This is a genomic window from Yinghuangia aomiensis (assembly GCF_039542225.1).
Taxonomy (GTDB): Bacteria; Actinomycetota; Actinomycetes; order Streptomycetales; family Streptomycetaceae; genus Yinghuangia; species Yinghuangia aomiensis.
This window is the reverse complement of sequence record NZ_BAABHS010000020.1, coordinates 1-115,343: the sequence shown is the minus strand read 5'-3', so window position 1 is coordinate 115,343 and position 115,343 is coordinate 1. Positions and strand designations below refer to the sequence as shown.

The window sequence follows — 115,343 nt, the reverse complement described above, 5'->3', positions numbered from 1 at the left end:
GCATCGCGGCATCACCCTGACGGCCGCGTACCTGGCCCGGGAACAGCAAGCCGGCCGGATCGCCGCGGACGTCGACACCGAGAGCGTCGCAATGCTGCTCGTCAGCAGTTGCTTTCTGCGTGTGGGGCAACACCAGATCGTCGGGACGAAACACACGCTGCCATCACGCAAACGCACCATCGCGACGATCGTCGGCCTGCTCGGCACACCCGCCGGGTAGCTTTCCGCGGGGGCCAACGCGGCAGCGAGCGCTGGCGGCCCGTTGGTTCTGTCGGAAAGCAATGCCCCCACTCCCCCTGGTGCGAGCGACGCGTGAGCAGCATGGGAGTGCGGCGCGAGTCCGCGATGCTGTGATTGCGGCATGCACCCATCCCCAGGCTCAGGCGCCACCCCCGCTCAGGACTTCGAGGCTTTCCTCAAGACCTATCCACAGGTCATGGCGACGACCGACGAAGACCCCGCAGCGATCTTCGATCGCTACCACGTAGAGGATTTCGTCCAGATCAATGATGGTATGTCCCTTCACCGGCAGCAGTTGATCGACCATGCCGGCCCGGTGCGTCGAAATGTCGCCTCGTGCTCGGTCGACGTGCACAAGGTGGTCGTCAAGGACGAGTTGGCGGCGGCCCATTACACACTCCACGCCGTGATGCGCAAAGGGGGCGCGGTGACGACGGAAATCTACGCGTTCGCGGCCTTCGCACCCGACGGTCGGCTGCAGCACATCCACCAGATCACGCGGTCCCTCACGTAGCTGCTGGTTGTCTCACACACATTCTCGTCGTCCCCCGCCGCCGGTCGACAGTGGCGGGGGACGTCTGTCGGCCGGCCGCCGCATCGCTCCGCGGAATCCCGGCCGCCTGGGCTCCGACCGGCCCCCACGCCCCCGGCGGAGAGACCGTCGCGGTGGGTAGTGGATATCCTGAGCGGGGCGCCGGAATCGGTGTTCCGCCCGGAGGTCGACCGAGTGGGGGACGATCGGGAGCGCGTATGCAGATCGCCGTACTTGGGCCGCTGCGTGTCGTTATCGACGAGGTCGTCGTCGACGTGGACGGGGCGCGCCTGCAGGCCCTGCTGACACGGTTGGCATTGAGTGCGGGCCGGGTGGTCAGCACGGCGACATTGGTCGACGCGTTGTGGCCACAAGAGAGCGTGGGCAAACGCAGGCACGCCCTCCAGTCACTGATGTCCAGGCTGCGGCGGGCACTCGGTGGGCATCCGGCCCTGCGCACCGTCCCTGACGGATACCGCCTGGACGTACCCGACGACGCCGTGGACGCCCTGCAATTCGAACGAAGTGTCAAGCAGGCCCGCGGCCGACTCGCGATGGACGGTGCGACCCCGCAGGCGGTGGACGAACTGCGGCAAGCTCTCTCCTTGTGGCGCGGGGAGCCCTTCCTCGGGCTGACGAACGTCCCTTTCGCGACCGCTGCTGCCGAACGGCTGTGCGAGCTGCGTCTCGTCGCGGTCGAGGAGCGAATTGCGGCGGAACTGGCCCTGAGCGTCGATCCCCGCGACATCGTCGCGGAACTCTCTGTCTTGGTAACCGAGTTCCCGCTCAGGGAGCCGTTGCGTTGCCTGCTGTTGCGCAGTCTCGACGCGCAGGGCCGCCGGGCAGAGGCCCTGTCCGCATACGAGGAATACCGCGGCCTGCTCGCCGAGGAACTGGGAGTCGATCCGGGTCCCGAACTACGTGCCATTCACCTTGACGTGCTGCGTGGCGCCCGTGTGGTCCCGCCCAGCGGGCCCGCACGTCGCGGCGCCTCGCTTCCCGTGCCGTCGAGCAGCTTTGTCGGCCGGGAGGCGGAGGTCGCCGGGATCGCCGCGCGGATGCTCCGGCATCGGCTTGTCACGATTGTCGGCCCCGGGGGCGTCGGCAAGACCCGGCTGGCGATCGCCGTTGCGGCACTGCCCGATGAGGGGTGGGCGGCCGGGGTGTGGTTCGTGGATCTGGCGCCCGTATCGGATCCCGATGACGTGGTGCCGGCGGTGGCGGCCGCACTGACGCTGCGGATCGGCGGCGAACTCGACGGATCGTCGCGGAGGGATCCTCTGGGCAGGCTGGTGGACGCACTCAGCACCGCCGAAGGCGTCGTCGTCCTCGACAACTGCGAGCATCTGTTGGATGCAGCCGCCGCCTGTACGGAAGCGCTCCTACGCCACTGTCCCGGGCTCCGCGTTCTTGCGACCAGCAGGGAACCGCTCGGCCTCGCCGGCGAAACCGTGATTCCCGTCGACCCGCTCGGCCTGCCCCGGGAGGGGGCGAGGCACGACGAGGCCCTGGCATCACCCGCAGTCCGGCTCTTGTGCGAACGAGTGACCGCGGTGCGCCCGCAGTTCCGCGTGAGCGAGGAGAACGTGGCAGCCGTAGTGGACGTGTGCCGTGCGCTCGACGGCCTGCCGCTCGCCATCGAACTGGCAGCCTGCCGTTTGCGCACGATGCCACTCGGCGAGCTCGTGGGCAGGCTCACGAACCGGTTCGGACTGCTGAGCACCGGGCACCGCACCGCACAGGCCCGGCACCGTACGTTGAGCGCGGTCGTCGACTGGAGTTGGCAGCTCTTGGGCGAACCGGAACGAGAGTTGGCGGCCCGTCTGGCGATCTTCCCCGGCGACATCTCGGTCGCGGCGGCAGCCGACTTCTGTGCGCGCGTCGGCATGGCACCCGACGAGGTGGTGGAAGGGCTTTCGCTTCTTGCGGACAAATCATGGCTCCACCTGATCGACGGGGCGCAGCCCAGGTACCGCATGCTCGAGACCATCCGCGAGTTCGCGCTCGAGCGTCTGGCGGTGTCCGGCGACCGCACCAGTGCCAAGCGCGACTTCGCCGCGTCATATGCGGATCTGGCCGAGGCTGCCGCCGACGGCCTACGCGGGAGCCGTCAACTCGGCTGGATCGCACGGCTTTCCGCGGAACGCGCCAACCCGGCCACCGCCCTGCGCTATGCCGCGGAAGTCGAAGACGCAACGACCGCGGTCCGCCTTGCGGCGGCTTTGGGGTGGTTCTGGACCGTCAGAGGGGAGCATGCCGCAGCCGCAGACCTTGCGCTCCTCGCCTTGCGGACCCCCGGGCCGCGCCCTGTGGCCGCCGAGGCCATGGCCGCAGCGATGCACCTGTTCAACCGGGTGATGTCAGGGGGAACCGCGAACGGCGGACTCGGCCGGGATGAAGCCCTGCTCCTGGCCCGTCGAGCCAGGCGGTTTCCGGCGGCAGCCGTCATCGAGGCATCTCTGGCGCTATTGGACAACGACATCGCCCGGGGCGTCGACGCAGTCAATGGTTCTCTTCCCGACAGCGGTGACTGGGACGGCGGCCTGCTCCTGCTCCTCAAGGCGTTCCTCCTCGGGAACGACGGCGATCTTCCGGCCGCACAAGAGGCCCTCGTCGCCGCGGTCGGACGGTTTCGCAACGCAGGAGAACGTTGGGGACTGGCCTGGGCGTTGAGGGCATTGGCGCATACCGAGGTCGTTCTGGGCGAATTCGACCGCGCCATCGAGGAACTGGCCGAGGCCGTGCGACTTGTACGCGAACTGGACCCGGAAGATCCGGCCGTGGGGCTGCGTACGGCCCTCGCCGTTGCCAGAAGCCAGAAAGGCGACATCGACACCGCGCTTCGCGAACTCGCCGACGTACTGGATTCGGCCTCCCATACGGCCGCGTCGCAGCAGATGCTCTTCGCACGCATCGCCTTGGGCAACCTGTGCCGCCACGCGGGAGACGTCTACGAGGCGACCGTGCACTATGCCACAGCGCGGAAGCAACTCGAGGCACACGCGTCGCAAAGTCTGCCGCTGCAACGGGCCATGCTCGGTGCCGCCATGGGACACCAGGCAATCGCACGAGACGACTTCCCCACCGCGGCGCGGCATCTCGTCGAAGCCTTCACCTTGGCCTCGGCCGTACCCGACATGCCTGTCGCAGCCCTCAGCGCGGTGGCTGCCGCGCGGCTGCGTCTGCGCAGCGGCAGCCCCCGCACCGCGGCCTCGATGCTCGGCGCGGCCGACGTCCTCCGAGGGGCCGCGGACGTATCCGACCCCGACGTGGCCGCTATCGCCGACGACCTGTCCGCGGCACTCGGACGCGTGGAATTCGAAGCCGCGTACGCGCGCGGCCGCGCACACGATCGCGCTGCCGCACACCACCTGATCGAGATGCAACTGGGTCTGCTCGTCCGTGCCTTGAACACCGCACCCGTACTCTGAGGATGTCCCCCATCGCTTCCCGCTCTGCGTAACGCTGCTTGCAGGCAGGACTGCGGTCAGGCGGAGCTGCCGAGGATGCGTGCGTCGGGGAGGGCATCGAGGGCGGGTTGTGGGAGGAGCCATCCCTCTTCGGCAATGTGGCGGGTGCCGACTGCGCGCAGGGCAGGATCGGCGCGCGCGCGGCGCACGAACTCCTCCGGGCTGCCGCCGAACTGGTCAGCGATACGCGGAGACCTGGCGCACAACATCGTGAGAATCTCACGCTGTGGCATCAGCGGCGTCGGGGTGCGGCCATCGGGGCAGGCCAAGACCCCAAGCGCATTGACATAGAGGTGTACACCGAATAACGGTGCACCGTCGCCGAGTTGGACCAGGAACTGCTCGTCGAACACGACCCTGCGGTACTCGGGGTATTCCGTGTCGTCGAAGGCCTTGAGCTGACGCGCGTCCAGCCACGTGACGACCAGGTCGACGACCGCCCCGAGGCGGGTGTACGGGGATGCTGCGACGTAGCCGGCCGGACTGACATGCCCTGAGAAGCCGATCCGGATACCGTGCACCCGCGCAGGAGTCAGGGGAACAGCCGTGGACAGCCCTGAGTCGCGAAGCTTCTGACGGACTTGCCCCGGCGACGCGTGCGAACCGATCGCCAAGACCGGGATACGTTCGCGCATGCGCTCGTCACCCAGGACCGCCAACGCCGTGTCGAGCGGTACACGGCGACCGCCGCCTACGTCGACCATCCACTCACCGACCGCCACATCGGGGTCTCCGGCAGTGATCGCGAACAGGTCGTTGCCGCGAAGAAGCCCGGGAAACGTGAGAGGTCTCCCTGGATAGCAGAGCGGGTCGAGGGCCGGCGTGTCCGCCAGGCCCAGGCCCTCGAGGCTCCGATCGTTGGACTCAGCCATTGCGGACCTCCAACATCATCGTGCTGAGGACCCTGCCGTCCCGATCGTGGAAGACCGCGCCGGGCTGCCCGTTGATGTCGTGCGGCTCGGCGACAATGCCGCGCTTGCCGAGCTGCAGGGCGAGCTGGGCGAGCGCGCCGGTTGCGTCCTGCGCTTCGCGGATCCGGCCCGCCAAGAACGGTTCCTTACCCCTGTCGTCGCCGTCCAGCAGCACGTCTGCGGCGAGGAGATCCCGCAGCCCGTCGACATCGCCCTCGCGGAACGCGTCGAAGAACCGTTCGGCGAGTGCCGCGCGTTCCTTGTGACCGGCTTTGAAGCGGGGGCGGCCTTCATCCATGTGTCGGCGTGCACGGACGGCGAGCTGCCGACATGCCGTTTCCGAACGTCGCACGACAGCCGCTATCTCCGGGAACCGGAAGGCGAACACCTCCCGCAGCACGAACACCGCCCGTTCCAACGGAGTCAGCCGCTCCAGCAGCAGCAGCGCCGCCATCGACACCGAGTCCGCCAACTCGGCAGAGCGCTCCGGATCCTCGTACGGGTCGTCAAGCAACGGCTCGGGAAACCACAGCCCGATGTACTCCTCCCGCCGCACCCGCGCCGACCGCAGCACATCGATCGAAATCCGGGTCACCAACGTCGAAAGGTACGCCCTCGGCGAGGCGGGCTCAGCCGCGGAAGCCTCGTAGCGGAGCCATGACTCCTGCACCGCGTCCTCGGCATCACTCACACTGCCGAGGATCCGGTACGCCAGGGAGACCAGCACCGGCCGAAACTCCTGGAACTCCTCGACGCGAATCACGCCGGTTCTTCCTCACGACCCCGCTGCGCCCCGTCCGACCCGGCTGCGACGGCCATCGTGTCCGTCCGCCGGTACACGACCCGCCGCCTCTGCCCTGGCCCTCCAATGCCACCAACCACGAACAGCCGCACGATCCCACCATCCAAGCTCGGTGATTACCCATGAACGTCAAGACAAGGCAACGGATGTGGATGACGACGGTGCCGCGTAGTGCGGTTCACACGTGTCGGATGTCGCCGTGGTGAGCGTCGCCCTGCCTACTCGCGGCGCAATGCGGCCTGTCCGCTGCGAACGCACGCCTCGGGTGCCCAGGACGAAGGCGCACCGCCGGCACGTCCACGAAGACCGCCGCCAACACGGTCAGCACAACGAACGCGGCGTCCGTGCAGTGGTGTTGTCCGGCGACCAACGACACATGGGTTCGCCGCCGCGCTGCATTGCGGCCTGCGGGTATGCACGCACTCGGCGGGTGGCGCATGAGCCCGCGGGATGGATCCATGTCGCAATCACAGCACCGCGGGCTCGCGCCGCACTCACATCGCGCTCACACGCCGCCGGCACCGGTGGGAGATGCGCATCACCCCGGCAAACAGGAGCCAACGCCTGCCCGAACGCGGCACCTTCATCGGCGTCAGAGCGCCCCGGAGCGTATCGAACCGAGTGCGGTCGCCCAGCTCTCGAGTTGGTCCAGAACGCGCGTCAATTCGTCCTCACGTGAGGCGATCGGCGAGAAGCGCGGGTAGTCGGAGAAATCCGTGGCAACGAACAGCGGGAGCTGCGCCTGCACGGTTGCCATCTGCAGCTCGGCCGCGACCAGACGCAGGTGTTCCACCGCGCGGACTCCGCCCGAGGTACCGAGACTGACGAACCCTGCCACCTTGTTGTTCCACTCACCGTAGACGAAGTCGAGCGCGTTCTTCAGCGCGGCCGTGGGGCCGTGGTTGTACTCCGGCGTGACGAACACGAAGCCGTCGAACTCGGCGACCTTGCGCGCCCATGCCTGTGTATGCGGGAGCTCGTACTGTCCGTACTGCGGCGGCAGCGGCTCGTCGAACGCGGGAAGAGGGAAGTCCGCCAGGTCGACCAGTTCATACGTGGAATCCGGCCGTTTCGCGGCGATCTGATGGACCCATTCCGCCACCGAGCGAGTGACTCGGCCGGGACGAATGCTTCCGACGACGACAGCGATGTTGGGCATGCGCGCTCCTTACCAGGACAACGCAGTAGGGACCACGAAACAGCCGTCGGCTTTGGCGCGGCCCACCACACGCGATGGTTGATACATCAACTCGAAACTAACGAGAGAGCAGTTGATGTGTCAACCGCGAGAAGGTCGTTAGTATGGCCGTTCATGAACGGGCAGCGGGACCGACGACGCCGAACCGGGGCACGTGCGGTCCGTGGCGGGTCGATGCCGGCCCCGCAGGCGGGTACGACGCCGCGGCGCGCCGGCGTGGCCGAACCGCATCCGGCCATTTCCCGCGCGGTCAAGCGGAAGGAGCGCAGTGACTTCGGCGTCGCAGGATGAGAGTGCAGCCGAGGCGCACGACCATGCCCACACCGGGTGCGAGGCATCCGCGGAGGCAAAGCAGGCGGCCGCCCGCGACGACGCAGCAAGGTCGAGCGGACTCCGACTTGACCCGCACGAAGATCGTGCGTGGCAGAGCTTCTTCGGGATGCAGGTGTTGTTCTGGCGCAAAATGGCGCAGCAACTGCATCAGGACACCGGCCTTTCCGAACCCGATCTCGCGATCCTCGGTGCCCTGAATGACGCACCTCAGGGCCGCCTGCGTCCGTTTCAACTCGGCAGCGTGACGGACTTCGAGAAGAGCCGCCTGCATCACCAACTCGACCGCATGATGCGGCGTGGCCTGATCACCCGCGAGCCGTGCGCCGACGATCCACGTGGAACGACGGTCGTCCTGACTGCCCAGGGCCGCGAGGCGATCCTCCAGGCGATTCCGCGCCGAGCCGCACACATCCGTCAGTGGCTGATCGAACCGCTCGACCACGCGCAACTCGACGTTCTGACAGAAGTGTGCGACCTCGTGGCGGAAGGACTACGCACGGGAAGGAAGACTCCGCCCGGCTCGGACCAGGCCGAGTGCGAGCGGTGAGAACGCGTATTCCGTGTGGCAGCCCGGCAACCCGGATGCGTTGGCAATCCCGTCGGACGCAGCCGCAACCGTCGACGCGCCACTGAGGTAGGGGGGTTCGTCACGGACGCGGTTGCCTCTCGGCTGGGGCGTTCCTTCCTCTCAGCGCTTCACGCCTGTTCGTCCGAAGACAGGAACGGGCCATCGGGCCAGGAAGGCACCGGCTGTGCGGGGAACGGCCGGCTGGGAAGTTCCCTCCGCAGCACCGGGGCAATCTCGCTCTGGAAGAGTTCGAGGGTCTCGAAGTACTCCTCCCGGCCCAGCACCTCACCGTCGACATGGATGTGCAGGGCCTCGTGACCGAACTGCTCGTGGTACCGGTGCACCTTCTCGATGATCTGCTGGGGACTGCCGATGAGTGCGGAGCTGCGTTCCACGAAGTCCTCGAACGACGTGAAAGCGAGACTGTGCCGGTACTGGTTGTTGACGGCCAACCGTGCCTCGAAGATCGGGCGGTAACGCTCGACGGCTTGTTGGCTGGTCCGCGCGCCGAAGTATCCGGCAGTCCCGGCGCCGACCAGCGCATCGTCGGGATTGTGCCCGTGAAAGACCCATCGTTCCCGGTAATGCCGGATGAGTTCGGCATACGGACCGATAGGCCTGCCGCCGTTGGAGGAGAACAGAGGATCGCCGAAAAGGGCGGCGAGCTCTACGGACTCGGTGCTCGTGGCGCTTCCGTGCCAGATCCGGACCGGCCGTAGCGGACGGGGCACGACTTCGGCGTCCTCCAGGGAAGGGCGGAACCGGCCGTGCCAGGTGACCTTGTCCTCGCGCCACAATCGCCGGAACAGCTCGTAGTTTTCCCGATGGCGGTCGCGTTGCTCCTCAGGGCGGACACCGAACAGACTCTGATGCACCGTTCCGTTGCCCTTGCCGATGATGAGCTCCAGTCGGCCACCCGAGAGGTGGTCGAGCGTCGCATAGTCCTCATAGGCACGCACCGGGTCGAGCAGGCTGAGCGTGGCCACGGTGGTGAAGAGTCTGATCGTGGACGTGCGGGCGGCGATATTGCTCAGGATCACCGGTGGTGACGATTCCTCGAACGGGCGCTCGTGGCGCTCTCCGATGCCGTATCCGTCGAAGCCGAACTGTTCGGCCAGCACCGCGTTGTCGACCTGCTCGGTCAATCGCGCGGTCGGCGACTTCCGCTCGCTCGACAGGTGCGGGAGGGCGATGAATTTCACGTGGGTTCCTTGGCTGGGAGGGATCGTGCTGCCGGCGGTTGCTCCGATTCAGTGGCCGGAGGCCGACTCCGCCGAAGGGACTTCGACTCGGCAGGACAGCACCTTCGACCGGTGATCGATGCGGTAATCGGTCTCGAACAGGGTGGGCGACGCACACAGGAAAAGCGTCCGGCCATCCGCACCGCCCATCGCCAATGCGAAGACGGTGAGCTCACCCGAGTCGACGTGTTCGACGATCTCGCCGCCCTCGCGCACCCGGAACGCCCCGGCGCCCGCGGCGTCGGCGACCCAGAGTGCGCCTTCCGCGTCCAAGGCGATCCCATCGGGGAGGATGGCGCCCGTCGCCGCCATCCCCCGCGCTGTCGGTGCGAGCACTCCACGGGAAAAGTCCGCCCAGACGCGTCGGCCCGACAACGACCCGTCCGACGCGATGTCGAAGACGGTGATGCGTGCACCGTACGTCTCCGCTACCAACAGCCGTCGGCCGTCGCCTGTCAGGGCAACCCCGTTCGGGAAGCGCAGGCCGTCGGCGACGACGGTGACACTCCCATCGGTGTCGACCCGTGCCAGAACCGCGTCGCGCAGGAGGCTGTCGGCCTCACCGTCACCACCGAAGTTGCCCAGATAGGCACGGCCTTGCGCGTCCACCTGCATGTCGTTGCACGGCCCGGTGGCGATCTCGCGGAGGTCCGCCACCACGTCCAGCCGATTGCCGGTGAGCCTGCACAGCGACCGGTCCAGCATGGACACCACCAGGAGGTTGCCGTCCGGGTCCCAGCCAAGGCCCGATGGCTGTCCCGGGACCTCGCAGATCGTCTCCGCCACGCCGTCGGCGATCCGGACTACCTGTCGGGTATAGAAGTCGGAGACATACAAGGCGCCTTGGCGCCACCGTGGCCCTTCGAGGAACGAGTAGCCGTCCACGACCACCGACAGGGATTCCGCGTCCACCCGCTTCACGGTGGGATCGCTCCGGCCGTTCACGCCTGGACCAGCCTTGCCAGAAGGCCGCCGTCGGCGGCGATCGTGGAGCCGGTGACGAACGACGCCTGCTCGGACGCCGCGAACAGGATGACCTCGGCGATCTCCGACGGCTCTCCCACTCTGCCGATGCTGCGCCCGTCCATGGGGAAGCCCGCGCGCACCAGATCCTCGTCGCTCGCCGATCCGCCGCCCCGCAGCATGTCGGTGTCGACGGCACCGGGGGCAACCGCGACGACACGGATCCGGTCGGCTGCGAAATCCAGTGCCATCTGCCGCGTCAAGGCCACGACGCCACCCTTCGCCGCGGCATACGCGGCGGTCTTCGGCATGGTGGCGAAGGCATGCACGGAAGCCACATTGACGATGGCACCGCCGCCGGCCGCGCGGAGCCGGGGGATCACATGACGGCTCATGAGGAAGACGCCCTTGAGGGAGACACCGATCACCCGGTCCCAATCCGCTTCGGACAGGCCGTCCACGGCGCCGCCGGGTTCCAGCAGCGCGGCGTTGTTCACCAGCACGTCGATTCGGCCGAACGCGGCCTCGCACGCGGCGACGGTGCCCGCACAGTCCGCGTCCACGGAAACATCCGCCACGAAGACCGCCGCCGTTCCACCGGCGGTTTCGACCTCTTTGCGGACGGCTTCGGCGGCCCGGCGGTTCACGTCGACGATGGCGACCGCAGCGCCTTCCTCGGCCAGCCGAAGGGCTGTCGCGCGTCCGATGCCGCCGCCGGCTCCGGTGACCAGGGCCGTCTTCCCGGCCCAGCGTCGCCGGCTCTGAAACGCGGTCACTCTGCCACCTCCTTCTTCAGGACAAGACGCAGTTCGCTCTTTCGGACCTTGCCGAGCGTTGATTTGGGCAGGTCGTCCACGAAGCGGACGTCACGTGGCCGCTTGAAGTCGGCAAGCGCGTGGTCGCAGGCGCGGTGGATCTCGGCGGTAAGCCGGGGACCGGGCCTTCGGGATACCACGAACGCGACCGGTACCTCGTCGAGCATCACGTCGGGGGCTCCTACGACCGCGCATTCGTCGACGCCGTCAACTTTGCTGATGACCGACTCGATCTCGACTGCCGCGACGTTCTCGCCACCGACCTTGAGCATGTCCTTGGCTCGCCCGCGGAAGAAGAACTGCCCGTCGGGGGACTCGGTCACCTCGTCGCCGGTGTCGTACCAACCGTCCTCGAAGGCGGCCGCGGTTGCCTCGGGATCGTCCAGGTACCCCTGGAACAGGCCGGCGCCGGGCCTGGCTCTCACCCACAAGCGCCCGCTCTCGCCGGGCCGGGCCGCACTGCCGTCGGCGTGGCGCACGGCGAGATCGTAGCCGTCGACCCGGGTTCCCATGGCGCCTTCGGCTCCGGGCCGCGCATGATCACCGGCGATGCACACCGCGACGGTCTCGGTCGACCCATACCAGCCGATCAACCGGATTCCCCAACGTGCGGCCACGGGTTGGTCACCTGCCCCGGCGGCCCACAACCGGAAGTGGTGCTCGACTGGATCGGGGCCGGATCCCAGGGCGCGCAGCACGAAGGCTGTGACGCTTGCCGTGGTACAGCGGAATTCCGCCGCGATGTCCCAGAAGCGGCTCGCCGAGAAGCGAGGGAGCAGGATCGTGGTCCCGCCCGCCCAGAGCATCGGCAGATAGGACAGAGCAAGCGCGTTCGTGTGGAACAGGGGCAGATATATGGGCTGCACATCCGACTCGTGCAAGCCGAGCACTCTTGCCCCTGATTGGGCCGCCCACAACGCGTTCGCATGTGTCCACACCACGCCTTTGGGCCGTGCTGTGGTGCCTGAGGTGTACTGCACGCTGCACGGCGTCCACGGGGAGATCCGGCCGTGACCGCCCTGCCGGCCATCGCCGAGAAGGGCCTCGAAAGGCACGACGGCTCGGGGCGGCACCGACTCCGGTTCCTTCCCTTGGTCGCTCGCGGTACTGACGACGAGCCCCGCGTGGGGCGCGGCGCTCATTACCGTTCCCAGGTACCGGGGTTGCGTGATGACGGTGATCGCGCGGCTCCCGGTCACGATGTGACGGAGCTCTTCACACGCCAGTCTGGTGTTGCTCGTCACTGCTTTCGCACCAAGGCGTGCGCAGGCCAGCCACGCGATCAGGAACTCGGGGCAGTTGTCGAGGTGGATCAGAACGGATTGGCCGCCGCGGACACCGCGGGCAGCCAGACCGGCCGCGCACGCCTGCGTCGCCTCGGAGAATTCGCGCGCGGTCCACTGTCGCCGGGGCCCGTGGAAGGGCACCCACACCAGCACGGTCTTGTCCGGTGCCGAGGCCGCACGCGCGTCGACCAACCAGGCCAGGTCCCTGCCTTCGCGGGGTGGGGGTTCGACCTCGACACCGCGATTCTCTGTGCCCACTGTCACCTCAGACCTCCACGTCTTGAGCGCCGTTCGCCTGGTCAGGACAGCCAGGTGTCGTACAGCTGGTCGAGGTGCGCGTCCGCGTCGAAGGCGAGTGCATGCACCGCAGGTGAGGCGGCGAGCAGGGCTGTCTCCTCGAACACGGGAATCACCAGACCCTGTTCGAGAATGTGACGCTGAGCTTGGGCGAGTGCCGCCGAACGCTGGGCGGGGTCCTGGATCGCGGCTTGCTGCTGCAGCAGTGCCTGCAGTTCCGGATCGTTTCGATGGAGGTAGTTCGGCGGGGCGTTGGTGTAGGCGGTTCGCAGAACGTCGCCGTCTCCGCCTCCGATGGCGTACCAGAAGTAATCGAACTGGGAGGCCGCAAGGCCCGAGACGATCTCGGCAGCGGTCTTCTTGACCAGGTTGACCTGGACTCCGATCTTGGCAAGCTGCGACTGGATCAGTTCGAGTGCCTGCTGGCTGTTGCTGAACTGATCGAACCAGCCGATCGACAGACTGAGCTTCGCGCCGCCCTTCGTCCGGATGCCGTCCGGACCCTTGTGCCAGCCGGCCGCGTCCAGCTCCGCCTCGGCGCGCTGCGGGTTGTACGCGACAAGGTCGTGCAGGTCGACGAACCCCGGCGTGGTCGAGGCCAGCGGGCTCGTCGCGGTCTTGAATTCCGGGCTCAGGACGGTGTCGACGATTTCCTGCCGGTTGACGCCGAAGCCGATGGCCCGACGCACCGCGGGGTCGTCGAGCGGCGGGACATTCACCAGGGGCATCAGGCCGTAGACCGTGCCCGGCTTGGGCTGGGCCAGTACCTGGGCGCCGTTTCGCTTCACGGTCTTCACGGCCGCGGGCAGCAGCCCGGACATCGCATCGATCGACTTGGTGGCAAGACTGCCGGTCCGCACACTCGCCTCGGGTATGACCACGAACTTGACTTCATCGAGGTAGGCGTCGCCGGTGTGGGCGCGACCGGACGCCGGCCATGCGTAGCCCATCCGCTTGTCCAGCACGACGTCGGCGTTCTTCGCATAGGACTTGAGCACGAAGGGACCGGTTCCGGCAATCGTGTCGCGTTGCTCGAACTTCTGCCGCAGGGCATTGGGCGAGATGACGCCAAAGCGTGTCGAGGCCGCCAGTGACAAGAACGGTGAGTTCGGGCGTTCGAACTGCACAGTGACAGTCCGCGGATCGACGACCGTCGCGCTGCGGTACGAGGCGAACGCGCTGACGATCTGCGGGTTCTCCTGGGCGGTGTTGGCCGCAATGTCGTCGAAGTTGTCCTTCACCACCTGCGCGGTCAGGGCGGTCCCGTCGGAAAACGTGACACCGTCGCGAAGATGGAAGGTGTACGACGTCGCGTCCGTGTTCACGGTCCACGACTCGGCCAGCCACGGCTCGATCGCACCCGTGGAGGGATTCTGCCTGACCAGCGAATCGAACAGCTGCCGGATGATGAACATGGCCTCGTCACCGGAGGACTTCCCCCGCGGATTCAGCGTGATCGGGTCACCACTGATGGCGAGGCGCAGTGTTCCTCCGGGCTTCGGTGCCTCGTTGCCGTTCGGTTTCGCCGGGTTGCTGCCGCCGCCCCCGCAGGCGGTGAGCGTCAGTGCGGAGACTGCGAGCCCTGCAAGCAGTGCCCGGGGACGGGGGCTGAACAAATCGCGGATTCCGCGTCTCGTGCGCATGCCGGCACTCCTCGGTGGTGAGATGACGTTGCGGTTTGTCGGGTCGCAGCCGGGCATGGCGGCAACGCCGATGGGCAGGTTCGGCAAGGCCACGGCCCGTCTGCCGGAGATACGTCAGCCTTGTGCGAACTCACGAGCACCTGGCACCGAGGCGAGGAGCTCTTGGGTGTAGGGATCCCGGGGGCTGTTCAACACAGTGCTGGTGGGGCCGCACTCCACCATCCGACCCCGGCGCATCACCCCGACCTGGTGGGCGACCATGGAGACGACCGCAAGGTCGTGCGAGATGAACAGGTAAGTCAGACCGAGTTCGGCTTGCAACGTCTTCAGAAGGTCGAGGATCTGGGCCTGGACCGAGACGTCGAGCGCCGACACCGGTTCGTCGCAGACGATGAGTTCGGGCTCGAGGGCGAGAGCGCGCGCTATCGCGACCCGCTGCCGCTGGCCGCCGGACAGCTCCGCGGGCTTGCGGTCGAGTGCTCCGGCGGGCAGGGCGACGGCGTCGAGGAGTTCGGCCGCGCGTGTGCGTTGCTCGCGTCTGCTGCCGAGCTTGAACGCCTGGAGAGGGTCCATCAGGATTCGTTCGACGGTGAATCGCGGGTTCAGGGAGACGAAGGGGTTCTGGTACACGACCTGCATCCGTCGCCGCAGTTCCCGCAATCGGCGACCGCGTGTCTCGGTGATGTCCTCGCCACCGAGAACGACCCGGCCCTCGGTAGGGTCGACGAGGCGAAGGACCATCCGGGCGGTGGTGGTTTTGCCCGAGCCGGACTCCCCCACCAAAGCGAATGTCTCACCGCGCGAGATCGTGAAACCGACGTGGTCGACAGCGGTGACCGTGGTGCGACCGTCCGCACTACGGGGTACACGGAACTCTTTGACCAGATCGCGCACGACGACGAAGGCGTTCTCGGGTGAGTCGGCTGCCCCAGCGGCAGCGTGGCCTGGCGACGGTTCCGTCGGCGGCACAGGACGCCGCCGCAGGCTCGGGGCCGCGGCGATGAGCCGCCGGGTGTACTCGTGCCGGGGGTTGCGCAGCACGTCACCGGTTCGTCCCTGTTCCACCAGGACGCCTTCCGACATCACGGCGATCCGCTGAGCACGTTCCGCCGCGACGCCCAGGTCGTGGGTGATCAGCAGAACACCACTGCCGGAGGCCCGCGACAGGCTCTCGATGTGGTCGAGGATCTTCCTCTGCACCGTGACGTCGAGCGCGCTGGTCGGCTCGTCGGCGATGATCAGCTTCGGTTTCGCAGCGACCGCGATGGCGATGAGGACGCGCTGCCGCATGCCGCCGGACAATTCGTGCGGGTACTGCCGCGCCCGCAGCTCGGGATCCGGCAGGCCGGCGTCCGCAAGAGCGTCGATGGCGCGTTCCCGCGCCGCTTGACGATCGGCCAGACCGTGGATGAGGAGCACCTCGGCGACCTGGTCGCCGATCCGTTTCACCGGGTTCAAGGACGTGGAGGGGTCCTGGGGGATGAGGCCGATCTCCCTACCGCGCATCGATCGTGCCGGCCTTGCGGGCAAGGTCAGGATGTTCTCGCCCGCGAAGCGGATCTCGCCGCCGACGATGCGCGAGGATTCCGGAAGCAGACCGACAATTGCGTGCGCCGTGGTGGTCTTTCCCGATCCCGACTCACCGACCACCGCAACTGTCTCGCCGGCGGCCACGCTCAGGGTCACGTTCCTGACCGCGTTCACCACCGAGTCCCGGCGAAGCCGATAGCAGATCTCGAGGTTCGCTATTTCCAGCAGGGATTCACTCATCGGGACTCATCTCTCAACACGTGAGCCACGCGGTTTCCCGCAAGCACGGTCATGACGACGACGAGGCCGGGCAGCGTGGTGAGCCACCACGCGGTGTCCAGCGAGTCGCGCCCCGAGGCGATCAGGGAGCCCCATTCGGGGTCTGGGGGTTGGGTTCCGTAGCCGAGGAAACTCAGCGACGACACCGCCAGGATCGACACACCGAATTGGAGGGCGCCGAGCGCAAGCACAGGTCCGACGGAGTTGGGCAGTACATGGCGCAGCAGCACTCGGGGCAGGGTGTTGCCCGATGCCTGGGCCGCCTCCACGAAGACGCTTTCGCGGACCCGCAGCACTTCGGCGCGCATCACCCGCGCGCAGTTGGCGATGCCCGCAAACCCGACCGCGAGCGCGACTTGCACGGTGCCCACGCCGAGGAGGGCGATGAGAGCCAGCGATGTGAGCATGCTTGGCACCGCCAGGATCACATCGACGAGCCGCATGATGACCGTGTCGGTCAGACGTCGGAAGAATCCGGCGGCAAGGCCCAGCAGGACGCCGACGGTCACCCCGAGCAGGGTGGCCAGGATGGCAGCACTGAGCGAAGCCGCCGCTCCGTGCACAACGCGCGAATAGAGGTCGCGGCCCAGCGTGTCGGTGCCGAAAAGGTGCTTGGTGGATGGCGGGGACAGCTTTGCGGCCGGTTCGGGGTCGAGCGGATCCGCAGAGGTCAGCGCCGAGGGCATGAGGACGGCCAGCAGCACGAGCGCGAGCCACACCAGGGCGACGACCATGCCGGGTCGGCGCAGGGACCGCGAATGCCGAATTCCGTCGTACCAGGTGCGCCGCGTCCTGGCCGTGGTGCCCGATGACGGGTGCGTGTCGCGGCCCTTTTCTGCCGGTTCCAGTGTCAGTTCACTCATCGGGTGGCCACCTTCGCGCGCAGCCGGGGCCGGGCAGCGGCCGATTCCTTTACGCGGCCGACCCTCGGGTCCAACATCGGGTAGAGCAAATCCACTGCGAGGTTCACGAGCACGAAGACGAGTGCTCCGAGAACCACCAGGCCCTGTACGACGGGAAGGTCCTGGCCGGTCACCGCGTCGACGGTCACGCGGCCGAGCCCTTGACGGGAGAACACGGTCTCGGCGATGACCGCCCCGGCGAGCAGATTGCCCACCAGGAGGCCCAGCATGGTCAGCGTCGGGAGCGCGGCGTTGCGCAGCGCGTGTCGGACGAGAATGCGGACGCGGCCGGCGCCCTTGGCGTGGGCGGTGGCGATGTAGCCCTCGCTCAACGTGCGGGTCAGGCTCGCGGCGAGGAGTTGTGCAAGTACTGCCGCGGTCGGGATAGCCATCGTGATCGCGGGGAGGACCAGGCTTTGCCAGCCCTGGTTGCCGATCGGGGGCAGCAGGGGCCAGTGGAATGCGAACAGCTGAAGCAGGATCAGCCCGACCCAGAACGGGGGCAGTGCCACTCCCACCGGCGGCAGCGTCAACAGAATCTGCCGTGCCCACCGCGACCTCGCGTAACAGGCCGCCACGGCGATGAAGCCGCCGACGGCGACGGACAGTATCAGGCTGACGGCCGCGAGCTGCAGGGTCGCGGGTAGTTGGCTGCCGAGCAGGCCGGTCACCGAGTCGCGGCTCTGTATCGACCGGCCGAGGTCGCCGTGGGCCAAGTTGCCGAGCTTGTCGAAGTATTGGGCGAGCAGTGGCTTGTCGAAGCCGAACTGCTTGCGGATCGCATCGAGTTGTTCTGATGTCAGGTTGGTGTTCGGCCCTGCGACGGCCTTGGCCGGGTCCGCGGGCAGCGCGTAGAGCACGAAGAACGAGACGGTGAACGCCGCCCACAGGACGAACGCTCCTTGCAGGGCACGGCCGAGCACATAGCGAAGCATCGGCTGCCTCCCTCCGGAGCCGGTACGGTCAGTAGCCCGGTCTCCTACGATCGCCGGTGTGGATCAGCGCTGGATCGACTTGATCTCCAGGAATTCCTCGAAGCCGTAACGGCCGTACTCCCTGCCGATTCCGGATTCCTTGTAGCCGCCGAGCGGTGCACGGGGATTGAAGGGAGCACCGTTGACGTCCACCTGCCCCGTGCGCAGCCGACGTGCGACACGTTCGGCCCGGCCGGGGTCCAGGGACGACACGGCGCCCGACAACCCGTAGCGAACACCGTTGGCGATCGCGACTGCCTCGTCCTCGGTCCGGTACGTGAGGATGGACAGCACCGGGCCGAAGATCTCTTCTTGGGCGATCGCCATGTCGGGCCGCACGTCGCTGAATACGGTCGGCCGTACGTAGAAGCCGCGCTCCCGGCCGGTCGGCGCACCGAGTCCGCCCACGACAAGGCGCGCGCCTTCGGCGGAGCCGATCCGGATCCACTCCTGGACACGGTCGCGCTGGGCCGCCGACGCGAGCGGGCCGAGGTCGACACCCTCGTCGAAAGGATCCCCGACCACGAGCGCGGCGACTGCTTCCGTCACTATCGCCTCGACCTGCCGCAGGCGGTGTTCTGGGACAAGCAGGCGGGTCAACGCCGTGCAGGTCTGCCCGGAGTTGCCGTACGCGCGGCGTACGGCGTCGGTGATCACCAGCTCGAGACGCGCGTCGTCCAAGTCGTCGAGAACGATGTTCGCCGACTTTCCGCCCAGTTCGAGCGCAACGCGCTTCACGGTTCGGGCCGCGAGTTCGGCGACGCGTTTGCCGGCAGCCGTGGATCCGGTGAATGAGATCATGTCGAGGTCGGGACTGGTCGCCAGTGCCTCGCCGACTTCGGTGCCCGTGCCCGTGACCAGGTTGAAGACCCCGGGCGGAAAGCCCGCTTCGGCGATCGCTTCGGTCAGCACGAACGCATCGAGAGGGGCGATCTCACTCGGCTTCAGCACGACGGTGCAGCCGGCCGCGAGCGCGAACGCTGCTTTTGCGACGCTCTGATGCAGGGGAAAGTTCCATGGTGTTATGCAGCCGACGGCACCGACTGGTTCGCGGACGATCAGCGAGCGGCCGATGCGTTCCTCTGCGGCTCCTCCGGTGGCGCGTCGTGCCGCTTCGTCGAGATTGCTCAGGGGCAGGTCCACCTGGACGGCGAGTGATTGCGGGCGCGGCATGCCGGTCTCGCGGGAGATGAGGTCGGCGAGTTCCCCACGGCGTGCGGCAAGGTGGGCGGCGGCGCTCCGGAGCAGAAGGGCGCGCTCTGCCGCGGCGGTTCCCGCCCAGGCGTCGAATGCCCGGCGCGCAGCGCTCGCGGCCCGCTCGGCGTCGGCCGCCGAAGCTGCGGGCGCCCGGCCGAGCGTGCGTTCGTCCGTGGAATCGGTGACCTCGATCGACGCTGCGGACTCGGGTTCGGTCCAGGTGCCGTCGATGTATATGCGGTCGTGCTGGAGGCCGGGGGCCGCGCTTCGGCGAGGCGCGTGCCGGTTGGCAGAATGCAAGGTCATTACGTGCCGCTTTCCGCTTCGGCTGACCATGCTGCGCCTCGTTGGCGGGGGGTGTTGTCCAGCAGGAAGGTCAGCGTGCAGTAAGTGAGTTCGTCGATCGCGCCGCGCGGGTCGTCGGCTTGCAGGAGCACGTGGCTGATGAGCGGGAGTGCACACGTCGCGAGCAGCTTCGCTTCTTCGGCGGTCAACTCGGGCCGTAATTCCCGCAGCACGGCGGCCCAGCTCTCCCGGAGGTACCGGCGCCGTCGGGTCACGCGTGGGCGTTCGAGTTCCGGCATGGCCTGGAACTCGTGGGTCGTGACGACCACGAGATCGATGTTCTCAGCGGTCAGTCGGACGTAGGAGCGGACCAGTCGGTCGAGCGCGTCCTCCGCTGATTCGGCGGCGTCGAGCTGGGTCTCGACGCCGACCATCAGCCGGGAGATCACGCGGTCGTATGCGTCGGCGAGGATGTCGGATTTGCCGGTGTAGTACTGGTAGAGCGAGGACGTCCCCATTCCCAGTCCGCCGGCGATCTCCTCCATCAGCACTCCGGAGAAACCACGCTGTCGGAAGAGGCCGAGCGCGACAGCGAGGATGTCGTTCTCACGCGAGGTCGGCGGTTGCCACGTCCTCACACGCGCGGCTGCGGCGTTTCCGCGAGGCGGCCGCGGCGCCGGCGGTGCGGTGAGCAGTGCCATCAGCGACTGGGCGAGGACGTCGCTGACCGGCCGGGGGTTGCGGTGGCCGAGGGCGGCCAGCGTGCCGACGACGCCCTCGACGGCGTGGTACCTGAGGTCGGCCTGCTCGGCGCCGAGCCGCGGGGTCGCTTGGAGGACCAACGATCGCCACTGTTCGGCGAGGGCGTCCTCGCCCGTGGTGAGGTCGTGCTCGTGCCGGGGAACGCTCGGCACCTGCCGTTCGCGGAAGTGGGTTGCCACATGCGCGGGGCGGTCGACCGCATGCTGGACCGTCTGTCCGACCAGCTTGCGCAGGCGCTCCTGGGGCGATCCCTCGGTGGACCCGGCCGCGGTCGCCATCGCGGTGGCACGGTCGACGACCTGGCGCAGGATCACCTCCAGGATCTCCTCCTTGCTCCGGAAGTGCCGGTAGATGCCGCCGCCGGTGATCTGTACGCGGCTCGCGATGAGGCTGACGCCTGCCGCGTGGTAGCCGCGCTCGGCGAACAGCTGCGCCGCAGCGTCCACGATGGTCGCCTTGCGGTCACGCGGTCGCCGTGTCCCCGGCGCCTTGGCGGGCTTCCCCGGCTTCGACGGATTCATCGAATGAGTGTTTACTTCTGCCCTTCGAGATGTCAAGGTCGCCACCACTTCAACCCTCCTGTTCACAGATTCACCGACAAAAAACACATTTTGTCGAGCAGTAAGCCGAACGCCGAGCGAGTCGGTCGTCAGGTGCTCTGAACAGCTATCGATTCACGGTTTACTTAGTGGCTGCCTCGGGAGCAGGCTCCTCCCCCAGAGAGCGCAGGTGCGGCAGCACCTCGTGGGCGAACAGCTCCAGCGCCTCGGCACATTTGTCGACCGGTGCGCCGAGGATGATCGGCGTGTGGATGTGCCGTGTGAACGAGCCTTCGCTGTGTGCTTGCCGGATCTCGCGCACGATGTTCTCGGGGGTGTCGACGAGCAGGAGCTTGTCGGCGAGCTGCTCACCGGTCAGTCCCCCGGGAAACTGCTGCCCGGCCTCGTCGTACCAGCGCTGAGCCGTCGCCATCATGTCCCGCGCCAGCGGCCGCAGCCACGCCAGATCGCGCTCCGGATCCCGGGTGGCGAACAACCACGGTTTGCTGGAGGCCGCGATCGGCGGGCGCGCGGTGGGCCGGCCGAGCTCCTCCAGCGCGGCGACGTAGGTCTTGCGTGCATGCCATTGCGGGGCTCCGCTGGCGAGCCACCCGTCGCCCAGTGCGGCAACTCGCCGCAGCGACACTTCGGCCTCGGCGGCCGCGATCCACACAGGGATGGTCTCGCGCGTCGGCTTGGGATGGCAGCGGACCTCGTCGAAGGTGAAATACCGGCCGGCGAACGAGAATTCTTCTTCGGTCCAGCAGCGCCGAATGATCTCGACCGTCTCCTCCAGCCGTCCGGCCCGTTGCTTGTGTCGCACCCCAAGGGTGTCGAACTCGCGCGCGCGGTAGCCGAGCGCTACCCCGAGCAGGAGCCGACCACCGGAGATGTTGTCCACGACCGCGCAGTCTTCGGCGAGCCGGATGGGATGGTGCAGGGCGGGGATGGCCGCGTTGGTGCCGATGGTGACTCGCGACGTGGTCGCTGCGATCGCAGCCGCAGCGACCATCGGCGAGGGCAGCCAGCCGTCCTCGACGAAGTGGTGCTCCCCCACCCAGACGTCGTCGAAGCCCAGTGACTCGGCGAACCTGATCTGCTCCAGCTCCGCCGCGTAGACCTGCTCCATCGAACGCGGATCGCCTGTGGGCCTCCGGAAGAGGTACTGCACTCCGAACTTCATGGTCATCCTCCGTGGACTGTCACGTCGAGGGCCGGACGGAGCCCGGCCCAGGGAACGGCTTGCTCGAGTTGCGCGCCGAGTCGGACAAGCAAGTCCTCCCGCCCGTACGCCGCGACGAACTGCACCCCGACAGGAAGGCCGTCGGCGGTCCGGTGCAGCGGCAGAGACAGAGCCGGCTGCCCCGTTGCGTTGAACTGGGCCGTGAACTGGTGCACAGCCCGCACACGGGCCCGCCCGTGCTGCGGGTCCGCGAACCAGCCGAGCGGGGGTGGGGTGCCGTTGAGGACCGGGCTGACCAGCACGTCGAAGCCGTCGTCGGCCCACCAACGAGCCATGCGCCGCTGAAAGGCGTACATCCATTCCACAGTCTCGGCATACTGCACCGCGGACATCGCGCGCCCCAGGGGCGCGAGCTGATCGTTCGGCGCCTCCAGTTCGTCGTCGCCGATCGGACGGCCCAACCGCTTCTCCCATTCGGCGAGTTCGGCAGCGAGGCTGACAGCGGTCAGGCGGAAGAAGCGCTCGGAGAAGTCCGGCGCCGACATTGCCTCAGGGTGGCTGTGTTCGACGTGGTGGCCGAGTCTCGCGAGCAGTAGGCCGGTCTCCACGACAGCCCTGGCCGCTTCCGGGTCGGGCGGTATGCCGTCCACCGGCGGGCGGTCGAGCAGCCCGATCCGGAGACGGCCCGGGTCCGCGCCGACTTCTGCCGCCAACGGGCGCGCCAGTGCGGGGGCCGCGTAAGGGTCGCCGGGCTCGGGACCGGACAGAACGTCCAGGAGGGCAGCCGTATCCCGCACGGACCGTGACAGCACTCCGTCGGCGGTGGCACCGATGCCCCAGGCCGCGCCTGCCGGCGCCTGGCTCACCCGGGCTCGGGTGGGCTTAAGGCCCACGAGGCCACACATGCTCGCGGGCATCCGGAGCGAGCCGCCCCCGTCGTTCGCATGCGCGACGGGAACCAGCCCGGCGGCCACCGCGGCCGCCGACCCTCCCGACGAGCCGCCGGGCGACCGTCCGACGTTCCACGGGTTTCGCGTCGGACCGTAGGCCAGGGGCTCGGTCGACGCGTTCGCGCCGAATTCGGGAACGTTGGTCCTGCCGATGATCACGAACCCGGCTTCGCGCAGTCTGCGCACCACCGCCGAGTCGTGCCCGGCACGCCATCGGGCTTCCTTGAGGAAGCGCGCGCCGTTGTGGGCCGGGTCCCCGGCCGAATCGCAGTAGAGGTCCTTGACAACGATCGGCACTCCGCGGAACGGGCCGTCGGGCAGCACACCCGCTGCCTCGGCCCGCGCGGCCTCGAATCGTTGGTGGATGACCGCGTTGAGGACGCTGTGCGTCGCAACAACCCGATCGATGGCGCTCTCGACCATCTCTCGTGCGCTCATCCGGCCGCTGCGCACCAGCTCGGCTTGGGCACAGGCGTCCAACCAGGTCGGATCGCTCATCGGACCTCCTCGGATGCGTCGGCCGCGAGCCGCGCCCGCACCGCCGGGACGACTTCGGTCGCGAACAAAGCGACCGATTCCGCCGACCGTTCGACGGGCAGGCCCAGGATGTTCGGGGTGTGGATGTGGTGGGTGTAGGCGCCTTGGCGATACGACGCGACGATCGCAGCGGCGACGTTTTCCGGTGTGTCCACCAGGAACAGCAGGTCCGTGAGCTGCTCGATGCTCATGCCCCCTGGCAATGCCTGACCGGCTTCGGCGAACCAGCGCTGCGCTGTCCGGGTCTGGCGAATCGCCAGCGGGCGCAGTTCGGCCCAGTCGCGTTCGGGGTTCCGCGTCACAAAGATGTACGGCTTACTCGACGCGGCGATGGGCGGGTGTCCGGCGTCCCGGCCGAGTTCGCCGAGCAGGTCCAGGTAGCGGGCACGGGCCTCGGGGCGCGGCGCGCCACCGCTCAGCCACCCGTCGCCCATCGTGGCCGCCCGGCGCAACGCCGCGGGCGCCTCCGCAGCACCGATCCAGATCGGGATCGGGCGTTGGACCGGCGTCGGCGTGCACCGCACGTCCTCGAAGGCGAAATGGCGGCCCGTGTGGCTGAAGGCGGATTCCGTCCAGCATCGGCGCATGATCGTGATCGCCTCCTCCAGCCTGCCCGCACGCTCTCGATGCGGAACTCCGAACGCCTCGAACTCCCGCGCCCGATAGCCGAGCGCGACGCCGAGGAGCAGTCGGCCGCCGGAGATGTTGTCCACCACCGCAGCGTCTTCTGCAAGCCGGATCGGGTGGTGCAAGGCGGGAAGGAGCGCGTTGGTCCCGATGCCGACCCGGTTGGTCACCGCAGCAATGGCGGCAGCGGCGGTGAGCGGTGAGGGAAGCCAGCCGTCGTCGACGAAGTGATGCTCCCCCACCCAGATGTCGTCGATGCCGAGGGCCTCCGCGAGAGCTATCTGCTCCAGCTTCGCGCGGTACACCGCGGAATGACCCGAGGCATCGTCGGGCGGCGTCCGGAACAGGTAGGAGAGGCCGAAGCGCAGCCGGGCGGCAGTCGTCATGTCGAGGGCTCGCTTCCCACGATCGAGACGAAGCTGACACAGGCTCCCGGTTGTCCGCCGAGGTTGTGTGTCAGTGCCATGGTGCGGCCCTCCGCGACCGTGGGGACTTGGCGGTCGACAGGGGCGCGCCCCCCAAGTTGGAGCCAGCATTCGAAGAGCATCCGCAACCCGCTCGCTCCGAGGGGATGGCCGAAGCTCTTCAACCCGCCGTCGGGATTGACCGGGAGCGCGCCGCCACGGTCGAACCGACCGTCGAGGACGTCTTTCCATCCGTGTCCGCGCTCGGAGAATCCGAAGTCTTCCATCAGGATCAGTTCGGTCGGGGTGAAGCAGTCGTGCACTTCGGCGAGCGCCAGCTCGGCCAAGGGGTCGGTGATGCCGGCCTGTGCGTACGCGTCGGCGGCGGAGCGGACCGCCTCTTCGAAGGTCGTGTAGTCGTACGTCTCGTCGATCGGCCCGGAGCCCGGGCCGGCCACGAACGACAGTGCTTTGACGAACAGCGGGCGATCGGTGTAGCGGTACGCGTCTTCCGCCCGCACGACGATCGCAGCGGCCGCTCCGTCGCTTACTCCCGAGCAGTCGTAGACACCCAGCGCACCGGAGATACGCGGGCTTGCCTTGATGACCTCAATCGGCACCTCCTTGCGGAACTGCGCCAGCGGGTTTCGCGCACCGTTGGCGTGGTTCTTCCAGGCGATCCGGGACAGGACGTCGCCCATGGTGTCGTCGTCCACGCCGTAGCGGTTCTGGTAGGCGGGAACGAGCAGGCTGAACATGGACGGGGCGGTGAGCGCGATCTCGGTGCCGTCATTGGGCGGCTTCGGGCTGAGCAAGCCCGAGTAGCCGGAGTCCTTGAGTTTCTCGACACCGATCGCCATGGCCACGTCGTATGCGCCGGATGCCACCGCATAGCAGGCGTTGCGGAATGCGTCGCTGCCGGTCGCGCACATGTTCTCGTTGCGGGACACCGGTTTGTAGTCGAGTTTGAGGGCCTGCGACAGCATCATGCCGGAGCGTCCGGAGCCCACGGTCCCGAGCCAGTAGGCATCGAGGTCCTCGTGCCGCAGCCCCGCCGATCCCAGCGCCTCCTGAGCCGCGTCGACGAGCAAGTCGTCGGCGCTGCGGGCCCAGTGTTCACCGAACGGGGTGCAGCCCATGCCGACGATTGCGACCCGGTCGCGAATACCGTGTGACGTCATGCCGACTCCTCGTCCAGCAACGGCCGGACCTTCCAGAAGTAGTCGTGAACACCGTCCGTCGTTGTGTACAGACGGCGAAATGTGAGCTCCACCCGGTCCCCGACCCGGACATCTCGATGGTCCGCATCCGTGAGTTCACATTGCAGCCGACCGCCCCCGTCGAGATCGACGACGACGACCACAACCGGAGGGGCGACGGAGAACGCAAGATGGTCGACGGTGAACGTGGACACGGTCCCCGTGAGACCGGCCAGCCCCTCGGACTGCATCCGGTCCACCGCGCGGCATCGGTGGCAGACCCGCTGCGGCGGCAGGTGCCGGGTGCCGCATTCGACGCAGCGTGTCCCGGTGAACCCGAATTTCCACGCCGCCCCACGGTGGGACGGCGGGGCGGCAGGGCGGTCGGGATCGGGGCGGCGAGGTGGCTCGCGGCGCAGCAGCCCCCGCCAGACGAGCATGTCGTGATGTCCGACCGGCGGTCCGCACACGGCGTCCGCGACCGTCGGGCCCGGCAGGGGCGCCCCGGCAAGTTCACCGGCGCGCAGCACGACACAGTCGGCACCGTCGGCAAGGACCAGCACGACGATGTTCTCCGTCGGTACGGCACGTTCCAGTACGTCGCACAGCATCAGGAACGCGTGTGCGGCGCCGGCCACGCCGATGGCATCGGAGCGGTCGTCGACAAGCACCCCGCTCCTGACTCCCGCCGCCTTGCCCATGCCCGCCACTGCGCGGCGGTGGAGACCGGCGACTATCAGATGGTGCACGTCGCCGGGTTCCAACCCGGCGGATACAAGTGCCTGGCCCAGTGCTTCGGCGGCCAGTGGAACGTAGACGGACTCGCCGAAGCGTTCCTCCCAGACGTGGGAGACCGGCGCGCCCGGGGGGCGCCAACGGTCCAGGAACTCGGTGCTCACCGCCGACGTCGCGATGACCTCGGCGAGGCAGGGCCCGTCGGGTGCGAAGACGAGCGCTGCGGCCCCGTCGCCGCCGTCGCGTTCCTCCGACGAGCCGGGCAGCCCGGTACGGATGTCGGCCGCCACCAGCATCGCCGTGCGCCCGGCGGCGGCAGCGTCGGCGGCCGCGTGGAAGCCGCCGACAGCCGAGCGCACGGAGCCGTTGAAGTCGTAGGCGCCCACGTGGGTGCGCAGACCGAGTGCCTCCGCGATGGCAGTGGCATTCGTGCGGTCCGTGTAGGCGGGCGTGCTGGTGGAGAAGATCACCGAACCCGGAACGCGGGGTGTGGCCCCCTGAAGAGCACGGCGCGCCGCCGCGACGCCCATCGAGGTGGTGTCTTCGTCGTAGGACGCGACGGAGCGGGTGCCGTGGCCGATACCGACGGACGCGCGGTCGAGCCGATGGCGCGGCACGTATGTGCCGCGCGCGACCAGCCGTGTCATGGGCGCCTCCACATGTACTCGGCGGTTGCGTGTACGACCGCGTCTCCGGTCTGGCGAACGCATCGCAATTCGGCAACGACGCGGGCCTCCTGGCCGCCTCGGTTCTCGACTTCGGTGATAGTCCCTGAGCACGAGAGGGTGTCACCCGGCCATACCCGTGCGGTGAACCGCAACCGGAACCGGTGCAGGGAGGCCGTGCCGAGCCAATCGGTCACGTAGGTGCCGAGCAGACCGCCCTGAAACATGCCGATGGAGAGCACGGTCGGCAGCCCGGCCGCATGTGCGCTGTGCTCGTCGTGGTGCAGGGGGTTGAAGTCGCCGGAAGCACCCGCGTACCGGACGATGTCGGTGCGCGTGATCGGGCCGAAGGAACGCTGGGGTCCTGCGTCGCCGACACCGGGAAACGGCGGGGTCGCGGGAGCGGTCATGTCCTCGCCACTTCCTCTTCGGTGGGCTCGTCGGCCGGCGCCGGGGGCTCGGTCTCGACCAGCGTGCTGCGCTGTTCGGCCACCAGGCGCCCGTCGGCGTCGCGGAACTCTCGGACGACGACGGCGAGCCGCATACGGCCTCCGTTCCGGCGGACCTTCTCGGCTCGGCCGGTGATCCGCACGTCCACGGACAGGCGGTCCCCGGCGTGCGGCAGCGTGGTGTGGAAGATGAACTCCTCCTCACCATGCAGAGTCCTCGAGACGTCGAAGCCCAGTTGCTCGGCCACGTCCAGGGGTACATCGGCCCAGATCCGGCTGACGGCGTTCAGAAAGGTCGGCGGCGAGACTGCCTGCCCGCCGGAGAAATCCGGATGGAACGACTTCGTCGCGAGTGCGAACTCGCGGATCTTGCCCTGCTCGATCAACGCTTCGAACATTTGCACCACCCGCACCGTTTGCTGTGTCCCTCAGATTTCAGCCCACGGCCACGCCCACGACTAGTAAGGATCACCCTTGGCATTTCCTGAATCGGAACGTTGCGTTCCGGCAAACCGTTGAGCTACCTTCCCGTCCCGGGGGAGCTTGGAGTCCGCGATGTCACCGTTCGGATCCACCGGAAGCACCGTCGACACCCGACGCGCCGCAGCGATGCATCACCTCTCGGGACAACCTCCGCGCGACCACGGCTTCCGACGTCGCCGGGTCCGGCAGCGCGACGCCCGGGCCACGACGGCACTGCCCGACAGGGCACTGCGGTATCGGCTCAATGCGCAGGCGACGGCGGTCCTGCGGCTTCCGATCTGAAGAGGGGCACCGCGCCATGACCGTTCTTCCCCGGGCCGAGGACGTGTTCGTCGGCCGAGCCGACGAACTTTCCCTGCTGACCGAACTTATGGATTCCGGCGCGTTCGACCACGGTGCGCTGGTCATTCTCGGCGAGGCGGGCATCGGCAAATCCGCGATGCTGCGCCGGTTCTGCGATGCGGCGGCAGAGACCGGTCGCCGGACGCTGAGGATCCATTGCGACGCCTTGCTCACCGAGGAACCGCTGGGGGCCCTCGTCGACGCGCTGCGGAACCACGGCGTGAGCATCGACGAGACCGGGGGTCGGGCTCAGGCCGCTGTCGTCAACGCCCTCACGGGACTCGTCGAGGACGGACCGCTCATCCTCGGGATCGACAACCTTCACCACCTCGACGACGCAAGTTGCGCGGCCTTGGCTGCCGCGCTGCGCAATCGGGCCAAGCATCCCTTCTCCCTGGCCGCGGCCACACGCGGACGTCCGCAGAGCGCAGGGGGGGTTGGGGCGCTGCTCGACATGCTGGACGAGACGGACAGGCTCACCACGCACGTCGTCGAAGGGTTGCCCGAGGACGCGGTGGCGCAATTTCTGGGTTCAGCCGTGGTCGAGCCGCTTCCGTGGGAGGCCGCGGAAGTCGCGGCTCGGACAGCCGGCAACCCGGCACTGATCCGCCTCTTGATCGAGGACGCAGCCCACCATGGATCCACCGGCGGCTCCGCGACCGTCGTCCGCGCCGACCGGCGGAAGCGTCTGCTCGGCAGGTTCTTCACACCGAAGTCCGCGTTGTTGCGCTTCGCCCAGGCCTTCAGTGTGCTGGAACCGACGTCCGCAGCCACAGCGCGATCGACCGCATGGTTGGCCGGACTCGGCGCCGACGAGGCAGAGCACCTCTTCGACCGCCTGGTCAGCGAAGGCATCCTCGAAGGCACGCAGAGCCGGTGCTTCCGCTTCCGGCACGCGGTGCTGCGCCAGGCACTCCGCGACGACATCGGGCCCGCCACCTGGGAACGCTGGCACCGCGATGTGATCGCGTTGTTGAAGAGCAACCCCGAGCACCCGGCTCTCCAGCACGATCTCGCGAACCTGATACGCGAAATCGCGCGGCCCGGTGACCGTGAAGCGGCCACGGCTCTCGTCGCCGAGGCCGAGCGGCTGTGCAAGGAAGACCCGGCTCGCTCCGTGCCGTGGTTCCGCGAAGCGCTGGCGCTGATCCCACCCGACGACAACGCGCATGCCCACGTCGCAGTCCGGACCGCACGTGCCCTGATGCTCGCCGGCGAACCGCGGATGGCGACCCTGACCGGGCTCCACGCGCTGGACGACCTGCCGCCGGGGGCCGAACGCACCAAACTCGCGGCCCTGTTCGTCAGTGCTCTCATGAAGCAGGGCGCGCTTCCGGAGGCCAAGCGGCTGGTGCAGCGCGAGCGTAGAGCGGCAAGCCGTCCCAGTCTGCGGCTCGCCTCGCAAGCCGCTTATGTGTATGCGGCCACCGGCGAAACCGCACGTGCGGACGCAATCGTCGAGAAGGCGATGGCGTACTTTCGCCGTCAACCACACGAGCCCGACCGCAGTTCGGTCGATGAGCGGATCCACGCGTTGGCCGATCTCATCCACCTCCGCTGCCTGTCCCCACGTGGCGACGACATCCTCCGGCTGATGGCCGAACTCGAAGCAGTCGCCGAGGACGGCGGGCCCATAGCCCGCGCCGGCGCCTACGCAACCCTGGCGTTCGGCTATTCGACACTCGGCGATACCGGGCGCTGTGCGGCGGCACTCGACCGGGCACTGCCTTTGCTGCCGGCCGGCACGGTCCGGCCGGACATTCTGGTGGCGCAGGCCCGCAACGCCGTGCACCTCGGCGACTGGGACCGTGCGATCACGATGATCGAGTCCGCGACCGCCGTCCTGCGATCGGCGGGCATGATGGCCTACTTCGAGTTGCTCAGATTCAGCCAGGTGGGTCTTCTGGTCAGTCGAGGTTCCTGGGCACCTGCCCGCGAGCTGCTCAGAACGGCCCAGACCGACGGCGCCCCGGAGGGACTCGTCGATGCGGAGCTGGCGCACATCGACATGCTGAGCGGCGACACCGACGCGGCCCGCGACCGCCTCCTTCGCCGGCTCACGACCCCTGACCTGCGCGGCACCGTGCGGCTCCGGGTCCTGAGCCGACTCGCCGAAGTCGAGGCACAGCGTGGTTCGTCCCCGGGTGTCCTCGCCGCGCTCGACAAGATCGAAGGGCTCGGGCTGTCCGCGCTGGACAATCACACCCGGGTCATCATGCTCCTCGAACGCGGACACGCCACCGGCGATCCGGAACTCGTCCGCGCGGGGTGCGCTCTCGCGGACACGCACCACCTCACCTTGTTGCAGGCCCGGGGCCGTCTCTACCTGGGGTTGGCGGGCATGAACGCCGACGAAAACCTCCGAGAGGCCGCGACGATGTTCCATCTCCTCGACGCGCTGCCATGGCGACGGCGTACCGCCGACGAGTTGCGCCGACGGGGCCTTCAAGTCCCGCGCCCGCGCAAGAAGGCGGGCGGCCTCACCCCGACGGAGCGCCAGCTCATCCAATTGGTCGGGCTCGGCAAGAGCAATCGTCAGATCGCCACAGCCATGGCCCTGAGCGTCAAAACTGTCGAGGCGTACCTCACCCGTCTCTACCAGAAAACCGACTGCACGAGCCGAGTCGAGCTTGCCCGGGTACTGGACAGCGGATCTGCCGCCTGAAGCACAGGCGGCTCCGCGCGCGCACGGTCTGCTCGGATCTCGATAGGGCCTTCCCCACTGTCCGCGCCTGCGCGTCGGCGCGCATCCTCGATCGAAGCCGGGTGGCGTGGCGCCGGACCACCCCCGGGTGAACTCCGAGCAGTGGGGACGGGCTGATCGTGGGAAGTCTTGATGGTCGGGTCGCCGTGGTCACCGGCGGCGGCAGAGGCATCGGCCGCGCACACGCGTTGCTCCTGGCACGTGAAGGCGCCAAGGTCGTGGTGAACGACGTCGGAGCCGCAGACGACGGCAGCGGGGCGGACAAGCGACCTGCCGAACTGGTCGTCGAGGAGATCGAGGCGGCGGGCGGCCACGCGGTCGCGGATCACAGTGACGTCGCCGACTGGTCGGCCGCGGGAGCGCTGGTCCAAGCAGCAGTCGATGCCTTCGGCGGGCTGGACATCGTCGTCAACAACGCGGGGGTGCTGCGTGACGGATTCATCGCCGGCATCAGCGAAGCCGATTGGGACACGGTGCTGTCGATCAATCTGAAGGGACATGCGGCGGTACTCCATCACGCCGCAAGCCACTGGCGCGCCCGGCACAAAGCGGGGGACACCGTGCAGGCATCTGTCATCAACACGGCGTCGTCGTCCGGCACGACGAAAGTGCTGCCCGGCCAGATGAACTACGCCGCCGCCAAGGCGGGGGTCGTCGCACTCACCCTCGTCGCCGCGGAAGAGCTGGCGCGCTACGGAGTGCGCGTGAACGCCATCGCACCCGCGGCACGAACCCGCCTCACCCTGGCGACGCCCGGAATCCGCGACACCGTGGCCGCCCCGCCCGACGGTTCCTTCGACGCCTACGCCCCCGAGCACATCGCGCCGCTCGTCGCCTATCTCGCCGGACCCGCATGCTCGCTCACCGGCAGGGTGTTCGCGGTTCGGGGAGGTCTGATCGCGCCCCTGACCGGATGGACGCCCGCGCTCACCATCCAGTCCGACGAACCGTGGAGCCTCGATTCGCTTCACGGCCTGCTCGCCGACTGCTGACCGGAGACACGATGCGAGCTTCCAACAACGAGAACGACCTCCGGTTCACCGTGGACGGGCACATCGCGACGCTGTGCCTCAACCGCCCCGAGCGAAGAAACGCCTTCACACTCGACATGCTCGCGCCCTGGGTCGGGCACCTGCACCGTGCCGAGGCCGACCCGGATATCCGGGTGGTGGTGCTGACAGGTGCGGGCGACTCGTTCTGCTCCGGCGTCGACCTGGACGTTTACACGCCCGGGAGCAGCGGCGACCCGTGGGGCGACAAACGCACGTTGACCACCGTGCACCAGGTCGCTTTCGCCATGGAAGCCATGACGAAACCGGTCATTGCCGCGATCCGCGGCCCCGCCTACGGAGCCGGCATGGACATGGCATTGATGTGCGACTTGCGCATCGCCGCGGAGTCCGCCCGGTTTTGCCAGGCGTACATCAACGTCGGTGCGGTCCCCGGTGACGGCGGCTGCTGGTACTTGCCCCGCCTCGTCGGCATGCAGCACGCGCTGCGCCTGATGTGGACCGGCGAGGTACTGGACGCCGACGCCGCCCTCGGGATCGGGCTTGTGAGCGAGGTATGCCCCGACGACGACCTGCTGGACACCGCCTACCGGCTCGCACGGCGCATAGCCGAGCGGCCGCCTGTCGCGGTGCAGCTGATCAAGCGGGCGGCGTACGAGGGAGCGCGCCACGATCTGCGGACGGCTCTCGACCTGATCTCGTCGCATCTGGCCGTGGTCGCGGCGACCCGCGATTCCGCAGAGGCGAGGGCGGCGCTGAGGGAGAGGAGGACCGGTGTCTACGAAGGCCGCTGACGACACGGGCTACCGCAGGAGGGTCCGCGACCTGTGCACAAGCTGGCAGGCGGCCGACCGCTACCTGCCGCGAAGCGACGCGTGGCTGAGGTCGTTCGACCCCGATTTCAGCAAAGCCCTTGGTGCCGAGGGCCTGATCGGCGTCAGCTGGCCCACGAGGTACGGCGGCGCAGGGGCCACCAACCGCGATCGCCTCGCAGTCACCGAAGAGTTGCTTCGCGCCGCCGCACCTGTCGCCGCCCATTGGACGGCGGACCGGCAGGTGGGCCCGGCCATCCTGCGCCATGGGAGCGATCGCCTGCGGCACGAACTGCTGCCGCGGATCTGCTCCGGCGACATCGTGTGCGCCATCGGCATGAGCGAGGCGGAAGCGGGGTCCGACCTCGCCTCGGTGTGCACCACCGCACGCGCAGTCCCGGGCGGGTGGTTGGTGAACGGCCGCAAGCTCTGGACCAGCCACGCGCACCGCGCGACCCACATCTATGTGCTGGCCCGCACGGCCCGTATGCCGCGCAGGCAGGACGGGCTCAGCGAATTCGTGGTCGACATGGCCACACCCGGAATCACGGTCTCGCCGATCGCCGACATGACCGGCGAGCACCATTTCAACGAAGTGGCCTTCGTCGACGTCTTCGTGCCGCAGTATCGGCTTCTCGGCAATCAGGACGACGGCTGGCGCCAGGTCACCGAGCAACTCTCGTTCGAACGCGGCGGGCCGGAAAGGGTTTTGTCCACCTACCCGCTGGTGGTGGAGATTCTGAAGCGTGCCGCCGCCCGTCCCGCGGACACGGCGACCGCCGCACACGTCGGCGATCTCACTGCCCGACTGGCCGCGCTACGCCGGCTGTGCTGGGACGTCGCCGGGGCCGTGGACCGCGGTGAGGTACCTGTCATGGAAGCCGCGACTCTGAAGGTCCTGGGCACGCGGTTCGAACAGCATTCGGTCGAACTCGCCCGAAAACTCGGCCTCTTCGGCGAAGAGCCGGTCGATTCTCTGTTCTGGCAAACGCTACTCGCGTCCCCCGCGTTCAGTCTGCGCGGCGGCGCGGCGGAAGTACTGCTCGATCTCGTGTCCAGGCAGGAGGGCGGCCGTGGAAGAGACACCTTCGTTCACCACGCTACTGCTGGCGGTTGACGGCACGGTCGCGACGGTGACGCTGAATCGTCCCGACGTCGGAAACACCATGAACCTCGCGATGCGGGCCGAACTCGTCTCGTGCTTCGAGTGGATTCGGCAGAACCGGACGCTGAAGGTCGTCGTCGTCGCCGGTGCGGGCGAACACTTCTGCATGGGCGCCGACGCCCGGGATTTCATCGGCGCCGACCACGAGGCATTGCACGACCTTATGCGCCACACGAGCCAACGCTGGTTCGCCGGCTTGTGGCAGCTCCCCCAGATCACGATTGCCGCGGTCAACGGCGTCGCTGCGGGCGGCGGCGCCAACATGGTGCTCGCGTGCGATTTCGCGGTCGCCTCGGAGCACGCCCGGTTCGGCGAGACGTTCGTCCGGTTGGGTCTGATACCCGATCTGGGCGGACTGTTCCTTCTGCCGCGCATCGTCGGTTTTCAACGAGCGCGTCGCATGTGCCTCACCGGTGAGGTGCTCGGGGCCGAGGAGGCCGCCGCGCTCGGGCTGTTCGGCAGGGTCGTCCGACACGATGATCTGGCCGACACCGTAACCGCGTTGGCAGCCGATCTGGCAACGCGGCCGGCCACGACCGTCGCCGTCATGAAGGCGATCCTGGCCAGGTCGTTCGAGAGCTCGATGGAGAGCACAATGCTCTTCGAGTTGCTCGGCCAATCGTTCATGTTCTCCACACAGGAGCACCGCGCCGCGTTGAGCGCGTTCTTCGACCGCCACGAAAGCGCGGCTTCGCATGAGTGAACTCGCCCAGGAACTGTTCGCGCTGGTGGACGAGCTGAACCGCCGATTTCCGAGTCCGCGCGGCCGTGGACACGCGGAGGAAGTGCCGTTCTCGCTGTGGTCCACCCTGATGGAACTCGGACTGCCGCGTATCGGCATCCCCGAGCACCACGGCGGCGTCGGGGGTGAATTGGACGACCTGGCCGTGGTCGTCCAGGCGCTGGCCACCTACGGGCACGGCACCCCGCTCGTGGAGGCGTCCACCGCGGCGTGGGCCGCGCAGGGAGTCGCGGCGGTGCCTGCCACCGGCCTGGGCGTCGTCGCGGTTCCGCATATGCAGGCCGGGTTGCCGACGAGACGGTTCCAGGCGCGTTGGGGGCGTCTCGCACATTGGGCGATCGTCGTGCATGCCGACGCGCCGCCACAGCTGATCACCTTCGACGGTGCCGACGTCGTCGAGGAAGCGGATGTCGCCGGCGAACCAGTCGACACCATCGAGGTTCAGTCGGCCGTGGTCGTCGACGCGGGCGAACTGCCGTCGCAGTCGGCATTGCGCGCGCGTATGGGCATCCTGCGGACCAGCGCACTGCTCGGCACCGCGTACGGCGTCTACGACCTCACTCGCGAACATGTGCTTCAGCGGCGCCAGTTCGACCGCCCGCTGGCCGAGATCCCGGCCGTGCGCCATGCACTCGCCGAGATGCGCACAGGGCTGGTCCAGACACAGGCCGCACACGAGCGCGCCCTGGATGCGTGGCGCGGCGGAACTCCGGAACAGGCCTTGGTTCCCGTCGCCGCGGCACGCATCATCGCCGCCCAAACCGCTTCCGCGTGTGCCCAGGTCGCCCATCAGTTGCACGGCGCCATGGGCGTCACGAACGAGTACGCGCTGCACCGCTTCACCCGGCGGCTTTGGGCTTGGCGCGACGCAGACACGACAGAACGCCAGTGGGCCGAAGAGCTGGGCGCGCGCGTCCTGTCGGCGTCGGAGCACGAATTCTGGGAGGTGTTGACCTCATGAACGCGGAAACCGCCTTCGACCGGCCGAACCGTCCGGGGCCGCTGCGAGGCTTGCGCGTCCTGGAAATCGCATCCATCGGTCCTGGTCCTTTCTGCGGCATGCTCCTGGCCGATCTGGGTGCGGACGTCATCCGGATCGACCGTCCGGGCATCGACCCGGGCCGACCGAGCCCCGAACAGGACACGGTCAACCGCGGCAGACGTTCCATCGTCGTCGACCTCAAGCAAAGAGACGGCATCGCGTTGGCGCTTCGGATGGTCGGGCATGCCGAAGCCCTGATCGAGGGGTTCCGCCCCGGCGTCCTGGAGCGGCTGGGGTTGGGACCGGACGAGTGTTTCGCGGTGAATCCCGCCCTGGTGTTCGGGCGCGTGACGGGCTGGGGGCAGTCGGGGCCGCTCGCCCACTCCGCCGGGCATGACATCGACTACATCGCCGTCACCGGCGCGCTGCATGCCATGGGCTCGGACTCGGAGGCTCCGCCGCCGCCGTTGAATCTCGTCGGTGACAACGCGGGCGGCGGCATGCTCCTCGCGCTGGGCGTGCTGGCAGCCGTCATGCAGTCCCGCACCACCGGACGGGGCCAGGTGGTCGACGCCGCCATCGTCGACGGCGCGTCGCTGCTGATGACGCTCTTCTACGGCCGTCTCGCCTCCGGATGGTGGCAGGACACCCGCGGCGCGAATTTGATCGACGGAGCCGCGCCTTACTACGGCACCTACCCGTGCGCCGACGGCCGGTTCCTGGCCGTCGGCGCCATCGAGCCGAAGTTCCGCCGCGAACTGCTGGACAAGCTCGGTTTCTCCCTCGGCGACCCGATCCACGGCGACCTGGACGACCCGGCACATTGGCGGCGCGCACGCGCGGGCATCGCGGACGTCATAGCGACCAAGTCACGTGCGGAATGGGTGCGGCTGCTGGACGGGGACGCGTGCGCCGCGCCGGTGCTCTCCCTCGCCGAGGCGCCGCACCATCCGCACTTGCTCGCCCGCAGCACGTTCCTCGACCTCGACGGCAACCTCACCCCGGCCCCGGCCCCGCGGTTCTCGGCGGATCCGGCCGGTCCCCCCGCACCCGCACCCGTGCCGGGGGCGGACTCCGTCGCGATCTTGACCGCAATGGGGCTGGGGCGACCCGCGGTCGAGAGCCTCCTCGGCGCGGGCACGGTGCACACCCCCGAACGACGGTTTGTATCCGACACAACTGTGGAGTGACCCCATGACCGACGCTTTCACCATCCGGCGGCACGAAGATTCCCGCTACCAGGCCATGATCGACGCGGACATCGACACCTTGGACCGGCTGCTCGATCCGCACCTCGTATACACGCATTCGAGCGGGATCGTCGATACCAAGACGTCCTACCTCGAGGGCGTGCGGGTCGGGACGTTCGACTACCGGGAGATCCAGCGCAGCGAAGAGACGATCCTCGTCCGCGAAGACCACGCACTCGTGTCCAACCGATGCCGCATGGACATCTACGTCGACGGCGTCCGCAAGGCACTCGACAACCGTGTGCTCGCGGTCTGGGCAAAGGACGGTGGCGGTACCTGGCAGTTCGTGGCCCTGCATTCGACCCCAGTGGCGCAGGAGGACGTCGGTGCTCACCCCTGACCCTCTCGCCGTCGGCGGATTGCCCCGGTTCGCGGAGCGGTTCCGTGCCGGGGAGACGACGTCGGAGGCCGCGACTCGGGCCTACCTCGAACGCATCCGGGCACTCGACGGCCGACTCGGCTCCTATCAGTACGTAGCATCCGATCAGGCACTCGCGGCGGCGCGGGAGATCGACGCGTTGTTCGCTGCCGGAACGTACCTCGGCCCGCTGATGGGCGTTCCGGTATCGGTGAAGGATCTGTTCGTCGTCGACGGCATGCCGACGACCGCCGGGTCCCTGGTCGACGTCACCGATCTGGTTTCGATCGAAGGCTCGTTCGTGCGGCGGTTGCGCGAGGCGGGCTGTGTCCTCCTCGGGAAAACGAAGACCGTCGAGTTCGGGCTCGGGATCACCGGGCTCTCCGAGCCGCACGGCACCCCTCGCAATCCCTGGGACGAACGGACGCCCCGCCTCCCCGGGGGCTCCAGTTCGGGTGCGGGCGTCGCGGTCGCGGCCGGCCTGTGTGCCTTCGCGGTGGGTGCCGACACCGGCGGCTCGGTGCGCGTCCCCGCCGCACTGTGCGGCGTCTTCGGGCTGAAGACGAGCTTCGGTGTCTGGCCGGGGGACGGCGTCTTCCCGCTGGCGCCGCACCTGGATTCCGTGGGGTTGCTGACGGCATCCGCCGAGGATGCGGCGCTGGTCTTCGCGCACCTCACGGCAGGACGGGAAATCGCCCCGGCCCTCCTGAGCGGGCTCCGCCTCGGCGTTCTGGACGGCTACTTCCGGACCGGCCTTGACGACGACGTGCGGCGCGTGCTCGACGCGGCGGTGGAGGCGCTGGCCGGTGCCGGAGCGTCGGTGGAGACGGTCGAACTGCCCGAAGCCCCGGAACGGGAAGCGTATTTCCCCGTCGTACTACCCGCCTGTCTGGTCGGTTCGCTGGGACCGCGACGGGTCCTACGCGATCACCGGCTCATGGATCCGGTGGTGGCCGCTCGGACGCTCGACGGTCTCGACGTCCGGCCGGAGCAGACACGCGCCTTGGAAGCCCGGCGCCGTGCGGCGATGCGGTCCGCGGCGGCCGGCTTCGCAGGGTGGGACGGCTGGCTGAGCGCTACCACCACAACCACCGCGCCCGCTGTCATGGATGCCGCCGATCCGGGTCACGGGCTGTCGCTGGCAATGACGATGACGCGGAACACGCAGCCGGTGAATTACCTCGGGCTGTGCGCGGTCAGCGTCCCGCTGCCGCGGGAACGGGCGGCCCTGCCCCTCGGCATGCAGCTCATCGGCCCGGGCGGGTCCGATGCTCGCCTCCTCTCCGTCGCACTCGCTGTCGAAGGGGTGTTGGGGAGGGCGCCGAAGCCGGACCTCCACGGGTTCACGTGAGGACACCTGTCCAGGGCCGATTCGCCGCCGTGGACACGTTTCCTTCATCTCGCACACCGTGACTGCCCCTCGGCTGTCACGACCTCAGGAAAGGCTGTCAAAGCGATGACCACGATCACCCTCAATGGGAACGCGATCAGCTATCGGGACGAGGGGACCGGACCTGCGGTCCTCCTCCTTCCGGGCTGGAACGAGGACCACCGGATGTTCAAGCACCTCGCCCCCGCCCTCGCTCGCAACTACCGTGTGCTGTCTCTCAATTGGCGCGGCCACGGGGACGACCGCACCCACCTCGGCGACTTCGGCATCGATGACATGGCCGACGACATCGTCGCATTCGTGGATGCCCTGGACATCGAGCAGCTCTCGACCGTGTCCTGCTCGCACGGCGGATGGGCCAACCTGGAGGCCTGTCAGCGGCTGGGTGCAAGCCGGGTGTCCAATGTGGCCCTGGTGAGCTGGCGGCTCACCGACCCGGGGCAGGTACTTCTCGACTGGTGCGACCAATGGCAGCAGTCGGATGCCTGGGAGGCCGGCCGTTCCGCGTTCTTCGCCTATTCGCTCGGCGACAGCGGCAACTCCGACGTGGCCGAACACGTCGGGAACGAGATGACGTCCTATGGCCGGGAGTACTGGAACCGCACCGGACGGGAGATCAGCACGTCGTACCGCAAATGGCCGACGGTCATGGACAGGCTCGCCGCACTCGACGAGCCGCGCCGTGTCGCGCACATCTACACGCTTCCCCACGACCCCGAATACGTGCGTGCCAACCTCCGGTTCGCCGATGGGAACAGTTGGTTCACCCCGTACCGCCTGCCCGGCGAGACCCATTTCCCGGTTCTGGAGTCTCCTTCGGCCGTCGCCCGGATCATCCACGAGTTCCTGGCCGGCATCGATCTGTCCGGCGCCCGGTAGCCGCGCGTCAGAATCGTCCGACACCGGCCGCGTTGCGCGGGAGCTGGTCCCGCGCAACCGCCGCTTGGTATCCGCCGTCGGCGAAGATGACCTGACCGGTGACGAAGCGGTTCGCCGGCCCGGTGAGCCACACGATCAACTCCGCGATGTCCCGCGGCTCCCCCACCCCGTTGAACGGCTGCGGTGACGTGGCCAGGACAGCCGCTCGCTGCTCCGCCGTACCCAGGTAGTACTCCGACATCGGCGAGCGAACCATCCCCGGGGCGACCGCATTGAGGGCGATGCCGGCGCCTGCCCACTCCGGCGTGGTCGCCGCTTGCTGCGTCCACGTGGCGATGGCCCTCTTGGACGCGGCATACGCCACGGGCCCCGATCCGGCGCAGGAGGCGACCGCCGCTTCCTCCGCGCCTTCCAGGCACAGCTGAGTGGTGACGTCGTTCGCGCTCAACAGGGCGATGGATGCCAGCACGACGGCCCGCGGCTCCGTACCCGCGGCGAGCAGCGGCCGCAGGCCGGTCAACGTCGCCTGGGCACCGAAGTAGTTGACGCGGATCACGCGCTCGGGCGGGTGTTGTCCGCCTCCCACTCCTGCGCTGACCACCAGGCCGTCCAGGACGCCGCCACAACGTTCCGCGATCTCGGAGACCATGCGGTCGCGATCGCCTGCCTGCTCGAGATCGACGATGACGTCGGCGTCCGTGCGGTCGATCCCGATCACATGGTGCCCGGCGGCTATGAGCAGCTGGGAAGTCGCGGCACCGAGTCCGGACGCGCTTCCGCTGACGGCGTACGTTCGTTGTGGCACTGTGCGGTTCCCCTCTGGTTGGCAGATGTCGAGTCTTCGGAACGGCCGCGGCACCTCTCACACGAGGATGCGCACCGGGTCTTCGACGAGCGCGGTGAAGCACGCCAGCCAACGGGCGGCGGGAGCACCGTCGACAGCGCGGTGGTCCACCGAAAGCGTGCACGTCATCACCTTCGCGGCGACTACCGCACCCGAGACGGCAATTGGCGCCTCACGGGTGGCGCCGACCGCGAGGATCGCGGCCTGCGGCGGATTGATGATCGCCGCGAAAGCGGGGACGCCGTGCATGCCGAGATTGCTGATCGTGAACCCTCCGCCGGCGTACTCGTGCGGTCGGAGCTTGCCGGCTCGGGCACGGGAGGCGAGGTCGGCGATCTCGGCGTGGAGTGTGGAAATCGGCTTGGTCTCAGCACTGTGCACCACGGGTGTGAGGAGCCCGTCACCGGTGTCCACCGCTACTGCGATGTCGGCGTGCTCGTGCCGGATCATGGCGTCGGGCGTCCAAGCGACGTTGACCTCGGGTACCTCGGTCAATGCCAAGGCCGCCGCGCGGACGACGAAGTCGTTGACGGAGATCCTTTGCCCGTCGCGGGATGCTTGGTTGACTCGGTCCCGCAGTTCGAGCAACGGGTCGACCCGCAGGTCGGCGGTGAGGTAGAAGTGCGGGACCGTGGTCTTGCTCTCGGTCAAGCGCGCGGCGATGGTACGGCGGGTCCGCGTATGCGGTACACGTCGCGGGTCCGTCCGATCATCGTCGATCGCGGGCGGTGGCGATGCCTGGGGCAGCGGCCCGCGGGGCTCTGCCCCGACGTCGCCCGCCGCGGGCGTCCGTACCGAGAGAAGGCCCTCGACGTCTCGTCGGACCACACGTCCGCCGGGCCCGCTGCCGAGGACTCCGGTCAGGTCGAGGCCGTGGTCGCGCGCGAGTCGGCGTACGAGAGGACTGACGAACTGCCTGGGCCGGGAGGGATCCGGCGAAGGTGCCGCGTCGCCCGAGCGCGGCGTTTCGCCGTTTTCGTCGGCCCCGTTGAGCAGGGCTTCGACGTCCGGAACCTCGTCGGCGCTGTCCAGCAGCACCGCGAGCGGCGCGCCGACCTCGACCTCCCGACCCGCAGGGAGCAAGTGGGTACCGACAACGCCGGGGTGCTCGGCCGGAAGACCGACGGTGGCTTTGTCGGTCTCGAGTTCGGCGATCTCGTCACCGGCGACGAACGCGTCGCCGGGCTGAAGGATCCAAGCGAGCAAGGTCGCATGCCCCGTCCCGGCCGCGATCTCGGGCATGCGCAGCAGTCTGGCCATTCAGTGCCCCCCTGAGTCGCGAACGGCCGCCAGAAGAGCCGCGCTGATCTCCTCGACCCCGGCGTGGGCTGCTCGCTCGAGCACGCGGGAGATGCTCGGCGCGGATTCGGCACCGGTCACCCGCCGGATCGGTTGATCGAGCCAGTCGAAGCAGCGGCGGTGCAGCTCGTCGGCCAGCCATCCCCCGTAGGAGGTGCCGCGGGAACCCTGTTCGACGATCATCACGTTGCCGGTCTTGCGTACGCTCGCCTCGATCGTCTGCCAGTCGATGCTGGCCCGGTCGAGCCAACGCAGGTCGATGACCTCCGCGTCGATGCCGGTCGCGGTCACTGCTTCGATCGACCAGGCCACCATGGCCAGGTACGTCAGCACCGTGACCTGGCTGCCCGTGCGGCGGACCGCCGCACTGCCGATGGGGATCCGGTAGTCGAAATCGTCCTGCGGCACGAGGCCCGACACGGGATACAGGTCCGAGTGCTCGATCACCAGCACCGGGTCGTTCGAAGCGAGCGCGGTGTTCATGAGGCCGATGTAGTCGAAGGGCGTCGACGGCGCGACGATGCGCCATCCCGGGTTCGTCGCGAAAATGCCCGCGGGATCCATCGAATGCTGCGAACCGTAGCCGGTCCCGATGGCGACCTTGGTGCGCAGGACGAGCGGGACGTCGGTGCCTCCCCCGAACATGTGCCGTGCCTTGCCGACTTGGTTGAATGCCTGGTCCGCGGCGACCCACACGAAGTCCGGGTACATGAATTCGACGACGGGTCTGAAGCGCCCGTCGGTGGCCATCCCTCCGGCGAGGCCGAGGAACGCGTTCTCGCTGATGGGGGTGCCGAGGACGCGGTCGGGGAAACGCTCGGCGAGCCCGCGCGTGGCACCGTTGGTACCGCCCTTGAGGCGGTGGACATCCTCGCCGAGCACCACGACGGATGGATCGGTCTCCATACGCCGTTCCACCACGCGGGCGACCACGTCGACGAAACGGCGTTCGGTCATGGGGTGCGGGAACGAGTCGGCTTCCTCGTACCGCGAATCGGCGAACTCGGCGAGGTCGCTGCGGATTCCGACGTCGACGAAGTCCCGCCGGGGCCACAGGTCCGGCCGTACCCGGCGTTTTCCCTCGCGCCCGCCGGGTTCCTCTTCGGTCAACTCGGCGACCGCCGAGGCCATGGCCTGCTCGGCAGCCGCTCGCAGGTTGTCGAGGTCGTCCTGATCGACGAGTTCGCGGCGCTGCAAGTGGTGCGAGATCAATGCCAAGGGGTCACGCGCACGCCACGCTGCTTCTTCCTCCTTGCCTCGATAGCCGAAGGCTGATCCGGGGAAGGGGCCGTTTTGGTGGAAGAACCGGTAGACCTCGGCCTCGATCACGGTCGGGCCGTTTCCGGCGCGCATGTGGGCGAGTGCCTCGGTCATGGCCAGGTGCACGGCCAGAGGATCCATGCCGTCGACGCGCCAGCTCGGGATTCCGAAGCCGGGCCCGCGCCCGGAGAGGCGCGACTCGCCGGTGACTTCCGCAACGCTTGTCGACACCGCGTAGCCGTTGTTCTCGATGAAGAAGCAGAGCGGCAGCTTCCAGGCGGCGGCCAGGTTCATCGTTTCCAGGACCGAGCCGATGTTGACCGCGCCGTCGCCGAAGTAGCTGACCACGACGTTTTCTGTGCCGGCGTGCCGGTGCGCCCAGGCCGCGCCGGCGGCGGGTGGGACTCCGCCGCCGACGATGGCGTTCGTGCCGAGCGCCCCGGCCTCGGCCCAGCGCAGATGCATCGATCCGCCCCGTCCGTTGCAGAACCCCTGGGCCAAGCCGAGGATTTCGGCGAGCGTCCGGCGCATCAGCACGCGGACGCGGTCGTCCAATGGAGCGACCGGGTCAATCCCCTCGGGCACGAGGTGGGCCAGTGACTTGGCGAGGAACTGGTGGTGGCCTCGATGCGAGCCGTTGACCAGGTCGGCGGATTCCAATCCGATGATCGACCCCGCGGCCGCGCCCTCCTGGCCGATGCTCGAATGCGCGGGACCGTGCACGAGCCCCTTGGCGGCAAGATCCAGGACCGTCTCCTCGAAGGAGCGGACCAGCTGGATCTGGCTCAGCAACGAGCGCAGCAGCCGGGGGTCGGCGGCATCCCAGTCCGCATCGGAGACGGTCAACTCCGTCCAGGGAACAGCCGCTGTCAATGGATGCTCGACGGGCACCGTCCACCTCCATTCGTAGGTGGCCGCGACCCTATGCAGGCGTCGGCCCACGGTCTCCGAGTCAGGCCGGGACGTCCCATCGGACAGCTCAGATGTGTCCGCATCGTGGTAAGTTGCGCCCCCATTCACCGAGGAGGCGGAAATATGGGCTCAGCCGACTCCGGCATCCGCGTTGTCCGCAAAGCAGGTGCGCTGCTCGATGTGCTCGCCCAACGCGGTCCCCTTTCCGTGGCCCAACTTGCCGACGCCACCGGCGAGCCTCGAACGACCGTGTATCGGCTGCTCGCGTCATTGCGGCAACTCGGCTGGGTGACGGATGGGCCACGGAGAGGCAGCTATGCGTTGGACATCGGTCTGCTTCCGCTGGGCCGGGCAGCCGCAGGGCAGTCGCGGACACGTGCGTGCGCGCTGCCGGTCATGCGCGCGTTGCGGGAGGAAACCGGGTTGACCGTGTATCTGACGGTCCCGCGTGGGACGCGGGCCGTTTGTGTGGAGCGGATCGACGGCCGAACGCTGCAGAACTTCGGGCTGCTGCTCGGCGGCACCCTCCCCTTGCACGCCGGCGCGGGACCGCGTGTGCTCCTCGCCTTCGGCGACACGGAGCTGCGGGGGCGGTGGCGCCGGAGCGTCGAACAGCGTGGCGAGGCACGGTCGCTGACCGCGCTGACACCGGTGAGCACTCGCGACATCGAGGATCTGCTGCAGAAGGTGGTCCTCAACGGGTATGCGGTCAGCACCGAGGACAACGTGCCGGGCCTCGCGGCGATCGGTGCACCTATCTTCGACGCGGACCACGGATGCCTCGCCGCACTCTCGATCAGCGGCAGGCGCGACGATCTACTCCATCCCGATCGCCGGCACGCCTTCGTCACCGCCGTTGTGCGCTCGGCACAGCGGATCAGTGAGCGAGTGGGGAACAAGTCGATCCCCTGACCGGTATATATGGTGGTAAGAGGTATCTAATCGGTGTATACAGGAGCCCACACAAGCGTCCTCCCCCTGGAGGCCGACGTGGCGGAAAGACCCACCGAACAGCGCGACGAGAGCGGACCGGCTGAATCCGACGGCGGTGCCTCGTCGGCGGCTCGCGCACGAACCGATGCGCTGCGCTTGGCGCTGGTCTCCTCGGCCGGGGCGCGTGGTCAGGCAGAGATCCTTGCCTCCTCCCTGCAGCAGGCCGTCGCCGGGCTGTGCGGTGTGGGCGGGCTGGTCCACTTGACCGGGCGTGCCCGTCAAGGCTTGAAGCTGGCGGCGACCGACCTCCCGAGCGACCTCACCGAGCAGTGGGACTCCATCGACGTGGCTTCGGACAGCGCGCCCGCACGCGCCGTCCGCGAAAACCGCGTCGCATGGTCGCCGCCCGTCTCCCCCACGTCCGCCGATTCCGGATGCGAAGACCTGGGGGTCCTTGCCGCGCCGATTTCGCTTGACGGTGCACCGATCGGCGCGGTCTCCGTCCTGCTCGACGACCTACCCGCCGCCGACAGGCAGCAGTTCCTCACGGCACTGGCAGATCTGACGGGTGACGGGCTACGCGAGACAGGCGTTCCGGCCGACGCCGTCACAAGGCCGTCCGATCGCACCGATGGGGGCCGGAAGGCGGCACAAGTGGCCGCCGTCCACGAGCATCGCGTGGCAAAGCTGAACGCGGCGCTGGTCCGGGCGCTCAGCACCAGCGACGTCGTCGGCGCAATCCGCCGCCATGTCCTGCCCCTGTTCGAAGCGGGAGGCGTGCTGGTCATAGACGACACCGGGCCGGTACCGCGCCTGGTCGGACATATCGGGTACTCCCAAGTGTTCCTCCAGAGCGTCTCCCCCCGAGCACCGGCCGTGCCCGCTGACGCGGCCGCTGCGGGCGACGCGGTCCGGCCACCGTTCTTGTCGACCCTCGACGACTTGGCCCTGTGCTCGGATGTCGAGCTGGCAGCCTTCACAGACTTCATCGCTGTTCACACCCCCCGGTTCTACTCGTCTCTCATGGAGGTCGAGAACGAGTGGCCCGCCATGCGGTCGCTCATCCGCCGCAGCGGCAAGAAATCCTGGGCGGTACTGCCGTTGGCCGTGGGGGTCCATCGGGTCGGATGTTGTGTCATCGGTTGGACCGAAGCCTACGAATTCACCGAATCCGACCGCTCCCTGCTTACGGAGCTGGCCGGCTTCATCGCCCAAGCCCTGGGCAACGCACGCCTGTACGAGGAGGCGCGCAATCGCGCGCAACGCCTCCAGCAAGAACTGCTTCCTGGCACCCTGCCCGACCTCGGCCCGCTGCGGGCCGCGGGACGCTACCACGCTTCCGCCGGGCAGGAAGTCGGCGGCGACTGGTACGACGCCGTTCCCCTGCCGAGTGGCAGGGTCCTGGCGATCGTCGGGGACGTGACCGGCCACGGTTTGGAACAAGCGATCACGATGGGCATCATCCGCCATGCGGCGCTGGCCATCGCGGCACTCGACCTGCCCGTCGAAGAGCTCATGGCCCATCTCAACGACGTCGTGGGGCGCCTTTCGAGCCCGGCAGACGACCCCGCGATTTCCGCAGTATGCCTGGCCGCGGTGCTCGATCCAGCAGACGGTACTTGCAGCCTGGTCAGCGCGGGGCATCCCGGGCCGATCCTGATCCGCCCCGGAAGGGACCCCGAGCTTGTGCCAATTCCCGCGGGCCGGCCCCTGGGTGACGCGGCGACGCCCCCGGCTGTCACCAAGATCCCCCTCGCAGAGGATGCCGTGCTCATTCTGTACACCGATGGCCTGTGGAGCGGCCACGCCCCGGATACCGCAGCCCTCACTTCGGCGATCGCCTCGTACACGGAGCCCATAGGCTTCCCTGTCGCAGACGGGCAGCGCGGAGCCTGGCTCGACGGCTTGTGCGATGCGATCACGACGGTGTGCACACGGGATCCCGGTCAGGAGAAGGACGCCGCGCTGCTGGCCGTGTACGCCGCACGTGTGCCTTCCGACCGCATTGCCGCATGGGACCTCGTCTGGGCTCCGGAATCCGCAAGTCAGGCGCGGTCCCTGACTGCCGATCAGCTCGCCACGTGGCGCCTGGACGACTGCGTCGACGCCGCGGTCCTCATCGTCAGCGAACTGTTCGGCAACACGGTCCGGCACGCGATCGGGCTCGGCGGGGACGTCGCGGCCGAGGATGCCGGTGTCATCCGACTCCGGCTCCTCCACCTCGGCGACAGCCTTGTGCTGGAGGTCTACGACGGCTCGGAAGCCACACCCCGGGTCCGTCATCCGGGGTTCGAGGACGAGTTCGGGCGCGGGTTGCAGCTCGTCGCAATGTCCGCCGACAGATGGGGTGCCCGCTACGCCGAGGGCGGGAAGTGCATCTGGGCGACGCTGGAGACGCGCACTGCGGAGGAGACAAGGACAAGCCTGGCCTTCCACTGACCGGGACGACACCACAGCTCCCCTCCGCTGGACCGTGCGTCGGTGCGCATTTGCCCACGCATCGACGCCAAAAGTGCCACGATGCGGACACAAAACGCCTGCACAGTGGGAATCTCCGTCTCCTCGGTACCGCGGTGCGGGACGACGGACGCAATCTGGACCAGCCAAATCGCACGGCCGAATACGAACGGGAAGTGAGGGGGCGTGGGCACGATCAAGGGCGTGGACACGAAAGCCGGCGGCAGTCCGACACACCTTCGCGTCGACCATCTGACGACGGCGCTGGGGGTGACGACGCGGAATCCCCGGCTCAGCTGGCGCCTTCCGGACGGCGCACGCGCCCAAGCCGCGTACCGCCTCCGCGGCGACATGGGCGGCATCCCGTGGGATACCGGCAAGGTCGTATCCGATCAGACCTTGTTCGTCCCCTATGGCGGGCCGCCGCTCACTTCACGGCAGATCGTGACCTGGCAGGTCAAGGTCTGGACCGAGACCGGCGAGAGCACGTGGTCACCATGCGGTGAGTGGGAAACCGGCCTGCTCGAACCTGACGACTGGACCGCGTCGTGGATACGCCCCGACGAGTCCGGCTCCGTCCCGTCGGCCGGCTCACGACCCGCCTATCGGCTCCGTGGCGAGGCGATGATCGACCGCCCGGTATCCCGTGCCCGGATCTACGCGACCGCGCACGGCGTGTACGAACTGTTCCTCAACGGCGTCCGCGTCGGAGACCAGGAACTGACGCCGGGCATCACTGTGTACGGGACCCGCCTGCACGTACAGACGTATGACGTCACCGACTTGGTCGGCACCGGGCCGCTGACCCTCACCGCGGTGCTCAGCGACGGCTGGTTCCGTGGCAGGACCTCCTACCACCGCCTCTCCGACGGGTTCGGTGACAGGACGGCGTTCCTCGCGCAACTCCACGTGGACCACGACGACGGGACAACGTCGCTTCTCGGCACCGGGCCGGAATGGCGCTCCGCAATCGGGCCGATCACCGCCGCAGACCTCTTCGACGGCCAGGAGGTCGACTTCCGTGTCGAGGAAATGCCCTGGTCCCGGGTGGCGGTTGCCGAACCCACGGGAGCGAGCCTCGTGTCGTCGCCCGCACCCTTGGTGCGGTGCCTGGAGGAACTACGTCCCGTGGCGATCACCAGGCTCGCACCGGACAGTCAGATCATCGACTTCGGGCAGAACATCCACGGCAGGATCCGACTGTCCGTACCCGGTCCACGGGATGCCTCCCTGCTCCTGACCCACGCCGAGGCTGTCACCCCCTCGGGAGACGTGGACACCGCCAGCGCCCGGGTGGGACTGCCCTGGTACCAGCCGTCACGCGGGGTGCAAGGCGACCGCGTGATCTCCGCGGGCCGACCGCGGGACGTCTTCGAACCGCGCCACACACGGCACGGTTTCCGGTATGTGCGCGTCCAGGGAGAAGCCGAAGACATCACCCCCGACGCCGTCACGGCCGTCGTCATCGGCTCCGACCTGCCTCGCGTCGGCTGGTTCCGATGCAGCGACAAACGGGTCAACCGGCTGCACGAGATCGCCTTCTGGACCTTCCGGAACCAGGAGTGCGACATTCCGCAGACCGAGATCAGCCGGGAATGCGCGGGGTGGACCGACTGGGGATTCAACCTCCCGGCCGCGCGGCTGCTGCACGACGTTTCCGGGCTGACGGTCAAATGGCTCCGGGATCTCGCTGCCGACCAATGGCCGGACGGGAGGATACGCAACTACTCACCCGACCCGCTCGGCCCCGCAAGCCTCACCGCCCGCTTTGCCATCCCGCACGGCCAAGCCGGCTGGGGAGACGCAGCGGTCGAAGTGCCGTGGGAAATGTGGCGCGCGTACGGCGACGAGCAGGTCCTCGCAGAGCAGTTCGCCTCCATGACCGCGTGGGTCGACTACGTCGCCCGCACCGCCCGCGAACTACGGCACCCGGCGCAAGCGGCACGACGCCCGCAAGCCGCCGCGCACGAGCAGTTTGTCTGGGACACCGGATTCCACTTCGGCGAACACCTCGAACCACGGACGGGTCACGCGGACGGCGTCGCCCCCGACTTCACGGTTGTCGACGACTACGACGCGTTCATGGCCGAGTTCGTCGAGAGGAACCGGGCGAAAGAGCACGCCGTGTTCTCCACCGCGTACTTCTACCGCTCGGCAGACCTCGTCGCCCGGGCCGCCGGAATACTCGGCCGGCTCGACGACGAGAAGAAGTACCGCCTGCTCGCGGAGAACGTACGTGCCGCCTGGCAAAAGGAGTTCACCGGGCCGGACGGCGTACCGACCGTCGACACCCAGGCCACGCTGGTCAGGGCATTGGCCTTCGGCCTGGTATCCGAGGAGGCCCGGGACACTGTCGCGAAACGGCTGACCGAGCTTATTCGTGCCGCCGACACCCACCCCGGCACCGGGTTGCCCTCAACGCCCCTGCTGCTGCCGACGCTCGCCGCCACCGGCCAGACCGCGCTCGCCTACGAGTTGTTGCTGCAGGACACCTCGCCGTCCTGGCTGACGGTCATCGAGCGGGGCGGCACGACGTTCTGGGAAGAGTGGGACGGAATCGCCGCCGACGGCTCCACGCACCAAGCACTCAGCCTGCCCACCCGCGCCACCGTCGTGGAGTTCCTGTACGCACACGTGTCAGGCATCCAACTCATCGACGACTTCCCTGCCTACCGCCGGTTCCGCATCGCACCGGAACCGGGTGGCGGTCTCACTTGGGCGGAAGCGAGGTTCGACTCCCCGTACGGGCGGATCGAGTCTTCGTGGCGCATCGTCCCGGGCAGCTTCTCGCTCACGGTAACGGTGCCTCCGGGCACATCCGCGGAGATCCGGCTGCCCGACGGCACCCACCACGAGGCCGGGCCTGGCACCACCACGTTCGCCTGCCGTGTCGAACGCTGAGCCCACCCACAGCCCCTCCGACAGAAGCCACCAAGCAGCGCAAAGTCACCGGTGTCTCCAGCGGCCTGTGCTCATGATTGCCATGTGGCACGGCCTTGTCACAGCTGACCCTCACCCGGCTCCCGGATAATTCTGGAGATCTGCGACGGCATCGGCACCCCCGAACCGCTCCCCGTCGGAGACCCGTCGCCGTCCGTTGTCAATCTGTCATCATGCCGGGACGTATTGACCCGGACCACGGCTGGCATTGTCACCAGGGCACTGTCGACGATCCGCCCCGCCTCGCACGACATCTGTCCGTCATCGGCCGGAGCGCGACCGGATGACCTGGAGCCCGCTGTCGATAGAAGCATCGGACCACGGTCAACGCGGGCCCCACGAATACTTCCGGGAACAGGCAAACGCCGGTGACGGTCTGGACAAGAGCCATTCGTGCTGTTGTCTTCGTCCCCGATGTCGCCCATGGCAGCAGAGTCCGGTAATGCCGGCGAGGGGATGCAGCTCAGGGTTGTGGTTTCGTCGCCAGCCGCCGTGGTGATGCCACTGTCGTGGCTCGGTCGCGTGGTCGCCGCTGAGGCGTGGTCGGTAGCGACGTCGGTCTACCTCCGGCCGCAGTAGCACTCGCGCGGCTGCGGTCACCAGGCTGTCCGGTGCGTGAACTGTCTGACGGCCCAACCACCTTGGGATAACGACCGCATTCCTTGTCGGTGCGATCTTGAGGGTAGACCCTTGGGCTCTGCAAACAGGGGCGAGATCACGATGATTGCAACTCGGAACCAATCAGAGTCAGCCTTTGCCCAACCCCCACGACCGTAAAGAATGTTTGCTGGCTTCAAGATTAGACTTCGCTAGGTCGCATGCTGCCGCGTGAGCTCGGATCGCGTCCTCCATCTGCCGAAGCTTATCGGCGGCGGTGCGCTTCCTGTCGGCATCACCTTTTTCTGCAATCTTACGCGCCTCCTCTTCCCGTTCTTCCTGTTCCTTCGGCGAAATTGGCGGCGGTGGGAACCAGTTGGAGAAAAACCCGTCTCCTTGCTTCACCATAGTGAGATTGTCGCACGTGGCGAACGCACAGCACTACCCCGCGCCGTTGGGGCCGGACTGCCGAGTCCTGCAAGCAGGGTGCCTGTTACGTGGTCGTGCGGCAGTGGCTGGGGCACACGGCCGGTCTGCGCCGGGCTACTCTGATCGCGGTATCGCCCCATGTGGACTGCGGTTTACCTCGGTCCGGAACGGGCGTCCGCGCTACACGATGCGTGGTATCCGCCGACAGGTGTGGGAAGACGCCGCCAGTTGAGGCCTGCTTGTGTCCTGGCCGCTCAGGTGGCGGGCCATGGTGAGCGTTGCATGCTGGCACCGCAAGCAGACAGCCCCGCAAATCCACCTCCACCTGAGCCGCGAGACATGGCCGCTCCTGGCCCCGGTAATGCGCACTGCCGAGTTGGCCATCTCGCTAGGCACCTTAGACCGTGACGTGGTGTGGCCTCGTATCCGTTTGAAGCCGATGAGCGCTGCTGCGAGGGTGGTGAACGCCAGGGCGAGGTCGGATCGGCGTTCGTAGCGGATGGTGAGGCGGCGGTATCCGGTGAGCCAGGACATGGTGCGTTCGATGATCCATCGGTGCCGGCGGAGCCTTGCGAGGTGTCGATGCCTTTGCGGGCGACCCGCACGCCGATGCTCCGACTGCGCAACCATCTGCGCAGTGGCGGCTGGTCATAGGCCTTGTCCGCATGCAGCTTCCCGGGCTTCCATGGCCGTCCGCGGTGCGGGTCGTGTTTAGCCAGGAGCGTTTCGACCAGCGGCTTCAGGGCGTTGCAGTCATGGCAGTTCGCGGCGGACCCGACGACGCGCGGCAGTCCGGCGCGGTCGGACAGGCCGTGCAGCTTGGAGCCGGGCTTGCCCCGGTCAACCGGGCTCGGACCGGCGAGCTCGCCCCCATTTCGCGCGCACGCGCGCCCTGTCGACCGGGACCGGGACAAGTCCACCAGCCCCCCGTCCGCCAGGAGCTCACGCAGCCTGCGGTGCGGCTGGTCCCACAACCCGGCATGCGTCCAGATCGTGAAGCGGCGGCGCACCGTCGACTTCGACGCCGCGAAACACGGCGGCAGATGCCGCACCACGCACACCCCGTCGTCAACACGTACACGAGGGCGGTGAACACTGTCTTGTCATCGATGTTCCGCGTCCCACCGCCCCGCAGACGCACCCGCTCCGGCGGCAACAACGGCCGCACTATGTGCCACAGACCATGAGGAACAAGTCGTCCTGGACCAAAGATTCCGCCGGTGGTGTTGTCCGATGCTCAGCGGGTGGTGCTTGAGGGCTGGGTGCGTCGCCGCACGACGGCCCAGGCGTTGGCCCTGCGGTCGCGGATCGTGTTGGAGTGCGCCGACGGGCACTCGCTCCTGGAGGTGTCCCGGCGGCTCGGAGTTGCCGCGGACACCGTCCGGACCTGGCGGCGGCGGTTCCTCGAACGAGGCCCGGACGGGCTTGCCGACGAGCCGCGGCCGGGAGTCCCCCGGACGATCACCGACGCCGACGTCGAGCGGGTGATCGTGAAGACGTTGGAGGAGAAGCCGGCGAACGCGACGCACTGGTCGACGCGTTCGATGGCGGCGGCGACCGGGATGTCCCAGTCGGCGGTCTCAAGGATCTGGCGGGCGTTCGCGCTGGCGCGGTACCGGTCCGAGACGTTCAAGCTGGCCACGGGCCCGTTCTTCGTGGACAAGGTCCGCGACGTCGTCAGCCGCCGCCACCGCACGACCGAGTTCAGGAAGTTCCTGACCAAGCTCGACAAGGAGGTCCCCGCCGGGTTCGAGGTCTGATCCTGGACAACTACGCCACCCACAAGACCCCCGCGGTCAAGAACTGGCTGCTGGCGCATCCGCGGTTCCACCTGCACTTCACCCCGACCGGGTCGTCCTGGCTGAACCTGGTCGAGCGCTGGTTCGCCGAGCTCACGCAGAAGAAGCTCAAACGCGGCGTCCACCGCTCCGTCCAAGCCCTCGAACGCGACATCCGCACCTGGCTCGCCGACTGGAACGACCACCCACGGCCCTTCACCTGGACCAAAACAGCCGACGACATCCTCGACAAAGTCGCCCACTACTGCCGACGACGACTCAGGTCACTAGTGCCAATCTGGTTGAGGGCTGTAGAGCACGGGACGCTTGGACAACTCCTACCGCAGAGGGCGTTCAACGTCCCACGGATGTACGCCCGGCCGTTCGGAGACCCAGGAGAGAGACGAGTACTGCCTTATGAAGATCCTGCGAGCCGGCGAAGCTCACTTGGCCGCCATCGCGGCATTGGCAAGGTCGCGTAGCCTCAGCCAACTCGAGGACGCGACGGCGCGCCGCGAGGGTTTTCTGGTCTCCGGATACGACGAACACGTCTACCGTGCTCGGCTGTCCGCAGCCGAGCACTTCCATGTAGCGATGGAGAACGGCACCGTCATCGGGTTCGTCCTGGCTTACAGCAACCTCCACTTCGACGCCGACGAATGGCTCAATCATCACGTCGCGAAGGAACTTGGCCAGATCTTGGTCGTCAAGCAGGTGTGCGTGTCCCGCGGCGCCGCCGACAGCGGCGTGGGTTCACGGCTCTACCGCTACATCCTCGATCGATGGACCACGACGCCCGTCGTCGCTGCTGTGGTCGCAGAACCGAACAACGAAGCCTCCGCCGCATTCCACACCAAGCACGGCTTCACCATCATGCTCAGCCTCAGGCCACAGGACGGCCGGCTTCGAAACGTGTGGGTGAGACCACGGCCGACAGCTCCTTGAGCGCACCTTGGTCGACGGACAGACCACCGACACTGGCAGTACCCGACAAGAACCGCCTGCCGGCGTGGGAACTCGTCGCTGATTCATGGGGAGTTCGGCGTGGGGCAGGATCGTTCCTGACGCGGCTGGTGGTCGTGGAGTCGTAGCTGCCGCCCGCGAGGGTCCGCCCACTGGGCGGTGGCAGGGCGAACATCGACGACGAGGCGGTGTTCGACGCGATTGGGTGCGTGCTGACGACCGGGCGTGTGTGGCATCATCTGCCGCGGTGTCTCAGCGCGTCGGAGTCGACGGTGCATCGCCGGTTCCGGATCTGGTCGGACGCCGGTCTGTGGGGCCGACTGCACCTCCGGTTGCGTAAACTCCACGCGGAAGCCGGGCCGGTGAACCTGTCCCAGTCCTAGTCGACACAGCCCATGTCTGTAGAGAAAGGGGGCGAACTTGCCGGTCCGAATCCTGTGGACCGGGGCAAGCTCGGTTCCAGACTGCACAACCCGTCCAACCGCGTCGGACTGCGGCTCGTTGTCGGTGTCTCAACTGGCAGCTGCCGTGACAACAGATGCCTGAGGCCGCTGGTCGAAGCGCTCTTGAACAGCAAGACCGGCACCGAGGAAGACCATGGAGGCGCGGAACTGCTTGCGGGCAGAGCCTGGAACAATCCGTCGCTGCGGCGGATCGGCGTGCTGAACGCCCGCAAGAGGTCTCAACACCCCCTGGGCGACTCGGCCAACATCGCTGGATCGTCAAACGCACGATGCCCTGGCTGACCGGCTACCGCCGCCTGACCCTCCGCTACGAATGCCGATCCGATCTGTTCTGGTCCTCGCCGCCCTTGCCTCAGCCTTTATCTGCTTCAAACGGCTGCCGTGTCATAGCAGCTAGGACGCGGTCTAAATGATGTCTACATCCGGATCGGTTCGCCCGCCGCCGCGCCCCAACCCGACCCAGGTGGGCAATATCGACAGGGCGTCCCGCTCGGCCTGGGGCAGCAGGTTGACGCCGTGGACGACGGGATTGAGTTCCGGAGCGGCACGGCCAGGCCGCCAAGGATGGCCGAAGCCTGAGGCGACGGCAATCATGGCGGCCCGGTGGCGGAGGTCTTCCCAGGCTTCCAGTTTCCGCCCTGTGCCAGGGTCGGTCTCCGAGTAGAGCGCGTCCAGTGAGCGGTACAGGTTCCAGACCTGGAGATCGAGAGCCGCCCATCGGTGCGCGTCCATGGGCACGGCGTACTCCCAGATCTCCTTGGCCTCCTCCGGCGCGGCGCTTCCGTAGCCGACGGTAAGGCGAGCGCCCTCCGGCCACCGCTCGGTTTCTTTGTGGGCGTACCGACCGATCGGCTCAAGCGCGTCTGGGACGTTCATCTCCGCTGAGAAGAGCAATTGCCCGTGGACCGTCTTCGACCCGGATTCGGCCTGCGACTTGATCCAGCGGGCCGCCCTTCCCTCAACGGCGTTCGCGGCATTCATGATCACCGTGTCCGTCCGAGGCGCGGCCGCTTTGGACAACGCCTTCTCCGGCGGGGCCACTTGCTTGACCTCTGGCGGGGCCGCATGGAACAGCAGAGCGTGCATCTTCTCATGGAGGAGAACCGGCGTGCCGCCATACGCTCCTCCGCCGAGGATATGGCGCTGCTGATGGTCCCACTGCAACGCTTCAAGCAGAGTGCTCCTCCGGCCCGAGCCAAAAAAGTAGGGATTGAGCACTATTCGACCTTCATGGGTGGTCTTGGCGTACACGGTCTCGGTTTTCTTGGCGGGAAAATCATCGGGATTGCCCAGGCGCAGGTCGGTGTATCCCGAACCGGGCAGAATCATTTCGCCGTGCAAGAGGGTGATTGCTTGTTCCTTTGCGGACAGCAGATCCATGCCTTCGAAATCGACCAGGCACAGGTGGTGGTAGCGCTCCCTGCCATGGGATTCGTTCACGGCTACCGTAGCGTGGTGTTCCACAAATGCGGTGGACGAGGCATGGATTATTGCACGGACGAACGGATTGTCCGGCGTCACCCCCGGAGAATCAGGGTCGTACGGGAGGAGCGGCGTCGCCTCAGCCGCCGGAACGTCTCCGACCACAAAAGCGGCCGTGTCCGGCCCTGATGCCGGCACCGTCCGCCCCGCGGCAATCCAGGGGTTGGGAGCTGCTGGCTCGACCTGCTTCCTTCCGACAACCCGGCGCATTCGCCTCAGGGCACGGCGAAGCCACCCCGGTTCGTGGTCCACTGCCGCCAAGCCCTCACCTTCGGAATCAACCGTCCACAGGCCGACGGCTGCCCATTGAACCAGGGGCCCGATGGGCACAACATCCACGCACGGCAGGTATCGGGAACCAGAACCGTGCTGCGTACCAGCAGCACAGCCACCGGGTCCAGGAAGGCGACAGCACTACACGCCACATGTCGCGCAACGAAGTGTTTTTAAGCAACACTCAAGATCCGTGCATCGGTTCGACAATGCCGGAAACAGGCGAGGGCGTAGGTGAAGCGCCGGTGCACCGCCGACTTCGAGGCCCCGAAACACGGCGGCAGGCGCCACCGCGTACGCCCGTCGTCACCACCTACACGATCGCCGCTGTGTACTTCCGCAAGATGGATTCCGGGCTGCCTCGGTTGCGGACCAACGACGGCGGCTTCCCATCACGTTTCCGGCTATCCCCCGCGCGGGGCCAATAGCGCCGAACTCGCGCTCAGCTTGGCACTCGATGGACCATCCCCGCGTACGGGGCCAAGTGTTACGACGTGCACCTTGCGGTGCGAGAAGACACCGCACATCCATGACACCGACACCCCTGACTGGCAAGCCCCGGTTTGGAACCACGCCCCGGCTGCATCTCCGTGCGGCAACCGCTCCCCGCAACGCTCGGGACGCTGGCTGCATGGTGGTGCGCGCGAACGACAATGGTCTCGACACCTGCAAGCCGGACCCAGGTCGCCGTCGGCATCGGCGCAGACAGGGCCGACGCGCGCACATCAGCCCAAAGGCTTCGGTTCTGCCGAAAAGGCTGAGGTGCGCTGCCCCTTGGTCGTAGCCATGAGTGCCTCTACCAGCGTGGTCAGTCCCAGGCGGCGACCGATGGTCCGCTGGCGCCTGGCCGACGAGCCCGCAGCCAACAGGGCATCAGAAACGGCGCGGACCCGGTCGAGGTCACCGAACTCGGCCAATTCAACCCCGACGGTGCCGATGAGACCCTCGACCATGGCGTGCGCGGATCCCGCGACCATCGTGAATGGATCGACGAGGGTTCCCTCCAACCCCGAGCGGGCGGCCCGCCAGCTCGCGGCGCGCAGCCATGGGCCGGGAATATCCGGTGGCCGTTCGCCGGTGGACGCCCGGCGGCAAGCGTGGACCACGAGCGCTCGGAAGAGCGCGGCGATCATTACGGCCGTGGACACGTCCGGAACGGCGTCGCAGGCGCGCAGCTCCAGAGTCGGCAGGTGAGCGGACAGGCGAACGTCGTAGTACAACATGCGGCGGTCGAGAATGGTTCCGGACCGGACGAGCGCATCGGCGGTCAGGTCGTACTCGTCTGCCGACGCGAAGTACGGCGCGGGGCCGGCACTGGGCAAACGGTTCAAAACCAAAGTCCGCCAGCTCGCGTAACCGGTCTCCTGTCCGAGCCAGTACGGCGACCCGGCTGTCAGGGCGGTCAGCGCCGGAACCCAGGGGTTGATCCAGGCGAGGGCCCGCGCGGCGAGGTCGCGGTCCTCCACGCCGACATGAACGTGCAGACCACAGACCTGCAGTTCGTGGAACAGTTTTGCGTAAGTATGCTCGATCCGCATGTACCGGCTGCCATCCGCCCGAACCGGGTCTTCGACCCGCATGAGCGGCGCGGTACCGGACGCGATGACCCCGCACCCCTCTTCCGCTGCGGCGGCGGCCAAAGTCGTCCGCGCCGTCACCAGGTCCTGCTGCAGCGCAGCCATTTCCGTATGCGGGAGCGTCCGGGACTCGATCATGGCCTTCATCGCCTCGGCGGAGAACGCGGAGCCGGGCAGGCGCTCGAGTATCCGGGGACCGAAGGGCGCCAGATCACGCATCTTCAGGTCGACGATATGAAACTCCTCTTCCACACCAACTGTCGTCAAGGCACCACCTTCTGTCGAGTCGGTCGGGCCCGCGCGAAAGGACAGTTGCCAGGCCCGTGCCAAGTTCGCTCCTCGTTTCGTCGGTTGTCAACGCTCCTATCCGCTGCGCGCAGGAAGCCGGACACAGTTGCTGTGCCCGTCTGGCTCGTTGTCAACTGCCATACACAGAAAGGACGTTCTTCCAGTTACCCAAATCCGCGCATCGCACGGGTCAAGGCATCGCCCAGACTTCGTAAGGCGCAGCAATGCCACCGGCGAGGACCATTGGACGATCGAGTCGGGGAGTCCGTGCCGCCGGGTTGCGCCGTCTGGTTCACAACGCCGGCGTCGGGCGCGGGCTCGTGAGCTTTGGAACCGGATCATGCCTCGGGGAGTCCCAAGGACACCGACGGCAGCTCGAAGACTGCCACATGGCGCCCTGGACGAATCCGCAACGTTCGGGAACGCTGCCCGCCAACGACACGGAAAGCAGCAGCACTGCGTCGCCGTCCGAGTCCGCAACACCCACCGGTTCGGCGAAGACACCACCGGCGCCGAGCGCAAATGACCACCGGCTACGGACATTTGGGAATAAGTACGCCGCGTGATGGGATGCGAAATGGTCGGGCGCTCGTCATGGCCGTTGCCACCTTCGCTGTTGGCCTATTTCCGATGTCACAATCCGGCGGGCTGTCTCGTCGAGTGAGTGCGGGGGCGCGAGTAGGGAGCCGACAGACCACGTTCCCAGGGAACGTGCCCGACGACGTGCACCGGCGGTCGTCGTGCGGTCCGTCGACAAGTCCGCAGTCAGTACCTGGTCGTCGTGCCGTCCTCGGATTCCTGTCGCGGTCCGCCTGAACTTGCTTTGCATTGACGGACACCGTCGTTTTGCAGCTCAGGCGGCTGCTCCTCCGACATGCCCCATTGATGCAGGTCACCGGGGCCGCTCCCCTGAAAGGAATCCCATGCGCAAGCAAGCATTCGCTCTTGGCGCAGCCACCCTCGCCGGCGCCGCCGTCTTTTCCAGCGCCACCTCGGCGTCTGCGACGGGCACTTTCAACCAGAGCCGCACGTCGTTCATCACCAGCACCCCTGCAACCACCGACGGAAGCTGCACGTCCACGCTGAGGTGGACGATTCCCGGGGGCACGTACTATTGGCGCACGTCCAACAATGGCGGTTCCCCGTGGGTAACGGACAGGTCCATCACGCTGGGTGCTGACGACTATTACGCCAAGGTTTGCCTGGCATACCTCAAGCCCGGCGTCTACGAACAATGGGCCACGCTGGACCCCATAAACCACACCAGCTGGGGCACAGCCACACTGAAGTTCAGCCTCACTGTCCAAACCGGCACTTGGGCCTGGGGCCAGGAACTCTCCTAGCAGCGCGACCTCACGGCCACGGGCGGCTCCACGGGAGGAGCCGCCCGTGGCCGCAAATGCATCGCCCTCATCGCCGTGCAATACGGCCGCTCTTCGCCGAATCCACATCCCAGGTGACCCGCACGAGGGAGCAGACGCCCGATGCAGGCCGAGCACGCGCTGAGCGAGTACAGGAAGACCGCGGTCCATGCGGACGCCACAACGTGGCGCATTACCCTGGACGACCCGGCCACCGGGAACCTGATCGACGAGCAGATGCTGGACGAGCTGCTGCACGCACTCGACCGTGCCCGAGCGGAACGCCGCGTCCGTGCACTGGTGTTCTCCGGTTCGGGTCCCGACTTCTGCCTAGGCGGATCGCGCGACGAGCTGACCCAGCCGACCCCTGGCAACGACCCGGGCTTCGACCAACGGCGCATCGGCGACAAAGCACGACGCCTGTGCGACGCAATCGCCTCACACCCCGCAGTAACGATTGCTCGCATCCACGGGCGCGCGCACGGCGCCGGCTTCGCCCTCGCGCTGCACTGCGACCTGCGGGTGGGGACTCCCGATGCCGTGTTCCGCCTGCCCGAGCTCGCGTTCGGGTTGCCCGCGGCGTGGGGCGGTGCGATGGCGCGGCTTGTCGGCGAGATCGGCGCGGCCCGCACGCGCGAGCTTCTTCTGACGGGCCAGGCCGTGGACGCCGTGACGGCGGAACGGCTTTCCGTGCTGCACCGGGTGGTGTCGGAGGAAACGCTGGACAAGGCGGTGGAACGGTGGGTCCGACCGATCGTCCGGTGCTCGCCGCACGCGCTGTACACGACCAAAGCGATGCTGGGCGCGTACAGCGCGGCGAACCGGTTGGCAGATATGGGCCTGCTCGACGCGGCACTGCTTACGACGTCCTTGAAGGACCGCAGGGACTGAACGACACGCTCGCCGATGTGCAGGCCTGACTGGTCACTGGGCTACCAAAGCCACAGCGATCGGGAAGCGGTTCGACCCGGCTTCCCCGCGTGCTCTCGGGTCCCTGTCGTGCTGCCCCGCCGTCTCCGTCGGGCGCCCAGGCCAGCCGTAGTTCGAGCATGCGCCGGAACGCCAGGCGCGGCTCCCAACGCACCGCGTCGGCACCGTCGAGGCGTAGCGGGGCCCGCCGCTCCAGCAGGGCCTCCAGCACGCAAGCCGCCTCAAGGCGCGCAAAAGATGCCCCTACGCAGTAGTGAAAGCCCCCGCCGAACGACACGTTCCGCCCGCGCCGCGAGATGTCGAACCTGTCGGCATCCGGTGTCATGGTGGGGTCGTGGTTCGCACATGCGGGCAGTGTGTGCACGAGCTGGCCCTTCGCAATACGCACTCCCGACAGAATCGTGTCCTCCCGCGCAACCCGGCTCACCACATGGATCGACGGGTCGTACCGCAATACCTCTTCGACGGCGTCCGGCACACGAGCCCTGTCCGCGGCAGCCAGGGCCAGCTGCTCCGGATGACGCAGCATAGACCAGACGGTTGTCGACAGCAAGGTGGATGCCGTCTCAAGCGACGCGGTCGCGATAAAGTTGGCGAGACACGAAACGACTTCGTCGGCTTTGGCGCGATCGCCGAGTGCGAGCGCGTCCCAGGTACGCAGCCACGACGACACGAGATCGGCTCCCGGCCGGCGCCGCCGCTCCGCGACGAGGCCTTCGAAATACTCGCGTAGTTCCGCGGCTGCGGTGCCTGCATCCGCCGTCTGCCTTTCGGTAGGCAAGAGCTCCTGGGCGTACATGTACCGATGGGTGAGTGCCTGTACCTGCTCCGATCCCTCTTTGGGCAGCCCCAGCCACTCCGACAGAGCCATGGCCGGAAGCCGTTCGCTGACCATCTCCGAGAAGTCGGCGACACCGTCATTCCGTGCGGCGTGCAAGAAGTCGTCGACGAGTTGTCCGGCCGTGCGACGCACATGAGGGCGCATGGCCGCGACCGTCGGGCGATCGAAGATGTTGCCTATCGACCGGCGCTGGCGGGTGTGCTCGGGTGGATTGAGCGCGGTGAGGGTCCGGGCTATCTCATGCGCTGCGGGATTCGCCCACCGGCTGCTGCTCCCCTGCCCCGCACGCCATTCCTCGTCCAGAGCGCCCCAGGCCGGATCGCGCAACACGTGGTTCACCGTACGGAACCTCGTGACGAAGTAGGCACCCCACGGCGCGGGAACGACATCGCCGAGGGCACGCAGTTCGGCGTAGACGGGGAACGGATCGGCTTGCCCTTCCGCGGAGCGGAGCCGGGACAGGGCACGAACGACGGTGCGACGGTCGGGTGTGGCCGGTTCTGCCGTGGGCAGCTCTGTGGCGACAGGCTGCATGTTCGAGCAGTTCGAATGCTGGAAGGTCACGTGTAGGCTCCCTGTTCGCAGCCCCCGCACCCACTCGACGAGACAGCGCAGCAGTGCGTGACATCGCGGCCGTTGGCGAATCCTTTCCGCGACGGCGTATCGCGGCTGCGTGAGCGAAGTAGCTCGGCTTGACGCTGACCACGGTCGACCGTCCCAGGACGCGGTCGGGTTCATCGTCCTGCCCCGCCCTTGGGTCATCGGGACAAGCCTGGCCCGGCTCTTGCGAGCCCGCCGGCACGCGCAGGACTACGAACAGCGGATCCGACACGTCGAATCGTTGCTGACGTGGGCTGCGACATCCCTGATGACTGCCGCAACACCGCCCGGATATCCCGTCCGATTGCTCAGTCAGGCCGCCTGTGCGGCGTGATGATGCGCCGTCCCGTTACGACCCGCTGCCGTTGGCTGGTTCGCGCCTCCACCTCGCCCGGCGGCCGTTCCGCGAAGGCGAGGAGTGCCTCAGCTTCGTTGTCGACGTCGTCCTCGGTGTTGTACAGGCGGAACGACGTGGGGACTCCGCCGCCGCTGACGGAGGCGCGGATTCCGGCCGGGCGGAAAGCTTCGTCGGCGCCGACCGCCTCGAGGACGATGATGGCGGTGTTTCCGGGTGGGCGGCCGAGCCGGGCCACGAGGCGGTTGGCCCGGGCGACGTTGTGCTCGTGGATACACTCGATGCCGATCTCGTGGAGGAGTTCGAGGACCGGGGGCGGCGCCCGGCCACGCGATCCACGCGGGCGATGTGTCGAGCCGTCGTGCGTCGTCCGTGAGCCGCAACGGAGCGCAGTAGAACGCCGTCGGCCGGTCCGCGGCGGCGAACCAATCTGTTGCGACGGGCACGAAGCGGTCGCGCACGTCCGGTGCCAGATACGCGTACGCGCTGCCGCGCGGGCTCATCAGCCACTTGCAGCGGCTCGCGACGAGGACGTCGTACCGGGACGCATCGACGGGCAACCATCCCACCGACTGTGTTCCATGGGCGACGACCAGTGCGCCGTGGGCACGTGCGGCGGCGACGCTACGTGCCTCGTCCGCGACCGACCCATCCGCGGACTGCGCCAAGGGGGCGGAAGGGGAATTGGATCGAGGGGTGCCACAACGAGGTGGCATTGTCGGCGCGCGGCTGTCTGCGGCCGCTTTGCCTGGCCTTCGCCGTCTGGGTGGATGAAGACGCCTCCACCCGGTCCTTCCGCAATGCCCGCGCTACGTCGAACCCGGCCCCCTGTCCGTGTCCGTCACGCCGCGACATGTCATGCGCGCCGGACCACGACAACGTCGAACTCCACCGCCACGTCACGCGCGACCATCCCGGCGGCGGCGATCCACTGGACACGCCAGTTCTTGCGGTTGATCACGGCTTGGCCCGTGAACCTGATGCGGATATCGCCCTGCTCGTCAGGCTCGATATCGACCTGGTTCAGAGCAAGCGTGACCCGCCCGGTCACACCGCGAATGGTCAGATCGCCGGCGAGTTCGAAGTCTCGCGCGCCGATCTGCCGCGTGCTGGTCGAACGGAAACTGATGTCTGGGTGGGCACTCTGGTCGAGGAATTTGCCGCGCACCAGCTTGTCGCGCAGCCCGTTGTGGGTACGGACACTCCTGGCCCGGATGGCCAGGGAGACAGCGGAGGCCGACGGATCACCGCCGTCCAAGCTCACGCCGCCCGCGAACTCCTCGAAGTAGCCGCGCACCTTGGGACCGACAGTGTGCCGGGCCACGAAGCCGATCCGGCTGCTGGCGGTGTCGAGCGCGTAGTCGCCGGTCAGCTCGTCGCGCGTGATGGCGTCGGTCATGCCTGGTGCTCCTGGCCTTGGTGAAGGTTGTTCGCCGGTTTGGCTGCCGGGCGTCGTGGGTGGGCGCTCAGGTTCGCAGGAGGCAAGCAACCGTGCGGTGCCCCGGGTCGCCGCGCCATACATAGAGCGCCCATGGCCGAGACCCGGACCATCGCTGATGCACTGGCGAGGACCCTGGGTGGGCCTTTTTGTCCCGTCACCTGTCACCGTTCGCCTGCTCGTCACTGATCTATCGAGCATCGAGGCAAGTCTCGCCGAGAACAATGTAGAGTCCGCAGTGGCTTTCATAACCTGGGAGTTATCGTGGAGCTACGCGACATCGAAATCTTCCTGACCCTGGCGGAGGAGCTGCACTTCAGCCGCACCGCCGAACGGCTCAACGTGTCCCAGGCGCGGGTTAGTCAGGCCATCCGCGCCCAGGAGCGACGTCTCGGCGTCACTCTGTTCGACCGGACCAGTCGACGTGTGGCCCTGACTCCCGTCGGGCGGCGCCTGCGCGAAGACCTGCAGCAGGCTCTCGACCTGCTTCATGCCGGGCTCGCCCGCGCCGAAGCCGCCGGCTCCAGAGTGAACCGCGCCTTGAGGGTCGGTGTCTTCGGCCATGCCGCCTACGAACTGCGTTTCCTCGTTGATGCGTTCCGCGTCCACTACCCCGGCGGCGACATCCGGTTCGCCGAGATCGTGGGCAGCAATGCATTCACTGCCCTGCGGGCCGACGAACACGACGTGCAGGTGCTCTGGTTGCCCGTCGTCGAACCGGACCTCACGGTCGGTCCCACCGTGCTTACCGGTGGTCGCGTGCTGGCCGTGTCGGCGGACCATCCGCTGGCTCGGCGCGGCAGCGCGACTTTGGAGGACCTGGCTGACAACCGCGTCGTCGACTTGGGGCCAGGGATCCCCGAGTACTGGGTCTCGTCCATGATTCCGTTGCGTACGCCCCTCGGGCGCCGCATCCCACGCGGGCCCACGGCGCAGACCTTCCACGAGATCCTCTCGCTGGTCGCTTCCGGACAGTGCGTCCATCCGCTCGGCGAGATCGCCGCACGCTACAACAAGCCGCCGGGCGTCGTGTTCCTACCACTCCGCGACGCGCCCGACCTCGCATGGGCATTGACGTGGCGCTCCGGGGTCGACAACCCCGCTATTCGCGCGCTCGCCGAGACTGCCGCGGCTCTTGGCCCCATCCTGTTGTGAACGGTCATCAGCCCCTGCTGTGACGTTCTCGCGGCCACGGGATGACTGACATCGAGAACATCGGCCTGTTGCCGCGTCCGGGCGCGCTTGCGGCGCGAGTGGCTCGCGTTTCCTGGCCGGTCGCGGGGCGGACCTAGCGCTTCGACATAGATTGACGCGCAATGGCAGACATGGTCACCGCGGGCCTGAGGATCCGACATGGAGTCGACGAGTTTGATGCAGCCGCCAGACCTGATCATTCGAGAGCTTCACACGTTGGACGAATTCGCAGACATGTACGTCCTCTTCAACCGAGTGTGGCAACCCGAACCGGGTGAGGAGCCGGTTGTCGTCGCACAGTTGCACGCGTTGGCGCACACGGAGAACTACGTCGTGGGGGCGTACCTCGGGAATGCGATGGTGGGCGCGTCGGTCGCGTTCTTCGGAGCGCCGATCGGCGAGGTACTGCACTCACACGTCACGGCGACGATCGTGGACGGTGGGGTCGGATTCGCGCTCAAGCAGCACCAGCGCACATGGGCCGTCGAACGCGGGTTGAGTCGGATCACGTGGACCTATGACCCACTGATCCGGCGCAACACGTACTTCAACATGGTGAAGTTGGGAGCGCGACCGGAAGGCTACCGGGTCAACTTCTACGGGAACGTCGACGACGCGGTCAACCAGCACGACGAGACCGACCGCCTTCTCATGAACTGGTGCCTGACCGGCCCAAAGGCATCGGCTGCCGCACTCGGCGTCCCGATCTTGCGCACGGCCCCGGGGGACGCGCAAGTCGCGATCGCGGCGGTCGGCGACCTCCCACTGGTCCGCCCGACGGACGCCGCCACCGTTCTGGTGGACATTCCCGACGACATCGCCGCCTTGCGGGTGCGCAACCCCTCAGCGGCTCGGGAATGGCGCCACGCGGTGCGGGATGTCCTCGGTGGCCTCCTCGCGGACGGAGCGACCATCACCGGTTTCGACCCGATGGCGGGCTTCATCGTCCAGCGGCATACAACGCGTTCGTGAACGCAACCGGCCTTCCGCCTGGGCTCTGACAGCTGGGCGGCCGGGCCCATCACCGCCACCACCGCGATCACCAAACCTCGGCGTCTTTACGGCCGTAAAGTTCTACATGTGCTGCGTCATCGATTGAACGGCATCACTGTCGCGAGTCGGCGACTTTACGGCCGTAAAGATCGGCCCTGGACCTGAGACCGCGGCCATAGCCAGCCCTGACGTACAGCCCGCTCGCACCGCAGACTTGGCAGGACACGCGGCAGGCCCCGCCCACGCGAGGATGGGACAGGGCCTGCGGCGATTCCCCGGTGAACTGGCACAGCTCAGACGTGTGTGTGAAGTTCCTCAATCAGCGCGACCAGGTCCTCGGCGGACAACTCGGCAGCCAGTGCAGCCGCCAGCTCCTTTGGGCTCCTGGTCGACACGCTGAACACGGTGACCTCCGGCGAGCCCCCCGGGGCCCGTTGCGGGGCAGCCTGATGAGGCACCTGCCCTCGCTTGTCGCCCGTGCCACCCACCGCTCCACGAGGCTTCCCGCCTCGCGGAGCCGACGCTGGTTCAACCTTCTGATCCGCGGTCGACGAATCCGGCAGCGCCCGGGGCTCCGTGCCTTGGTGCGTGCCAGGCGGCGTAGCCGCGTCGGACGCCTCGGACTCCGGCGCCAGGACGGTGTCGCGTGCCGATGCAACCGCCAATTGCTTGGCTGCCCACCAGTCGAGCTGCTGCTGTGCGTCCAGCTGGTGGTCCTTCACGGCCTTGGCGAGACTCCGCGCTGCTTCAACGGGCATCTGCTTCGTGCGGACCAGGTCCTGGATCGGGCCGGCCAGGCGCAGCAGGGAACGCCGCTGGGATACCCAGCTTTCCTTCTTGTCGCGGTGCGCGGCAGCAGCGCGGGCTGAGCCGAACTCCTGGACCAGAAGGTTGATGGCGTGGGCTTCTTCGATCGGGTCGAAGTTCTTGCGGTCGAGGTTCTCGGACAAGACCGCATCAACGAAGTCCTGCCGCGTGGCGATGACCTCGTCGCGGATCGCCGCTTCGATGGTGGCGTGGCCGGCCGCACACGCCGCACGGAACCGTCGCTCGCCGACAGCGATGACGTAGCTGGTCTGTTCGGAACCGACGATGCGGTCGTGTTCGGGGAAGTGCTTGAGGTAGAGGGTACGGGTGACAACCACGATTGGTTGAAGCTGTCGGCGCCTCATACTCGACGCGAGTTCTGCCAGTTCGGTGGCCGTACCGAAATGGGTCCGTGGGTTCAACGGCGTAGGTGCCACGGCGCTGAGCGGCAGCGTCAGCAGCGTGACCGCGTCGCGCCCGGGGACGTCCTCGACCTTCTTTCCGGCGAGGGACGCAAGGCTTGTGCGCTGACCGGCCATCAGGACTGGCCTCCGTAGCCGAGTTCGAGGGCCAGGCGGAAGAAGTCCTCGCGTGCTTCCATCGCGACACGGTTCTTCGGGTACTGCGTGACCACTTGGCCTTCGGCGGCCGCGCGCGTGTGGACCTTGTATCGGCGCAGCACCGTCTGAGCGCGTGGCCAGGCCTTGGCGTCGATGTACTCCTTGGTCTGTTCCAAGTCGACGACGCCGTCCCGGGGGTCCCAGTTGTTGATGACCACGCGGTACGGGAGCCCGGTCGGCTGTACGACCTTCTCGATCGTGCGCGCCGTGGGGTCGAAGGCCAGGGGCTCAGGTGGCATCGGCACGATCACGTCATCGGCGACCGCGAGCGCCTTCAGCAGGAGGTTCTCGTCCTGCAGGCTGCCGGGCGTGTCGATGAACACGTGTTGGAGGCCGCGGTTTTGGCCGTTCAAGACGTTCGATACCACGGCACCGAGGTTGAGGGTGCTTGTCGTCTTCCCAACGCCGCCCTTTTGATTGCACACGACGTGGACTTTGGCCGGGAGGTCCTGAAGCACCTTGAGGTTCTCCGGGGTCTCGTGTTCTTGGCTGAAGTCGAAGGGGAGGTCGGTGATGCGGTCGGCCCACCAGACGGTCGATGCCTGGGGGTCGATGGACACGACGTAGACGCTTGAAGTCATCTGCTCCGTATGCTTCCCGTGGGTTCCGGTACTTCGGGCAGGCGAAGCTTCTCAGAGATCGACAATTCGTTGCCAGCGACGCGCCAGTGACAAACCCGACTTGTCTGGCCCGAACCTGGTCCGGGCCAGCACGCGGCTGGCTCTGCGCGAGCTTTACGGCCGTAAAGTCCGCCGACCGCCGCCGAGGATTCGACTTCCGTCGGTGATGCCCGACTTGCCGACGGCGCGCTGAATCTTTACGGCCGTAAAGCCGGGCCGCTTCCCATCCCTGCGTTGCGGGGCCGAACCGGTGCCGTCAGCAGTACAGCTCAGCTCGGTGGAGCAATCCCCGCTTGCACGGGGCAGTCCTGCCGCTTCCGTCATCGGAGTTGGCGCCAATCGTCCACCGGGGCCGGCTTCGATCCGCAGTGAGTCTACGCAGTGCGGCTCATGACGCGGCCGACCAATGGTGGGCGCGGAGCGAACATCCGGGTCTGTCGAACTGCCGACCGACGGAAGCAACCGGCTGACGGCTCGGGCAATCCATCTTGGTACCGGCGCCCGTTGTCAGTTCCGGGTGAGTCGCCGTTCGAGAGTCGCCAAGCGCAGCTCCAGTGCGGCGGCTCGCTGTTCGGCGACGTGGGCGCGGCTGTCGGCTTCGCCGAGCAGGAGACGCACGACACCGATGTCGTCGAAGTTCGCGTCCCCCTCCCGTCCGCTGTACAGCAGGCTGGGGATCCCGACGAGGTGCTCGGGAAGCCGGGTCCTGCTTCCTGCGACCCGAAGGCCTTGAGGCGTGAACAGATTCGTTCCGTCCCCGCCGTCGCATTCGACCGGGAGGCATCCGTCCGGGGCGTCTTGGCTGTCACCGCAGAGATGGAGTTCCCCATCGGGCAGCAATCGGCTGCCAGCGTGACGGGCGCCCACCCTCGGCAGATAGACCAGTGCGGCGTCATCACCACACGCCCGCGCCACATCACCACCGGTAAGCCGCGAGAAGGTCCTGAGCGCCTGCGGCATGAGCACGAACATCGACGCCGCGCCCGCCGCGGTGTGTGCCAGGCGAACCACTGCGGCCTCCCATGCCGCACGGCGCACCGTCACCGCCTCGGCCATCACCACCACCGGAAGACGCCGTCGCGGGTCCCGGATCACCTCGGCGAGTTCCGTCGCGCCGGTGGCGTCCAAGACTGTCTGAGGCAGCAGTGTCAGACGTGCGGCACCGTCGTACGCCTCCACGCGCTCCAACAACCCCCGTACGAACGCTCCTGGCTCCCCGTGGCGTTGTGCACCGTCCCGGGCCGTGTCGCAGACGCCATCAGTGCCGGTTCCGAGGCCCCTACATTCGACGAGGACCCACGTCTCCCCCAGCTCGACGGTACTGATCACCACGGTCAGCTCTAGGCCGCCGCGCGCAGCCCGGCGGATCCGCCAGCGGTGCGTCAGCACTCCCCCAGGAGACAACCCGTCGTCGCAGAGCACCATCAAGTCGGCGCCGACATCGCACATGCCCGCCTCGAACGCCGCGAGATCCACACCGTCGTAGCTCTCGAGCCAGGCCCGAACGGCGACACGGACTCGGCCGACAACCTCGCGGTGCAGCCACGTTGACGCGAACGCAACACGCAAGACGGGACCGATCGAGCTGTCCAAACCGTCTCTCCCACCGAACCAGAGTCGAAGAACGGGCTCCAGCCCGCGCCCGCACTACAGAAAATCACTGTGCATCCGGGCTCTTGACGCGACGCGCCGTGCTCTGCGGCACGGACGCGAAGTCGTCCCACATCGGGCTCGGCGTTCGCGTGCGGACGCGCATCCCGCCCGAAGCTCCCCCTCCGCTATCGGACGGAGACAGAGGGACGGTGGGAAAGGTTCCTGACGTTGCGTTGGCTTTGACGTGAAGCGGGCGGCGCGCGGAATCCGCGTCGTCGGCCAGCGGTCGACACGCCAGCTCTGCCAGATGGCAGTCCCACGCCATGGTCCGTCGCGACTGGGGAACCGCAGGCACTGCCGACCGTTGCACTTGCAGCGTGTCGTCGTGCTCCGCCCGACAGACCCGACACAGCATGTCACCTACAGCAGGACCGACCAGGAAGATCCGGGCACCGCAGTCACCACATGTCCCCCGCGGCAGCCCGTCAGGCAACGCACTGAGCCTGTCGGGTGAGCCAAGGCGGTCCCCGTGGACGACGAACCGCCTGTGGTCATGGGAGGCAGGCTTCGCCGGCGACTCGGGTGCGGATCCGGGCGCGTAGTCCGGAAGACTCGACTGAAACCGCTTGGCCGCACGACCGGCAACGACGTCGGCACACACCTCGCACGGGCGCCCAGTCGACCACATCACGCCGGTTTCGCAGTCCCAGAGGCCGCAACCCCACCGAGGCAGCGCGACGCCCAGCAGCCACCGGCCCGGGTCACGGATCTCCGAAGGCGCGACTGCGCCAAATCGTGTGAGAAGCCGGTGTCGCAATCGGGCGGGCTCCACGCCGTCATCCAGCTGTTCCGCCACCGCACGGCCGATCTTGCGCAGCACGAAATGACTGTGCACTCGGTTCAGCAGCCCACGCACCGGCTCCAACACCGCAAACACCTCACGGCCGAAGGCCGGCCCGCCCGTATGTCCATGCCTCGACGAGCCGCTGCGATTCCCCGTTCGAGCACGGACCGGTGTGGGGTTCCCCTCCGCGCGCAGCGCGCCGCTTCCGTCGGAACTCCCGCAAGCGTGCGGAGCTTGCCGCTCGCCCGCACGTGCGCTGCTGCCCCCACCTACTACCTGGGTTTCGCCTACGGCGGGTGGGAAGAGCGGCGGTACGTCCTCTGGTGAGTCAGTCCTAGGTGATTCCTTGTACGCGAGGGATCCCTCACCAACCCCGGAACCCGATCCCTCACCGACGCAGGAACGGTCCGGAGCCGAGGAGACCTGGCCCACAGGCTTGCAGGGATCCTCGGCTGGGCGCTCTTGAAGTCCCTCCGCTGCCAGGGTCGGCGCCTCGTAGGCGGCCACCCTGCCAGCCGACTCGGCGGGAGGCACCTGGTTTGCGACGTTGTGGACGGCGAACTGGTGGCGGCCGTTCAAGCCGCACCGCCGCCTCACCGTCACCCAGCCCGCCGCCTCCACCTCGTCGACAACTCGGCCCGCCGCGTCCGCCGTCACAGCGAGTCCGGCCCTCCTCCCCGAGTGGTGCCGCAGATATCCGGCCAACTCCCCCACGGTCAAAGGAATCTGCATCCGCACCGCGTACGCCAGCGCCGCATAAGCCCGCAGCTGCCGCGGCGTCAGATCTTCTGCCGCCGCCACCGGTACCCACACGAACCGCTCGCCTGCGCACACCGGCCGCACACGACGCACCGCTGATGCACCCCGCCCACCCGCATGGGTTCGCCGAACCGTCACCAGCTCGGTCACGCCGTCCGCCCCTTGCCGGGACAGCACCAAAAGCCCCCGCTCCACTGATGCCCTCGACAACCCCAAGTACTTGGCGATCGTCTCCGTCCGCGCCTCACACCCCTCAGGCCGCACTCCCAGCGCTGCCACCTTCACGTACACCGACAACGCCACATCCGGCAGCAGGGCCGATTCGACCAAGCGCCACGGCACCCGAACACGCTGCGTCCGCACACCAACTGACGGCTCGGCAAACGCGGGCTGACGCTTCGGCAATTCGACGGCGGACACCGTCGCAACGATGCTCACGACTCCGCCTCGCCGCGCCGCCGTCGGGCCGTCGGATGGCCGAGGCCGGCCGTACTCGATCGAGGGGCGACTCGGGTTGATCCGGTCGACTCGTTGGTGAAATTGGTCACCCTCGTTTGGGTGAAGACCACTTCAAGCAGGCTGAAATCAGGCACGCGAATACAGCAGAGCTGGCCATCCGCGCGTTTGGCATGCAAAATAAGCACGTCCTCTCGCGTGCACGCGCACGAGGGCACGACAAAGCCCCGTGTGGTGCCGAGTCGGTTCTTGGGAGAACCAGAGAATGAGAGGTCCGAAGCCGGGTGGCACCGGGTCGGACACCCCCTCCGAAGGCTGTGGCGGCCTACCGGAGATGCGATGGAAGCTCGTTCAGGTGATGTGGCGTCACCGGACCGGGCGACCTGGGGCGGCAAGAAGGCCCATGTGGGCGCCGCCCCTTAGATGCCTATGACATCCCCGCCCCCTCTCTTGAGGAACGGGCGGAGGAACCGTCGGGCAACGCGAACACCCCGCCGAAGGTCGAGCAGCTGTGAGTGCAGCTGCCAGACCCACGGCGGGGTGCTGTGTGCAGAGGCGGATATAGCGGTACCCTGGAGATCACGTCGTCACCTCTTGTCGTTGGAAGGTGCTCGGCGGGCCCGGACCCTGCGAAGGTCCTTCGGCCACTGCGGCCCCTCGCGCCTTGCCTAAGGGCGCTCGATGGGGCCGCATTCTTTTGTTTTTGATCAGTGCTGCGGGTCAGCGTACCGCGTCCCAGGCGCCTCAGAAGCACCCGCCAGCAGCCTTGTGGAAGCGTGAAAACCACAAGGTTGCACCAAAGCCGCAGCCGTCACGAACGCTGCGCGCAGCGGCAGTTGGCTGCCACCTTCGACACCGGAACGTTGAACCATCATGCTCCTGCGGTGCCACGCCGGCCACGGATCCCGCCCCCCGGATCGGAGGGTGTCCCCAACTGCGGTGCCGGGTCGTCTGCCCAACGCACCATGCTCAGTTGCCGGATCACCGTGCTTCATCTCGCGGCGCACTGCGTGCGGGTGGCGATGCACTGGTTCGCCGTACGCTCACCAGCCGTGGCACACACTGAGCATGGTGGGCATCGGCAGTTCCTCGATGCGGCCGCCCGCGCGCTGATCTCGGAAGACGACATCTGGCAGGTCGAGACATTGGCGGGCGGGTCCACACTGGTGGCCCGCACCGACGATGGAGACGAGGGGGTGGTGGCGCTCATCGAAGTGGGGCTGCTCGATGCGACGGTCACTGTGGACGACGTCCTGCGCGTCGAGGCTCTAGCGGCCGAAGCGGGCGCGACGGCTCTCGACGGGCGGCCCGCAACGTTCATATGCGCGCGCCGCGAGCCGGCAAGGGACGCCATTCAAGCGGCTTTCCTGCGGAACATGCGGATCCTGAACGTCCGCCCCATCGGTGCGAACACCTGGGGCCACGACGAAGCCGTCCTGTCCCGCCAGCAGTTCACGCAGCCGCCTGATGCTCCCGCTCTCAGTGAGCAGCAGTGGCAAGTCATACACGATGGCGGCGGAAACGCGGTCTTCCACGACCGCCGATGGATCCCGATCGCCACGTTCTCTGGTCTTCGAGCCGAACTGGCTTGGCGGGAGGCGACAGAAGTCTCCTCTGCGGGGAGCGCTTGGGGCTCTTGGTGTTTCGAGATGCCTGCCGGGACTGTCATGACCGTTCCGGAGCAGCCGCCTATACCCGTCACCAGCGTGACCTTGCGGTTCCACAAGGAGATGTGCCGACTGCAGGCAACAAGCGAGGAAAGTGCGTTCATCGCCCTGGCAACCGACTGGCTATGGGGATGAAGGCGGCCTCAACCCGAAGCCCCGATACGACCGCGACACGACGCCCAGCGAGGTCGCCCGCAAGGAGGACCCACCCCCGGTCCGGACCGCCCTGTCGTCACACGCGGCTCAAGAGTAGCCTCGACGTGTGGCAGCAGCTTCCCGCAGCACCGACCGCGAGCCCGACGGACCGACGCCATGGCGGCGCTCGGTGAATCGGAAGGAACACCCCCTCGCGCGCGCCACGCCCAAGAACATCGCGCTCGTTTACTGGGCATCGGAGGGGGACGGCGTCTCCTCTCACCTGCGCACCTACGCCCGCATCCTCGCCGCCGAAGGCCATACGGTCACTTGGTACTACGGCTCAGGGAGCGCGCCGGATATCCCCGGCGTACGGGCGGAGAAGCTCGCCGTGCTGGATCTCGACGGACCTGTGCCGTCAGCCGACGAGGTACGTGCCGAACTAGGACCACACCTGGCGACGGCACACATCGTTCATGTACATAACGGCCACGCCTTCAGACCCGAGGTAGCCAAAGGCCTCGCAAGCCTGCGGGACCAACGGGAACGCGAAAAGCGTCCGTTCGCTCTGCTCCACACCTTCCACAGCCCGTTCAACGGGAAGAAGGAAGACCGGAACGCGGAGGCCGTGAAAGCCTTTTCCGGGACATTCGGGGTTTCCCAGTACATGGCCGACTTCTATCGGCAGAAGCTCGGCATCGATGTGCAGGCCATCACCATCGGCGTGGAGACGGCGAGGTTTGCGGGCGTCCCCGACGTCGCGTTGACGGACAAGGAGTCCGTTGTTTTCGGCATGGCCGCGCGAATGGTGCCGAACAAGGGCGTGCTGGAGTCCGTCCGTGCATTCGCGGAAGTCGTGCGCGACTCGGACTGTCGCACGCAAGGTGCCAAGCCTCAGCTGCGGATCGCTTCCCCGGCCCGGAGCGTAGGGGCCGAGTACGAGCGCGCCGACGGCTACGAGGAGACGGTCAAGGGGATCGCTGAGGAGATCGTGGCCGTCGAGCCAGATGGCTCTCGACGGAACCTGGTCCACTTCGAGAATTGCACGGGCGAGGAGATGCCCGGCTTCTACGGCCGGGTCCACGTCATGCTCTCGCCCACGATCGCGGAGGAAGCCTTCGGCCTCACCGTGGCCGAATCCCAAGCAGCCGGCCGGGTCGTGATCAGCACGGACGTCGGCGGACTCCGGGAGGCGCTGGATCCGAAAAGCGGGAGACTCCTGCCGAGACACGGCCCGGAGGACTCCCCTGTCAAGCCAGACGATGTCGTCGCCGACCTTGCCCAAGCCATGCTCCCTCTCGCGCGAAATCGTGCCCAGGTCACTGAGTTGGGTTGCCAGGCCCGAAATTTCGCGCGAAGGCGCCTTGGCGCGGGCCGACATGCGCAACGCACGCTTCTGGCCTACTACCTACACGGGGCGTACGCCGTGAAGGGCGGCGCGAGGAACAGGACGCTCTCCCAGCAACGTCCTCCTGGACGAGATCCCCGTGAATTGCGCACCCCAGCTTCCCGTGGTTTCTTGCCGCCACGGGGCGCCCCTGCGGCCCGGGCGATCAGTCTCATCTCACCCTGGGCACGGCACTCGGGCCGCCAGGTCGGAGCAGGCGCAGCCGTCGAGAAATGGGGCCCGAGCAAAACGCGTTCGTTCTTCGGCTGACGGACCCTCTGTCGCTCAAGCGTTTTCCGAACGTGGTCCAACCCGATACGGACCACACGTCGTCCCTGAGGATCGACACCGGCTGCGTTGCGTCTGGCGGAAGGGCGTCAATGGACACGGCGGGCGGTTTGGTGTGCGGAGCGATGTGGCCTCTCCGGAAGCGCTGACCCATACCGCGGCATCGACTCCGGCCGAGTTCGCCTGGCTCAGATCGATCTGGCGGAGGTCAGCGGGTCGACGCGGCGGGGCTGTTGCTGGTGTTTGCCGACCTGGGATGTGTCGAGCCGTGGGTCGAGGACGGGGGACGCCCTGCGGTGCGGGTGAGGGTGCAGGCCACCGAACCGCACGTGTCCTGGTTGGGCGTCGGCTGTGTGTGTGCCTGGAGCGCGGTTGAGGCCGGTCGGCGGCTGCGGCGTCGTCGCGGATGTCCACGCGGGTGACCTGGACACGATCGGTCAGCACTGTCCCTGCATCGGCGCGGAGAACTGGGTTCGGCGCATCGGCCGTATCGCGCAATGCGGCGCGCGCCACCGGGATATCCGGGCGTGACATCGGAGTTGATCCTGATGGGGGATGGTGGACCATGCCGTCTCGACCGGTCCTTCGAAGCGGGTCCTGCGGACGCCGGCGTCGAGTGGGCGCGCAGCCCCGATCCGGCCCCATATCCCCCGGTGGGAAAAGCACATACCTTGGTGGACTGGCACATGACCGCGACTTCGAGCGAACCTGGCCGATGCCGGCCCCGCGGGCTGCGGATCGGCGTTCGGCTGGCGTTCTTGCCGATCGCCGCACTCCTGTTGAGCGGCTGCGTGGGGGGTGGTTCCGTCGGCACCCGAGATGCCGTCGTAAACCCGACGGAAGCACCGCAAGCTGTCGGCTCCTCGAACCTGCACGTGCCGACCGCCTTCGACCAGGCACGTGGCTGGCAGTCGGACCAGCGACAGCGGGTCTTCACCGTGGCGCCGATGGCCGGCGTCTTCATCGACCTGTCCGCGCAGGAGAATCCGACCGAAGGAGCGTCGCCCCTCGCGGGCCCGCCGTCCTCGGACGCCTCCGCGGACCCCGCCACGCAACTCCCGGCGGTGATCGCCCGGAAGGCGGACGACGGCACGGTGCTGTGGTCGTCCAAGCCTCTCGGTCCGCTGAGCGCGCAGCGCACGCCCGAGCTCCACGTGATCTCGACCGAAGGCGGCGAGTATGTGGTCGTCGTTCGTCGCGGTGTCGTCCCCCCGGCCGGCATCGCCCGGTCCCGCGATCTCCTGGTGGTCGACTCGTTCCCGGTGAGCGCAGAAGGCCGGGACGTCGCGCCTACCGCGCACCTGGAACGCGAGGTCACCGGGGGGTTGGACAACGCGGTGGCCGCCGTCGGCGACGGCGGCGTCCTGTTCCCCGGCACCGCGGACGGGAACGGCACGGCCCAAGAAGGGGCGTTGTGGGATCCATTCACGGGCGCCGTCTCCCCTGTCGCGGTCGGCGCACCCGTAACCAGGTCTTGCTCCACCAAACGGAGCGGCTGCACCGTGCAGGACGTCCCTGTGCTGCCCACTGCCGCCGGTGTCCTGACAACGGAACAGCCGGCAAGCGACGAGCTGCGATTCGGCATCCCCGGCAGATGGACGAGCGCGTCCATCGCTCCTCACGGGGCGAATCGTGGACGCGTCATCCAGGTCGTGGGAGGCACCGTCCTCATCGGGTGGTATCACGACAACGACGGCAGCACCGTTTATGCCCTGCACGACCTGACCACCGGGGACTTGCTGGTGTCCGCGGCGTGTGACATCGGAGTGGCGTCGAATAGCGGCTCTCCCCCCGAGCTCACCGCACTCTCGTCTCCGGAGGGCCGGTATGTCGCCGTGGGCTCGCTGCTCTTCGACCTGTCGGCGCGGACGGCCCAGTGCTACAGCGGCGACAAGACCACTCGCGGCGTCCTGTTCGCGGCGCTCACCGACAGCGGCACGGCCTATGGCACTCTGCGCGACGACCAAGACGACACACCCGACCCGGTGACGGTCAACACGAGCACGAAGGCTATCGATCGGCTGCCTGAAGGGACACAGCTGCCCGACTTCGTGACGCGCGGCGGCGTGGGTCTGTTCACCGTTGTCGGGGACCAACACAACGGCACAGCAGTAAGCACCGCGTTCCTGCTACCGCCTGCGGTCCCCGGAGCGCCGCTACCGGCCACACCCGCGTCCCCGTCGCCTGTCGCTGCCCGCTGAGGCTCCGCAACCCGGGGCGCGGCCCTCGGTCGCCTCCGTCGCGGACGCAATGAGCGACTCGCCTCCCGGCAACCGGTGGACGAATCCCGACGTACCCCAGGCGCGCCCCGGGCAGGTCAGAACCGTGCGGTCTTACGCCCCCGGCGGCCTGTGTCCGCTCCTGGTTCGCCCGGGGTGCTCCAGCATTGAGGCCGTGCGGGCCGCGATCGTGCGGCGGACCCGGGCCTCCATCGTGGACCATTGGCGGGTGAATCCCGGGACTCGTTCGAAGCCGTCCCAGAGCTCGGCGGTGCGCGGGGTCGGCACGGACGCGGGCATCCACAGGTGGGCGAGGTGCTCGGCGGCCATGCGCAGCCGGTGGCTGTAGGCAGGGGACTCGTGGGGGTGGTCGAGGAGGTTCCCCAGTACGGTGAGCAGCCAGTCGTGGCGGGCGATGTCTTCGCTGAAGACCAGTAGGTCGGCCACGTCGTCGAGGTCCTCGGCGCGCAGCAGGAGCGTGCGAGTGTGGGTTCCACTGACCGTGAACTCGGCTTGTCTGTCCGGGTTTTCGGGATTCCCGCGGACGATCGCCCACCGGAGGCTGGTGCGTGCCGCTTTCAGGGGCGGACGGCGGTCGAGGTCGGGCGATTGCTGCACGGCGGCGAGTCGGTGCCCGGCGATGCCCCCGGGGTCGAGGGTGTCCGGAGTTCTCCCAGCGTCGAAGAACCCCTCGGCCAAGGACGTTGCGCGGATACGGCCGACTGCTTCGACGGTTCCGGAGTGCGACAGGTAATGCGACCACGGGAGCCGGTGGTCCGTGGTGGCGGATGTGACGCGGGCGAAGGCGTTCGCTTGGAGGACACGGCCGCCGGTGAGCGCCGTGTGTGCCAGCATGCTGCCGATACCACGTACCCGCTTTCCGGTGGTGTCGGCGGGAAGCCCGCAGTCGACGCCCGTCGCGGTGGCGGGTGTGACAGTGCGGGCGATCGGCCGTGTCCACGTCCGGACGGCGCGGCCGCATGGCAGGGCGAGGAGTTCGGCGGCGCCGGTCGGAGTGACGGGGGTCGAGTGCGCGAGCAACCCGGTGACGATCTCTCCGAGGACGGCGATAGGGCTAGGTCCCGCGGTCGCGGGCTGCGCCGCCCTCACGTGGAGGGAAAGACGTAGGCGACCCGGTCCACGATCTCGCCGAGCGGGTCGGGTGCTTCGGCCGCGTGGCGGGCAGCGGTCTGATGCAGCACGTCGGGGTCGGCGGCGAACTGGTCGAGGATGACGCGCACGGCGTGCTCGATCGGCAGGAAACGCGGTTCGAGGACGGAGAGCGTGCGGTACGCGCAGAACGGCTGTGCGTCCGCGTTGAGCCGTACGATAGGCGGAAGTTCGTCCCAGTCGTCGGGGTAGGTGCCGTTCCACGGCCGCGGCCGAACGACGTCGCGGTTGTCGTGCCGGAGCATCCCCAGCCGTATGAGTTGCCATACGGCGGCCAGGAACGGGCACGACCAGGTTCGTGTGCCGTTCTCGTCGTCCCAGAGCTGGACGTCGGCGAACACCGAGTGCCGCCGTGCGCTGACTTCCCATGGCGCGGCCCATGCCGGCGGCTCGGCCATTGCCTCGCCGCCGAAGGCGGCGGGTGACCTGCGGCCGTTGCTGAGCCATCCGGATGCGGAAGCCGGCGGGCGGGTGCCGTTGTCACCCGGCAGCGGCACGGGCACGAGGTTGGCTTCGACGAGTTCGGCGGGTGCCGTGCCGTCGGCGTGGGCGCAGGCGGATTCGCGGGCGATGTAGTCGAGCGGAAGGCCGCTCTCCGCGGCGACTGTGATGAGCAGGGGAAGAGCTTCGCGGGGAGGCACGGTCCTGGCGAAGTAGTCGTCGACAAGGAAGCACGTGCTGACACGCGGGCGGCGGCTGCCGAGCCGGAGACGGAGCGAATCCTCGGCGGCGGCAAGCCACGGGCCGAGGCCGCCAAGGCGTCGGCGTAGTGCGTCCTCGCCCGCTTCGAAGTCCTCCATGTAGACGTGTCCCAGCTCGACGGAGAGGTGGGAGAACGGCACATGGGCGATCCGGGTCTCCGCGGAACTCTCGTGGAACTGCGTGGTCATCGGGCTCACAGTCCTTCCCATGCCATCTCGTCGGACAAACGCTGGGCGAGGTCGTCGAAGGCGCCCACGGTTTCCGGGTTGGCCACGTGGCTCAGCGCCACGTCCGCGTCGGTGATGAGCTGTTCGCGCCATTGCAGCATCGGTTCGAAGGGAATCGTGCCGAGTACGACACTGGGGCCCAGGTGGTGCCGAACGGCCATGTCGCGCAGTTGGTCGTCGCATCTCCGTTGCCAGGCGACCTGCGATGGGCGCAGTTCGCCGAAGCCGAAGGCGTCCGCGGACGGGACGGCGGTGCGTACGAAGCGGATGCTGTTGCGCAGGGACTCCGGGTCGTGCCCGCGCGCCGCGCCGGACTGCAAGACCCCGCGAGGTCCGAACACCAGTCCTGATGCTGCCGTGATGTGCTGGCGGGTCCATCGGTGGAACACGAGCCACCGGGAGCAGATACCGTCGAGGCGCGGGTCGGCGGTTGCGGTGAGCATCATGTCGAGGGCATAGGAGCGGCCGGCGCTGCAATCGACGAAGCACACGTCGAACTCTTCTTCAAGGCGCAAGAGGAGATCTATGCAGTTGTCCATGGCCGGTGCGGTGAGGGCGAACTCCCCGCCGCCCACGTCGCCGGGGAACAGCACCAGCCGTCCGCGGACCGCGGTGGGCGGGCAAAGGCCGCGCCGGTCGGACGCGGTCCACACGTCGATGCCGCGTGGGCTGGACGTCCGGCCTTGCACGTAGGAGTGAAGCCCGCCGTACGTGGCGTCCGCGGCCGGGATGTCGAAGACGCCAGTCGCGGTCGGGGAGCCGAAGTCGAAGTCCAGATAGCACACGTCGTCACCGGAGAGCGCCCGCCGATAGGCGAGGTTTCCGCTGGTGACCGAGCGGCCGGTGCCGCCTTTGTCGGAGGTGACGAAGACGAGCAATGTTCAGGCTCCCACACTTGTGCTGTGCCGGGCGGTGGTGAGTTCGTCGAGTTCGCGCAGCGTCTCGGCGATGATCGCGTACGCGCTGGCGGGGCGTTCGCCCAGGATTTCACGCGCTCGTTGGAGCCGCGCCTGCATGCGCAGCAGGCTGGTGTGCAGCGAAGTCACCGGTCCGGACGCGACGTACAGGAGTTCCCGGCCGAGGAGGTGCTCGGCCTCCAGGATCATGCTGCGGGCGAGTTCGGTGACCTGGATGCTGCGCAGCGGCGCGCCGCGCAGCATGCCTGCGGCCGCGACGAGGCTTTCGACAACACGTTCGGTGTGCGTCCACGTCAGCGCGGGGGGCCGTGGGGTGTCTGCGTGGGTCCGGTCCAGTTCGTGCCACAGTCCGTCGGCGGCGCCGCCGCGGCGCCGTGCTTCCCACACGTGTGCCAGGGCGGCTTCCGCAAGGCGCAGGAGGCGTTCACGGGATTCGGGTTCGTGCGCGAGGTCGGCGAACTGGACGACGCGTTTGAGCAGGACGCTCGGGAAGTCGGTCAGGCGCCATTGCAGCGCCGGGCCGAGCGTTTCGCTGCCGGGCAGGGCGACGTGCAGTACGCGCGCGGACGGCGCGTTGTGGGCCTCGTCGGTGTCGGCTCGGTCGAAGATCCCGGCGCGGATCGCGAGTTGTTCGATCGTGCGGATGGTACGCGTAAGGTCTTCGTCACCCGCGCGGCGGCGCAGGAGGTCTTGGGCTACCACGGACATCACCAGGAGGCTGAAGTAGTCCGACTTGCGGCCGTCGATGGTCTGCCAGGGCAGTCGTTCGAGGGGCCAGGGTCCTTCGCCGAAGCGCGCGAGTGTGGACCAGTACCGGTGGGTGAGTTCGGCCTGCAACCGCAGGGTGTGGGCCAACTGCTGCTGTTCGGCGGTGAGCAGGCCCAGCATGAGGGTCCGGTCGGCAAAGATGTCCATCAGCCCGTCGAGCGCGATGACGGTGAAGTACAGGTCCGGTATCGGTGCGGCCACACCGACGGGCTGCGCGCTGATGGACGCGGTTGTGGCAATCGGCGACGTCTTCGCGACGGGTGACCATGCCCAGCCGCATTCGAAGAGAGTGTCCTCATCGTCCAGGTCCGCCGCCATTTCCGTACCGCGGAGCAGGTCGGCCAGGCCGTGGCGGACCGGTCTGAGCAGCCGCGACAGCTGCGCCTCGCCATCGCGGGAGTCCACCCGGGTCCGTCCGATCATGGCGTTCAGAGCACGTCCCTCGGGCGACGTGCGCGCGAACGTCCGCACAGCGAAGCTCCGGATCAGGCCGGTCATGGAGGCGGTGAGGCGTCGGGTGAGTGCGGCTTCGACGGCGATGATCCGCTGCCGCAGTTCCGGACGGCGCACCTCGCGGCCGAACCCGCGCAGGAATCGGAGCGAGGTCAGCGTCAGGGTGAGCGACATCGACAGTGAGTTGACGACGTCAAGGCGCGTCTGCGCGGCGGCGGGCCGGGCGCCGGGGTCTTCGGGCACGAAGCAGTTCCCGCCGGAGAACACCGGGGTTCCATCGGGTTCGGTGTAGGTGTCCAGGTAGTCGGCGATCATCTCCGTGAGGCGTTTGGGGATGCTCACCCGGTCGCCGAAGGTCCGCAAGGCGTCAAGTACGTCGTCCGCCGTTTCGTCGGGGGTGTCGAGGCGGAATCCGTCGAGTTCGTACGCCGGGTACATGAGGCACAGCAGCTTCTCTGCCTCCGTGATGGAGTTGGCCCCTGCGGCTCGGTGGGAGGCCAGCCCGTCGTCGGACATCCGCGCAACCGCCCGCCAAATCTCCAGGATCTGCTGCCTCGGCCTGATCAGCACGGATCCGTGCCCCGCTCGGCACGGATCCGCCCGACGGCCAGCAGCATGCCGGTGTAGCCGTCGCGGAGCTTCTCCCCCATCGGCGCGATACGTTCCACCACCAATTCATCGGCCGCGGGCGCGAATGCCGCGTGCACCGTGCCGCTGTCGATACCGACGGCAGGGAAGGGCCGGTCCCCGACCGCATAGCCTTCGGAGTTCTCCATGAACGCGGCAACGAACGGGGCGCCCGGTTTCAGTGCGGCGGTGAAAGCGTCGACGGCTGCGAGGAATTCGTCGAAGAGTTCGGACATGGACTCGGCGACGAAGAACATCGTCCCCAGGTCCCACTGGGTGGCCGGCAGGTCGTACACGCTGCCGTGGACGACTCGGGCCCGCTCGGCCAGCGCGGTCCGCGGTGCGCCGACGCGGCGGTACGGGGCGGCTTCCGCGAGGATGGCCCAGCACGCGTCCCAGTGCGGGGAATAGTCGGCGACTTCGGTGCGCAACCAGTCGACGTTGCCCGCCCCGTACTCCCAGAGGGTGATCTCACGGCAGTGCGGCAGCATCGCCAGGGCGGGATAGAGGTTGGAGCCGGACCCGACGTCGAGCCCGCGCGCGTCCATGGGCAGGTCGGCGGTGGCGAACCGGTCGCGGGTGAGTGCCAGAAGGCGCCGGTCGTCGGGCGTGAGACTGAGGTAGTTGTGAGCCATGTACTGGGCGGGGTCGAAGGCGTCCCAGTCCGTGTCGGCGTTGCTGTACAACGGGCCTCCTGGCCGTGGGGTTTCGGTGATGCGGTGTGCTTCGCGGCTCACTGGGGACGCGGGATCGATCGGCGCGGGTCGTGGCGGGCCAACGAGTCGCGGATGCCGTCGGCGTGCGGGCCTTCCCACCACGGGATGGTCCGCACCAGGACCGGGGGTGCTCCACCGAACTTCACGTAGGCGCGGCCCCGCGGGAGTGCGACGAAGTCGTGGACGTCGAGGACCTTTTCGGGACGCGACGCACGTGTCACCGTACGTTTCCACAGGCCCATGCCCCGGCCGGAGTACGAGGTCGTGCGGGCTTCGAACACTCCGGAACCGGCGGCGAGCGTGCCGAGGAAGCTGTTGGCCGGAACACCGCCGCCGTACACGCGGACGTTGGCCACGTCCCACATCTGGGCCATCCCCGCTTCGCCCCAGACACCGACGCCTTGTCCCCAGGACTGCAGGATCGTCATCATGACGATGCCGCGGGATCCGTAGTGGCTGTAGAGGAACGGCAGTTCCTCCCACGGGCAGACGCTCGCCGCTTCGTCGAGGACGAACAGGGCGGGTACCCGCAGCCGGCCGCCGGGACTGTCGATCGCGCGCCCTTCCAGTTCGTAGGCGACCGCGGTGGTCAACGCCAGGACCACCGGAGACGCCGCCTTGTTGGACTCCTCGGACAGGAGGTAGAGCGATCCGACGTCCCCCGCGGCAAAGTCGGCGTGCCGGAACTCCGGCCTCCCGGGTTCGTTTCCCGGGGTAATCCACCGGGTCACGTCCCGGGCGGTGAGGAACGACGCCATCTGCACGGCGGTGCCGTAGACGCCGGCCCGCTGCCGTTCTGGCGACGCCTGAATGGCAGCGACGGAGTCCGCCACCAGGTCGTGGTCGTGGTCGTGGAGGATCCGCACCGCGCTGTCGTCTGTGGGCCGAGTGAGCCACATGTATACGTCGGTGATGGGCCGCTCGTCGCGCGCCGCTGCGAACAGCAGGCCGGCAAGCAGGGTCTGCGCGGCCGGGTGGAAATAGCCGTCGCTGCGCATGTGCTTGGCCTCGGGGACGCTGGAGAACAAGCCGGCCATGATGAGCGCGCGGGGGTAGCTGGTGGCGAAGGTCAACGGGTTCCACCACCACGAGATGCTCTCGCCGGCCTGTTGCTGTGGGTCGAACACCCAGACGGGGCCTCGTTTGGCCCTCACTTCGCGGGTGGCGTCGACGATGTCGCGCTTGTTCGACGTCACGACGGCGACGCCCGGTGCGGCCACGACACTGGGGATGGCGCGGCTTGTGGTCTTACCGGTGCGCGGGCCCCAGATGTCGATGTGCATGTCCTCCCATGAGCCCCACAGCTCGCGGTTCCCGCCGACGGTGCGCCCGATGAGCAGTCCCGGCGCTGTACCCGGTTCCACACCCAGGCGGGCCGCGGTGCCGCGGGCCGCGGTTGTGCCGACCCGGTGCAGGTCGGCCCGTGTGGCCAGATGCCCCGCTGCCCGGTCCACTACGGGGCGGCGCCGCACCCGCCTGGCCACTTCCGCCGCGAACGCCGCCGCAGTCGCCAAGGCCCCGCCGATCGCTGCGGCGAGGCGGCCGTCGACGTACGCCGCGGCCGCAAGGAGCGCAGCGGCCGCCACCACGGCCGCCAGAGTGGATACGGCCGCGAGAGGGTCGCGGGGGCCGCGCCTCTTGTTCGTGGCACTCATGCGCCGCACCCCCTTGTGCTCGGCTGCTGTGCTGCCGCGCCGGTCCCCGGCGCCCTGTCTAGCAAGCCGGCCACATTGAGGGGGTGTTCTCGCGTGATCTGGCAGCACGAGGTGCGCGATCTGACCAGCACTGGGCGCAAAAAGTTGATCGGCCCATCGACGGCGCGCGGGCAGACCGCCGGAGCCATCGCCCATCCGAGGCGCCGGGCGGCACCAGCGCCTCAGATGCTTGCGTGCAGCCAAGCACTCAGCAGCTCGCGGCCGTCACCATTGCCATCCTGGCTGGGCACGGTGCCTACGCAATGATCGGGTGCTGATGTGTACCCAGGTTTGCCCGAGAGGTCCGCCGTGTATGCTTCCGCAACTGTGCCCAGCGCCGAGTGGCGATACCCATCAAGCCCCTTGCCAATCGTGCTGGACGCAGGAGACGTGAAGCGTTTTCGTCTTCGGCCATCGCAAACGCACACGTCAGCAAGTGTTGGCTCCGCGTGTGCGGGGATAGCTCGGCCCACGACGGGAAGGCGCGGTTCGAGCGGATGTTGGCTCCGCCTGTGCGGGAATAGCTCGACGAGGAATCCCGCCACGAGGTCGCGGTTGCCGTTGGTTCCGCGTGTGCGGGGATAGCTCGACGAAGATTCCCAAGGGCATGAAGAGCCCGATGTTGGCTCCGCGTATGCAGGGATAGCTCGCGTGGAGGCGCGCATACGATCTCGGGACAGCTGTTGGCCTCGCGTGTGCGGGGACACCTGTCGGAACCGATACGGGATTGGGAGCCGGCTCCGTGTGTGCGGGGATAGCCCGACGGAATTTAGACGACGGTTCCGAACTCTGGAGTTGGCCCCGTGTGCGGGGATAGCCCTGACGTGTTCCCCTCGGGCGGGGAAGTCGGCCAGTCGGCCCTGCGTGCGCAGGGATGCCTCGGCCGCAGTTCATCGGGCCAGCGGCGGATCAGCGTTGACCCCGCGTACGCGGGGATTGCCCGCCTTCACCCAGCACACCTGACCTCAAGATCAAAGTTGACCGCCCCGCATGCACGGGGTTCGTCCCGGAGTATCAGTCACCTGCCTCCGGGGACTCGTCGGCTCCGCACTTGCGGGAGATAACACGGATTCGCCATGGTCCCGATGCATGCGGGAATGCGCCCTGGTGCTGCGACCGGAATCGTTCGCCGGGTTGGCGAGGTGGTCAGGCTGCTTGGGTTTCGGGAGGATGTCCATCATGGAGAGCACGGGGAAGAAGCCTCGGCCTCGCCGCTCGTTCGCGCCGGAATTCAAAGCCGAGATCGTCGCGTTGCGCCGACAGGGCGACCGGTCGGCGAGTCAGGTCGCGAAGGACTTCGATCTGACCGAGACCGCGGTGCGGGACTGGGTGAAGCAGGCCCAGGTCGACGACGGCGAACGCGACGGCCTGACGTCATCCGAGCGGGAGGAACTCGCGCGGCTGCGAGCGGAGAACACGCGGCTGCGGCAGGACGTGGAGGTCCTCAAGCGGGCGACGGCTTCTTCGTTCGCGAGACCCGGTGACGGTCCACCCGTTCATCGAGGCGGAGAAACGCGCAGGTCGCAGTCTCCAACGCGCCTGTGAACTGCTTCAGGTCTATCGTGCCCAGTCGGGAATTCGCCGTTCTGGCACAGCAATTCCGGATACGACTCTCGGTCGGACGCACCGGCCAGTGCTGGGACAACGCACTCGCCGAATCGTTCTTCGCCACTTTGAAGAACGACCTGGGAACCGACCGCCGCTGGCCGACACGGGCCATCGCCCGCCGAGATCTGCGAATGGATCGAGGCCCGGTGCAGCATCCGCAGGCTCCACAGCAGCCTCGGCTACCACACCTCGTCGCACACGAAGCCGCCCTCGCGGCGGCCTGAACGCCACAACGACGGTGCCCGTCAAAGCGGAGCAAGCTCAGTAGGTCGCTCGCCGGGACACACGTCCCTGCCGCGCCTGACAAGCTCTGGCGCCACCGCAGTGCCGGCGGTCCCATCTGCACAGCGTCGCCAACGCAAGCGGCGTGTTCGGACCCCTTCTCCGACTAAACTCCGGTCACGGCTTCGCAACCGCCGTCCGTTGTGCGAAATGTTTCTCGTCAGTCGTGAGGCAGTGCTCAGCCGGGACCCCGGATCCGAGCGCCGGCGGTCCGGCGCACACGGCGACGCCGGGCGGGCCGCCGGCGGAGTATTCGCGAAACTCGGCAACGCCGAGCAACGGGGGAACAGAGTTGGAGTTGCTCACTGCACAGCCAGAGGGCAGCGTCGACGCGGTGGTCATCGGCGCGGGCATCATCGGCCTTTCGAGCGCGGTGTCGCTCGCCGAGGCGGGTTTACGTGTCCGGGTGGACTCCGCCGTTCCACCCGGGAAATCGACGTCGTTCGCGGCGGGCGCGGTCTGGGACCCATACCTCGTACAGCCTCACGAGCGCGTCGCGGGGTGGGCTCGGACAACCCTGCGCGAACTGACACGTATAGCCGGACAGGGGCCGCACACAGGTGTCCGGATCCGGGCGGGCAGCCAGCAGTCGCGGCTGCCGTGCGACCTGCCGTATTGGGCGGAGGCGGTGAGCGCGAGGTGGTGCGAGCCGAGAGAACTCAAGGACGGATTCGTCATGGGATGGCCGTACCAAGCCCCGGTCGCGGACATGGGCGTGTACCTCGACCACCTTGTGCGGCGCCTGACCGACGTCGGCGGGCGCATGCGTCTGCACACCTACCGGTCGTTGGCCGAGGCCGCCGACGAGGCGCCCGTGGTCGTCAACTGCTCCGGAGCCGGTGCCCGCACACTCGTCCCCGACCCAGACGTACGGCCGGTGCAGGGCCACCTGGTCATCGTCGAGAACCCGGGCATCGACTCCTTCTTCTGCGACGACACCCCTGGCACAACGGAATACACCTACATCTATCCGCACGGCCCGACGGTGGCCCTCGGCGGCTCGCAGAAGCCGGACGAGTGGAGCACGGCCCCGGATCCGGAGGTCGTACGCGTGATCATCGAGCGCTGTGCCGCGGTGGAGCCCGCGCTGCGGGACGCCCGTGTCGTGGGGTGCCGCGTCGGGCTGCGCCCCACCCGCCGTGAGGTGTGTCTGCGGGAAGACAGCGTCGCCGTGGGCCGGCTGCTGCACAACTACGGCCACGGCGGGGCCGGATTCTCACTCTCCTGGGGCTGCGCCGAGGAGATCACGGCGATGGTCCTCGGCGAGGGATCCCAGGAAGCTACGATCAGCCCGTCGTAGCACCAATAGCACCACGAAAGCCGCATAAGCGAGCCCGCGGCTGGCGATTTCCATCACGGTCGCGGACGGGCCGACGGCAGCCACCGACAGCCTCGTCCGCTACCACGCGCTTTCGCGCGCAGGGCCCTGACTGCGCGGGCAATCGACACTGGCCCGCGGTTCAGGATGCTGTACCGCACCGGAGCACGCAGCGGTGACCTGTCCTGTTCCAGTGCCACCATGTGGAGAGGCTGGGGCGGGCCGCGGACCAGGCGCCCCGTGGATCCGATAACCGCGTCACCAGCCCGTACGGCCCGGGGCCCAGACGTGGTGCGTGTGTCACCGAGCGTTGCCCTGCCTTCAGTGACGGGATTCTTAAACCGACGGTGCAACTTGATCTTGAAAGTGACACCGAGAGATGACTGACGTGCTGTCAGAGCCTTTGCAGGACAGTCCGGTTGAGGCGCCCCTTGAAGACGCAGTCAACGGCCGGCTGATCGACGAGCTGCTGGGCCGGGCCCGCGCCCAGGGCCTGGACCTGGTGGGTGAGGGCGGGCTGCAGGAGCTGACCTAGTGCTGTGACCGGAAACGTTCACCGGGTTGCCGGGTGGTCAGGCTGCTGTGAGCAAAGGGCGTCCGCCGTAGCGGACGCCCTTTTCGCTGCGGACGCGGGCACGTTCGCGGCGTTGGGCTTCGAGCAGGCCGGGGTCGCGGGTGTTGGTGTTGCGCCAACGCAGGTAGGCGTGGAGCGCGCGGGTCTGGATGGTGTGGTTCGGGTGGTTGGAGTTCGCGATGGTGAACTGCCGCAGCGGCCCGAAGTGCGCCTCGATCGGGTTCGCCCAGGACGCATAGGTCGGTGTGAAGCACAGCTCGACGCGGTTCCTGCGGGCCCAGTTGCGGATCCGCCAGTTCTTGTGGGCCGACAGGTTGTCCAGGATCACGTAGATCGGTGCGCCGTCCGGGCGGGCCTTGCGGATCGAGCGGAGCGCGGCCCAGGTGTGGTCGATGCCCTTGCGGCGGTGGTTGACGCCCCAGAGGGTGTCGTCGCCGACCGAGTAGCAGCCGTGGAAGTAGGTGACCCCGTGGGGCCGGCGGTAGGTCGCCGGCAGGCGGTCCGGTCGGCTGCGGAGAGCCCAGCCGGAGCCGGCGGTCGGCCGGATGCCGAGCGGGCCGAACTCGTCGAACGCGAACACCCGGTCCGGGAACCGGTCCAGGACGTGCGCGATGCGGTCGAGCTTCGCGTCGAAGTCCACGTCGTTGGACTCCTTCCAGGTCTTCGTGCGCTGGAAGGTGATGCCCCGGCGGGCCAGCAGGGCTCGTAACGCCTCGCGGCCGAGGCGTATGACGCGGCCGTGGACTTTGCGCAGGTAGGCGGCGAGTTTGCGGATCGACCAGCGGGTGAACGGCTGGCCGAGGGCGGTCGGGCGGGTGGTGGCCGTCTGCGCGACGAAGTCCTCGTCGTCACGGTTGAGCAGGCGGGGACGGCCTCCCGCCCACCGAGGGTCCAGGCTGGCCATCCCGGTCTCGTTGAACCGGTGGACCACGTCGCGGACGGTGTCCTCGTCCGCCTGGACCAACCGGGCGATCACCGGGACCGTGTTCCCGCCCGCCGAGGCCAGCACGATCATCGCCCTGCGGAACCGCACCGCGCTCGTGGTCCCGCGTCGCACGATGCGTTGCAGCCTGCGACCCTCGTCCTCGGTCAGTCTGCGGACCTTGACCGGCTCTGCCACCGAACCCCCTGTCGCCGGTTGGATGTCCATGACATCCAACCGGCACGCAGACCATCACCACCACCGACAACCCGGTGAACGTTTCCGGTCACAGCACTAGCGGGACCTGGAGTCCGCCCTCGAGAGCGAGATCACCGACCACCTCGGCTATGAGAAGCACGACCCGGCGGGCAAGGACACCGGGAACTCGCGGAACGACAACCGCGCGAAGAGCGTGCTGACCCGATGTCGGCGTGGCGGAGATCGCGGTGCCGCGGGACCGGGACGCGTCGTTCGAGCCGCTGATCGTCCGCAAGCGGCAGCGGCGGCTGTCCGAGGTGGACGAGACGGTGATCTCTCTGTCCGCGATGGGCCTGACCGCCGGCGAGGTCCAGGCCCACCTCGCGGGGCCTATGTGACCTGTCGGCGTCAGCCCGGCCAAGTTCTGGTAGCGGTGGAGTCCTTGATCGCCTGCTGGTCTCACCGGGTCCGCTCGGCGCCGTACCCGGCAAGCGCGCGGCCAAGTTGAGCCCGCGCTGTTCGGCGACGTACTTGACCACCGCGGCTGGTGCTGTTCCGGGTCGTCGAGGAAGGTGCCGAGCGAACGCAGCGCGCCGAGGTAGTCGCTGCGCTGCTGGGGTCCTGGTAGTACTCGCAGAAAATCGCGCGGGTGTGGACTTGGCTCTCGTATTCGCGGCAGGCATTGCGCTGCCGGGGGACTGCTGCGGAGCCGTGAGAGGGCTGGCACCGGCCGAGGAGCGCGCGGTGGATCGCGGGCACGGTGCTACGCGCAGGGTGTGGCCTTGGCCGCGGCGGAGGACGACGCCCCGGTCGAGTGCGGTCCGCACGGCGGGGTCGAGCTCGGCGGCCGTATGGAGGAAGGCGGTCGGCAGGCCGGGCATGTCGTGCGGCACCGGCACCTCCGGGACCGGCGCCGCGGGCAGTTCGGCGACGTGGTCGGGATGGAGGTCGGCGACGGCCGTGGGGGTGGCGCGGCTGACGTCGCGGCCGACGTTCCTGCGCCTAACCCAGGTGGGCGGGGTGGGAAGGGCGGCGCTCCTGTTCCCCTGCCGGGCAGTTGCGGTCAAAACGGTGCGTCGGAAATACACAGTGGCCGGTATGCGGTGGGGCCGAGCTGGGCGAGTTCACCTTCGAAGTCGACCTCGATGGCGCCGAAGACGTTGATGTTCTCGCTGTCTGCCGGGGAGTCGGCGACGGTACCTCTCCGTCGACGCGGCGCTTGGAGCGGCGCATCGACTCCACGGCCGGTCCGTAGAACTCGTGGTCCATACAAGAGCGCCCACGAGGTCTCTCCCGTGGACGAACGCGCGAGGTTGAAGGAACTGGAGCGCCGCGTCCGCGAGCTGGAGATGGAGATGGAGATGGAAAACTTGTTCCCGAAAGTAGCGGCAGCATACTTCGCGAGGGATCCCCGGCAGCGAGCAAGTCCGAGTTCATCGAAACGATACGGCTTGACAACGCGAGGTACGCATATCCCGGCGCATTCATATGCGACCGCCTCGACGATTCCCGGTCCGGACACTACAACTGGCGCGGCCGTCATCGACTTCTGCACAAAGGGAGTCATCGGCTACACCATGAACGACCACTACCAGACGCTCCCGATATCCCAGGCCGTGCGCAACGCCGTCCGGAACCACATACTCGCCCGGGGCGCATTATTCCACTCGGACCGCGGCAGCAATTACATGTCGGCCGAGTACGCCATAGCCCTCGATGAACTCGGGCTGCACTGGTCCGCCGGCTGCACTGGAATCTGTTTCGAAAATGCGATGGCCGAATCATTCTTCGGGTCATTGAAGAACGAATATTTTCATAAACGAGTTACCCTTTGGGCCATAGCCATAAAAGGGGAGTTCACGACGGGCCCATCGCCGGTTGACCGACGCCGCGCCGGCTCCAAGCATCACCTGATCACCGACGGATACGGCACCCCGCTTGCCGTCATCCTGACCGGCGGCAACCGCAACGACGTCACCCAGCTGCTGTCGCTGCTCGACGCGACTCCCCTGGTCCGGGGCGCGTCGGCCACTCGCGGCGCAAACCCGACTCTCTGTTCGCGGAGCGAGGTTACGACCACGGCGTCTACCGCGGCCAGATCCGTGCACGCCGCATCGTGTGGTGGTCGCCCGACCCGGCACACCACACGGTCGCGGACTGGGCGCCTAGCGCTGGGTGGTTGAGCGCACGTTGGCCTGGCTCCACGCCTTCCGATGCCTATGCATCCGTTGGGAACGACGCGCCGACATCCACGAAGCCTTCCTCAAACTCGCCTGCTGCCTGATCACCCAAAGCCGACTCGCTCTGCGCCTCCGGCCTTGTCCGGCGGCATCCCGCTTGGCGAAGCTTGTAGGGCGGGTAGTCGTGCGACAGGTACTCCCACGGGGTCCCGGTGCGGTCGACGTACAAGGTCACGTTCACGATCTCCCACAGGCCGTGAACGCGCGCCGCCATACTGGGTCCAGTCCGTGCGGCACGCCAGGCTATGAAAACCGGCTCGATCAATGTGCATCAGTCACATCACTGCGGTATGCATGCCGAGAAGTCGTATTCACCAACAACCCACCCAGGCAACGGCTACCACGAACGGGCAAACCACCGGCAACCTGGATCAGATGCCTTCTTCAAGCCGCCTTCTGTGCGCATGAGATGAATAGTCACCGGCGGGGCTCGCCCCAGCTTTCTCTTCCTCCGCTTTCCTTGATGTCAGAACTTCGGCTCGAGTTCCCCAATTCTCTTATGGTGCCGAGCTGGTACGGGATGGACTCCCGGTGGAACCATAGGTTGTCCTGCGTTAGTGGCAGCAGTGGAGCCCGGTGCCGCGCCCCCTTGTTGCGGTAACTCCTGGAACCCCTTGGCAATATTCGCGAGCCCGATCGTGGCTGTCAAGACGATGCCGGTAATCGGCATAACGGGGATAGTTGGCGTGTTGATGTTCTGACGCGCTCCCGCTCTGGCATTTACAGAGTTCGATGGCCTCGCATCAGGTTCGCCCTGTCGTTTTTTTCCGCCTGCAGTCGGCGAACCCAGGCCCCCACCGATGTACTGACGACCAGATTTCTCATATTTGCGGAAATTGAGGAGTTTTTCCATGGTGTCTATGTCACGCGGAAGGCCGGGATAACCGGCTTTTCTTACCTCCTGGTCCACGTATGAGACCAGCATTTTACTGGATTCTTCTGCGGTGAATGCCTCCCTCCCAGACAGAACTCTCAGATGCCCAATTGTGGTGTGGACGTGCGCAGGAAGAGTCCGCTGCCAGCGCACATTGCTGTGGGGTACGGGGCGGTTCGTCAGCTCGGCGACTAACTTCGTAGCCTGCCACGCGTAAACGGTGGCGTCTTCACCGACCATCGTTCTCATCATCTTGGGCAGATTGGCTTCGATGTAAGAATGCTTTTTCTTGTCCACGTATGGGAGGTAGCCCGTGACGAGTTCACCGATCTCGCCCGCCGTGTAAGGGTAATCATTGCACTGGAGATGAACTCCGATGCACATACCTGGAGGCCCGAAGTTCAGCCGATCCGGGTCGCAGCCATAAATCTCTGGGGCGTGCCCCGATTTGGCGGCACGCCCATTGGCAGACCCGACGAAAAGATAGTTGTCAAGATGCGTCCCATAATTGAATGCCGACATGTTTTCGTGGCCCGGCTCAACCCAGCCCTCGCTTGCCGTGGCATCTCCTGCCGGCGGAGTATAATTTTCTAGCCTTCCCAGTCCGAAGTGATGAAAGAATCGCTGAAATTTCTCATTCTGCTCAGCCGTGTCATAACACCCCGTAAAGCGGCGAGTAACTCTTTGTTCATTCTCGAACATTTGCCTGATCGACTTGATCTTCAGGTCATACTTGTCAAAGACGCTGAGCGGGATGTTTTCAAATTCTCCCCATATTTCTGGAAGTTCGGCGATGGCCGCCTGTCGCAGCCTTTGATGGACGCCCGGGTCGCTTTCTGCTCGCACCCTGCGCAAGCTCGGCGCGATAGTGCCGTCAGGCCTCGTGATGGCTCGTTGAATGGATATCCCTCTTTCCGCATCCTGATAAAGCAGCTCAGGATATCGCCGCAGGTATCCGTATCCGCACATGATGCGCTCGGAATCCTGTCGGCTCATAATCGGGCCTTCGGGCTGGGGATTGTTGTTCAAGGTGTTAATGTACGGATCGGCGCGAGTGGGCGATGCTATTCTTGCCACGACCCATTCACCGAAATAGCGCACGGGTTTGACCAAATTATTGTTGCTCGGCGCGATGACCGCCGAAGCATCTGTTTCCCCGGCGCGTTGCCGGTCCGATCCCGTTGCCAAGCGGATTATGTCCTCGGCCTCGGAAATCGTGATCCTTGCGCGTCTCGCGGGAAAGGCAGGCCCATGTTTCATGGGTTCTTTCAGCTCCCGATTATCAGTCGGCGGGTCAGGCAGATGGGCGGGCGGATTCCATCTCGTAGGTGGACAGGATCCCCGTCACGTAACCGCTGTCCAAGTAGACTGCCAACTCCGTCGCGGCGCCGTTGCTCGCTCCGCCGCGATGGTGGTGATCGGTTCGTATCCCTGGAACGCGACATGTGCGGGGCCAGGTGGCGGCGTCTGAGCATCGGCTTGCGGTGCCGGTGCTCCGGGCGGGGTCGGCGGGCATGGGCGGCATTGGTGGCCTCCCGCTGAGCATAAGCCGCTATAGGCCAGGTTCAGCAGCTTCTCTTCAGGCAATGCGGGCGCGAACCGTTCCATCTCGGCGCAGGCGGTCGCGAACGCGCCGGAGGAGGAAGATTTGCTCGTCCACGGACTCGACCCGGTCCGCCGATCCTGGCGAGCGTCAGCAGAGGAACAGGCGGTTCGACGATCCTCGCGTATTTGCGGCAGGCCATGAGCGCTTCGACGAGCGGCTTCAGGCCGTTACAGTCATGGCAGTTCGCCGCGGAAAACCCGACGACGAGCGGCAGCCCAGCGCGGTCGGACAGGACGTGCAGCTTGGAACCGGGCTTGGCCCGGTCGACGAGGCTCGGACGGGTGAGTTCGCCCCACGCGGACGTGCGCGGTGTCGACCAGGACCCGGGACAAGTCCACCAGCCCGCTGTCCGCCAGGAGCTCACGCAGCCTGCGGTGCAGCCGACCCCACAGCCCCGCATCGGACCAGATCGTGAAGCGCCGGTGCACCGTCGACTTCGACGCCCCGAAACACGGCGGAAGATGCCGCCACGAACACCCTGCCGTCAACACGTAGACGTTCGCCGCGCACACCGCCTCGTCGTCGATGTTCCGCGTCCCACCGCCCTGTGGACGCGCACGATCCTACGGCAGCAACTGTCGCACTATGTCCCACAGGTCATCAGGAACAATCCAGCCCCGCCCCCGAACTCCCCATGCCGCCCCAACAACCAACAGACCACGTAGGACACGGTCTTAGTGCGAGTGCTGCTCACGCCCGGACCGTGGGTGCCGAGAGGCCGTACCGAACCTGGGATACCGGAGGTGTCCAGCGTTATCCCAGGCCGAGTTCCCTTCCAGTGCGTCGGGCGCTCGGGGGATCGAAGCGTGTGGCGCCCATCACGGCGTAGTGGTACACCGCGTGGCCGGGTGACGCCGGGTCGACGTCGAACTCGGGCGTGTGGAGGTCCGAGTTTTTGCCGGGGCCCCAAGGTGGGCGCCCCTCCGGGACGATGCCAAGCTGGGTGTAGTGGGTGTACGGGACACCGGGGATGTCGTCGATTCCGGTGAACAGGAACGCGACGTCGTCACCGCCCGTCGGCCGCGCGAAGTCACGGACCACCACGTGGGGCCGCGACCCGCGGCCAACGCCTCAGCGACTTTGTCGGCGCAGGTGTTGACGACTGGGGGAACCGCGTGCGTGATGTTTAGCTCGTAGTTCACAAAGCCCGTGCGTTCCGCGAAGTCGTCCGCGAGGTGGCGGAGTTGTTCCGGGGCGTTCCGGTAGGCCTCCAGGTCGCCGAAGCGGATGGATCCGCCGTAATAGGCCTCTGTCGGTAGGGCATTGCGTGCCTCGCTGCCGCGCTGCATAGGGAAGACGAAGATCGGCTGTGCCTCGGGCCCCTTCCCTTGGGCGAGTTTCTCCATGCCCTCTTGCAGCGCAAGGCTGAACTTGTTGCCCACTCGGGTGAGGTCCGTGTGCGGGGTTGGCCGGGACGCGTGCCCGCCAGGGCCGCGCAAATGCAGGTCCACGGCGTGGTGGCTGTTCTGGATCAGTCCCTGGACCACGCCAAACCCGCCCACGTGGATCCTCGGCCACGAGTGCATGCCGAATGCAGCAACAGCGTTGTCCAGGACACCGTCCTCGCGAATCATCCGCATTGCGCCCTCGCCGGGCTCCTCGGCCGGCTGGAACACCAATCGCACCCGGTTGGGCAGGCCTTCACTCTTGTCGATGTCGCTGAGAATTTCGGCGGCGTGCACTAGGCCCGAGGTCGTCACATCGTGGCCGCAGCCGTGGTGAACGCCCGGGTTCTGCGAGCGATACGGTACATTTCGTGCGTCTTCGACGCGTAGGGCGTCAATGTCGCTGCGCAGCACCACCACCGGCCGATCCCGCGGGCCGACCTCCGCCACGACACCCAATCCACTGCGCGCGATCACAGGCCGGAAGCCGACCATGGCCAGTTTGGCCGCGATCTTCTCGGTGGTGTCATATTCTTCCCACGCTGGCTCCGGGTGCCTCGCTAGATCCTCACGGAACCTCCGCGCGTCATCAGCCATCTCATACGCCGCCCGGGATATCTTCCGCTCAAGCGTCACAAAACCCTCCCACGCCAGCCCTGCACCCCGGTCGGGGAAACTTCAGACTTCCACAACAGGAGCCTGTGTACGGCTAGGGCGGACATGTCCAAAGCCCTACCACTTGGGTATGGCCGCACGAGGTGTCATGAGGCGGCGACGTTCGCTGCGATGTGTTCCGGCTCTCCGACACGGGCCTAGCCGGCCCGCTGCGTCGGCGGCCTGGCCGCCCCGTACCGCCCCCGAGATTCCCGTGGGGGCCGAACGCTTTGACCTCGCGCGGGCCGCCGGTCGTCGACGGATGATCCACGTGTGCGCCGGCATCGGGTTGGCGCGCGACATGGGCGGCCTCACCGCCAATCGTTGTTCCGCGGTGTGGCGGGCCCCGTCCCCGCGACCGCGCGCTCCCCTGCGACCCTGGAGGGTGTGTGCCCCCTACCCCGCCAGGGGGCCGCGCCGGTGAGGACCCGGCCCGACGGCGCAGACTGCACCGGTGCAGGCCGCCGGCCCCACTAAAAGGCCACATCCGGCGCACACGTCTCCCAGCCCATCAGCTGCTATGCAGGTTCGCGTACGAGTCTGACCCGACCACCACGACATCACTGCTGCGCAACTCCGCAGCGAGATGCGAGAACAGGCACACCTCCAGGTCTGGGCAGCCCGCTGTCACGCCTGGCTTTCTCTTGAATAGCCCGATTTTCTGCGGTCTTACGTACGTGTTCGAAGGTTTGTCAAACCGGCCTTATCCCCGGCGACCCGCAGCGTCTTGCCGCCCGCGAGTGGTCAGATACGCTGAAACGGCATAGCGGCGTCGGGACGAGTTCGGCACCTGCCGGACTTCGCAACTCCTTCCAGAACAGGGTTCAGACGTCAGTGGTCCCCGCGAGCGCCCAGCGACGGATTCGCCCCTCGTCTGGGCGTGCGTATCCGGGGATATGCATGGTGAGCCAGGTGCCGTCGCTGTGACTGCGCGCGGACTCGGTGTCGTGTTCGTCCGGGAACGGCATGGGATAGGCGATATAGCCCATAGGTTCCAAGGTGTCGGTACTGAACACCAGATGCCGGTACTTCTTGTTGTCGTGGCGCCCGGCGACGAGGACGTGGACCGGGGACACGAAGCAGGCGCCAGGGGTGAATTCCCAGTCGTCCCAGTGTCCGTCCTCGTTCAGCCGGATTGTGGTGCCAGTGAAGTCGCCGACGACGATGTCGTGCCAGGTGCCGCCGAGCCAGCGGTGACCGTCGGCGGATATGTCCAGCGGGAACCAGCCGCCTTGGGTGGGCGCGCCTTCGGCGTTGTCGTGCCAGGTGGTCCAGGTGCCGTCGGGTTCGTGTCCGTTGAAGTAGGCGAATCCCAGCTGCTGCCTGTCGGGATGGACGGTGATGTCCGTGATCCCGCGGTAGCGGGTTTCGGCCATGGCGGTGACATGCCAGTCTGAGGTCTCGACCACCCATCGCTCGGCGTCGTCCACCCAGTCATCGTCGGAGGATGGCCCGAGAGTCGGGACGAACGCCCACAGCTCGGAGCTGTCGGGGCTGAACACCGCGCAAGCCGGTACCGGGTCGCCGCCAGCGTCGCGGAACGGGGCGTACGTGGTCCGCCAGGCCACATGTCCCGTCGGGTCGACCACCATCATGCAGTCGGTGCCCGCGAGAACCACCCACTTGTGGTCGGGACTGACATCGACCCGGATAGCCTCGTCCGAATCGGAAGGTCGATACGTCAGTTCCTCAGGAATCGGAAAACGGGAGACAACCTGCAACTCTGGGTCCAAAAGCAGGACTTCACGAGGACTCGGAGCCGCCCAATAGCCATTCGCGAGCGGCCGTACCAGGTCGCAAAGTGGTATTGCCGCCTCGGTGAGCAGCGTCGCCCGCAGGGCAGGACCCGGGGACAGGCCAAGACTGTCATCAGACATGCGGGTGAGGGTACCCATGCCGCCCGACAGCGTCTGGCGTACACCCGGAGCGCAAGCGCTTCAGCGGCCGAACTCGTCGGCTTGGGTCCCGACATGCATTCAACCAGTGCCCTCGTCTCGGGTGGGCGGGGCGTTGCCACCGTCCTGCTGACGACGCGGTTGAGGTTGGGCATGCCGAGGTGGACGGTGGATCCCTGGTCGAGCTGCGCGAGCTTGGCCAAGGCGCCGACGAGACTGATCTTCAGCCCCTTCTATCTCGCCGTCGTGGTCGCGGGTGGCGTAGTGCGCGAGCAGGTTCTCCATGACGTCCCGTTTACTTGGCTTTCGGTAGATCTGTGTCGTCGCCAAACTGGGGGCGGTGCCATGCAGGACCGTCGGCGGCAACGCACGGCGCCCGACGTTGACTTCGCGGGTGAGCGATGCAACTGGGGGGAAGGAAGCGTTATCCGGGAAGCTATCGGCAGCAAACACATCTGATTCGCAGTAGACCATGGTGGCTAGGGATGCGCAGCACGCGAGCGCTGGCCGGATTGCGCATCGGTGCCCCGTGGAGAAGGACACGGCCGCGGGAACACTCGGAAATTGCAGCCTCGACCGGTCGTTCCTCGCCGCGGCGGCCAGCGCCGCGGCCTTGCTACGCGTCGCCCGCGGGTCCGGCCCCATGGCAGGCCCGCTTGCGTCGACGTGGGCACCGCCCCCATCGTCGCCAGTGTGAACGCGTGGGTCGCATGCCGGGCCCCGGGTCGACGGCCCCGGAGCCCGAGCTGGGGCCTCAGTTGCGTGCGGTGCGCCCCCACGGGGAATTCTTCAGGTACTTGGGTCGCCACTGCTTGCGGTAAAGGAACCGCACCGGCGGCGGGACGATGGCCAGCACCCGCTGCTCCACCTGAGGTGTTGCTCCCTCCAACAGCCAGGGGAAGAAGTGCGCGCCGCCCTTGAGGCCGACAGCTTTGCGCTGCTCGTTGCCGAACGCCTCCCAATCCTTCTGAGTAAGCACTGCGTCGACCAGCGGCAGTCCCTCGCGCTCCTCGTGCTCGAGGTGGGCGGTGACACCCGAGCCTAGTTCCTCCATGGTCGCGCGCAGGCTTGAGATATCTCCCGAGTCGAGCTGCCGGTCGACCGAGGCCATCAGCGGGTCGAGCACCGCATGCTCGGCCTCCATAGCGTCGAGCAGCGCGATGCGTTTCGCGTCTCCGGCCACCCTGGCGCGCATCGGCGGCCACAGCAACTTGTCCTCGGCGGAGTGGTGGATAGTCAGGTAGCGCTCGAAGACCCTCCAGCCGGCGTGGAAGGCCGCGAGGTCGCCGACTCGGATATCTGCGGCGGAGATCAGCCGTGACAGGTCGCGGCGGAGTGCGTCGTGCGCGGCGTACATCATCAGAAAGTTGATCTTCGTCGAGCTCGGGTCGTACTGGGTCGCGGTGCCCATCAGTGCCTCCTAGGGGGTAATTCACGTCCCGTAGTGGGTGGTTCAGATCGCGAACGAGCCGGCATAGCCGCTGTCGGCGTCGATGGCCGACAGCCGGAACATGTCGTCGGCCGAGAGCAGGGTGCCGACAGTCGAGCGCAGCGAATCCCGCCGCGCCGACGGCGAACGCCGGGCGGGCGAAGCCGGGCTTGAGCGAACTGAAGCGCAGCACGATCTGGATGAACAGGGTGAGAAGTAGAACAGCACGGCCAGCCAGATGCCGGTCACGAACATGATCCCGAAGCAGCCGGATCGGTTGGCGTTGTGGAAGATCCGCAACGGCATCAGCGGGGACGCCGAGCGGGCCGGGATCATCAGGAACGCGGCCGGCAGGGCGCACCCGCCATCCGGGGGAACCACGGTGGCGGTGCTGCCCCACGAGTGCAAGGCCGCGTTGATCAGGCCGTAGACGATCAGCGATATGCCGACCGTGACGGACAGCGCACCAGGTAGGCCGAGGTGGCCGCCAGCGGGACGGACTTGCGGAAGACCCGAGTGGCGGTCATCGACACGAAGGCGCCGATGGGCACGTTGATGAACAGCGTCGTTTCCGGACACTGGGCCACATCGGGTCAGTTGCCTGTGCGCGGACGCAGGCCGTCGAATGCTAGGTCGATGAACCGGCGCCAGTCGCCGCTCCCGGTGCGGATGATTGCGGACAGGGCGCCGACGAGCATGTAGACGTCCGAGACGGCGAGGTCTTCCCGAAGGGTTCGGGCCGACCGTCCCTGGTCGATCAATTCTCCGACCGCTAGTTCGAGCTGGGCGAGGATCTCCCCTCGGGGTGCCGAAGATCCCACCGTCGCTGCGACGGAAGCGGACAGCCCTTGATCGTCGGCCAGTATCTGACCAACGTGGCGTAGGTACCGGGCCAATCCCTGGCCCGACTCGGGGTCGCGCAAGCAGTCGGTGCGCGCGAACTGGAGAATCTCCGCGAACCGGAGTTCCGCTGCGGCTTCCACGAGGGCTTGTCGGGTCGGGAAATGCCGGTACACGGTGCCGGTGCCGACCCCGGCGGCCCGTGCCACCTCTGGCATCTGGACCTCGTCGCCGCGCTCCTGGAACAAGGCCCGCGCTGCAGCCAGCACTCGGGAACGGTTGCGCTCGGCGTCGGCGCGCGGCTTGCGGCCGGCGGGTGTCGATGGCGTTGACACGTTGCGAGCTCCTCCGCCTGGATCGATCCGGAACCGGATTCCGATTCCGATTATGTCATACACGGAGGGACTGCACCCACGCCTGAAGACCGTTTCATCCTGCTGGGGCAAGGGGCCGCCCGGCCAGGGCGTGTGCCGTTGCCGCCCGCGTTTGCAGTCAGGCGCTGACCGAGGACGCGGAAGGCCGGTGCTCGCTGCCGGCGGTAACCCGCGGCGAACGACATCCGATGGCACACCCACCATCAAGCAGATGAACCCTTTTGGTTCCGCGGCCGCGGGACGGTCTTGAGGGTGATGCCGAGTCTGGTAGCCCAGGCAACGACCATGCCCGGGTCGGTGAGCCGGAGCCTCCACAGGACGTCGCGGGCGGCATCGGCGCCGCGGACGCCAACGCCTGCCTCAACGTCCGGTAGTCGGTGGACCCTGCACCTGCGGCACAACGTCCGGATCGACACCGCCGGGTGAACCCGACGGTCCCGCCTGATCCGTTCGAACAGTTCGGCACGCGACAGACCCAATCCGGTCTCCCAACATGACCGTTGATCAATCACACCTTGACGCCGCCGCGCCATCGGCCTAACCCATTCATCCGGACAGAGGCGTGCTGTCTGCCTCCCCCGTGACCTCACGAACGGGCACAACGATCGGAGCGACGGAACTGGGGTCCTGACCCGTCGGGCGGTATCCGAGCGCCGTTGTCACGACGACGCTCCCAAGATCGCCGACGGCATCCGGAACGTGAGCCACGCTGCATCTGAGCGCTAGTGCCGACGACGGCATCGCCCGTATCGGCCGCACCCGCTTACCGAAAGGCCTTCGTACGTACGCCGTTTGCGTGGGGAGAATGATCGCGACAGGCACGGCATCCGGATGGGAGGAAGTCATGGCGGCGTCGCGGGCGGCTTTGCGGCCAGAGGGACTCCGGGTGAAAGTGCTGATCCAACGGGTGCGGTTGGGGAACGACGAATACCGGGTGATCCGCCCCGTCCGTGCGAAGAACGTCGCCCTCTACTCCGCCACGGGCGACCACTACGGGCTGTGCGTGGACCGGCCGGACGGCCGACAGTTGGGCACGCTGCTCATGCTCGCGGCCCGTTCGCCCCGATCACTGGTCTACCTGCCGTTGCGGTCGAATCCCGACGTCCCGGGCATCGGACCACCTGACGAGCAGCCGCTCGACCTGGTGCTGGTCCCCCGCGCCCAGCAGTTCCGACCGGCCCACTGGAAGCCGCTGCGCACCCGGATCACGGCAGGCAACGCCCCACGCGAACTGCGCACGGCGAGTGTGCCAGGGAGCGATCTGACCAAGGACATCGCCCGTGACCACCCACCATCAGGGGATCGGCACACGCTCCGCCAACACGTGCACGCCGAGACGCTGTTCCTGACCGGCGCACGCCATGCCTTCCGCGAGGCCGCGCGTCACGTGTTCGCGCTCACCGCGGACGGACCACCACTGGCTGCCAGGTACGGGCACCTCTACTACCCCTGGGGCTGCAACTACCACCACTGCAGCAACCTGTACGACCGGGACGAGCTCCCAGACGACTGGCGACAGATCCACATGGTCTTCCATCCCACATGGGCACGCTGACCACGCCGTCCAACCCAACCCGGGCAAAGCCTGCTCAGGCGGTTCCGTACTTCCAAGCACTGCAAGCGAACCCGGACCGGGGGTCCCGGCCTGGGGACCCGTCCTGGAGGCATGTGGAAACCATAATCTTGGTGCCCTCCGCCAGGTCACCGCCGTCTTTGCAGAGCGTATGTCCCGCACCTGCCCCCTCGTAGACGGTGAACCAGACTCGGTAACTGCCGCCTTGCAGGGCCGCGACGATCGTCATGGCACCATGCCCGTCGGCCTTGGTGTCTGTGGCGCAGACGACCTCGCCGTAACTCCTGAACTCGCCGTACGCCCCGTTGCCGTTACTGACCTTGTACACCATGCGGCCTGCGGCTTGTGCGGGAGCTGCCACGATCGTCGCCACGCCGCAGACGGCCACGGCCGCAGCTGCCGTAGTGCTCAATCGCGTTCGAAGTTTGCTCATTGGTGTCGTCCGTTCGTTGATGGAAAACGACGGTCTACCGGGCGGATGTGCATGGTGGGTGACGTAGGCCGTTGGCTGCAGCCAGTCCATCAGAGACACCGCGCTCGGAATCTAGCCGCTTGCCGGGCGCGACTTGGAATCCTTGCGCTTTTTGAACGCCGCCCTCGCCCATCAGTTCGCGTTCGAGACTTCCCTGGCGACACGGTGCTGCGATCGGAAACGTCGACCGGGTTGGTCATCTGGTCGGCGAGCGCCGCGCCGGGGCCGTCCAGGAGCTCGGCGTCGTTCGCGTGCGGCGGCGAACGCCTCACCCCTTGGGCTCAGAGGGGTGAGGCGCGCGGTTCGGGCCCTCAGCGGTCGGTGCGTGGCGACGGCAGGCCCGGCCCGGACTCGATCCGTCGGGAAGTGGTCCGCTCGGGTCAGTCGGAGGCGTCCTTCAGCCGTGTCTTATCACGGCGAGTGCGAAGGCGAGGCGGCGGTCGAACCAGGGTGCGGCGGGACGATAGGTCCTGACGCTTTCGAGGTAGCCGGATGTCATGACGACTTCGTCGTCGGCGTGCCAGGTCGCCATGTACTGCTTGCCGGGTGCTGCGTCGTCGGGGCCGAAGATGGCGGACTCGACGAGGTCGCCGACGAGTCGTCCCACGCCCGCGACACCACGCGAGGCGACCTCCTTGGAGGTGCCTTTCGCCCATGCGTAGCGCGCCACGATGTCCGGGTGGCCGAGCTCGCGGTGGTGGTGGGCGTCGGTCACGCGATAGCGCGCGTCGTCCACAGGGTTGGGGGCGACTGCGCACACGAGCACGTTCGGGTCACGGGCGTCGTGCAGCAGGTAGGAGGGGATGTCCGAGTTGGGCCGGCCGATGTACGCGGCAGGCGCGAAAAACCCTGCGGCGCCGCGAGGGCAGGGAAACCGCACGGCGAGTGCGCCGTTCTGCACCTTGCGCGTGCGTCGCGCCGGACGGGCCACGACACCGATGACGAACGGCGCGTCACGGTCCCCGGCCATCGGCTCGAGCGGGGGTTCCACCGCGGTTCGCTTCCCGAACACCATCCGCCCGCTCCCTTGACTGTCGTGCGCTTCGAACGCCGTCGCCCCTGTGATGAGCTGGTCACGGCTCCAATTGCCGTATGGGGAGCAGATCATGAGGGCGGGGTGCTCGAGATCGCTGGGTAGGCGACGGTGACGATGGCGACGGTTTCGTTCAATTGCTGGCGATCAAGCCCACGGCCTCGGCTGGTGAACCAGGAGCTACGACCGTGCCGGCGTGCCGAGGTCGGTTGGTAGCGCGGCGGTATGCCTGTGGTGGCGGAGCGACCGACCGAACGTCGTGTTCGAGGTGCTGCACGTTCGGCTGTGCCTCAATGGGTGGTGGGTCCGCCCTCGACCCGCCAGGTCTTCAGGACTGCGGCCACGGACGCGGCAGTGGACGCCGGATTCGTCAGTTCCTCTGCCAGCGCGGTCACTCCGACCTGGGTGAGCTTCACGGGTGCTCCGCAGGCCGCGAGGTAGCCGTGTGCCACCGCGACGGCCACACGCAGGTTCGACCGTTCCAGCCAGCGAAGCCGCCCCAGGGTGTGGCACAGTGCGGCAGCCTTGGCATATTCGCCTTGATAGACGTCCTGTCCGGCTATGACCGCACGACTGCGCTCGACGGCAGCCACCGGCACGCCGTAGTCGTCAGGGGCAGGGTCACGCTCGCCGGCGCGTTCGGCGACCTCCAGAACCCACGCCAGATCGACGTTCACGCTCACGCGTTCGCCTCGATGCCGTCGAGCAGATCGCCGTAGCCGTCCAGAACCTCCTGCGCGGCCGCGACGAACGCGTCACGCAGCCGTTCGTTGTCGGACCTGATCAGCTGCTCCACATACTCGTTCACCGGCACCCTCCGCGTTTCCGCGGCCTGCCGCGCCATCTCGGCCGCCGACTCCTCCAGCCGCAGATTCACCTGGGTCTTTGCCACACCCCAGAGGCTACCACCTGATAGCAGGGGCAGGTGCCCTTGCGGCACCAGGAGTTCGACGCTCCGCCCAGCGGCGCATCTCCCGCAAGACGGGGCGAAGGGACGCCGCCATCGCATCCCTTGGGCGTAGTCGGCTCCGAGTCCCCCACTTATGTGAGCTCATGGCTGCCGCGCTCCGCTGCGCCTACCCGTCGCGACGCCGCAGGTGCGCCCGGTTCTACACGCCCTGCTTCTCGTCCGACAACGAGCTTCCTTCGGACCGCTCGGTCTTCGTACCGCGCTCGCCGGGGCGGATGGTGCGTGGATCGACTGCTTCCGAGGGTGTGCCGGTGCAGTACACGCCGTCGGGTTCTTGGTCGCGGTCGTGAGGGGCGAGCCAGATGACCCGGCGCAGATACGTGCCTGAGGCGCGGGAAGGCCGTGCGCTGGGGCCGAGGACTGCGTAGCCGACCAGACGTCCGGGGCGGTGGTACGCGGGTTTGCCGCCGCGACGCGGGAGGCGGTCGAGGGATTGGCGGACGTAGTCGAGGGGTGTGATGTCTTCAAGCCAGACGATGTCGGTCTCGTGTTGGAGTTCTTGGGCTTCGATGAGTGCGCTCACGCCGGTCCCTCCGCGCTGGGGTCGAGGAGTCCGATGCCGGGGTAGTACTTGCGCTGGTTGGACAGCAGCATCTGTTTGGCGGAGGCCATGCCCAGGACTTCGCGCACGCGCGCGGCGAAGGCGCGGTTGGACACCGGTGTGCTCCCGTCAGCCTGGCACCAGTCCCGGTAGGCGTTGAAGAGGGCGGCTTGTTCGGCGCGCATGTCCGCGTCGAGCTTGCAGCGTTCGCCCAGGAACCTGCCGAGGTGATCTTCGGTTTCAGCGTAAGCGCTGGTTGCCAATCGGACGCGTTCGGGTCCGGTGAGGTCGCGATCGCCGCCCAGGTAGAGGCCGGCGCCGGCGATGAGCCACGCGAGGATGCCGGCGCCTTCCTCTTGCACGAGGACGTCGGCGAGGTTGTCGACCTTGCGTGCGTCGGGGACCACGCGTTCGAACGGGATCAGCCTGATGCGGCGCCAGAACGCGAAGCCGCCGGAAGTGACGGCGGGGCGGTGGTTGCCGAGCAGCCAGAGCTTGTGGGTGGGGACGAAGCTGAAGAAGTCCTGACGCATCCGGCGGGCTTTGAGCTTGTCGCCGCCGGTGAGGGACTTGACCCGGGCTTCGTCGAAGCGGTCCTCGGGGTTGAATTCGGAGCAGACGATGATCCGTCGGCCGTGGAGTTCCGCCAGGTCGGTGGGGTGGCTCTCGAAGTTCTTGGCCATGAGGAAGCCCGGTGGTGCGGCATCGGCGTAGTCGCCCATCAGTTTGATCATGGTGTCGAGGAGAACGGACTTGCCGTTCTTGCCTGTGCCGTAGAGGAACGCGAGGACCTGGGCGCCGACGTCGCCGGTGATGGAGTAGCCGAGCAGGCGGTGGACGAAGCCGATTGTCTCCTGGCCCTCGGCGTCGTCGCCGAAGGTGTCGGTGAGGAACCGGTCCCAGCGCGGGGTAGGCATGGTCCGGGGCGCGACCAGGGTAGAGCGCGAGTGCAGGTGCCGGGTCGGATCGGCCACAGCGACGGTACCGGTGTGGAGGTCGACGATGCCACCGGGAGTGCACAGTTCGTAGGGGTTGGCGTCGAGCTGGTCGGCTCTGATGGCCATGCCAGGGGCGGTTTTTGCCTGGATCAGCATGGCCTTGACACCGGATGTCGACATCGCTCGGCGGCGGTGCTTGCGGAGTGCTTCACGGGTGTGGTTGCCGGCAGGGTCGAGAGTAGCGATGCGTTCGGCCATCTCCCCGGCGTTCCAGACGACCGTCTCGACGTCGTCGGGCTGCCAACGGTGGCCGTTCCACAGGTACCAACCCAAGCCGGGCACGTATTTGAAGTCGCCGTTGTAGAGACGGACGAAGAGCTTGGCGTTGCCGCGATCCGTCAGGCTGTCGGGAATCAGCCCGTTCTCGGTCGCCAGGCCCTCGAGGACCGGCTGGGTCGGCAGCGGGTTCTGCGGTGCCGTGGGGGCCGGTTGGCTGGGGCTCGGCAAGGTGAGTTGGGCAGCGACGGCGGCGGGGTTGAACCCGCTGTCGGCGGCGGTGGTCACGTGTGGCCTCCCGTGTGCAGCGGGCGCTGGTGTCCCGCGGCCATACCGCTGCGGATGATGCCGTGCGCGCGGCGGGCCTGCCCGGGGCGGGCGTGCTCGGCCGCGGCGGTGAGGTGGTCTTCGGCGGCTTGGACGCTGAGGCGGCCTGCCGCGACGAGGCCGCCCATGGTGAAAGCGGCCCTGTTGAGTTTCTCGGAGAACGATGCGCCTTCCGGCACCGCAGCGCAGGCGTGGACGTCGGCAAGCACCGTGGCGATGGTTCGGTCGAGTGCCGAGCCCGTCGTGCTTCCCCGCAAGCCGCGGGCTCGGCTGATGGCTTGGGCCGCACGCGACGGCACGGCGACAGGGGCCGTGCTAGCCACGACAGGGGGTTCGCGGTGTCCGGTGCGTTCCAACTCGGCGGACAACCAGGTCGGCAGCAGACGCGGCACCCTCGCGCCATCTTGGACGGCGTAGGTCCCGCCTGCGGTGACGGTACCCGGGGTGACGATGTAGCCGCCGAGGCCCCGAACGTCGACTTGCCAGGCGAGCGCGCGCTTCTTCCCTGCGCCGGTGGAACTGAGCATGCGGTGGCCTGGGCGGGTGCGGTACCAGACGTGCAGTCCACCGGACGGGGTACGCACGCGCAGCGTGGTGTCGTCGTCGGCGGGGCTCGGCTCCTCATGGAGTGCCGCAAGAACGGCGATGGTGTGGAAACCGCTCTCCAGACCGGTCAGGTCGATCGTGTCCGGGATCGCGATACCGGGGAGGAGTCGGTCGCGGTCCGCGAGTCGAGTGGTGTGGGCGTCGATGTCGATGACGACCAAGCCCGCGGGGCCGCACGCCACCCCGACGCCGTAGTTCGGATTGCTTCCCCACCAGCGGCGGATCCGCTCTTCGTCGAGGGTGGCCGCGTAGAAGCCGTGGCAGGGGCGCCCTTCCGCCAGGCAGGCGCAGCCATCGTGCGTGTGCCTGGAGCCCTGGCAGTCCGCACAGTTGGCTGCGGGTGTCTTCCGTCCGGGTGCCAGCGGGTGCACAGGCCAGCCCTGGCGGGCGCATCGCAGGGCCCGATGGAGGGACGCTTGAGGCGGGTCTCCCCCGTTCCGGGCCCGTGTCGGTACTGTGGGCTGCATACGAGGTCTCTTCTCGTTTGTGCTGTGCCCCGGGCCAGGGCCAGTGCGGGTGCCACCGCACGATGCCTGACACTGCTCGGGGTTCAGCTTTTTTCTCGTGAGTTCTGTGATGATGCCGGCCGGGTCGGCGGGGTGCTCCGCTATGTCGCCTGGGCCGAGGTCACCTCGCTTCTCTGATCAACGAACTTCGTCTCACCTGGTCATGGGCCGTTTGGGGGCAGCCAGAGCGACCGAAGCGACTGAAGATGCCTATTGGGTAGCCGACAGGCTAGCGGAGGCACCTGGGCCGGAAGCGGTGACACGCTCGGTCAGAAAACCGGGCCGGGGCGAGCGACTGACGAGCGTTGAGTCGCTGGCGTAGGTAACTAGGTGTTTCCGCAGGTCACAGGCGGTGCACCGGATCCCACAGCGACCGAAGCGACTGTAGCCCCCTACTTATCACTTGCACGCGCGCATGGGCGCACGCGGGAATGTCACTCATATTCCAAACTTGAGTCGCTTCAGTCGCTGTCCGGCTAGGGAGAACCCGCTGACCTGCGCAAACACCGAGCGACCGAAGCGACTCAACGACAGCGACCGAACCGCAGCGGAGCACGAACCGGGGCCATTTCCGGGCTTGGCCGCCCCGAGAGCCCCAAAGCCTGAGTCGCTTGGGTCGCTTCAGTCGCTACGGGGAAGTGATGGGGACTGCCCGGGGCCTCACATGCCTGGAGCTTTGCGGGGCAGGGCAGACGAAATGGCGCCCGGCCCGGACTCCTGGGCTGCGCAGCCCTGCTCGGCATCTCCAACAGGTAGGTCGTAGCTGCAGCGACTAGCCAGTCCGCGAACAGTCGTTACGGTGTTCGCAGGTCAGAGCCATGCACGACGCAGCACAGCGACCGAAGCGACCCAACACCCAGATTGGATGACGTGTTGCGAACACGTCGTCCTGGTCGCGGAGTACGACGACTTCGGGTGCAGTGGCAAGCCGGCTCCCAGCTCGAATTCAGAGGGCCACCAGAGGTAGCACGCTGCGCGTGTCTGCGGCGGCTGGGCCCGGTGGTGCGGGTGTGCAGCGACCTGTACAAGCCCGATCACCCGCACCACGCAGCATTGCTGGCTGACGATGTTCGCCTTGCCGGTGTCGGCGTCCGCGCGGACGTGCGGCGCTGGCAGGCCGCGGTCGAGGAGCACGTCCGCATCCACCGGCTGGACGTGGTCGTGGAGACGGTGCTGGTGGACCGCGACGAGGCGCGGGCCGCGTCGACCGCCTACCGCCGGTCGGGGCACCGGGTCGACCTGGTCGTGGTCGCGACGTCGCCGGCGCTGAGCGCGCAGGGTGTGCTCGACCGCTATCTCGCTGGAGACACTGACGGCGGCGGTCGATGGGTGTCGTGGGAGAACCACGACCGCTGCGTCGCCGCGCTGCTGGCGACGCTCGCGGTGGTTGACGCCGAGCGCCTGGTCGACCGGGTCACGGTCGTACGCCGCGACGGCACAGTGCTCTACACGAACCACCTGGACGACACCGGCCGGTGGACGGCCGCGCCCGGCGCGGCAGCTGCGGTGGAGGCCGAGCACCGGCGGTGGTGGTCGGCCCCGGAGACGGCAGTGTTCCGCCGCTCGCTGGCGCGTTCCGACCAGCAGCTGCACCGCGACGTGGTGGACGAGGACCGGCGCCTGGCCGTGCAGCGCGACGCGAAACGCGCGGCTGCGCTCGCCGAACCGGTGCGGCGGATTGCCAATCCGACCACGTCGGCCCCGGACGTGCACTACCACCGGCTGTCCAACGACGAGTTCGAATGGATCTGGCGCGAGCTGATCGTCCTGGACTACCTGAGCGACATCACCGCGCACGGCGTCCCGGTCACCACCTACGTGATGGGCCAGCCCGGAGCGGGGAAGACGAACGCCGCGTACCTGGTGCGGCGCGCGATGCGGCACCGCAGACCGGTCGCGGTCTCCGGGGAGACCTTGCCTCAGGCCGACGCGCATGGGCATCCGCAGGCCGTGCCCGAAGAGTTCACCCGGCGGCCGGTGCGCAACTCATCGAGTACCCCGACCTGTTGTCCACTGCCGATGGCACCATCATTGCGTGTCGCGCGCGCCACGCTCTGCGCGACCGGCTCGTGATCGTCTATGCCGGTGGCACCTCGGTCTGCTGCCGCTGCGTGCACAAATGTGCGTTTCCGGGCCCCTCGCCCGCGGCCGGCGAACCCGAGCCTCCTGACTGCTACGGAGCACCCTCGAGCGCGCCATCGTTCAGCACGGGCTTCGACGGGCTGCTCACCGGGACTTGCAGCAATTGACGCCCTGATTCGCAACGTGTCGTGCCGGTAGTGCCCTTCAGCCCGAAGCGCAGACCTGCCGTACGCGCTGAGCTCGGTGGGTCTGCGCCGCCCGGAGGAGCAACTGTGCGCGAGGCTCGGGTCCGACGTGCGCCGTGGTGCTGGGGATCCCGCATGAATCTGCGCGGGGAATTTGATCTTGTCTGCGGTCCGCCCTTTCCCTCGATGTGGACCCGTCGTGTTTGTCGCCGGGATTTCGCAGACCCGGGCGGCGGTGGTGGCCGACTCTGCAACCCCCACCGGTGGGCCGGACACTCTTGGGGCGTGATGACCGAGCAGAGGCAAGACCTCACCGACCAAGCCCTGTGGCACGAGGTCGCAGTCGGGGACCGGGCGTCGTTCGCGGAGGTATTCGACCGGCACGCGGGGGCGGTCTACGGCCACCTTCTACGACGGATGGGTGACCACGGCGAGGCCGAGGATTTGACTTCCGCGGTTTTCCTGGCCGCGTGGCGGCGGCGGGGCGAGCTGCGTATCGACCGCGACAGTGTGCTGCCGTGGTTGCTGGGCACCGCGAACCGCACGCTGGCGAACCGCCGACGCGCGCTCAAGCGCTACCGCGCCTTGGTCGCACGCGCCCCGGCCCCTCCGGACATACCCGACCATGCCGACGAGGTCGCGGCCCGGCTCGATGCCGAGCGACGTGCCGAGGCGTTGCGCCGATCGGTGGGCCGGCTGCCGCGGCACGAGCGCGAGGTGGTCGAACTGTGCGTGTGGGGCGGGTTGGACCAGCAGGCGGCCGCGGTGGCGTTGGGGGTCGCGCTCGGGACAGTGAAGGCCCGGATGCACCGGGCGCGGCGACGGCTCGGCACGCTGGTGCCGGAGGAATTGGAGAAGGACCGATGAGCCCGTACAGCGAGGACCGGCTGCCGGCGCACGATCGCAGGCGGCGCGAACTGCTCGCAGTGCTACAGGCCGAGGCGGCGACGCCCGAGCGGCGGTCGCCGGTCATCCCGGTGGCGGCCGTGGCTGCGGTACTGACCATCGCCGGGGCGGGGGTGCTGGTGGCCAAGCCGTGGGCGGACGGGGCCAGCCCTGCGCAGTCCGGTCCCGGAGTGCCAACAGCGCAGGTCGGCAATCCGGTGCCGGACGACATAGCGGCGAAGGCCCTCGCGTCGTGCCTGAAGGAGGTGCGTTGGGACCCGCCGATCGACGGGCCGCCGACCCCGATGCCGAAGCCGGTGAGGCCCACAGCGACATCGCTGCCGGTTGCGTTGCCCGCGCCGGTGTGGGTGTACAAAATGGTGTTCACGGCGTGGGAGCCGGACGGCAAGGGCGGGCTGAACCCCTTCGTGGTGGCAGTGTCACCCAAGGGCGATTCCCTGATCGGCTGCCACGGGCCGGAGGCAGCATCGGTCCCGCAGCTCGCGATCGGACCGCACGGCGAGGTCCCCGTCAGCGACAGCCCCATCAGCCACAGCGAGTACCAGGTCCCCGACCCGCGCCTTGCAGGCGTCGGGCCGGATCGGCCGACCGACTCGGTCACGCTGTGGGGGTACGCCGCGCCGAAGGTCGTCCGGGTGGACGTCACGGACCCGGACGGCACGGTCAGGGGGGCCGTGCTGCGCGGCGGCGTGTGGTTCGTCAACGGAGGGCACGGCTACGGCTCGCCGGGCAACGGCCCGGTCCGGATCCGCGCATACGACGCCTCGGGAACGCTACTCGTGGACGCGGGACTCGGCGCCGACCCCGCCGCATGGTCAGCGCCGTGACCGCAACGCGCACTATCCGACGGAGCCGGGTTTCGTGTTCGGACGCATCGTAGGCGCCCACTGGGAGTCCGGGGCACCTGTCACGTATGCGGAGAGGTACAGCCAGATCAATGCTCCGGTGACGGCGATCCGGCCGCGGTGTGTTGCTGTGAATCCCCAGGTCACGAAGTGTCGGCCCCGTGCGTGCAGGGATTGCTCGGTTGGTTCCTTTTCGGTCAGGTTTGATCATTGGTCGGCCCCGTGCGTGCGGGGATTGCTCGACGTACCGCGATGCGCCGGAGGAACTCCGGGAGTCGGTCCTTGTGTGTGCGGGGATTCTTGACCGTGCGTGCCCGACGCGAACTCGGCTGCGCCGCGCTCGCCGTGCCAGGCCGGTCAAACGTCGTCACTCCTGGGTCCAGGCGTTGAGAGGCCGCAGTGCTGAACATGCTGCCGGTCCGCGCGGGAACGCGTGAGCCCACCCGTTCGGCGAGGTCACAGCTCTGGCTGCGCCGCGCAGACCGCTGGCCTGCAGCCGCAGTGTTGCTGTCGGGTGTCAGGTTTCCCAGGCGCGGGTGATGTCGTCGGGGCCCAGTGGAGGGTGATGTCGTCGGTGTCGAGGTCGGGGGTTGAGTCCGTTGAGGGTGGCGATGCCCTCCGCCCCCCGACCCCGGTACCGCGGCCACACCGGTAGAGCATCCGCTTCGCGGCTGCGCTCTCGGCGCACTCGGCAGGGCGCCAGCTCTGCGGCTGCGCCCCGGCACACGGCGCTGGGGCACCCGCGCCCGTTGCTGCGCCCCCGCGACTCACCCGGGCGCTGCAGGCCTCCTGCTGCGCCTCGCGCCTCGCCCGAGATGCAGGCGCCCTGTTGGCCGCCGTCGGCCTGGCGGCCCTGGTCGCTGTGCTGGCACAGCCACCAGCGGCACGGGCTATCGGCGCGCGACCTCCAACGTGGGCCAACGCCGAACAGCAGAAGCGCTCAAGCATCCATCAAACGATATTGATGTACCCTGCTTCGTGTGGCGACGACCGATCGAGTGCCTGTACCGCTTCTGATGCGTATGGCGGCGCATCCGCTGCGATGGGCGCTGATGGCCGAACTGGCAATCAGTGATCGCCGCGTACGGGAGTTGGTCGCTGCCGTCGACGAGTCGCAGAATCTGGTGTCCTACCACCTGCGCCTGCTGCGCACGACAGGGCTGGTCGCCGCGCGGCGCAGCAATTTTGACGGCCGTGACAGCTACTATCACCTGGATTTGGCTCGCTGCGCCGCTGCTCTCGGCGACGCCGCCACGGCGCTGCATCCTGCTCTGGCGCCCACCGACCTTCCCTGGCCGGCCGACAGCTCGGTGTTGTTCCTGTGCACTGGAAACAGTGCGCGTTCCCCGATGGCCGAGGCGCTGCTGCGACACCGCATCGGCGGTGTCCAGTCCGCAAGCGCAGGCAGCCACCCCGCGCGACGCCTGCATCCGAACACGGTTCGGGTCTTGCATGAGAATTACGGGATCGACCTTGGACCTCGGCAGCCGCAGTCGCTGACCGCGCTCGAAGGGGTGCGTTTCGACTACGTCGTCACGTTGTGCGACAAGATCCGCGAGATTCCCCGGGACCACGGATCAGCATTCACAACACATTGGAGCCTGCCCGATCCGTCTGCTACCGGGGACACCGACCGTGCGACATACCCGGAATTCCGGCGTCTCGCGGCGGAACTCGACACCCGCATCAAGTACCTGCGCCTCCTCACACGCACCCGGGAGATCTGATGACGACGACTGAATTTGCCAGCGTCCGCTACCTCGTTGACGACGTCCGAGCAGCAGTCGATTTCTACACCACCCACCTCGGCTTCACCGTCGCCTTTGATGCCTCCCCTGCCATGGCGGACGTCAGGCGCGGCCCGCTGCGACTGATTGTCGCGGGTCCCACAAGCTCCGCAGCCCGCCCGATGCCCGACGGTGTCACCCCCACACCTGGCGGCTGGAACCGCATCCACCTCACCGTCAGCGACATCTCGGCTGAAGTCACGCGGCTCCAGGCGGCCGATGTTGTCTTTCGCAACGAGATCATCAGCGGCCCCGGCGGACAGCAAGTACTGCTGCAAGACCCGTCTGGCAACCTCATCGAGCTGTTCCAACCCGCGGACGCTGTGACCCGCTGAAGTCCGAGCGCGCAGAAGGGCTATGTCACCGCTGTCTATCGCCCGGCGCCCACGACATGCGCGTCGTTCATCTCATCGGCCCGACGTTGAAGGCCAGTCGGCCCGTGTAGAACCATGGCGATGTATCCGTGCGGCCTTCTGCGACACCCTGGATTGAGCAAATACGCCCGCTCATCACGGGCCCTCGACGTCGCCGAGGTGATCTCCACGACTGCGGCTGGCTCACCATATTGCGGTGGAACCCCCGAACCAGATTGCCGTTCGGTTTGCAGGAACCTCTACAGGACGCGGGTGCAGGCGTCGTCGACAGCTCATGAGCCCTCGTGTGGGTCGGCGCCCTGCAAAAAAAGCCTTTCACGGAAGGGGAATCGTCCTCTGTATCCCTATGGGCCCTCCGTGCTCTTCATCTGTGTCCACAACGCCGGCCGCTCGCAGATGGCAGCAGGCTTCATGCGCCGCCTCGGCGGGGGCCGCGTCAACGTCTGGTCCTCCGGGCCCGACCCCGGTGACCGGATTAACCCTGATGCCGTCGTGGCCATGGACGAAGTCGGCATCGACATCTCCGACCAGATACCCGCGTTGCTCACCGAGGATGTGGTCCAAGCCTCCGATGTTGTGGTGACGATCGGTTGCGCTGATGCCTGTCCCATCTTCCCCGGCAAGCTCTACCAAGACTGGCAGGTGGACGACCCCCGAGGCCAAGGCATCGAAGCGATGCGCTCGATTCGCGACCAGATCGAGCAGCGCGTCCGCGCTCTCCTCGCGGAAGTGCTGACCGACGGCTCCTGACACCGGCTGCCGACGAGTCACCGACCGCACCGCATGACGCTCCTCTGTGCCACGGACGTGCTGCCTGCCTCGGTGTAGCCGATAGACCCGAGGATGAACACCGCGCGTGGCCGCAGGATGTTCGGAGTCTCGGAATCGGGACACACCAAAGCAAGTTCGTCGAACGACGGCGGCGAGGCCTTCGCTTCGTCGTCGGTGTCCGCATCCCATCGCCTTACGGAGGCGCCCGCTCAGGCGGCAGAAAGGGCTGACTATGTCCCACGGGTCGTCAGGCACGATTCAGTCGCAATCCGCATAGCAAACCAACGATCAAGACCCCACTTGGGAAACCTTCTTAGACGTCATCTCATTTGGTGAGTCTGCGATAGCAAATGAGGGTGCAGGCGATGGCGGTGAAGGCGAGGAAGTGTTCGGGCTTGCGTTCGTAGCGGCGGTGCAGGCGGCGGCAGCCGGCGAGCCATGA

Annotated in this window: 89 protein-coding genes and 6 pseudogenes (1 of these 95 running past the window's edge); 39 read left to right on the top strand and 56 right to left on the bottom strand. The window is 67.7% G+C overall.

Going from position 1 to position 115,343, the window contains the following annotated elements:
- The 3 genes from ABEA93_RS26345 to ABEA93_RS26335 all read left to right on the top strand — a co-directional run.
- Positions 1–220 carry the 3' portion of a TetR/AcrR family transcriptional regulator gene (locus ABEA93_RS26345; protein WP_345678262.1) on the top strand. It extends 416 nt beyond the left edge of the window, so 220 of the gene's 636 nt are visible here — the last part of the coding sequence; its start codon lies beyond the left edge, outside the window; it ends in the stop codon at positions 218–220.
- A gap of 216 nt (positions 221–436) precedes the next feature.
- Complete coding sequence (locus ABEA93_RS26340) at positions 437–754, top strand: nuclear transport factor 2 family protein (RefSeq protein ID WP_345678261.1); 318 nt, start codon at positions 437–439, stop codon at positions 752–754.
- Positions 755–990: 236 nt separating this feature from the next.
- Positions 991–4,203, top strand: a complete 3,213-nt coding sequence (locus ABEA93_RS26335) for an ATP-binding protein (protein ID WP_345678260.1) — start codon at positions 991–993, stop codon at positions 4,201–4,203.
- Positions 4,204–4,259: 56 nt separating this feature from the next.
- On the opposite strand, the gene ABEA93_RS26330 is transcribed toward ABEA93_RS26335, so the two are convergent.
- From ABEA93_RS26330 to ABEA93_RS26320, 3 genes are all read right to left on the bottom strand, one after another.
- The gene (locus ABEA93_RS26330) at positions 4,260–5,114 is read right to left on the bottom strand and encodes a hypothetical protein (protein WP_345678259.1); all 855 of its coding nucleotides are present in this window, start codon (positions 5,112–5,114) and stop codon (positions 4,260–4,262) included.
- Positions 5,107–5,916 (bottom strand): RNA polymerase sigma factor SigJ, encoded by an 810-nt coding sequence (gene sigJ, locus ABEA93_RS26325; protein ID WP_345678258.1) that lies wholly within the window; start codon positions 5,914–5,916, stop codon positions 5,107–5,109. The genes ABEA93_RS26330 and sigJ overlap by 8 nt, the downstream gene beginning before the upstream one ends.
- Before the next feature lie 631 nt (positions 5,917–6,547).
- A complete protein-coding gene (locus tag ABEA93_RS26320; RefSeq protein ID WP_345678257.1) occupies positions 6,548–7,114 on the bottom strand; it encodes an NADPH-dependent FMN reductase in 567 nt (188 codons plus the stop codon).
- 307 nt (positions 7,115–7,421) lie between these two features.
- Here ABEA93_RS26320 and ABEA93_RS26315 point away from each other — a divergent pair, with 307 nt between their 5' ends.
- On the top strand, positions 7,422–8,033 hold the full coding sequence (locus ABEA93_RS26315) for a MarR family winged helix-turn-helix transcriptional regulator (protein WP_345678256.1): 612 nt from the start codon (positions 7,422–7,424) through the stop codon (positions 8,031–8,033).
- Between the two features lie 149 nt (positions 8,034–8,182).
- On the opposite strand, the gene ABEA93_RS26310 is transcribed toward ABEA93_RS26315, so the two are convergent.
- The 17 genes from ABEA93_RS26310 to ABEA93_RS26230 form a co-directional block, all read right to left on the bottom strand.
- On the bottom strand, positions 8,183–9,256 hold the full coding sequence (locus tag ABEA93_RS26310; RefSeq protein ID WP_425585100.1) for an LLM class flavin-dependent oxidoreductase: 1,074 nt from the start codon (positions 9,254–9,256) through the stop codon (positions 8,183–8,185).
- A gap of 48 nt (positions 9,257–9,304) precedes the next feature.
- Positions 9,305–10,207: an SMP-30/gluconolactonase/LRE family protein gene (locus tag ABEA93_RS26305; protein ID WP_345678255.1), complete on the bottom strand. Its 903-nt coding sequence runs from the start codon at positions 10,205–10,207 to the stop codon at positions 9,305–9,307.
- Positions 10,208–10,236: 29 nt separating this feature from the next.
- A complete protein-coding gene (locus ABEA93_RS26300; protein WP_345678254.1) occupies positions 10,237–11,034 on the bottom strand; it encodes an SDR family NAD(P)-dependent oxidoreductase in 798 nt (265 codons plus the stop codon).
- On the bottom strand, positions 11,031–12,623 hold the full coding sequence (locus ABEA93_RS26295; RefSeq protein WP_345678253.1) for an AMP-binding protein: 1,593 nt from the start codon (positions 12,621–12,623) through the stop codon (positions 11,031–11,033). Before ABEA93_RS26295 ends, ABEA93_RS26300 begins: the two co-directional genes overlap by 4 nt.
- 35 nt (positions 12,624–12,658) lie before the next feature.
- Entirely contained in the window at positions 12,659–14,299 is a 1,641-nt protein-coding gene (locus ABEA93_RS26290) for an ABC transporter substrate-binding protein (RefSeq protein ID WP_345678252.1), read from the bottom strand.
- Between the two features lie 114 nt (positions 14,300–14,413).
- Positions 14,414–16,069, bottom strand: coding sequence for a dipeptide ABC transporter ATP-binding protein (locus ABEA93_RS26285; protein ID WP_345678251.1), 1,656 nt, complete (start codon positions 16,067–16,069; stop codon positions 14,414–14,416).
- Positions 16,066–16,971, bottom strand: a complete 906-nt coding sequence (locus ABEA93_RS26280) for an ABC transporter permease (RefSeq protein ID WP_345678250.1) — start codon at positions 16,969–16,971, stop codon at positions 16,066–16,068. The genes ABEA93_RS26285 and ABEA93_RS26280 overlap by 4 nt, the downstream gene beginning before the upstream one ends.
- Positions 16,968–17,945: an ABC transporter permease gene (locus ABEA93_RS26275; protein ID WP_345678249.1), complete on the bottom strand. Its 978-nt coding sequence runs from the start codon at positions 17,943–17,945 to the stop codon at positions 16,968–16,970. Before ABEA93_RS26275 ends, ABEA93_RS26280 begins: the two co-directional genes overlap by 4 nt.
- Before the next feature lie 63 nt (positions 17,946–18,008).
- On the bottom strand, positions 18,009–19,487 hold the full coding sequence (locus tag ABEA93_RS26270) for an aldehyde dehydrogenase family protein (protein WP_345678248.1): 1,479 nt from the start codon (positions 19,485–19,487) through the stop codon (positions 18,009–18,011).
- On the bottom strand, positions 19,487–20,749 hold the full coding sequence (locus tag ABEA93_RS26265; RefSeq protein WP_345678247.1) for a TetR/AcrR family transcriptional regulator: 1,263 nt from the start codon (positions 20,747–20,749) through the stop codon (positions 19,487–19,489). Before ABEA93_RS26265 ends, ABEA93_RS26270 begins: the two co-directional genes overlap by 1 nt.
- Before the next feature lie 160 nt (positions 20,750–20,909).
- Positions 20,910–21,950, bottom strand: a complete 1,041-nt coding sequence (locus ABEA93_RS26260) for an LLM class flavin-dependent oxidoreductase (protein WP_345678246.1) — start codon at positions 21,948–21,950, stop codon at positions 20,910–20,912.
- 2 nt (positions 21,951–21,952) lie between these two features.
- Positions 21,953–23,398 (bottom strand): amidase, encoded by a 1,446-nt coding sequence (locus ABEA93_RS26255; RefSeq protein WP_345678245.1) that lies wholly within the window; start codon positions 23,396–23,398, stop codon positions 21,953–21,955.
- Positions 23,395–24,450, bottom strand: coding sequence for an LLM class flavin-dependent oxidoreductase (locus tag ABEA93_RS26250; protein WP_345678244.1), 1,056 nt, complete (start codon positions 24,448–24,450; stop codon positions 23,395–23,397). Before ABEA93_RS26250 ends, ABEA93_RS26255 begins: the two co-directional genes overlap by 4 nt.
- Complete coding sequence (locus ABEA93_RS26245; protein WP_345678243.1) at positions 24,447–25,649, bottom strand: acetyl-CoA acetyltransferase; 1,203 nt, start codon at positions 25,647–25,649, stop codon at positions 24,447–24,449. The genes ABEA93_RS26250 and ABEA93_RS26245 overlap by 4 nt, the downstream gene beginning before the upstream one ends.
- Positions 25,646–27,049 (bottom strand): OB-fold domain-containing protein, encoded by a 1,404-nt coding sequence (locus tag ABEA93_RS26240; RefSeq protein ID WP_345678242.1) that lies wholly within the window; start codon positions 27,047–27,049, stop codon positions 25,646–25,648. The genes ABEA93_RS26245 and ABEA93_RS26240 overlap by 4 nt, the downstream gene beginning before the upstream one ends.
- Positions 27,046–27,477, bottom strand: coding sequence for a MaoC/PaaZ C-terminal domain-containing protein (locus ABEA93_RS26235; protein WP_345678241.1), 432 nt, complete (start codon positions 27,475–27,477; stop codon positions 27,046–27,048). Before ABEA93_RS26235 ends, ABEA93_RS26240 begins: the two co-directional genes overlap by 4 nt.
- A complete protein-coding gene (locus tag ABEA93_RS26230; protein WP_345678240.1) occupies positions 27,474–27,914 on the bottom strand; it encodes an FAS1-like dehydratase domain-containing protein in 441 nt (146 codons plus the stop codon). The genes ABEA93_RS26235 and ABEA93_RS26230 overlap by 4 nt, the downstream gene beginning before the upstream one ends.
- 383 nt (positions 27,915–28,297) lie before the next feature.
- Between ABEA93_RS26230 and ABEA93_RS26225 the strand changes: the two genes are divergently transcribed.
- The 10 genes from ABEA93_RS26225 (at position 28,298) to ABEA93_RS26180 (ending at position 39,633) form a co-directional block, all read left to right on the top strand.
- The gene (locus tag ABEA93_RS26225; protein ID WP_345678239.1) at positions 28,298–31,006 is read left to right on the top strand and encodes a helix-turn-helix transcriptional regulator; all 2,709 of its coding nucleotides are present in this window, start codon (positions 28,298–28,300) and stop codon (positions 31,004–31,006) included.
- A gap of 158 nt (positions 31,007–31,164) precedes the next feature.
- Positions 31,165–32,037, top strand: a complete 873-nt coding sequence (locus tag ABEA93_RS26220; protein ID WP_345678238.1) for an SDR family oxidoreductase — start codon at positions 31,165–31,167, stop codon at positions 32,035–32,037.
- Positions 32,038–32,048: 11 nt separating this feature from the next.
- Positions 32,049–32,849, top strand: a complete 801-nt coding sequence (locus tag ABEA93_RS26215) for an enoyl-CoA hydratase/isomerase family protein (protein WP_345678237.1) — start codon at positions 32,049–32,051, stop codon at positions 32,847–32,849.
- Positions 32,830–33,984 carry an acyl-CoA dehydrogenase family protein gene (locus ABEA93_RS26210; RefSeq protein WP_345678236.1) on the top strand — a complete coding sequence of 385 codons (1,155 nt, stop codon included), beginning with the start codon at positions 32,830–32,832 and terminating at the stop codon, positions 33,982–33,984. The genes ABEA93_RS26215 and ABEA93_RS26210 overlap by 20 nt, the downstream gene beginning before the upstream one ends.
- Positions 33,941–34,735 carry an enoyl-CoA hydratase/isomerase family protein gene (locus ABEA93_RS26205; RefSeq protein WP_345678235.1) on the top strand — a complete coding sequence of 265 codons (795 nt, stop codon included), beginning with the start codon at positions 33,941–33,943 and terminating at the stop codon, positions 34,733–34,735. Before ABEA93_RS26210 ends, ABEA93_RS26205 begins: the two co-directional genes overlap by 44 nt.
- On the top strand, positions 34,728–35,735 hold the full coding sequence (locus ABEA93_RS26200) for an acyl-CoA dehydrogenase family protein (protein ID WP_345678234.1): 1,008 nt from the start codon (positions 34,728–34,730) through the stop codon (positions 35,733–35,735). Before ABEA93_RS26205 ends, ABEA93_RS26200 begins: the two co-directional genes overlap by 8 nt.
- The gene (locus ABEA93_RS26195) at positions 35,732–36,946 is read left to right on the top strand and encodes a CaiB/BaiF CoA transferase family protein (protein WP_345678233.1); all 1,215 of its coding nucleotides are present in this window, start codon (positions 35,732–35,734) and stop codon (positions 36,944–36,946) included. The genes ABEA93_RS26200 and ABEA93_RS26195 overlap by 4 nt, the downstream gene beginning before the upstream one ends.
- A 4-nt stretch (positions 36,947–36,950) precedes the next feature.
- Positions 36,951–37,346 (top strand): nuclear transport factor 2 family protein, encoded by a 396-nt coding sequence (locus ABEA93_RS26190; RefSeq protein WP_345678232.1) that lies wholly within the window; start codon positions 36,951–36,953, stop codon positions 37,344–37,346.
- The gene (locus ABEA93_RS26185; RefSeq protein ID WP_345678231.1) at positions 37,333–38,715 is read left to right on the top strand and encodes an amidase; all 1,383 of its coding nucleotides are present in this window, start codon (positions 37,333–37,335) and stop codon (positions 38,713–38,715) included. The genes ABEA93_RS26190 and ABEA93_RS26185 overlap by 14 nt, the downstream gene beginning before the upstream one ends.
- A gap of 105 nt (positions 38,716–38,820) precedes the next feature.
- Positions 38,821–39,633 (top strand): alpha/beta fold hydrolase, encoded by an 813-nt coding sequence (locus ABEA93_RS26180; RefSeq protein WP_345678230.1) that lies wholly within the window; start codon positions 38,821–38,823, stop codon positions 39,631–39,633.
- Between the two features lie 7 nt (positions 39,634–39,640).
- Here ABEA93_RS26180 and ABEA93_RS26175 read toward each other — a convergent pair whose 3' ends face one another.
- From ABEA93_RS26175 to ABEA93_RS26165, 3 genes are read right to left on the bottom strand one after another with little or no spacing between them, the layout of a single operon-like run.
- Positions 39,641–40,438 (bottom strand): SDR family oxidoreductase, encoded by a 798-nt coding sequence (locus ABEA93_RS26175; RefSeq protein WP_345678229.1) that lies wholly within the window; start codon positions 40,436–40,438, stop codon positions 39,641–39,643.
- A gap of 57 nt (positions 40,439–40,495) precedes the next feature.
- Entirely contained in the window at positions 40,496–41,719 is a 1,224-nt protein-coding gene (locus ABEA93_RS26170) for a 2-oxo acid dehydrogenase subunit E2 (protein WP_345678228.1), read from the bottom strand.
- A gap of 18 nt (positions 41,720–41,737) precedes the next feature.
- Entirely contained in the window at positions 41,738–43,882 is a 2,145-nt protein-coding gene (locus tag ABEA93_RS26165; protein ID WP_345678227.1) for an alpha-ketoacid dehydrogenase subunit alpha/beta, read from the bottom strand.
- A 189-nt stretch (positions 43,883–44,071) separates the two neighbouring features.
- Here ABEA93_RS26165 and ABEA93_RS26160 point away from each other — a divergent pair, with 189 nt between their 5' ends.
- The 3 genes from ABEA93_RS26160 to ABEA93_RS26150 all read left to right on the top strand — a co-directional run bounded on the left by ABEA93_RS26160 (position 44,072) and on the right by ABEA93_RS26150 (position 50,239).
- The gene (locus tag ABEA93_RS26160) at positions 44,072–44,860 is read left to right on the top strand and encodes an IclR family transcriptional regulator (RefSeq protein ID WP_345678226.1); all 789 of its coding nucleotides are present in this window, start codon (positions 44,072–44,074) and stop codon (positions 44,858–44,860) included.
- 78 nt (positions 44,861–44,938) lie between these two features.
- A complete protein-coding gene (locus tag ABEA93_RS26155) occupies positions 44,939–47,320 on the top strand; it encodes a SpoIIE family protein phosphatase (RefSeq protein ID WP_345678225.1) in 2,382 nt (793 codons plus the stop codon).
- A gap of 222 nt (positions 47,321–47,542) precedes the next feature.
- On the top strand, positions 47,543–50,239 hold the full coding sequence (locus ABEA93_RS26150) for a family 78 glycoside hydrolase catalytic domain (RefSeq protein WP_345678224.1): 2,697 nt from the start codon (positions 47,543–47,545) through the stop codon (positions 50,237–50,239).
- 786 nt (positions 50,240–51,025) lie between these two features.
- Here ABEA93_RS26150 and ABEA93_RS26145 read toward each other — a convergent pair.
- Both ABEA93_RS26145 and ABEA93_RS26140 read right to left on the bottom strand, forming a co-directional pair.
- Positions 51,026–51,283: a hypothetical protein gene (locus ABEA93_RS26145; protein WP_345678223.1), complete on the bottom strand. Its 258-nt coding sequence runs from the start codon at positions 51,281–51,283 to the stop codon at positions 51,026–51,028.
- Between the two features lie 429 nt (positions 51,284–51,712).
- A pseudogene (locus ABEA93_RS26140) lies at positions 51,713–52,517 on the bottom strand (IS5 family transposase); the annotation flags it as partial.
- Here ABEA93_RS26140 and ABEA93_RS26135 point away from each other — a divergent pair.
- From ABEA93_RS26135 to ABEA93_RS42185, 3 genes and pseudogenes are all read left to right on the top strand, one after another.
- Positions 52,516–53,357 (top strand): annotated as a pseudogene (locus ABEA93_RS26135) (helix-turn-helix domain-containing protein); the annotation flags it as partial. The pseudogenes ABEA93_RS26140 and ABEA93_RS26135 sit on opposite strands and share 2 nt — an antisense overlap.
- 142 nt (positions 53,358–53,499) lie before the next feature.
- Entirely contained in the window at positions 53,500–54,027 is a 528-nt protein-coding gene (locus tag ABEA93_RS26130) for a GNAT family N-acetyltransferase (RefSeq protein ID WP_345678222.1), read from the top strand.
- A 146-nt stretch (positions 54,028–54,173) separates the two neighbouring features.
- A complete protein-coding gene (locus tag ABEA93_RS42185) occupies positions 54,174–54,428 on the top strand; it encodes a transposase (protein ID WP_425585104.1) in 255 nt (84 codons plus the stop codon).
- 486 nt (positions 54,429–54,914) lie between these two features.
- On the opposite strand, the gene ABEA93_RS26120 is transcribed toward ABEA93_RS42185, so the two are convergent.
- Together ABEA93_RS26120 and ABEA93_RS26115 are read right to left on the bottom strand one after the other, a co-directional pair.
- Positions 54,915–55,949 (bottom strand): hypothetical protein, encoded by a 1,035-nt coding sequence (locus tag ABEA93_RS26120; RefSeq protein WP_345678221.1) that lies wholly within the window; start codon positions 55,947–55,949, stop codon positions 54,915–54,917.
- 1,040 nt (positions 55,950–56,989) lie between these two features.
- Positions 56,990–58,108 carry a carboxylate-amine ligase gene (locus ABEA93_RS26115; protein WP_345678220.1) on the bottom strand — a complete coding sequence of 373 codons (1,119 nt, stop codon included), beginning with the start codon at positions 58,106–58,108 and terminating at the stop codon, positions 56,990–56,992.
- Positions 58,109–59,052: 944 nt separating this feature from the next.
- Here ABEA93_RS26115 and ABEA93_RS26110 point away from each other — a divergent pair.
- Both ABEA93_RS26110 and ABEA93_RS26105 read left to right on the top strand, forming a co-directional pair.
- On the top strand, positions 59,053–59,472 hold the full coding sequence (locus ABEA93_RS26110; protein ID WP_345678219.1) for a hypothetical protein: 420 nt from the start codon (positions 59,053–59,055) through the stop codon (positions 59,470–59,472).
- A 141-nt stretch (positions 59,473–59,613) separates the two neighbouring features.
- Complete coding sequence (locus ABEA93_RS26105; RefSeq protein WP_345678218.1) at positions 59,614–60,381, top strand: enoyl-CoA hydratase/isomerase family protein; 768 nt, start codon at positions 59,614–59,616, stop codon at positions 60,379–60,381.
- Here ABEA93_RS26105 and ABEA93_RS26100 read toward each other — a convergent pair.
- The 3 genes from ABEA93_RS26100 to ABEA93_RS26090 all read right to left on the bottom strand — a co-directional run bounded on the left by ABEA93_RS26100 (position 60,350) and on the right by ABEA93_RS26090 (position 63,615).
- Complete coding sequence (locus tag ABEA93_RS26100; protein ID WP_345678217.1) at positions 60,350–61,825, bottom strand: cytochrome P450; 1,476 nt, start codon at positions 61,823–61,825, stop codon at positions 60,350–60,352. The genes ABEA93_RS26105 and ABEA93_RS26100 overlap by 32 nt on opposite strands.
- 344 nt (positions 61,826–62,169) lie before the next feature.
- Entirely contained in the window at positions 62,170–62,454 is a 285-nt protein-coding gene (locus ABEA93_RS26095) for a hypothetical protein (RefSeq protein WP_345678216.1), read from the bottom strand.
- A gap of 618 nt (positions 62,455–63,072) precedes the next feature.
- A complete protein-coding gene (locus ABEA93_RS26090; RefSeq protein WP_345678215.1) occupies positions 63,073–63,615 on the bottom strand; it encodes a YceI family protein in 543 nt (180 codons plus the stop codon).
- 303 nt (positions 63,616–63,918) lie between these two features.
- On the opposite strand from ABEA93_RS26090, the gene ABEA93_RS26085 reads away from it, so the two are divergent.
- The gene (locus ABEA93_RS26085) at positions 63,919–64,809 is read left to right on the top strand and encodes a LysR family transcriptional regulator (protein ID WP_345678214.1); all 891 of its coding nucleotides are present in this window, start codon (positions 63,919–63,921) and stop codon (positions 64,807–64,809) included.
- Between the two features lie 255 nt (positions 64,810–65,064).
- A complete protein-coding gene (locus tag ABEA93_RS26080) occupies positions 65,065–65,820 on the top strand; it encodes a GNAT family N-acetyltransferase (protein WP_345678213.1) in 756 nt (251 codons plus the stop codon).
- A gap of 314 nt (positions 65,821–66,134) precedes the next feature.
- Here ABEA93_RS26080 and ABEA93_RS26075 read toward each other — a convergent pair whose 3' ends face one another.
- From ABEA93_RS26075 to ABEA93_RS26065, 3 genes are all read right to left on the bottom strand, one after another.
- A complete protein-coding gene (locus ABEA93_RS26075; RefSeq protein WP_345678212.1) occupies positions 66,135–67,187 on the bottom strand; it encodes a ParB/RepB/Spo0J family partition protein in 1,053 nt (350 codons plus the stop codon).
- Positions 67,187–67,849, bottom strand: a complete 663-nt coding sequence (locus ABEA93_RS42180; RefSeq protein ID WP_425585098.1) for a ParA family protein — start codon at positions 67,847–67,849, stop codon at positions 67,187–67,189. Before ABEA93_RS42180 ends, ABEA93_RS26075 begins: the two co-directional genes overlap by 1 nt.
- 546 nt (positions 67,850–68,395) lie before the next feature.
- A complete protein-coding gene (locus tag ABEA93_RS26065; protein WP_345678211.1) occupies positions 68,396–69,481 on the bottom strand; it encodes a hypothetical protein in 1,086 nt (361 codons plus the stop codon).
- Positions 69,482–72,592: 3,111 nt separating this feature from the next.
- Between ABEA93_RS26065 and ABEA93_RS26060 the strand changes: the two genes are divergently transcribed.
- The 3 genes from ABEA93_RS26060 (at position 72,593) to ABEA93_RS26050 (ending at position 77,218) form a co-directional block, all read left to right on the top strand.
- Positions 72,593–73,342, top strand: coding sequence for a hypothetical protein (locus ABEA93_RS26060; RefSeq protein ID WP_345678210.1), 750 nt, complete (start codon positions 72,593–72,595; stop codon positions 73,340–73,342).
- A 127-nt stretch (positions 73,343–73,469) separates the two neighbouring features.
- Entirely contained in the window at positions 73,470–74,999 is a 1,530-nt protein-coding gene (locus tag ABEA93_RS26055; RefSeq protein ID WP_345678209.1) for a glycosyltransferase family 4 protein, read from the top strand.
- An 893-nt stretch (positions 75,000–75,892) separates the two neighbouring features.
- On the top strand, positions 75,893–77,218 hold the full coding sequence (locus ABEA93_RS26050; protein ID WP_345678208.1) for a hypothetical protein: 1,326 nt from the start codon (positions 75,893–75,895) through the stop codon (positions 77,216–77,218).
- Between the two features lie 132 nt (positions 77,219–77,350).
- Here ABEA93_RS26050 and ABEA93_RS26045 read toward each other — a convergent pair whose 3' ends face one another.
- Genes ABEA93_RS26045 through ABEA93_RS26020 form a run of 6 tightly spaced genes read right to left on the bottom strand, consistent with a single transcriptional unit; the run spans position 77,351 to position 84,471 of the window.
- A complete protein-coding gene (locus ABEA93_RS26045; RefSeq protein ID WP_345678207.1) occupies positions 77,351–78,346 on the bottom strand; it encodes an SCO2521 family protein in 996 nt (331 codons plus the stop codon).
- Entirely contained in the window at positions 78,343–79,296 is a 954-nt protein-coding gene (locus ABEA93_RS26040; RefSeq protein WP_345678206.1) for an SCO2522 family protein, read from the bottom strand. Before ABEA93_RS26040 ends, ABEA93_RS26045 begins: the two co-directional genes overlap by 4 nt.
- Before the next feature lie 5 nt (positions 79,297–79,301).
- The gene (locus ABEA93_RS26035; protein WP_345678205.1) at positions 79,302–80,213 is read right to left on the bottom strand and encodes an SCO2523 family variant P-loop protein; all 912 of its coding nucleotides are present in this window, start codon (positions 80,211–80,213) and stop codon (positions 79,302–79,304) included.
- Between the two features lie 3 nt (positions 80,214–80,216).
- Positions 80,217–82,043: an SCO2524 family protein gene (locus ABEA93_RS26030; protein ID WP_345678204.1), complete on the bottom strand. Its 1,827-nt coding sequence runs from the start codon at positions 82,041–82,043 to the stop codon at positions 80,217–80,219.
- Entirely contained in the window at positions 82,037–82,786 is a 750-nt protein-coding gene (locus tag ABEA93_RS26025; protein ID WP_345678203.1) for an SCO2525 family SAM-dependent methyltransferase, read from the bottom strand. The genes ABEA93_RS26030 and ABEA93_RS26025 overlap by 7 nt, the downstream gene beginning before the upstream one ends.
- Positions 82,787–82,833: 47 nt before the next feature.
- Positions 82,834–84,471: a type IV secretory system conjugative DNA transfer family protein gene (locus tag ABEA93_RS26020; RefSeq protein WP_345678202.1), complete on the bottom strand. Its 1,638-nt coding sequence runs from the start codon at positions 84,469–84,471 to the stop codon at positions 82,834–82,836.
- Positions 84,472–85,689: 1,218 nt separating this feature from the next.
- Here ABEA93_RS26020 and ABEA93_RS26015 point away from each other — a divergent pair.
- The 3 genes from ABEA93_RS26015 (at position 85,690) to ABEA93_RS26005 (ending at position 88,253) form a co-directional block, all read left to right on the top strand.
- Positions 85,690–86,055 carry a transposase gene (locus ABEA93_RS26015; protein ID WP_345678201.1) on the top strand — a complete coding sequence of 122 codons (366 nt, stop codon included), beginning with the start codon at positions 85,690–85,692 and terminating at the stop codon, positions 86,053–86,055.
- 637 nt (positions 86,056–86,692) lie between these two features.
- Positions 86,693–87,700: an FAD-dependent oxidoreductase gene (locus ABEA93_RS26010; protein ID WP_345678200.1), complete on the top strand. Its 1,008-nt coding sequence runs from the start codon at positions 86,693–86,695 to the stop codon at positions 87,698–87,700.
- 397 nt (positions 87,701–88,097) lie between these two features.
- A complete protein-coding gene (locus ABEA93_RS26005) occupies positions 88,098–88,253 on the top strand; it encodes a hypothetical protein (protein ID WP_345678199.1) in 156 nt (51 codons plus the stop codon).
- Positions 88,254–88,290: 37 nt separating this feature from the next.
- Here the strand turns inward: ABEA93_RS26005 and ABEA93_RS26000 are convergent, their stop codons facing one another.
- The gene (locus ABEA93_RS26000; RefSeq protein ID WP_345678198.1) at positions 88,291–89,412 is read right to left on the bottom strand and encodes an IS630 family transposase; all 1,122 of its coding nucleotides are present in this window, start codon (positions 89,410–89,412) and stop codon (positions 88,291–88,293) included.
- A 106-nt stretch (positions 89,413–89,518) separates the two neighbouring features.
- On the opposite strand from ABEA93_RS26000, the pseudogene ABEA93_RS25995 reads away from it, so the two are divergent.
- Positions 89,519–89,798: pseudogene (locus ABEA93_RS25995) on the top strand (transposase); the annotation flags it as partial.
- Between the two features lie 1,461 nt (positions 89,799–91,259).
- Positions 91,260–91,713: pseudogene (locus ABEA93_RS25990) on the top strand (IS5 family transposase); the annotation flags it as partial.
- On the opposite strand, the gene ABEA93_RS25985 reads toward ABEA93_RS25990, so the two are convergent.
- The 8 genes and pseudogenes from ABEA93_RS25985 to ABEA93_RS25950 all read right to left on the bottom strand — a co-directional run bounded on the left by ABEA93_RS25985 (position 91,630) and on the right by ABEA93_RS25950 (position 100,733).
- The gene (locus ABEA93_RS25985) at positions 91,630–91,827 is read right to left on the bottom strand and encodes a hypothetical protein (protein WP_345678309.1); all 198 of its coding nucleotides are present in this window, start codon (positions 91,825–91,827) and stop codon (positions 91,630–91,632) included. The pseudogene ABEA93_RS25990 and the gene ABEA93_RS25985 overlap by 84 nt on opposite strands.
- A gap of 291 nt (positions 91,828–92,118) precedes the next feature.
- Positions 92,119–93,714 carry a hypothetical protein gene (locus tag ABEA93_RS25980; protein WP_345678197.1) on the bottom strand — a complete coding sequence of 532 codons (1,596 nt, stop codon included), beginning with the start codon at positions 93,712–93,714 and terminating at the stop codon, positions 92,119–92,121.
- A 566-nt stretch (positions 93,715–94,280) separates the two neighbouring features.
- A pseudogene (locus ABEA93_RS25975) lies at positions 94,281–94,785 on the bottom strand (IS5 family transposase); the annotation flags it as partial.
- A gap of 165 nt (positions 94,786–94,950) precedes the next feature.
- Positions 94,951–96,153, bottom strand: coding sequence for a M20 metallopeptidase family protein (locus ABEA93_RS25970; RefSeq protein ID WP_345678196.1), 1,203 nt, complete (start codon positions 96,151–96,153; stop codon positions 94,951–94,953).
- A gap of 842 nt (positions 96,154–96,995) precedes the next feature.
- A complete protein-coding gene (locus ABEA93_RS25965; protein ID WP_345678195.1) occupies positions 96,996–98,048 on the bottom strand; it encodes a hypothetical protein in 1,053 nt (350 codons plus the stop codon).
- A 772-nt stretch (positions 98,049–98,820) separates the two neighbouring features.
- The gene (locus ABEA93_RS25960; protein WP_345678194.1) at positions 98,821–99,477 is read right to left on the bottom strand and encodes a hemerythrin domain-containing protein; all 657 of its coding nucleotides are present in this window, start codon (positions 99,475–99,477) and stop codon (positions 98,821–98,823) included.
- Between the two features lie 42 nt (positions 99,478–99,519).
- Positions 99,520–100,074, bottom strand: a complete 555-nt coding sequence (locus ABEA93_RS25955) for a hypothetical protein (protein WP_345678193.1) — start codon at positions 100,072–100,074, stop codon at positions 99,520–99,522.
- A 14-nt stretch (positions 100,075–100,088) separates the two neighbouring features.
- Complete coding sequence (locus ABEA93_RS25950; RefSeq protein WP_345678192.1) at positions 100,089–100,733, bottom strand: TetR/AcrR family transcriptional regulator; 645 nt, start codon at positions 100,731–100,733, stop codon at positions 100,089–100,091.
- Between the two features lie 862 nt (positions 100,734–101,595).
- Here ABEA93_RS25950 and ABEA93_RS25945 point away from each other — a divergent pair.
- Complete coding sequence (locus ABEA93_RS25945; protein WP_345678191.1) at positions 101,596–102,264, top strand: hypothetical protein; 669 nt, start codon at positions 101,596–101,598, stop codon at positions 102,262–102,264.
- Between the two features lie 34 nt (positions 102,265–102,298).
- On the opposite strand, the gene ABEA93_RS25940 is transcribed toward ABEA93_RS25945, so the two are convergent.
- The 7 genes from ABEA93_RS25940 to ABEA93_RS25910 all read right to left on the bottom strand — a co-directional run bounded on the left by ABEA93_RS25940 (position 102,299) and on the right by ABEA93_RS25910 (position 107,912).
- Positions 102,299–102,805, bottom strand: a complete 507-nt coding sequence (locus ABEA93_RS25940) for a hypothetical protein (protein ID WP_345678190.1) — start codon at positions 102,803–102,805, stop codon at positions 102,299–102,301.
- 346 nt (positions 102,806–103,151) lie between these two features.
- A complete protein-coding gene (locus ABEA93_RS25935) occupies positions 103,152–103,724 on the bottom strand; it encodes a hypothetical protein (RefSeq protein WP_345678189.1) in 573 nt (190 codons plus the stop codon).
- Between the two features lie 353 nt (positions 103,725–104,077).
- Entirely contained in the window at positions 104,078–104,470 is a 393-nt protein-coding gene (locus tag ABEA93_RS25930; RefSeq protein WP_345678188.1) for a fic family toxin-antitoxin system, toxin component, read from the bottom strand.
- Positions 104,467–104,679 carry a hypothetical protein gene (locus ABEA93_RS25925; protein ID WP_345678187.1) on the bottom strand — a complete coding sequence of 71 codons (213 nt, stop codon included), beginning with the start codon at positions 104,677–104,679 and terminating at the stop codon, positions 104,467–104,469. The genes ABEA93_RS25930 and ABEA93_RS25925 overlap by 4 nt, the downstream gene beginning before the upstream one ends.
- Before the next feature lie 217 nt (positions 104,680–104,896).
- Positions 104,897–105,280 (bottom strand): DUF6009 family protein, encoded by a 384-nt coding sequence (locus ABEA93_RS25920; RefSeq protein WP_345678186.1) that lies wholly within the window; start codon positions 105,278–105,280, stop codon positions 104,897–104,899.
- Positions 105,277–106,800, bottom strand: a complete 1,524-nt coding sequence (locus ABEA93_RS25915; RefSeq protein WP_345678185.1) for a DNA primase family protein — start codon at positions 106,798–106,800, stop codon at positions 105,277–105,279. Before ABEA93_RS25915 ends, ABEA93_RS25920 begins: the two co-directional genes overlap by 4 nt.
- Entirely contained in the window at positions 106,797–107,912 is a 1,116-nt protein-coding gene (locus ABEA93_RS25910; RefSeq protein WP_345678184.1) for a bifunctional DNA primase/polymerase, read from the bottom strand. The genes ABEA93_RS25915 and ABEA93_RS25910 overlap by 4 nt, the downstream gene beginning before the upstream one ends.
- A gap of 909 nt (positions 107,913–108,821) precedes the next feature.
- Here ABEA93_RS25910 and ABEA93_RS25905 point away from each other — a divergent pair.
- The 6 genes from ABEA93_RS25905 to ABEA93_RS25880 all read left to right on the top strand — a co-directional run bounded on the left by ABEA93_RS25905 (position 108,822) and on the right by ABEA93_RS25880 (position 114,880).
- Positions 108,822–110,024: a zeta toxin family protein gene (locus ABEA93_RS25905; RefSeq protein ID WP_345678183.1), complete on the top strand. Its 1,203-nt coding sequence runs from the start codon at positions 108,822–108,824 to the stop codon at positions 110,022–110,024.
- A 482-nt stretch (positions 110,025–110,506) separates the two neighbouring features.
- Positions 110,507–111,085: an RNA polymerase sigma factor gene (locus ABEA93_RS25900; RefSeq protein WP_345678182.1), complete on the top strand. Its 579-nt coding sequence runs from the start codon at positions 110,507–110,509 to the stop codon at positions 111,083–111,085.
- Entirely contained in the window at positions 111,082–111,951 is an 870-nt protein-coding gene (locus tag ABEA93_RS25895) for a hypothetical protein (RefSeq protein WP_345678181.1), read from the top strand. Before ABEA93_RS25900 ends, ABEA93_RS25895 begins: the two co-directional genes overlap by 4 nt.
- 998 nt (positions 111,952–112,949) lie before the next feature.
- Positions 112,950–113,696, top strand: a complete 747-nt coding sequence (locus ABEA93_RS25890) for an arsenate reductase/protein-tyrosine-phosphatase family protein (RefSeq protein ID WP_345678180.1) — start codon at positions 112,950–112,952, stop codon at positions 113,694–113,696.
- A complete protein-coding gene (locus ABEA93_RS25885; RefSeq protein WP_345678179.1) occupies positions 113,696–114,091 on the top strand; it encodes a VOC family protein in 396 nt (131 codons plus the stop codon). Before ABEA93_RS25890 ends, ABEA93_RS25885 begins: the two co-directional genes overlap by 1 nt.
- Before the next feature lie 396 nt (positions 114,092–114,487).
- Complete coding sequence (locus ABEA93_RS25880; RefSeq protein ID WP_345678178.1) at positions 114,488–114,880, top strand: arsenate reductase ArsC; 393 nt, start codon at positions 114,488–114,490, stop codon at positions 114,878–114,880.
- A gap of 346 nt (positions 114,881–115,226) precedes the next feature.
- Here the strand turns inward: ABEA93_RS25880 and ABEA93_RS25875 are convergent.
- Positions 115,227–115,343 (bottom strand): annotated as a pseudogene (locus ABEA93_RS25875) (IS5/IS1182 family transposase); the annotation flags it as partial.

Bases quoted from the DNA above. Each gene is read 5' to 3' on its own strand.
- ABEA93_RS26250 (WP_345678244.1), bottom strand. From the start codon at position 24,450: ATGACGACTGCCGCCCGGCTGCGCTTCGGCCTCTCCTACCTGTTCCGG.
- ABEA93_RS26110 (WP_345678219.1), top strand. From the start codon at position 59,053: ATGCGCAAGCAAGCATTCGCTCTTGGCGCAGCCACCCTCGCCGGCGCC.
- ABEA93_RS25895 (WP_345678181.1), top strand. From the start codon at position 111,082: ATGAGCCCGTACAGCGAGGACCGGCTGCCGGCGCACGATCGCAGGCGG.
- ABEA93_RS26330 (WP_345678259.1), bottom strand. From the start codon at position 5,114: ATGGCTGAGTCCAACGATCGGAGCCTCGAGGGCCTGGGCCTGGCGGAC.
- ABEA93_RS26240 (WP_345678242.1), bottom strand. From the start codon at position 27,049: ATGACACGGCTGGTCGCGCGCGGCACATACGTGCCGCGCCATCGGCTC.
- ABEA93_RS42180 (WP_425585098.1), bottom strand. From the start codon at position 67,849: ATGACTTCAAGCGTCTACGTCGTGTCCATCGACCCCCAGGCATCGACC.
- ABEA93_RS26040 (WP_345678206.1), bottom strand. From the start codon at position 79,296: ATGACCACGCAGTTCCACGAGAGTTCCGCGGAGACCCGGATCGCCCAT.
- ABEA93_RS26285 (WP_345678251.1), bottom strand. From the start codon at position 16,069: ATGAGTGAATCCCTGCTGGAAATAGCGAACCTCGAGATCTGCTATCGG.
- ABEA93_RS26245 (WP_345678243.1), bottom strand. From the start codon at position 25,649: ATGACGTCACACGGTATTCGCGACCGGGTCGCAATCGTCGGCATGGGC.
- ABEA93_RS26170 (WP_345678228.1), bottom strand. From the start codon at position 41,719: ATGCCCGAGATCGCGGCCGGGACGGGGCATGCGACCTTGCTCGCTTGG.
- ABEA93_RS26275 (WP_345678249.1), bottom strand. From the start codon at position 17,945: ATGCTTCGCTATGTGCTCGGCCGTGCCCTGCAAGGAGCGTTCGTCCTG.
- ABEA93_RS26090 (WP_345678215.1), bottom strand. From the start codon at position 63,615: ATGACCGACGCCATCACGCGCGACGAGCTGACCGGCGACTACGCGCTC.
- ABEA93_RS26320 (WP_345678257.1), bottom strand. From the start codon at position 7,114: ATGCCCAACATCGCTGTCGTCGTCGGAAGCATTCGTCCCGGCCGAGTC.
- ABEA93_RS26015 (WP_345678201.1), top strand. From the start codon at position 85,690: ATGGAGAGCACGGGGAAGAAGCCTCGGCCTCGCCGCTCGTTCGCGCCG.
- ABEA93_RS26005 (WP_345678199.1), top strand. From the start codon at position 88,098: ATGACTGACGTGCTGTCAGAGCCTTTGCAGGACAGTCCGGTTGAGGCG.
- ABEA93_RS25960 (WP_345678194.1), bottom strand. From the start codon at position 99,477: ATGGGCACCGCGACCCAGTACGACCCGAGCTCGACGAAGATCAACTTT.
- ABEA93_RS26190 (WP_345678232.1), top strand. From the start codon at position 36,951: ATGACCGACGCTTTCACCATCCGGCGGCACGAAGATTCCCGCTACCAG.
- ABEA93_RS26265 (WP_345678247.1), bottom strand. From the start codon at position 20,749: ATGAATCCGTCGAAGCCGGGGAAGCCCGCCAAGGCGCCGGGGACACGG.
- ABEA93_RS26145 (WP_345678223.1), bottom strand. From the start codon at position 51,283: ATGGTGAAGCAAGGAGACGGGTTTTTCTCCAACTGGTTCCCACCGCCG.
- ABEA93_RS26230 (WP_345678240.1), bottom strand. From the start codon at position 27,914: ATGTTCGAAGCGTTGATCGAGCAGGGCAAGATCCGCGAGTTCGCACTC.
- ABEA93_RS26235 (WP_345678241.1), bottom strand. From the start codon at position 27,477: ATGACCGCTCCCGCGACCCCGCCGTTTCCCGGTGTCGGCGACGCAGGA.
- ABEA93_RS26290 (WP_345678252.1), bottom strand. From the start codon at position 14,299: ATGCGCACGAGACGCGGAATCCGCGATTTGTTCAGCCCCCGTCCCCGG.
- ABEA93_RS26335 (WP_345678260.1), top strand. From the start codon at position 991: ATGCAGATCGCCGTACTTGGGCCGCTGCGTGTCGTTATCGACGAGGTC.
- ABEA93_RS26180 (WP_345678230.1), top strand. From the start codon at position 38,821: ATGACCACGATCACCCTCAATGGGAACGCGATCAGCTATCGGGACGAG.
- ABEA93_RS25965 (WP_345678195.1), bottom strand. From the start codon at position 98,048: ATGTCTGATGACAGTCTTGGCCTGTCCCCGGGTCCTGCCCTGCGGGCG.
- ABEA93_RS26200 (WP_345678234.1), top strand. From the start codon at position 34,728: ATGAGTGAACTCGCCCAGGAACTGTTCGCGCTGGTGGACGAGCTGAAC.
- ABEA93_RS26075 (WP_345678212.1), bottom strand. From the start codon at position 67,187: ATGGCCGGTCAGCGCACAAGCCTTGCGTCCCTCGCCGGAAAGAAGGTC.
- ABEA93_RS26020 (WP_345678202.1), bottom strand. From the start codon at position 84,471: ATGAGTGCCACGAACAAGAGGCGCGGCCCCCGCGACCCTCTCGCGGCC.
- ABEA93_RS26130 (WP_345678222.1), top strand. From the start codon at position 53,500: ATGAAGATCCTGCGAGCCGGCGAAGCTCACTTGGCCGCCATCGCGGCA.
- ABEA93_RS25935 (WP_345678189.1), bottom strand. From the start codon at position 103,724: ATGGCCGGGGACCGTGACGCGCCGTTCGTCATCGGTGTCGTGGCCCGT.
- ABEA93_RS26195 (WP_345678233.1), top strand. From the start codon at position 35,732: ATGAACGCGGAAACCGCCTTCGACCGGCCGAACCGTCCGGGGCCGCTG.
- ABEA93_RS25910 (WP_345678184.1), bottom strand. From the start codon at position 107,912: ATGCAGCCCACAGTACCGACACGGGCCCGGAACGGGGGAGACCCGCCT.
- ABEA93_RS26260 (WP_345678246.1), bottom strand. From the start codon at position 21,950: ATGAAGTTCGGAGTGCAGTACCTCTTCCGGAGGCCCACAGGCGATCCG.
- ABEA93_RS26215 (WP_345678237.1), top strand. From the start codon at position 32,049: ATGCGAGCTTCCAACAACGAGAACGACCTCCGGTTCACCGTGGACGGG.
- ABEA93_RS26105 (WP_345678218.1), top strand. From the start codon at position 59,614: ATGCAGGCCGAGCACGCGCTGAGCGAGTACAGGAAGACCGCGGTCCAT.
- ABEA93_RS26160 (WP_345678226.1), top strand. From the start codon at position 44,072: ATGGGCTCAGCCGACTCCGGCATCCGCGTTGTCCGCAAAGCAGGTGCG.
- ABEA93_RS26270 (WP_345678248.1), bottom strand. From the start codon at position 19,487: ATGACCTTGCATTCTGCCAACCGGCACGCGCCTCGCCGAAGCGCGGCC.
- ABEA93_RS25940 (WP_345678190.1), bottom strand. From the start codon at position 102,805: ATGGACTGGCTGCAGCCAACGGCCTACGTCACCCACCATGCACATCCG.
- ABEA93_RS25900 (WP_345678182.1), top strand. From the start codon at position 110,507: ATGACCGAGCAGAGGCAAGACCTCACCGACCAAGCCCTGTGGCACGAG.
- ABEA93_RS26255 (WP_345678245.1), bottom strand. From the start codon at position 23,398: ATGAGCGATCCGACCTGGTTGGACGCCTGTGCCCAAGCCGAGCTGGTG.
- ABEA93_RS26225 (WP_345678239.1), top strand. From the start codon at position 28,298: ATGACCGTTCTTCCCCGGGCCGAGGACGTGTTCGTCGGCCGAGCCGAC.
- ABEA93_RS26340 (WP_345678261.1), top strand. From the start codon at position 437: ATGGCGACGACCGACGAAGACCCCGCAGCGATCTTCGATCGCTACCAC.
- ABEA93_RS26280 (WP_345678250.1), bottom strand. From the start codon at position 16,971: ATGAGTGAACTGACACTGGAACCGGCAGAAAAGGGCCGCGACACGCAC.
- ABEA93_RS25885 (WP_345678179.1), top strand. From the start codon at position 113,696: ATGACGACGACTGAATTTGCCAGCGTCCGCTACCTCGTTGACGACGTC.